The 110,014-nt window shown below is 61.6% G+C and carries 120 protein-coding genes and 2 tRNA genes (1 of these 122 cut by a window edge); 65 read left to right on the top strand and 57 right to left on the bottom strand.

The genetic code is table 11. The annotated features are described in order from the left end of the window. Both CO657_RS21955 and CO657_RS21950 read right to left on the bottom strand, forming a co-directional pair. Positions 1-178 carry the 5' portion of a type II toxin-antitoxin system TacA family antitoxin gene (locus CO657_RS21955; protein ID WP_054182080.1) on the bottom strand. 101 nt of this gene lie to the left of the window's left edge, so only the first 178 of its 279 coding nucleotides appear in the window; its start codon is at positions 176-178; its stop codon lies off the left edge, out of view. 110 nt (positions 179-288) lie between these two features. Continuing rightward, a complete protein-coding gene (locus CO657_RS21950) occupies positions 289-990 on the bottom strand; it encodes a helix-turn-helix transcriptional regulator (protein ID WP_003589103.1) in 702 nt (233 codons plus the stop codon). 97 nt (positions 991-1,087) lie between these two features. Here CO657_RS21950 and CO657_RS21945 point away from each other — a divergent pair, with 97 nt between their 5' ends. Next, positions 1,088-1,486, top strand: coding sequence for a VOC family protein (locus CO657_RS21945; RefSeq protein ID WP_054182081.1), 399 nt, complete (start codon positions 1,088-1,090; stop codon positions 1,484-1,486). A gap of 89 nt (positions 1,487-1,575) precedes the next feature. Next, positions 1,576-2,202 carry a dihydrofolate reductase family protein gene (locus CO657_RS21940; RefSeq protein ID WP_054182082.1) on the top strand — a complete coding sequence of 209 codons (627 nt, stop codon included), beginning with the start codon at positions 1,576-1,578 and terminating at the stop codon, positions 2,200-2,202. A gap of 25 nt (positions 2,203-2,227) precedes the next feature. On the opposite strand, the gene CO657_RS21935 is transcribed toward CO657_RS21940, so the two are convergent. From CO657_RS21935 to CO657_RS21915, 5 genes are all read right to left on the bottom strand, one after another. Continuing rightward, positions 2,228-2,773, bottom strand: a complete 546-nt coding sequence (locus tag CO657_RS21935; protein ID WP_003589109.1) for a YbhB/YbcL family Raf kinase inhibitor-like protein — start codon at positions 2,771-2,773, stop codon at positions 2,228-2,230. A gap of 38 nt (positions 2,774-2,811) precedes the next feature. Beyond that, complete coding sequence (locus CO657_RS21930; RefSeq protein ID WP_003589111.1) at positions 2,812-3,666, bottom strand: helix-turn-helix transcriptional regulator; 855 nt, start codon at positions 3,664-3,666, stop codon at positions 2,812-2,814. A 156-nt stretch (positions 3,667-3,822) separates the two neighbouring features. Beyond that, complete coding sequence (locus tag CO657_RS21925) at positions 3,823-4,833, bottom strand: GlxA family transcriptional regulator (protein WP_054182083.1); 1,011 nt, start codon at positions 4,831-4,833, stop codon at positions 3,823-3,825. Then, positions 4,830-5,396 (bottom strand): isochorismatase family protein, encoded by a 567-nt coding sequence (locus CO657_RS21920; protein WP_054182084.1) that lies wholly within the window; start codon positions 5,394-5,396, stop codon positions 4,830-4,832. Before CO657_RS21920 ends, CO657_RS21925 begins: the two co-directional genes overlap by 4 nt. Positions 5,397-5,516: 120 nt before the next feature. Then, positions 5,517-6,413 carry a LysR family transcriptional regulator gene (locus CO657_RS21915; RefSeq protein ID WP_054182085.1) on the bottom strand — a complete coding sequence of 299 codons (897 nt, stop codon included), beginning with the start codon at positions 6,411-6,413 and terminating at the stop codon, positions 5,517-5,519. Between the two features lie 126 nt (positions 6,414-6,539). On the opposite strand from CO657_RS21915, the gene CO657_RS21910 reads away from it, so the two are divergent. From CO657_RS21910 to CO657_RS21900, 3 genes are read left to right on the top strand one after another with little or no spacing between them, the layout of a single operon-like run. Continuing rightward, positions 6,540-6,914 (top strand): Atu4866 domain-containing protein, encoded by a 375-nt coding sequence (locus tag CO657_RS21910; protein WP_082366249.1) that lies wholly within the window; start codon positions 6,540-6,542, stop codon positions 6,912-6,914. 38 nt (positions 6,915-6,952) lie between these two features. Continuing rightward, positions 6,953-7,804 carry an oxidoreductase gene (locus CO657_RS21905; RefSeq protein WP_183694246.1) on the top strand — a complete coding sequence of 284 codons (852 nt, stop codon included), beginning with the start codon at positions 6,953-6,955 and terminating at the stop codon, positions 7,802-7,804. A gap of 37 nt (positions 7,805-7,841) precedes the next feature. After that, positions 7,842-8,576 (top strand): SDR family oxidoreductase, encoded by a 735-nt coding sequence (locus CO657_RS21900; protein WP_054182260.1) that lies wholly within the window; start codon positions 7,842-7,844, stop codon positions 8,574-8,576. Positions 8,577-8,592: 16 nt separating this feature from the next. Here CO657_RS21900 and CO657_RS21895 read toward each other — a convergent pair whose 3' ends face one another. Continuing rightward, entirely contained in the window at positions 8,593-9,156 is a 564-nt protein-coding gene (locus CO657_RS21895; protein WP_054182086.1) for a methylated-DNA--[protein]-cysteine S-methyltransferase, read from the bottom strand. A 165-nt stretch (positions 9,157-9,321) separates the two neighbouring features. Between CO657_RS21895 and CO657_RS21890 the strand changes: the two genes are divergently transcribed. The 4 genes from CO657_RS21890 (at position 9,322) to ybaK (ending at position 11,993) form a co-directional block, all read left to right on the top strand. Next, positions 9,322-9,921: a 2'-5' RNA ligase family protein gene (locus CO657_RS21890; RefSeq protein WP_054182261.1), complete on the top strand. Its 600-nt coding sequence runs from the start codon at positions 9,322-9,324 to the stop codon at positions 9,919-9,921. Positions 9,922-10,009: 88 nt separating this feature from the next. After that, positions 10,010-11,068, top strand: coding sequence for a M14 family metallopeptidase (locus CO657_RS21885; protein ID WP_054182262.1), 1,059 nt, complete (start codon positions 10,010-10,012; stop codon positions 11,066-11,068). Between the two features lie 91 nt (positions 11,069-11,159). After that, positions 11,160-11,510 (top strand): ArsC family reductase, encoded by a 351-nt coding sequence (locus CO657_RS21880; protein WP_054182087.1) that lies wholly within the window; start codon positions 11,160-11,162, stop codon positions 11,508-11,510. Between the two features lie 9 nt (positions 11,511-11,519). Beyond that, the gene (gene ybaK, locus CO657_RS21875) at positions 11,520-11,993 is read left to right on the top strand and encodes a Cys-tRNA(Pro) deacylase (RefSeq protein WP_054182088.1); all 474 of its coding nucleotides are present in this window, start codon (positions 11,520-11,522) and stop codon (positions 11,991-11,993) included. 2 nt (positions 11,994-11,995) lie between these two features. On the opposite strand, the gene CO657_RS21870 is transcribed toward ybaK, so the two are convergent. Beyond that, entirely contained in the window at positions 11,996-12,439 is a 444-nt protein-coding gene (locus tag CO657_RS21870) for a MarR family winged helix-turn-helix transcriptional regulator (protein WP_054182263.1), read from the bottom strand. Between the two features lie 79 nt (positions 12,440-12,518). On the opposite strand from CO657_RS21870, the gene CO657_RS21865 reads away from it, so the two are divergent. Both CO657_RS21865 and CO657_RS21860 read left to right on the top strand, forming a co-directional pair. Beyond that, positions 12,519-13,202, top strand: coding sequence for a glutathione S-transferase family protein (locus CO657_RS21865; RefSeq protein WP_054182089.1), 684 nt, complete (start codon positions 12,519-12,521; stop codon positions 13,200-13,202). Between the two features lie 127 nt (positions 13,203-13,329). Further along, positions 13,330-14,583 carry an aminopeptidase gene (locus tag CO657_RS21860; protein WP_054182090.1) on the top strand — a complete coding sequence of 418 codons (1,254 nt, stop codon included), beginning with the start codon at positions 13,330-13,332 and terminating at the stop codon, positions 14,581-14,583. Here CO657_RS21860 and CO657_RS21855 read toward each other — a convergent pair. Further along, positions 14,531-15,442, bottom strand: coding sequence for an EamA family transporter (locus CO657_RS21855; RefSeq protein ID WP_054182091.1), 912 nt, complete (start codon positions 15,440-15,442; stop codon positions 14,531-14,533). The two genes, CO657_RS21860 and CO657_RS21855, sit on opposite strands and share 53 nt — an antisense overlap. A gap of 81 nt (positions 15,443-15,523) precedes the next feature. Here CO657_RS21855 and CO657_RS21850 point away from each other — a divergent pair, with 81 nt between their 5' ends. Then, positions 15,524-16,024: a MarR family winged helix-turn-helix transcriptional regulator gene (locus CO657_RS21850; protein ID WP_054182092.1), complete on the top strand. Its 501-nt coding sequence runs from the start codon at positions 15,524-15,526 to the stop codon at positions 16,022-16,024. 303 nt (positions 16,025-16,327) lie between these two features. Here the strand turns inward: CO657_RS21850 and xseA are convergent, their stop codons facing one another. Beyond that, on the bottom strand, positions 16,328-17,911 hold the full coding sequence (gene xseA / locus CO657_RS21845) for an exodeoxyribonuclease VII large subunit (protein WP_054182093.1): 1,584 nt from the start codon (positions 17,909-17,911) through the stop codon (positions 16,328-16,330). Between the two features lie 337 nt (positions 17,912-18,248). Here xseA and CO657_RS21840 point away from each other — a divergent pair, with 337 nt between their 5' ends. Then, entirely contained in the window at positions 18,249-18,494 is a 246-nt protein-coding gene (locus CO657_RS21840; protein WP_003589145.1) for a hypothetical protein, read from the top strand. Between the two features lie 12 nt (positions 18,495-18,506). Here CO657_RS21840 and CO657_RS21835 read toward each other — a convergent pair whose 3' ends face one another. Then, a complete protein-coding gene (locus tag CO657_RS21835; protein WP_054182094.1) occupies positions 18,507-20,348 on the bottom strand; it encodes a hypothetical protein in 1,842 nt (613 codons plus the stop codon). Between the two features lie 159 nt (positions 20,349-20,507). Between CO657_RS21835 and CO657_RS21830 the strand changes: the two genes are divergently transcribed. Both CO657_RS21830 and CO657_RS21825 read left to right on the top strand, forming a co-directional pair. After that, positions 20,508-21,515: a glycosyltransferase gene (locus CO657_RS21830; protein ID WP_054182095.1), complete on the top strand. Its 1,008-nt coding sequence runs from the start codon at positions 20,508-20,510 to the stop codon at positions 21,513-21,515. Continuing rightward, positions 21,512-21,889 carry a GtrA family protein gene (locus CO657_RS21825; protein WP_003589149.1) on the top strand — a complete coding sequence of 126 codons (378 nt, stop codon included), beginning with the start codon at positions 21,512-21,514 and terminating at the stop codon, positions 21,887-21,889. The genes CO657_RS21830 and CO657_RS21825 overlap by 4 nt, the downstream gene beginning before the upstream one ends. Here the strand turns inward: CO657_RS21825 and CO657_RS21820 are convergent, their stop codons facing one another. Next, complete coding sequence (locus CO657_RS21820) at positions 21,890-22,876, bottom strand: Gfo/Idh/MocA family protein (RefSeq protein ID WP_054182096.1); 987 nt, start codon at positions 22,874-22,876, stop codon at positions 21,890-21,892. It abuts the gene before it with no gap. A gap of 215 nt (positions 22,877-23,091) precedes the next feature. Between CO657_RS21820 and CO657_RS21815 the strand changes: the two genes are divergently transcribed. Together CO657_RS21815 and CO657_RS21810 are read left to right on the top strand one after the other, a co-directional pair. Further along, positions 23,092-24,039: an aldo/keto reductase gene (locus CO657_RS21815; RefSeq protein ID WP_003589152.1), complete on the top strand. Its 948-nt coding sequence runs from the start codon at positions 23,092-23,094 to the stop codon at positions 24,037-24,039. Between the two features lie 13 nt (positions 24,040-24,052). Continuing rightward, positions 24,053-24,496: a GNAT family N-acetyltransferase gene (locus CO657_RS21810; RefSeq protein WP_054182264.1), complete on the top strand. Its 444-nt coding sequence runs from the start codon at positions 24,053-24,055 to the stop codon at positions 24,494-24,496. Here CO657_RS21810 and CO657_RS21805 read toward each other — a convergent pair. Continuing rightward, a complete protein-coding gene (locus tag CO657_RS21805) occupies positions 24,486-25,103 on the bottom strand; it encodes a hypothetical protein (RefSeq protein ID WP_054182097.1) in 618 nt (205 codons plus the stop codon). The two genes, CO657_RS21810 and CO657_RS21805, sit on opposite strands and share 11 nt — an antisense overlap. Positions 25,104-25,254: 151 nt before the next feature. On the opposite strand from CO657_RS21805, the gene CO657_RS21800 reads away from it, so the two are divergent. Further along, positions 25,255-25,752 carry a YciE/YciF ferroxidase family protein gene (locus CO657_RS21800; protein ID WP_054182098.1) on the top strand — a complete coding sequence of 166 codons (498 nt, stop codon included), beginning with the start codon at positions 25,255-25,257 and terminating at the stop codon, positions 25,750-25,752. Positions 25,753-25,885: 133 nt separating this feature from the next. Here the strand turns inward: CO657_RS21800 and CO657_RS21795 are convergent, their stop codons facing one another. Continuing rightward, positions 25,886-26,779: a LysR family transcriptional regulator gene (locus CO657_RS21795; protein ID WP_054182099.1), complete on the bottom strand. Its 894-nt coding sequence runs from the start codon at positions 26,777-26,779 to the stop codon at positions 25,886-25,888. Between the two features lie 117 nt (positions 26,780-26,896). Between CO657_RS21795 and CO657_RS21790 the strand changes: the two genes are divergently transcribed. Both CO657_RS21790 and CO657_RS21785 read left to right on the top strand, forming a co-directional pair. Beyond that, on the top strand, positions 26,897-27,889 hold the full coding sequence (locus tag CO657_RS21790) for an aldo/keto reductase (protein ID WP_054182100.1): 993 nt from the start codon (positions 26,897-26,899) through the stop codon (positions 27,887-27,889). A 91-nt stretch (positions 27,890-27,980) separates the two neighbouring features. Next, the gene (locus CO657_RS21785; protein ID WP_054182101.1) at positions 27,981-28,340 is read left to right on the top strand and encodes a nuclear transport factor 2 family protein; all 360 of its coding nucleotides are present in this window, start codon (positions 27,981-27,983) and stop codon (positions 28,338-28,340) included. Between the two features lie 52 nt (positions 28,341-28,392). Here the strand turns inward: CO657_RS21785 and pheT are convergent, their stop codons facing one another. The 5 genes from pheT to infC form a co-directional block, all read right to left on the bottom strand. Continuing rightward, positions 28,393-30,816 carry a phenylalanine--tRNA ligase subunit beta gene (pheT, locus tag CO657_RS21780; RefSeq protein WP_054182102.1) on the bottom strand — a complete coding sequence of 808 codons (2,424 nt, stop codon included), beginning with the start codon at positions 30,814-30,816 and terminating at the stop codon, positions 28,393-28,395. A 16-nt stretch (positions 30,817-30,832) separates the two neighbouring features. After that, positions 30,833-31,915: a phenylalanine--tRNA ligase subunit alpha gene (gene pheS / locus CO657_RS21775; protein WP_054182103.1), complete on the bottom strand. Its 1,083-nt coding sequence runs from the start codon at positions 31,913-31,915 to the stop codon at positions 30,833-30,835. Positions 31,916-32,064: 149 nt separating this feature from the next. Further along, positions 32,065-32,469 (bottom strand): 50S ribosomal protein L20, encoded by a 405-nt coding sequence (gene rplT / locus CO657_RS21770; protein ID WP_003589162.1) that lies wholly within the window; start codon positions 32,467-32,469, stop codon positions 32,065-32,067. Between the two features lie 38 nt (positions 32,470-32,507). Then, entirely contained in the window at positions 32,508-32,711 is a 204-nt protein-coding gene (gene rpmI, locus CO657_RS21765; RefSeq protein WP_003570998.1) for a 50S ribosomal protein L35, read from the bottom strand. 313 nt (positions 32,712-33,024) lie between these two features. Then, the gene (gene infC, locus CO657_RS21760; protein WP_012559640.1) at positions 33,025-33,561 is read right to left on the bottom strand and encodes a translation initiation factor IF-3; all 537 of its coding nucleotides are present in this window, start codon (positions 33,559-33,561) and stop codon (positions 33,025-33,027) included. A 178-nt stretch (positions 33,562-33,739) separates the two neighbouring features. On the opposite strand from infC, the gene CO657_RS21755 reads away from it, so the two are divergent. After that, positions 33,740-34,564, top strand: coding sequence for an alpha/beta hydrolase (locus CO657_RS21755; RefSeq protein ID WP_054182104.1), 825 nt, complete (start codon positions 33,740-33,742; stop codon positions 34,562-34,564). A gap of 118 nt (positions 34,565-34,682) precedes the next feature. On the opposite strand, the gene CO657_RS37325 is transcribed toward CO657_RS21755, so the two are convergent. After that, positions 34,683-34,823: a hypothetical protein gene (locus tag CO657_RS37325; protein WP_245279848.1), complete on the bottom strand. Its 141-nt coding sequence runs from the start codon at positions 34,821-34,823 to the stop codon at positions 34,683-34,685. On the opposite strand from CO657_RS37325, the gene CO657_RS21750 reads away from it, so the two are divergent. Then, positions 34,756-35,328, top strand: a complete 573-nt coding sequence (locus CO657_RS21750; RefSeq protein WP_245279827.1) for a transglutaminase-like cysteine peptidase — start codon at positions 34,756-34,758, stop codon at positions 35,326-35,328. The genes CO657_RS37325 and CO657_RS21750 overlap by 68 nt on opposite strands. A gap of 658 nt (positions 35,329-35,986) precedes the next feature. Here CO657_RS21750 and mbfA read toward each other — a convergent pair. Beyond that, positions 35,987-36,970 (bottom strand): iron exporter MbfA, encoded by a 984-nt coding sequence (gene mbfA / locus CO657_RS21745; RefSeq protein WP_054182105.1) that lies wholly within the window; start codon positions 36,968-36,970, stop codon positions 35,987-35,989. A 171-nt stretch (positions 36,971-37,141) separates the two neighbouring features. Here mbfA and CO657_RS21740 point away from each other — a divergent pair, with 171 nt between their 5' ends. Then, the gene (locus CO657_RS21740) at positions 37,142-37,609 is read left to right on the top strand and encodes a group III truncated hemoglobin (protein WP_054182106.1); all 468 of its coding nucleotides are present in this window, start codon (positions 37,142-37,144) and stop codon (positions 37,607-37,609) included. Between the two features lie 4 nt (positions 37,610-37,613). Here the strand turns inward: CO657_RS21740 and CO657_RS21735 are convergent, their stop codons facing one another. The 3 genes from CO657_RS21735 to CO657_RS21725 form a co-directional block, all read right to left on the bottom strand. Further along, positions 37,614-38,507 carry an EamA family transporter gene (locus CO657_RS21735; RefSeq protein WP_054182107.1) on the bottom strand — a complete coding sequence of 298 codons (894 nt, stop codon included), beginning with the start codon at positions 38,505-38,507 and terminating at the stop codon, positions 37,614-37,616. A 93-nt stretch (positions 38,508-38,600) separates the two neighbouring features. Then, positions 38,601-39,152 (bottom strand): recombination regulator RecX, encoded by a 552-nt coding sequence (gene recX, locus CO657_RS21730; protein WP_054182108.1) that lies wholly within the window; start codon positions 39,150-39,152, stop codon positions 38,601-38,603. 9 nt (positions 39,153-39,161) lie between these two features. Then, entirely contained in the window at positions 39,162-40,187 is a 1,026-nt protein-coding gene (locus CO657_RS21725) for a histone deacetylase family protein (RefSeq protein ID WP_054182109.1), read from the bottom strand. Between the two features lie 136 nt (positions 40,188-40,323). Here CO657_RS21725 and CO657_RS21720 point away from each other — a divergent pair, with 136 nt between their 5' ends. Next, positions 40,324-40,935 carry an HAD-IA family hydrolase gene (locus CO657_RS21720; protein ID WP_054182110.1) on the top strand — a complete coding sequence of 204 codons (612 nt, stop codon included), beginning with the start codon at positions 40,324-40,326 and terminating at the stop codon, positions 40,933-40,935. Positions 40,936-40,959: 24 nt separating this feature from the next. Here CO657_RS21720 and CO657_RS21715 read toward each other — a convergent pair whose 3' ends face one another. Beyond that, on the bottom strand, positions 40,960-41,478 hold the full coding sequence (locus tag CO657_RS21715; protein ID WP_054182111.1) for a GNAT family N-acetyltransferase: 519 nt from the start codon (positions 41,476-41,478) through the stop codon (positions 40,960-40,962). A 24-nt stretch (positions 41,479-41,502) separates the two neighbouring features. Next, positions 41,503-42,072, bottom strand: a complete 570-nt coding sequence (locus CO657_RS21710; protein WP_054182112.1) for a helix-turn-helix domain-containing protein — start codon at positions 42,070-42,072, stop codon at positions 41,503-41,505. Positions 42,073-42,209: 137 nt separating this feature from the next. Here CO657_RS21710 and tenA point away from each other — a divergent pair, with 137 nt between their 5' ends. The 4 genes from tenA to CO657_RS21690 all read left to right on the top strand — a co-directional run bounded on the left by tenA (position 42,210) and on the right by CO657_RS21690 (position 45,406). Continuing rightward, positions 42,210-42,908, top strand: a complete 699-nt coding sequence (gene tenA, locus CO657_RS21705) for a thiaminase II (RefSeq protein WP_054182113.1) — start codon at positions 42,210-42,212, stop codon at positions 42,906-42,908. A gap of 77 nt (positions 42,909-42,985) precedes the next feature. After that, entirely contained in the window at positions 42,986-44,818 is a 1,833-nt protein-coding gene (gene lepA, locus CO657_RS21700; RefSeq protein ID WP_012559632.1) for a translation elongation factor 4, read from the top strand. 58 nt (positions 44,819-44,876) lie between these two features. Then, positions 44,877-45,107, top strand: coding sequence for a type II toxin-antitoxin system CcdA family antitoxin (locus CO657_RS21695; RefSeq protein ID WP_054182114.1), 231 nt, complete (start codon positions 44,877-44,879; stop codon positions 45,105-45,107). After that, on the top strand, positions 45,107-45,406 hold the full coding sequence (locus CO657_RS21690) for a CcdB family protein (protein WP_054182115.1): 300 nt from the start codon (positions 45,107-45,109) through the stop codon (positions 45,404-45,406). The genes CO657_RS21695 and CO657_RS21690 overlap by 1 nt, the downstream gene beginning before the upstream one ends. Positions 45,407-45,408: 2 nt before the next feature. Here the strand turns inward: CO657_RS21690 and CO657_RS21685 are convergent, their stop codons facing one another. The 3 genes from CO657_RS21685 to CO657_RS21675 all read right to left on the bottom strand — a co-directional run bounded on the left by CO657_RS21685 (position 45,409) and on the right by CO657_RS21675 (position 47,245). Next, entirely contained in the window at positions 45,409-45,861 is a 453-nt protein-coding gene (locus CO657_RS21685; protein ID WP_054182116.1) for a GFA family protein, read from the bottom strand. Positions 45,862-45,948: 87 nt separating this feature from the next. Then, positions 45,949-46,497: a sugar O-acetyltransferase gene (locus CO657_RS21680; protein WP_054182117.1), complete on the bottom strand. Its 549-nt coding sequence runs from the start codon at positions 46,495-46,497 to the stop codon at positions 45,949-45,951. Between the two features lie 10 nt (positions 46,498-46,507). Further along, entirely contained in the window at positions 46,508-47,245 is a 738-nt protein-coding gene (locus tag CO657_RS21675; protein ID WP_054182118.1) for a type 1 glutamine amidotransferase, read from the bottom strand. 125 nt (positions 47,246-47,370) lie between these two features. Between CO657_RS21675 and CO657_RS21670 the strand changes: the two genes are divergently transcribed. Next, positions 47,371-47,664, top strand: coding sequence for an Rdx family protein (locus CO657_RS21670; RefSeq protein ID WP_054182119.1), 294 nt, complete (start codon positions 47,371-47,373; stop codon positions 47,662-47,664). Positions 47,665-47,672: 8 nt separating this feature from the next. Here the strand turns inward: CO657_RS21670 and CO657_RS21665 are convergent, their stop codons facing one another. After that, complete coding sequence (locus tag CO657_RS21665) at positions 47,673-48,086, bottom strand: BA14K family protein (RefSeq protein ID WP_054182120.1); 414 nt, start codon at positions 48,084-48,086, stop codon at positions 47,673-47,675. Positions 48,087-48,254: 168 nt separating this feature from the next. Here CO657_RS21665 and CO657_RS21660 point away from each other — a divergent pair. Together CO657_RS21660 and CO657_RS21655 are read left to right on the top strand one after the other, a co-directional pair. Then, a tRNA-Leu gene (locus CO657_RS21660) sits at positions 48,255-48,341 on the top strand. 222 nt (positions 48,342-48,563) lie between these two features. After that, positions 48,564-48,854, top strand: a complete 291-nt coding sequence (locus tag CO657_RS21655; protein ID WP_054182121.1) for a hypothetical protein — start codon at positions 48,564-48,566, stop codon at positions 48,852-48,854. A gap of 348 nt (positions 48,855-49,202) precedes the next feature. Here CO657_RS21655 and CO657_RS21650 read toward each other — a convergent pair whose 3' ends face one another. Further along, complete coding sequence (locus CO657_RS21650; RefSeq protein ID WP_054182122.1) at positions 49,203-49,499, bottom strand: DUF982 domain-containing protein; 297 nt, start codon at positions 49,497-49,499, stop codon at positions 49,203-49,205. A gap of 401 nt (positions 49,500-49,900) precedes the next feature. Here CO657_RS21650 and CO657_RS21645 point away from each other — a divergent pair, with 401 nt between their 5' ends. The 14 genes from CO657_RS21645 (at position 49,901) to CO657_RS21580 (ending at position 64,079) form a co-directional block, all read left to right on the top strand. Then, a complete protein-coding gene (locus CO657_RS21645; RefSeq protein WP_063856430.1) occupies positions 49,901-51,268 on the top strand; it encodes an AMP-binding protein in 1,368 nt (455 codons plus the stop codon). Then, a complete protein-coding gene (locus tag CO657_RS21640; protein WP_054182124.1) occupies positions 51,265-52,350 on the top strand; it encodes a LuxE/PaaK family acyltransferase in 1,086 nt (361 codons plus the stop codon). The genes CO657_RS21645 and CO657_RS21640 overlap by 4 nt, the downstream gene beginning before the upstream one ends. Next, positions 52,334-53,542 carry an acyl-CoA reductase gene (locus CO657_RS21635; RefSeq protein WP_063856429.1) on the top strand — a complete coding sequence of 403 codons (1,209 nt, stop codon included), beginning with the start codon at positions 52,334-52,336 and terminating at the stop codon, positions 53,540-53,542. Before CO657_RS21640 ends, CO657_RS21635 begins: the two co-directional genes overlap by 17 nt. A gap of 89 nt (positions 53,543-53,631) precedes the next feature. After that, positions 53,632-53,880, top strand: a complete 249-nt coding sequence (locus tag CO657_RS21630; protein ID WP_054182126.1) for an acyl carrier protein — start codon at positions 53,632-53,634, stop codon at positions 53,878-53,880. Continuing rightward, positions 53,877-54,356, top strand: coding sequence for a 3-hydroxyacyl-ACP dehydratase FabZ (fabZ, locus tag CO657_RS21625; RefSeq protein WP_054182127.1), 480 nt, complete (start codon positions 53,877-53,879; stop codon positions 54,354-54,356). The genes CO657_RS21630 and fabZ overlap by 4 nt, the downstream gene beginning before the upstream one ends. A gap of 12 nt (positions 54,357-54,368) precedes the next feature. Next, complete coding sequence (locus tag CO657_RS21620) at positions 54,369-56,150, top strand: thiamine pyrophosphate-binding protein (RefSeq protein ID WP_054182128.1); 1,782 nt, start codon at positions 54,369-54,371, stop codon at positions 56,148-56,150. 12 nt (positions 56,151-56,162) lie between these two features. Continuing rightward, positions 56,163-57,194: an N-acetylneuraminate synthase family protein gene (locus CO657_RS21615; protein ID WP_054182129.1), complete on the top strand. Its 1,032-nt coding sequence runs from the start codon at positions 56,163-56,165 to the stop codon at positions 57,192-57,194. A 16-nt stretch (positions 57,195-57,210) separates the two neighbouring features. After that, complete coding sequence (locus CO657_RS21610) at positions 57,211-57,849, top strand: GNAT family N-acetyltransferase (protein WP_054182130.1); 639 nt, start codon at positions 57,211-57,213, stop codon at positions 57,847-57,849. Between the two features lie 182 nt (positions 57,850-58,031). Beyond that, positions 58,032-58,805, top strand: a complete 774-nt coding sequence (gene rfbF / locus CO657_RS21605; RefSeq protein ID WP_054182131.1) for a glucose-1-phosphate cytidylyltransferase — start codon at positions 58,032-58,034, stop codon at positions 58,803-58,805. Beyond that, complete coding sequence (rfbG, locus tag CO657_RS21600; RefSeq protein ID WP_054182132.1) at positions 58,796-59,860, top strand: CDP-glucose 4,6-dehydratase; 1,065 nt, start codon at positions 58,796-58,798, stop codon at positions 59,858-59,860. Before rfbF ends, rfbG begins: the two co-directional genes overlap by 10 nt. Then, on the top strand, positions 59,857-61,092 hold the full coding sequence (locus CO657_RS21595; RefSeq protein ID WP_054182133.1) for a class I SAM-dependent methyltransferase: 1,236 nt from the start codon (positions 59,857-59,859) through the stop codon (positions 61,090-61,092). Before rfbG ends, CO657_RS21595 begins: the two co-directional genes overlap by 4 nt. Continuing rightward, positions 61,089-61,631, top strand: a complete 543-nt coding sequence (gene rfbC / locus CO657_RS21590) for a dTDP-4-dehydrorhamnose 3,5-epimerase (RefSeq protein ID WP_054182134.1) — start codon at positions 61,089-61,091, stop codon at positions 61,629-61,631. The genes CO657_RS21595 and rfbC overlap by 4 nt, the downstream gene beginning before the upstream one ends. After that, positions 61,628-62,866 (top strand): glycosyltransferase family A protein, encoded by a 1,239-nt coding sequence (locus CO657_RS21585; protein ID WP_054182135.1) that lies wholly within the window; start codon positions 61,628-61,630, stop codon positions 62,864-62,866. The genes rfbC and CO657_RS21585 overlap by 4 nt, the downstream gene beginning before the upstream one ends. 64 nt (positions 62,867-62,930) lie before the next feature. Further along, positions 62,931-64,079, top strand: coding sequence for a DegT/DnrJ/EryC1/StrS family aminotransferase (locus CO657_RS21580; RefSeq protein ID WP_054182136.1), 1,149 nt, complete (start codon positions 62,931-62,933; stop codon positions 64,077-64,079). Positions 64,080-64,086: 7 nt separating this feature from the next. Here the strand turns inward: CO657_RS21580 and CO657_RS21575 are convergent, their stop codons facing one another. Together CO657_RS21575 and CO657_RS21570 are read right to left on the bottom strand one after the other, a co-directional pair. Next, on the bottom strand, positions 64,087-64,419 hold the full coding sequence (locus CO657_RS21575; RefSeq protein WP_054182137.1) for a hypothetical protein: 333 nt from the start codon (positions 64,417-64,419) through the stop codon (positions 64,087-64,089). 59 nt (positions 64,420-64,478) lie between these two features. Next, entirely contained in the window at positions 64,479-66,113 is a 1,635-nt protein-coding gene (locus CO657_RS21570; RefSeq protein ID WP_054182138.1) for a GumC family protein, read from the bottom strand. A 135-nt stretch (positions 66,114-66,248) separates the two neighbouring features. Here CO657_RS21570 and CO657_RS21565 point away from each other — a divergent pair, with 135 nt between their 5' ends. From CO657_RS21565 to CO657_RS21515, 11 genes are all read left to right on the top strand, one after another. Continuing rightward, positions 66,249-67,298 (top strand): glycoside hydrolase family 5 protein, encoded by a 1,050-nt coding sequence (locus CO657_RS21565; protein WP_054182139.1) that lies wholly within the window; start codon positions 66,249-66,251, stop codon positions 67,296-67,298. Between the two features lie 2 nt (positions 67,299-67,300). Further along, a complete protein-coding gene (locus CO657_RS21560; RefSeq protein WP_054182140.1) occupies positions 67,301-68,563 on the top strand; it encodes a hypothetical protein in 1,263 nt (420 codons plus the stop codon). Between the two features lie 64 nt (positions 68,564-68,627). Then, positions 68,628-69,644 carry an acyltransferase family protein gene (locus CO657_RS21555; RefSeq protein ID WP_054182141.1) on the top strand — a complete coding sequence of 339 codons (1,017 nt, stop codon included), beginning with the start codon at positions 68,628-68,630 and terminating at the stop codon, positions 69,642-69,644. 274 nt (positions 69,645-69,918) lie between these two features. Beyond that, entirely contained in the window at positions 69,919-70,803 is an 885-nt protein-coding gene (purU, locus tag CO657_RS21550) for a formyltetrahydrofolate deformylase (RefSeq protein ID WP_003589197.1), read from the top strand. A 118-nt stretch (positions 70,804-70,921) separates the two neighbouring features. After that, the gene (locus CO657_RS21545) at positions 70,922-73,843 is read left to right on the top strand and encodes an aminotransferase (protein WP_054182142.1); all 2,922 of its coding nucleotides are present in this window, start codon (positions 70,922-70,924) and stop codon (positions 73,841-73,843) included. A 517-nt stretch (positions 73,844-74,360) separates the two neighbouring features. Then, complete coding sequence (locus tag CO657_RS21540; protein WP_003544544.1) at positions 74,361-74,555, top strand: hypothetical protein; 195 nt, start codon at positions 74,361-74,363, stop codon at positions 74,553-74,555. A gap of 127 nt (positions 74,556-74,682) precedes the next feature. After that, entirely contained in the window at positions 74,683-75,678 is a 996-nt protein-coding gene (locus CO657_RS21535) for a P1 family peptidase (protein ID WP_054182143.1), read from the top strand. Between the two features lie 103 nt (positions 75,679-75,781). Beyond that, positions 75,782-76,690 carry a LysR family transcriptional regulator gene (locus CO657_RS21530; RefSeq protein ID WP_054182144.1) on the top strand — a complete coding sequence of 303 codons (909 nt, stop codon included), beginning with the start codon at positions 75,782-75,784 and terminating at the stop codon, positions 76,688-76,690. 139 nt (positions 76,691-76,829) lie between these two features. Beyond that, a complete protein-coding gene (locus CO657_RS21525; RefSeq protein ID WP_054182265.1) occupies positions 76,830-78,356 on the top strand; it encodes an ABC transporter substrate-binding protein in 1,527 nt (508 codons plus the stop codon). Between the two features lie 312 nt (positions 78,357-78,668). Continuing rightward, the gene (locus CO657_RS21520) at positions 78,669-79,616 is read left to right on the top strand and encodes an ABC transporter permease (protein ID WP_054182266.1); all 948 of its coding nucleotides are present in this window, start codon (positions 78,669-78,671) and stop codon (positions 79,614-79,616) included. A gap of 3 nt (positions 79,617-79,619) precedes the next feature. Next, positions 79,620-80,480: an ABC transporter permease gene (locus tag CO657_RS21515; protein ID WP_054182145.1), complete on the top strand. Its 861-nt coding sequence runs from the start codon at positions 79,620-79,622 to the stop codon at positions 80,478-80,480. On the opposite strand, the gene CO657_RS21510 is transcribed toward CO657_RS21515, so the two are convergent. From CO657_RS21510 to CO657_RS21500, 3 genes are all read right to left on the bottom strand, one after another. Beyond that, positions 80,481-81,338 (bottom strand): C40 family peptidase, encoded by an 858-nt coding sequence (locus CO657_RS21510; protein ID WP_054182146.1) that lies wholly within the window; start codon positions 81,336-81,338, stop codon positions 80,481-80,483. 34 nt (positions 81,339-81,372) lie between these two features. Then, positions 81,373-81,723 (bottom strand): MarR family transcriptional regulator, encoded by a 351-nt coding sequence (locus tag CO657_RS21505; protein ID WP_054182147.1) that lies wholly within the window; start codon positions 81,721-81,723, stop codon positions 81,373-81,375. 174 nt (positions 81,724-81,897) lie between these two features. Beyond that, positions 81,898-83,289 (bottom strand): leucyl aminopeptidase family protein, encoded by a 1,392-nt coding sequence (locus CO657_RS21500; protein WP_054182148.1) that lies wholly within the window; start codon positions 83,287-83,289, stop codon positions 81,898-81,900. Between the two features lie 144 nt (positions 83,290-83,433). On the opposite strand from CO657_RS21500, the gene CO657_RS21495 reads away from it, so the two are divergent. Further along, a complete protein-coding gene (locus CO657_RS21495; RefSeq protein WP_054182149.1) occupies positions 83,434-84,270 on the top strand; it encodes a tetratricopeptide repeat protein in 837 nt (278 codons plus the stop codon). Between the two features lie 8 nt (positions 84,271-84,278). Here the strand turns inward: CO657_RS21495 and CO657_RS21490 are convergent, their stop codons facing one another. The 10 genes from CO657_RS21490 to CO657_RS21445 form a co-directional block, all read right to left on the bottom strand. Next, positions 84,279-84,911 (bottom strand): LysE family translocator, encoded by a 633-nt coding sequence (locus CO657_RS21490; protein WP_054182150.1) that lies wholly within the window; start codon positions 84,909-84,911, stop codon positions 84,279-84,281. A 73-nt stretch (positions 84,912-84,984) separates the two neighbouring features. Beyond that, positions 84,985-85,971, bottom strand: a complete 987-nt coding sequence (locus CO657_RS21485; RefSeq protein ID WP_054182151.1) for a type II secretion system F family protein — start codon at positions 85,969-85,971, stop codon at positions 84,985-84,987. A gap of 15 nt (positions 85,972-85,986) precedes the next feature. Further along, positions 85,987-86,994, bottom strand: coding sequence for a type II secretion system F family protein (locus CO657_RS21480; protein WP_054182152.1), 1,008 nt, complete (start codon positions 86,992-86,994; stop codon positions 85,987-85,989). A 5-nt stretch (positions 86,995-86,999) separates the two neighbouring features. Beyond that, on the bottom strand, positions 87,000-88,475 hold the full coding sequence (locus CO657_RS21475) for a TadA family conjugal transfer-associated ATPase (protein WP_054182153.1): 1,476 nt from the start codon (positions 88,473-88,475) through the stop codon (positions 87,000-87,002). A 132-nt stretch (positions 88,476-88,607) separates the two neighbouring features. Beyond that, positions 88,608-89,885: a CpaE/TadZ family protein gene (locus CO657_RS21470; RefSeq protein ID WP_054182267.1), complete on the bottom strand. Its 1,278-nt coding sequence runs from the start codon at positions 89,883-89,885 to the stop codon at positions 88,608-88,610. 14 nt (positions 89,886-89,899) lie between these two features. After that, complete coding sequence (locus CO657_RS21465; protein WP_054182154.1) at positions 89,900-90,658, bottom strand: CpaD family pilus assembly protein; 759 nt, start codon at positions 90,656-90,658, stop codon at positions 89,900-89,902. Continuing rightward, positions 90,655-92,154 (bottom strand): type II and III secretion system protein family protein, encoded by a 1,500-nt coding sequence (locus tag CO657_RS21460; protein ID WP_012559577.1) that lies wholly within the window; start codon positions 92,152-92,154, stop codon positions 90,655-90,657. Before CO657_RS21460 ends, CO657_RS21465 begins: the two co-directional genes overlap by 4 nt. Before the next feature lie 12 nt (positions 92,155-92,166). Further along, positions 92,167-92,982, bottom strand: a complete 816-nt coding sequence (cpaB, locus tag CO657_RS21455) for a Flp pilus assembly protein CpaB (RefSeq protein ID WP_012559576.1) — start codon at positions 92,980-92,982, stop codon at positions 92,167-92,169. Between the two features lie 110 nt (positions 92,983-93,092). Further along, positions 93,093-93,605 (bottom strand): A24 family peptidase, encoded by a 513-nt coding sequence (locus tag CO657_RS21450; RefSeq protein WP_012559575.1) that lies wholly within the window; start codon positions 93,603-93,605, stop codon positions 93,093-93,095. 125 nt (positions 93,606-93,730) lie between these two features. Next, entirely contained in the window at positions 93,731-93,916 is a 186-nt protein-coding gene (locus tag CO657_RS21445; protein ID WP_012559574.1) for a Flp family type IVb pilin, read from the bottom strand. Between the two features lie 379 nt (positions 93,917-94,295). Here CO657_RS21445 and CO657_RS21440 point away from each other — a divergent pair, with 379 nt between their 5' ends. The 7 genes from CO657_RS21440 to CO657_RS21410 all read left to right on the top strand — a co-directional run bounded on the left by CO657_RS21440 (position 94,296) and on the right by CO657_RS21410 (position 99,760). Next, a complete protein-coding gene (locus CO657_RS21440) occupies positions 94,296-94,706 on the top strand; it encodes a pilus assembly protein N-terminal domain-containing protein (protein ID WP_003589225.1) in 411 nt (136 codons plus the stop codon). A 113-nt stretch (positions 94,707-94,819) separates the two neighbouring features. Continuing rightward, positions 94,820-95,455 carry a TadE/TadG family type IV pilus assembly protein gene (locus CO657_RS21435; protein ID WP_012559573.1) on the top strand — a complete coding sequence of 212 codons (636 nt, stop codon included), beginning with the start codon at positions 94,820-94,822 and terminating at the stop codon, positions 95,453-95,455. After that, on the top strand, positions 95,455-96,036 hold the full coding sequence (locus CO657_RS21430) for a TadE/TadG family type IV pilus assembly protein (protein ID WP_012559572.1): 582 nt from the start codon (positions 95,455-95,457) through the stop codon (positions 96,034-96,036). Before CO657_RS21435 ends, CO657_RS21430 begins: the two co-directional genes overlap by 1 nt. Positions 96,037-96,136: 100 nt before the next feature. Further along, positions 96,137-97,357 carry a phosphopentomutase gene (locus CO657_RS21425; protein ID WP_012559571.1) on the top strand — a complete coding sequence of 407 codons (1,221 nt, stop codon included), beginning with the start codon at positions 96,137-96,139 and terminating at the stop codon, positions 97,355-97,357. Further along, positions 97,354-98,322 (top strand): adenosine deaminase, encoded by a 969-nt coding sequence (locus CO657_RS21420; RefSeq protein WP_012559570.1) that lies wholly within the window; start codon positions 97,354-97,356, stop codon positions 98,320-98,322. Before CO657_RS21425 ends, CO657_RS21420 begins: the two co-directional genes overlap by 4 nt. 112 nt (positions 98,323-98,434) lie before the next feature. Next, positions 98,435-99,064 (top strand): uracil phosphoribosyltransferase, encoded by a 630-nt coding sequence (gene upp, locus CO657_RS21415; RefSeq protein ID WP_012559569.1) that lies wholly within the window; start codon positions 98,435-98,437, stop codon positions 99,062-99,064. A gap of 126 nt (positions 99,065-99,190) precedes the next feature. Continuing rightward, positions 99,191-99,760 (top strand): TIGR02281 family clan AA aspartic protease, encoded by a 570-nt coding sequence (locus CO657_RS21410; RefSeq protein ID WP_012559568.1) that lies wholly within the window; start codon positions 99,191-99,193, stop codon positions 99,758-99,760. 5 nt (positions 99,761-99,765) lie between these two features. Here the strand turns inward: CO657_RS21410 and deoA are convergent, their stop codons facing one another. The 9 genes from deoA to CO657_RS21360 all read right to left on the bottom strand — a co-directional run bounded on the left by deoA (position 99,766) and on the right by CO657_RS21360 (position 108,473). Then, complete coding sequence (gene deoA / locus CO657_RS21405; RefSeq protein WP_012559567.1) at positions 99,766-101,073, bottom strand: thymidine phosphorylase; 1,308 nt, start codon at positions 101,071-101,073, stop codon at positions 99,766-99,768. Between the two features lies 1 nt (position 101,074). Then, a complete protein-coding gene (deoC, locus tag CO657_RS21400) occupies positions 101,075-101,851 on the bottom strand; it encodes a deoxyribose-phosphate aldolase (protein WP_054182155.1) in 777 nt (258 codons plus the stop codon). 114 nt (positions 101,852-101,965) lie between these two features. Continuing rightward, entirely contained in the window at positions 101,966-102,766 is an 801-nt protein-coding gene (locus CO657_RS21390; protein ID WP_003589239.1) for a purine-nucleoside phosphorylase, read from the bottom strand. Continuing rightward, positions 102,763-103,152 carry a cytidine deaminase gene (locus CO657_RS21385; protein WP_003589240.1) on the bottom strand — a complete coding sequence of 130 codons (390 nt, stop codon included), beginning with the start codon at positions 103,150-103,152 and terminating at the stop codon, positions 102,763-102,765. Before CO657_RS21385 ends, CO657_RS21390 begins: the two co-directional genes overlap by 4 nt. Position 103,153: 1 nt before the next feature. Next, complete coding sequence (locus CO657_RS21380) at positions 103,154-104,125, bottom strand: ABC transporter permease (protein WP_003589241.1); 972 nt, start codon at positions 104,123-104,125, stop codon at positions 103,154-103,156. Between the two features lie 10 nt (positions 104,126-104,135). Beyond that, on the bottom strand, positions 104,136-105,239 hold the full coding sequence (locus tag CO657_RS21375) for an ABC transporter permease (protein WP_003589242.1): 1,104 nt from the start codon (positions 105,237-105,239) through the stop codon (positions 104,136-104,138). A 7-nt stretch (positions 105,240-105,246) separates the two neighbouring features. Continuing rightward, positions 105,247-106,758, bottom strand: a complete 1,512-nt coding sequence (locus CO657_RS21370) for an ABC transporter ATP-binding protein (RefSeq protein ID WP_003589244.1) — start codon at positions 106,756-106,758, stop codon at positions 105,247-105,249. A gap of 88 nt (positions 106,759-106,846) precedes the next feature. Further along, a complete protein-coding gene (locus tag CO657_RS21365; RefSeq protein WP_003589245.1) occupies positions 106,847-107,839 on the bottom strand; it encodes a BMP family lipoprotein in 993 nt (330 codons plus the stop codon). A 316-nt stretch (positions 107,840-108,155) separates the two neighbouring features. Further along, complete coding sequence (locus tag CO657_RS21360; RefSeq protein WP_054182156.1) at positions 108,156-108,473, bottom strand: hypothetical protein; 318 nt, start codon at positions 108,471-108,473, stop codon at positions 108,156-108,158. A gap of 227 nt (positions 108,474-108,700) precedes the next feature. Here CO657_RS21360 and CO657_RS21355 point away from each other — a divergent pair. Next, positions 108,701-108,790, top strand: a tRNA-Ser gene (locus CO657_RS21355). 280 nt (positions 108,791-109,070) lie between these two features. Here CO657_RS21355 and CO657_RS21350 read toward each other — a convergent pair. After that, a complete protein-coding gene (locus CO657_RS21350; RefSeq protein ID WP_245292945.1) occupies positions 109,071-109,625 on the bottom strand; it encodes a hypothetical protein in 555 nt (184 codons plus the stop codon). Between the last annotated feature and the right edge of the window lie 389 nt (positions 109,626-110,014).

Here is a 110,014-nt window from a genome sequence, read left to right as displayed (position 1 = left end):
TCAGGCGAACGACCTCGGCCGCCTCGATCACGGCTTCGGCTTCGCGCAAGGCGGTCTGGGTCACGAAGTTGGTCAAGTCGGTGTTGCGCAGCGCAGCGGCGCGCACGAGCTTGGCCTTCGTTTCCGGGGAGACCCGCAGATTCATACGCTTGTTGTCATCTACGGCAGCTTGGGGCATCTTCGTCTTCCTCGCAAGTCGTACATGTTGAAGATGTACGCGATCACACCCGATTTTTCAAGATTATATGTCTTAATGGCGTACGCTATCTGCCCAACACCCTCAAGGCGTCAATGGTCGGAGTGAGAGCGCCGCTCTTCGCGCCATCGCTCCCAGCGGCGGCGCAGGTCGCCTTTCCTTAAGCCGTTGCTCGCCTCCAGCACTTCGATCTTGATCATGCGATCGGTTCGGAAATGACGGAAGTCCTGCCTTAATTCGCACCACGCGACAATAAGGCGCGTTGCTTCACCATAGCCGAGGATGACCGGCCACACGACCCGCTCGGTCTCCTCACAAGTATCGGATCGATAAAGCAGGCGAAGCTTCCGATCTTCACGGATCGCATGGCGCAGTTCGTTCGTGTCGACCGTGTCTGTCGGAGTGATCCTGCCAGGCTTTGCTCCAACGCTTGGCTCGACGATATAGGGACGCAGCCTTTCGGGGATAACGGCTGCGATCTTGCTCACGACGTCCTGTGCCGCTGCGGATAATGCCTTATCGCCGCGTCCTGCGACCCATTGCGCACCCAGCACGATCGCCTCGATCTCGTCGGGCGTCAGCATCAGAGGCGGCATGTCATAGGCAGGGTCGAGCAAATAACCGAAGCCGGCCTCTCCGACGATAGGGACCCCTTGGCCGATCAGGTCGGCGATATCGCGGTATACCGAGCGCCTGGACACTTCGATCTCCTCGGCCATTGCCGCGGCAGTCACCGGCCGGGTCGTACGGCGCAGGATCTGAATGATCTGAAACAGACGATCGGCTTTGCGCATGGCTGTTGACTCCTGTTGCCATAATGCTGGCAACAGGCCTGTGCGACAAGGCCTGGGCGATACCGCGCGCACATTGGTCTTTTGGAAAGGAAAAGTCATGAAATTTGCCTCAACCCGGCTGATTGCCGGTGATATCAAGACTGTGGTCGGCTTCTACGAAATGGTCACAGGGCAGACGGCCGAGTGGTTGGCGCCGGTTTTCGCCGAGATCGTCACCCCATCGGCGGCACTCGCCATTGGCAGCATGGAAACCGTAGCGCTGTTCAAAGAAGGCAGCGCCGAAGCCGGCGCCAACCGAACGGCGATCATCGAGTTCATGGTGGATGACGTCGACGCAGAATATGCCCGGCTGAAGGATAGGGTCCAACTTGTCCATGAGCCTAAACTGATGCCGTGGGGCAATCGGTCGGTGCAGTTCCGCGATCCGGAAGGCACGCTTGTCGCGCTGTTCACGCCGGTCACGGACTCAGCAAAGCAGCGCTTTGCGTCGCGATAGGCGCGGCCCTCACACTTAAAATGATCGCGTGATGTCGGATCCTCCCGGTCCGGTTCGTCCTTGGGCCAAAGCCCACCGAGGAGAACGCCATGAGAGACCTGATCCTGAAAATGTCCATATCGGTCGATGGTTTCGTCAGTGATCTGGAGGGCCGGAACACATGGATGTTCGGCGCCGATCAGGAGGCGAAGGATTGGAGCGTGGAATATATAGGGAAGGCCGGCCTGCACATTATGGGCAGCCGCAGCTTCCTTTCCATGGCCCCCTTCTGGCCGACCTCCACCCTGGCCTTCGCGCCGCCGATGAACCAGATCCCCAAGGCCGTGTTCTCACGACAGGGGCCGGCGATCCTCGGCAAGGTGGCGGCGGCGCTCGATGACATCAGCGCCAAGGCGGGGACCGGACAGTCTCCAGGGCTGCAGCCCGGCGCGGAAAGCTGGGCGGAGGCCTATGTGGCGGGCGGAGACCTTGCGGAGGAGATCGCAACGTTGAAAGCTGAGGAGGGCAAACCGATCATCGCCCATGGCGGCGTGAGCTTTGCCCGCAGTCTGATCGCCGAGGGACTGGTCGATCAGTTCGCCCTGCTTGTGATCCCCGTGGCGCTCGGCAAAGGCCTGCCGTTATTCCTAGAACTCACCGCGCCAAAGCCTCTCAAGCTGATGAGCTCGAAAGCCTTTCCAGGTGGCGCGGTGGCGCAGATCTATCGGCCGGCCTGAACCGGTCGCCGGAGGTCAGCCGGCTTCAGCGGCCGTAGGTGACCTCGATGGAGGCCTTGGCGAGCGTATTTGCCCTGACATAGAAACCGACCATGGCCCCTGGCGCGGTATCGGGAAGCGGCAGCTTGTCGACCGAAAGCGCGTAGACGGTGAACTGGTAGTGGTGCGGTGCATCGCCGGCCGGCGGGCATGCGCCGCCATATCCCGATGTAGCGAAGTCGGTATGGCCTTCCACGGCCCCCGCCGGAAGCTTTTTCTCGCCGCTGGCGCCGGTGGCGATTTTCGAGGTATTTGCGGGAATGTTGAAGACAGACCAGTGCCACCAACCCGAGCCGGTCGGAGCATCGGGATCGTAAGCCATCACGGCGAAGCTCTTGGTTCCCTCGGGTGCACCCGACCAGACCAGTTCCGGCGAGATATTACCGCCGGCGCAGCCGAAGCTGTTGAAGACCTGCGCATCGGCCATGGACTTGCCTGAAGTCAGATCTTTCGAGGTGAGTTTCATTTCCGCCTGGGCGGCCGTTGCGCCAAAGACGGACGCGGCGAGAAGGACTGCTGTTATGAGACGCATGCTGTTTTCCTGCGGTTGATGACGCCGCAAAACTACCGTCAGCGAGGCAGTGCATCTGCCCCGCTACGCTCAACTTCTGCCCCGATCCGTTCAAAGTGCTCGGAGCCACTGCGCACGTGGCGCGGGCTGACGCCGAACCGCTCTTTGAACCGCGCCGAAAATTGAGAAGGTGAATCGTAGCCGACCTCCAGCGCGACCTGCGCCATCGGCAGCGTCGTCGTGTGAATGAGCCCCAGCGCCCTGTTCATTCTCGTATCGCTCAGGATCTCGCTGAAGCCGGTCTTCTCGGCGGCCAGCCGGCGCCTCAGCGTTGCCTCGCTCATGTTGAAGGAACGCGCCGCGTGCGCCAATGTCCAATCAAAGGCCGGATCGCTTTCGATCATCTGCCTCAGCCGATCCTCAAGCCGAGGACTCTGGCCTTCACCCAGCACCGCGCCGCAGAGCGCAAACCAGGTGACGAGTTCCATCAGCCTGGCCTTGGCAATGGCGCCGGGAAGCCTCGCGAGGTTGCCGGGCTGACAGCAATAGTCAAACAATACGGCGGCTTCTTCCGGCAGGCTCGAGGCGCTTGCCGGAAGCGGCCGCGAGGGAACGGCGATCGATCCCATCCTCGCATAGGCATCCTCGAACAACTGTCTCGGAACAGGAAGTGCTACGGTCTGATAGTTTCGCGGCGCCTTCGGAATGTTCTCCATCGTCAATGGCTGATAGTCGGGCAGCAAGCCGTATGCGCCGGCCTCCAGGCGCAAAGGCCTGTCATCCGCCATGACGATCTTCGTTCCCGATTGTACCTGGAACAAAATGGGGCTCGTATTGACGAGACGATAAAAGCAAGCTCGCCCACCCTGACGGATCAAGGCCCTGGTCGGAACGGGAAAGACGTCGTCCAGCATAGCTTCTCCGGCAAAAGGGCGCTCCTCGCCCTGATCCTTGGAGCGGGAAATAGCAAAACCCCGTGGCAGGGGCAACCTTGAGCCGGGAGACGCCGGTGGGAAGAGAGCCTGATCGGTTCGCGATGGTTCGCCGGAAGCAGCTTCAGCGGCACATACCTACGCCCCCATCTGCAGCCTTGATCGTGCCGTGCTCGGCGGGCTTTCATGCAAGCGGTTCCAGGCGCGACGCAGCTGCCGCGCCGAGCCGAAGCCGGCGCGCATTGCGACGGCCTCCATGTCCAGTCGCGAACCGGCGAGCATCTCGCGGGCGAGCGCCACGCGCATACGATTGACGAAATCCGTAACGCTCATGCCCGTCTGCTCGTTGAACAGCCGCGAAAGGTTGCGCGGGCTGGCGCCGCTGAGGCGGGCAAGTGCGGCGACCGACCAGTCCTGTGCCGGATCGGCCACCACGGCGTCCTGCGCACGATGAATGACCGGATGGATATGGTTTCGGCCTTCGAGCCAGGGCGAAAGCTGCGGGTCGGAGCCGCCGCGCCTGAGGTAGACGACGAGATATCGCGCCACCGCGACAGCGCATGCGTGGCCAGCCGCTTCGGCGACGATATGCAGCATGAGGTCGATGCCGGCGGTAATGCCGGCGCTCGTCAGCCGCTCGCCGTCCTCGACATAAAGCCGGTTCTCCCGGACGCGCGCCGTGGGCGCGAGCCTGATCAGATCTTCCATGCAGCCGTGATGGGTGGTGCAGTCGTAATCGTCGAGCATTCCCGCCTCGGCGGCGAGCAAGGCGCCCGAACAGATCGAGGCCAGGCGAATTCCCGGACGAATGGCGCGTCTCAGCCATGCGACGATGGCAGCCTCATCGGCGCATCCCCGTTCGCCATGCTCGAGGCCGTTTTCCATCGGGGCGTCGGCGCTGCCGGCAATGACGACGAGCGCGCCATCCGGCAATCGCTCCGGCAACGGAGCGACGCCGGTAACGGCAAGACCGATCGAGCTGCCGACCGTCGCCGACGGACCGATATAGGTGACGGTAAAGCGCACCGTGCACTGTTCGAGGTTCGCCTTGCGCAGCACCTCGATCGGGCCGGCCACGTCGAGCAAAAGGACGCGCGGCGGCACGACGACGAAAACCGGGATATCGACGGGCTGCGCAGGGTCGGTCATGCGGCGAGCAACTCCCCACGGCCTGCCAGCGCCTGTTCGACGGTCGCGATCCGCGCGAAACGACCGGAGAGGACAAGTTCGGTCCGGTCCCGGATTTCCCTGGCGCTCCAGCTGCGTCCGGCGGCGTCGGTCATCGGGAATGTCAGGGTCGCTTCGCCGACATAATCGACCTGATAGCCGAGATCCGAGGCGTGACGCGTCGTGGTCTCGCAGCACTGTTCGGTGCGGATGCCGGAGACGAGGAGGCGGCGGACGCCATTCTCGGTCAGCCATACGTCGAGGCCCGAACCGACGAGAGCACTATGGCGGCTCTTCCTGAAGGTCGCCTTCGGGGCGATCCGGAGGGGGCCAAGCGTTCTGACGAGCCCGGAGCTTTCCGAGAACGGCCCGCTTCCATCGACATGAAAGATCTGAATGACGGTTATGCCGCGGGCTTCTGCGCCGTCGATCAAAGCCTGCTGGCGATCGATATAGGCGGAGGCGAGCTCTTCATCCCAATAATCGCGATGCCTGAAGGATTCCTGGGCGTCGATGACGAGAAGAACGGTATCATGATCGGACATTTTTTACTCCTTCGAGATTGATCATGACGTCATATTCCGCGATTTGATAGTGGCGCGAAATGCACGCCGCGGACAAAGAGCGGACAATTCACGCCAATGACTGCGTTCAGCAGCAGGCGACTAGCGCCTGGCGGACGTCCTGATGTGATCGACCAGCGCCCGCAGCTTCAGCGGCTGCCGCTGGCGCCTGGGATAATAGAGATAGAAGCCCGGAAAGGGCGGGCAGAAATCTTCGAGCAGCGGCACGAGTTCGCCCCGTTCGACATAGGGCTGAAAGGTTTCCACCATGCCGAAGGTGATCCCGGCACCGGCGCAGGCCATGCGGATCATCATGCCCATGTCGTTGGTCGTGACCGCGGGATCGACGGCGACGTCGAAATCGCGGTCATTTTCGGTGAATTCCCAGCGATAGGGCGCCGTATCCGGGCGCGGGCGCCAGCCGATGCAGGCATGACCCTGCAGTTCGCCGGGATGGCGGGGACGACCGCGGCGCTCGAGGTAGGCGGGGGATGCCACAGCATATTGCCTCTGCCGCTCGGAGACCGAGATTGCGATCATGTCCTGCTCGATCACCTCACCGAGCCGGACGCCCGCGTCGAAGCCGGCCTCGACGATATCGAATTCGTCATCGGTGATGGTGATATCGAGTTTGATCTCGGGGCAAGCCTGCATGAAGCCGGCCAGCAGGGTGCCGGACAGAAAACTCTCGGCAATCGACGAGACGGTGATCCTGAGCAGACCGCTCGGGCGCGCCTGCATTTCCCGCACCGTCTGCATCGCATCCCTGACCTGCCGCACCGACGGGCGAACCGCCTCGAAGAACACCTCGCCGGCCTCGGTCAGGCTGACGCTGCGCGTCGTGCGCTGGACGAGCGCAACGCCGAGGCGATCTTCCAGGCGCTGTAAAGCCTGGCTGACGGCGGAGCGGGTGACGCCCAGCCGCTCGCCGGCAAGACGAAAGTTGCGCGCCTCCGCCACCGCAAGAAAGACCGAAATGCCTTCGAGATCATCGACCATTGGTTAGCATTTCTAACCATGGCATCCCGAATTGGCAACTTAATCACGTCGATCAGGGAGACTATCTTCCTCTCGAGGCCAAGCAAGGCAGTGTTCATGGACAGGCCTCTGTCGAAGGGAAGACCGATGCGAAACATTTCAGCGAGACCTGTTCTGCATATTTTCGCCGCAACCACCCTGGCCGGCACGGCGATCGGCTCGTCAGCCGCGGATGCCCTCAACGACCGGCAATCCGTGTGTCAACAAACAAGCGAGAACATGATGCAGCACCATCCCTATGTCGGCATGTGGGTCACGGATGACGGTCGTGTGCGCCACGAACTTCTGGCCAACGGCCGTTACGACGAAGCCCGCGGCAACCGGGAAAGCGCCTATCGCGGCCGCTACGAAGTCACCGGAAGCCACATCGAATATTGGGACGACACCGGCTTCACTGCCGACGGCGATTTTGTCGACGGCAACACTCTCCATCATGGCGGCATGGTGTTTCGCCGCAAATAACCGATCACTCGGGATAAGGCCGTTTCCGGCCGGAAAGGATGACGATCATGTCTTCCACCACACCCATCTGGTTCATAACAGGCGCTTCGTCCGGTCTCGGGCGGGCGCTTGCTGAAGCGGTTCTCGCCCGAGGCTGGCGCGCCGCCATGACCGCGCGCAGACCCGAAGCCTTGAAAGATCTCACGGCAGAACACGGCGACCGCGCCCTTGCTGTCTCGCTCGATGTCACGGATGCCCGCTCCGTCGCCCGCGCGGTTCAGGACGCCGAAGCGCATTTCGGCGCGATCGACGTGCTCGTCAACAATGCCGGTTATGGCTACCTCTCGGCGATCGAAGAAGGCGAGGAGACTGAAATACGCGCCCAGTTCGAGACCAATGTCTTCGGCTTGATCGCCGTCACCAAACATGTCCTGCCGGGCATGCGCTCGCGCCGTCGGGGGCATATCTTCAATGTCTCTTCGCTCGGCGGGCTCGTCGCCTTCGCCGCGACCGGCTACTACCATGCCACCAAGTTCGCGGTCGAAGCCCTGTCGGAGTCGCTTTTCCATGAGGTCAAGCCGCTCGGCATCGATGTGACGATCCTCGAGCCCGGCGCCTTCCGCACGGATTGGGCCGGACGATCGATGGTCGAATCCAGAACCGTGATCGACGACTATGCCGAGACATCGGGCAAGCGGCGCCAGGCCACTCGTTCGGTCTCCGGCAAGCAGCCGGGCGATCCGGTGCGCGCCGCAGCCGCGATCATATCGGCATTCGAGGCGGACGAGCCGCCGCTGCGGCTGTTGCTTGGCGCACCCGCCCTGAAGATCGCCCGCGAACGGCTCGATGCGCTGCGGACAAATTTCGACGCCTGGGCGGAGACGACGCTCAGCGCCGATTTCCCCAGCTGATCGCCCAGAAAACACCAATCGAAAAATGGAGCTTGAAATGTCGAAGATCGAAGGAAAAGTCGTTGCCATCACCGGGGCCAGCAGCGGCATCGGAGAGGCTGCGGCAAGGGTGCTGGCTGCCGCAGGCGCCCATATCCTGATCGGCGCGCGCCGCACCGAGCGGCTGCAGGCGCTTGCCGGCGAAATCGAAGCCAAGGGCGGGACGGTGCGCCTGCGAAAACTTGACGTCACCGACCGTTCCGAGGTTGAGGCCTTTGCCGGTTTTGCCAGATCGGAATTCGGCCGGCTTGACGTCATTGTCAACAATGCCGGCGTCATGCCGCTCTCGCCGCTCGACGCTCTCAAGGTCGAGGAATGGGACCGGATGGTCGACGTCAACATCAAGGGTGTTCTCTATGGCATCGCCGCGGCGCTGCCGATCATGAAGGCGCAGGGATCGGGGCAGATCATCAACCTGTCTTCGATCGGCGGCCACAGCGTCTCGCCGACGGCTGCCGTCTATTGCGCGACGAAATTCGCAGTTCGTGCGATCTCGGACGGGCTGCGGCAGGAGACTGATCGCATCCGCGTGACCGTCATTTCTCCCGGCACGACGACCTCGGAACTGGCCGAGACGATCACCGATCCGACCGCGCGGGACGCCATGAAGGCGTTCCGGGCGATCACGATCAGTCCGGAGGCCGTCGCCAATTCGATCCTCTACGCCATCAGCCAGCGCGACGACGTCGATGTCAGCGAGATCATCATCCGACCGACGGCGAGCCCGCATTGAGCAGCCGGCATTTCGACTAGAGGCCCAGCGACTGCTGGGCCGGCGGCGGTGGGGCAAGGCTGACGCCTTCGAGTTCCAGCATACGGGCCTTCGATGACGAACCGCCGGGAGCGGAGAAGCCGCCGATCTTGCCGCTGGCGGCCAGCACCCGGTGGCAGGGAATGATCAGCGCGACCGGGTTCTTTGCCATCGCCTGGCCGACGTCGCGGGCGGCTTCCGGCCCAGCGCCGAGTTCTTTCGCCAGCGCGCCGTAGGTGGTCGTACGGCCCCAGCCGACGCGCCTTGCTGCCGCATAAATATCCCTGAAAAAGGTATCCTGGCCGGCCAGATCGAGTTCGACGCCGGAGAAATCCGTTTCCTCACCCTGGAAATAGCGCTTCACCGCCGCGACCGTTTCGAGCACATCCGGCGTCGGCGCGCCGGGTTCGGCATCCGGCAGGCGGCGCAGCAACAGCCGTTCGGTCGCTTCCGCTGACTTCGTCGGCAGCTGGAAGCGGGCGATGCCAGCGTCGCTCCAGGCGATGCCGCAGAAACCACCGGCGGTTTCGAAGGTCAGATAGTGGTATATCGTCTGGGCCATGACAGAGCCTCCACGTTTTTCGATTACCACCAAAATCGTACGGGACGGCCGCTGTTTCAACCCGATTCTTGCGCCTCGTGTTCTTTTTTTGTTCCAACCGTGCTACCCTTGCGCGATATCCTGGCGCCATGAGATGGGGAGCGGGCCATGACGGCTTGGAAGCCGATGAACCAGACGTCTTTTGCCTTCGCACATGATCGCAACGGTCGCGGGCGGCGGAGCAGAATGGACAATACCGGCAACCGGCTTTTCTTTGGTCTCTGTCCTCCACCAGCCATCGAGCGACAGGTGGCCTCGATCGCCGACGATTATAAGAATGCTTTCTCTCTTTCCGGTCAGTTGCGGCTGACGACACTGCATGTAACGATCCGCTGGGTCTGCGACTATCCTAACTTGCCGGAACACGTGATCTTCGCGGCACTGCAAGCCGGCGTTGGAGCCGAGAGCCCGCCGATCACCATCACCTTCGACCGGATCATGAGATTTCCGCAGGCGCAGGCGCTGGTACTCGCTGGTGAAGGCGGGCGGAAATCCCTTGCCAGGCTGCATCTCCAACTCGGCGTCGCCATGCACAATGCCGGACTGCCGCGCAGTATCGGCCACACATTCACGCCGCATATGACTCTGCTCTATGACCGCAAGGCCGTGCCGGCAATGATGCTCGACAGACCGGTCTCGTGGACGGCGTACGAACTCCTGCTGATCCACAGCGTTCTCGGAAAAACCAAACACCACATCGTCGATCGCTGGCCGCTGCTCGGCTGAGGCACCGTGCACGGTGAGACTTGCGCTTGCCGGATATCCGCGGATAAAGGGAAGAGCCGTTCGGATGGCAATGCGGAGCGAAGGCAGCATGGACGTTTCAGAAATCATCATCCCCGGCGATACGCCAGGAACGGAGTGGCGGCTGCCGGTGCTGCGTTTTGCAGGCCACGATCCGAAGGCGCCGAAGATCTATATCCAGGCCGCACTGCATGCCGGCGAGCTGCCGGGAACGGTGCTGCTGCATTTCCTCTGCGAACGGCTGCGGCAGGCGGAGAGCGAAGGCGGGATCGCCGGCGACATCACCATCGTGCCGCAGGCCAATCCGATCGGTGCGGCGCAATCGCATTTCGGCGACCTGCAGGGCCGTTTCGATCTTGGGTCACGCACCAACTTCAACCGGGATTTCCCGCTGATTTCCATTGCCGATCGGGCCACACTGATCGAAGACCTCGATGATTATCCGGCTACCGATAGTTTGAAGCGGCAGCTGCTGCATCTGGCGCTCGGCGCCGATCTGGTCGTCGATCTGCATTGCGACGATGAATCGCTGCAATATGCCTATATCGATGAGGCCTTCTGGCCTGAGGCGGCCGATCTTGCCGCCGCTCTCGACATGGAGGCCGTGCTGCTGTCGGATGGCGAAAGCTCGGCCTTCGAGGAGGCCGTCGGCTTTGCCTGGAAATATCAGGTTCCCGGCGAGCGCCGATCCCGACTGCCGGGCCGGCTTTCGGTCACGGTCGAGCTGCGCGGCAAGCGCGACGTCGATCCGGCGCTGGCGAAGAAGGATGCGGGCGGGCTTTGGCGTTTCCTCGTGACGCGCGGGATCGTCAGCGGCGAGACGGCTGCAACGGCATTTTCCGGTCCGGCCGTGCCGCTCGACAATGTCGAGATCCTTCGCGCGCCCGAAGGTGGCGCGGTGCTTTTCCATCGCAAGATCGGCGACGAGGTTGCAGAGGGCGAGCTTCTGGCGACGATCGTCACCCGGCCGGGGCAGCCGAACGGCAGCATCGATTTGCATGCGCCGCAGGACGGGCTGATCCTGACCCGGACGTCCGACCGGCTGGTGCGGCGGCGCGGCGACCTGATGAAGATCGTCTGCAGCAGCCCGAGCAGGGCCGCGCGCAAGGCCGGCACGCTGGAGAATTGAGCCGGCGAGTTCGGGGATAAAACGCCGCACGGCGTTTGCGTCGGCCTTCGCCCATGTTATCCCGCTGCCATCACAGGGAGATCGATCGGGCATGACTGTTACCATTTATGGCATCAAAAATTGCGACACGATGAAGAAGGCCCGCAGCTGGCTGGAAGACCACGGCGTCGCCTATGAATTTCACGATTACAAGGCATCAGGCATGGACCGCGGCCATCTCGAATCCTGGATCGACCAGGCCGGCCTCGACACCGTGCTCAACCGCGCCGGCACCACTTTCCGCAAACTGCCCGATGCCGAGCGCGAGGACCTGACCCGGGAAAAGGCGATCGCGCTGATGCTCGACCAGCCGTCGATGATCAAGCGGCCGGTGCTGGAGACGAAGGGCAAATTGCTGGTCGGCTTCAAGCCGGAGATCTATGCCGGCACGTTCGGAGACTGACAGGCGGCTATGTCCAAAACGACCCGTGCGACACAGCTTCTTTCCCAGGCGGGCGTCGCCTTCACCGTCCATACCTATGACTACGATCCCGGCGCCGAGCGTGTCGGGCTACAGGCGGCCGAGGCCTTGGGCGAAGCGCCGCATCGGGTGCTGAAGACGCTGATGGCTGAGGTGGACGGCAAGCCGGTCTGCGTCGTCGTGCCGTCGGATCGCGAAGTCAGCATGAAGAAGCTCGCCAGCGCCTTCGGCGGCAAGTCGGCCAATATGATGAAGCCCGCCGATGCCGAGCGGCTGACGGGCTATCATGTCGGCGGGATCAGCCCCTTCGGCCAGAAGAAGAGCGTGCCGACGGCGATCGAGGAAGCCGCCCTTGCCGAACCGCTGGTCTATATCAATGGCGGGCAGCGCGGCTTGCAGGTGCGGCTCGATCCGAAGGATGCGTTGAAGGTCTTGAAGGCGATCGCCGCGCCATTGGTCGCCTGATCTCAGGAAAAGCGGTCGAGCAGACCGGCAAGCGTTTTCGCCTCGTTTTCGGCAAGCTTGCAGCCGATATGGGTCTCGATCGATCCTGCATAGACGGCCCAGATGCGCTCGCGCAGCTGCCGGCCGGCCTCGGTGATGACGACCCAGCGGCCGCGGCCGTCCTCGGCGAAGACTTCGCGCCGGACGAGACCCTCTCTTTCCAGCCGGTCGATCAGGCGGGACAAGTTATACTGCGCAAGCAAAGTGCGCTCTTCGATCTCATAGGGGCGCAGCCTGCCATCCCCTGCGCGCGCCAGTTCCCACAGCACGTCATACCAGGCAAGCGGCGGCATGCCGGCCGCCTTCAGGTCGGCTTCGATTGCGCCGAGCAAGCGGTCGCGGGCGCGCATGATGCTCGTCCAGGCACGGGTGGAGGCTTCGCTCGGTTTCGGCGTTTTTTCGGACATAAATGCAATTACATCTATCTTGAATTCCGCCGCAAGCGATATTAGATGCATTTGCATAGATTGTGACCAGGAGATTTCCATGAGCAAGCTTACCCTTATCAGCCACCATCTCTGCCCCTATGTGCAGCGCGCCGCGATCACGCTTCTCGAAAAGGACGTACCGTTTGAGCGCATCAACATCGATCTTGCCAACAAACCGGATTGGTTTTTGAAGATCTCGCCGCTCGGCAAGGTGCCGCTGCTGCGGATCGAGGCGGAGGACGGCAGCGAGGCCGTTCTGTTCGAAAGCAGCGTCATCTGCGAATATCTGGAGGAAACGCAAGCCGGTGCCGCCCTGCATCCCGCCGATCCGCTGACCCGCGCCCGTCATCGCGGCTGGATGGAATTCGGCTCCTCCGTGCTTTCCGATCTCTGGGGCTATGAAACGGCGCAGGATGAAGTACAGCTGGACGCCAAGCGCAAAGCGCTGACTGCCAAATTTGCGACGCTCGAAGGGGCGCTCGGCGACGGCCCCTATTTTGCCGGCAGCAGCTTCAGCCTGGTCGATGCCGTCTTCGCGCCGGTCTTCCGCTATTTCGATCTCTTCGATACGCTCGGCGACAGCGGCATCTTCGACGGGCTTGAGCGGACGCAGCGCTGGCGCAAGGCACTGTCTGAGCGTGCGAGCGTCCGGGAGGCCGTCGGCGCGGATTACCCGCAGCGGCTGCTGGAATTCCTCGAGAAACACTCCTCGATCCTGCTCAGGCAAGCTGCCGCCGCCTGAAGCGCGCCCAAGCGGCCGGACCTCCATCCGGCCGCCGGCAATTCGGCGACACAACGCTTCATTTTCGCCGCAAACGGGTCTAAGTCTGCCAGCCTCAAAGCATCATCGACAGAAAGCAGGTTGAGCCATGACTTTCATGCCCCAGAGCCAGAACACCATCGATCCCGTCAAGCTGGAGAAGCTTGCAGAGGTCGCCGTCAAGGTCGGTCTGCAGCTGCGCAAAGGTCAGGATCTGGTCGTCACCGCGCCCGTGGTGGCGCTGCCGCTCGTTCGCCTCATCACCAAGCACGCCTATCAGGCCGGCGCAGGACTGGTGACCGCCTTCTATTCAGACGAGGAAACGACGCTTTCGCGCTATCACTACGGCAGCGACGAGAGCTTCGACCGCGCCTCCGACTGGCTCTATGAGGGCATGGCCAAGGCCTATGCCAACGGAGCGGCGCGCCTTGCGATCGCCGGCGACAATCCGCTGCTGCTGTCCGAGCAGGATGCCGGCAAGGTCGGCCGCGCCAATCGCGCCACATCAACCGCCTACAAGCCGGCGCTGGAAAAGATTTCGAATTTCGACATCAACTGGAACATCGTCTCCTATCCCAATCCGTCCTGGGCCAAGGTGGTCTTCCCCGACGATCCTGAGCCGATCGCGATCGCCAAGCTCGCCAAGGCGATCTTTGCCGCCTCGCGCGTCGATGTCGACGATCCCATCGCCGCCTGGGCCGAACACAATGCCAATCTGGCCAAGCGCTCCGCCTGGCTGAATGGCGAGCGCTTCGCCTCGCTGCATTTCAGGGGACCCGGCACTGATCTGACCGTCGGCCTTGCCGACGGGCATGAATGGCATGGCGGCGCTTCGACCGCCAAGAACGGCATTACCTGCAACCCGAACATTCCGACCGAGGAAGTCTTCACCACGCCGCATGCGCTGCGCGTCGAAGGCCATGTCTCGAGCACCAAACCGCTGTCGCACCAGGGCACGCTGATCGACAATATCCAGGTGCGCTTCGAGGCCGGACGTATCGTCGAGGCGAAGGCGTCGCGCGGCGAAGAGGTCTTGAACAAGGTGCTCGATACCGACGAGGGCGCGCGCCGGCTTGGCGAAGTGGCCCTCGTGCCGCACTCCTCGCCGATCTCGGCCAGCGGCATCCTGTTCTACAACACGCTGTTCGACGAAAATGCCTCGTGCCACATCGCCCTCGGCCAGTGCTATTCCAAGTGCTTCCTGAACGGCGCGACGCTGAGCCAGGAAGAGATCAAGGCGCAGGGCGGCAATTCCAGCCTGATCCATATCGACTGGATGATCGGCTCGAACAAGGTCGATATCGACGGTCTCAAGCCGGATGGTTCGCGGGTTCCGGTGATGCGGCAGGGCGAATGGGCCTGACCGGCATCGTCGCGCGCTGACTGAGCCAGACGCTGGCGAGCACCATAGCGAAGCCGGCGATCTGCACCGGCGCCAGGCTCTGGCCGAGCGCCAGCCAGCCGAGCAGGGTCGCGACGACAGGGCTGAGAAAGCCGAGCGAGGCGACCGCCGAGGGCTCGATGCGGGCCAGGCCGCGGAACCAGAGCAGATAGGTGAAGGCCGCGCCGATCAGGCCGAGATAGGCGATGCCGGCAATATTTGCGATAGTCGGCATCGGCAGCGCCGGCTCCAGGAAAAGCGCAAAAGGCACCAGCAGTATGCCGCCTGCCGCCAATTGCCAGGCGGTGAAGGTGAGGTTCGACACCGGCGGCGTCCAGCGCCGCGTCAGCACCGTGCCGAAGGCCATCGAGACGGCGCCGGCAAGACCGGCGGCAACCCCCACAGGATCGAGCCCCGCCTTCGGTGTCAGCACCAGCAGCGCCACGCCCGCCATGCCGATGAAGCCGGCGATGACGGCAAGGAAGCGGATCGGTTTGCCGAGGAAAAGCCGCGAGAGCGCGATGACGATCAGCGGCTGCACCGCGCCGACCGTTGCGGCGACGCCGCCCGGGAGCCTGTAAGCCGAGACGAAGAGCATCGCCCAGAAGAACGAGAAGTTCAGGGCGCCGAGAATGAAGGCCCTCCCCCACCAGATGCCGAAAGGCAGCTTCCTCACCAGGAGCAAAAGCAGCAGTCCGGCCGGCAAGGCCCGGAGCATCGCCACGGTCAGCGGATATCCGGCCGGCAGGAAGGAGGTGGTGACGATATAGGTGCTGCCCCAGATGGCGGGTGCGAGCGCGGTTGCCGCAAGGTCGGCGGTGGAGCGGAGATTTGTCTTCATATCAAGAATCTCTATTTCAAGATAAATGCATCTTACGCCTTTTTATCTTGACGTCAAGATAATGGCTGTTATCGGTGGATCATGAGCAAAGACAGCCGCATCGATCACGTCGACAAGATCCTGGCGCAATGGCGACAGGAACGGCCGGACCTCGACGTCGAACCGATGGGCCTGCTCGGACGGCTGAAGCGCCTCGGCACCCATCTCGGCCGCGAAGTGGAGGCGGTGCTCTTAAAACACGGGCTTTCGACGTCCGCCTTCGACGTGCTCGCCACCCTCCGCCGCGCCGGCGCGCCCCACCGGCTTTCGCCGGGCGAGCTCCTGGAGATGACCATGGTCAGCTCCGGCACGATGACGAACCGCATCGACCAGCTGGAGAAAGCGGGCTTCGTCGAGCGCGTCGTCAATCCGGATGACAGGCGCAGCGTGTTGATCGCACTGACGGACAAGGGGCTGGCGACGGTCGAGACCGCCGTTGGTGCGCATGTCGCCAATCAGCACCGGCTGATGGGAAATTTAAGCGCTGCCGACAAGGCGGAACTCGACAGGTTGCTGCGGAAATTTCTCTCGGATTTCGAATAGTGTTTCACCATCCAGCGAAGTGCTTGCGGCATGGATACTCGGGTCAAGCCCGAGTAGGACGGAGAGTGGGGAGCACGACCGGCAAGAGGCGAGACGTCTGGGGGAATTTCAGCAAAATGCGCGAGCGGTTTTGACTGCGGAAACAAATGGCGGCAATTCCTATAACCGCCACGCTCGCGCTACTTGCCCCACAGCCCCCCACCCTCCGTCGTCCTCGGGCTTGACCCGAGGACCCATGACCGCAAGCGCTGCGTTCGCGTTACCACAGCGTAAGATTTTGTTTATTTCCCCGCCGGAATTGCCCTAAAAAAGGCTTCCCTGCTTCGGCGGATCGCCGGCTTCCCTGGCAGGCCGCTTCTTCAACGAAGCAGGCGGTGCGCCGCCTTCGGTGGTCACGGCGCCGATGCGGCCGTCGGAAAATTCGATCGAGACCGCGGAACCTGCGGAAAGAGCGGCAGCCTGCGAGACCGGCCTGTCATCCTCATCACGAATGACGGCGTAGCCGCGCTTCAGCACATTCTTATAGGACAGCGACTGCAGCACACGATCCTGCGCGGAAAGCTCGGCGCGGGCGCGAGCCAATTGGTGGCGGATCGCCGTATCGCCGTGGCGCGAAAGATTGGCGAGAGCCTCACGGCTCCGATCGGTTTGCGTCTTGAACCGGGCTGGCAGCGAGGCGAGGATTGCCTCAGCGCGATCAATGCGGGATTTCGAGCGGTCAATCAGCCGTTCGACCATGCGTTCGGCGCGGACAATGCGCTCATTCAGGGTCTGGCGGCGCTCGGCGATACGGCCGGAGAGCAGATCGGGACGCAGATGCGCGCCAACACGTTCGAAGCCGCGGCGCTTGTTGATAGTGTTGAGTTCCAGCCCGCGGCCAAGGCCGGCCGCCGCCTCGTCGAAACGGCGGCGCGGCAAGGCGAGAAGCTGATCGAGCGATGGCAATGCCCGCATCAGAGCCCGAACCGACTGGCGGCGCTGATCCATCTCCCGGTTCATGCAGCCCTGCAGCCGCGCGGCAAGGGCGGCGGCATGCGCCTCAAGCTCCGCCTTGACCGGCACGGCGATTTCGGCCGCCCCGGTCGGTGTCGGGGCACGGACATCGGCGGCATAGTCGATCAGCGTCCAGTCGGTTTCATGGCCGACGGCCGAGATCAGCGGTATCCGGCTTTCGGCCGCCGCACGCACGACGATTTCGTCGTTGAAACTCCAGAGATCTTCCAGGCTGCCGCCGCCGCGCGCGACGATCAGCACATCCGGGCGCGGGATGGCGCTGGCCGGCTCCAGCGCATTGAAGCCGCGAATGGCGTTTGCCACCTCCTCGCCGGATCCCTCGCCCTGGACCTTCACCGGCCAAACGAGGACATGTACGGGAAAGCGATCGGAGATGCGGTGAAGAATATCGCGGATCACGGCGCCGGTCGGCGAGGTGACGACGCCGATCACGCGCGGCATGAAGGGCAGCCGCTTCTTTCGGGCGGCATCGAACAGGCCTTCGGCGCCAAGCTTGCGCTTGCGCTCCTCGATCAGCGCCATCAGCGCGCCGGCACCGGCCGGCTCCAGTGTCTCGATGACGATCTGATATTTCGAGGAGCCGGGAAAGGTGGTGACCTTGCCGGTGGCAATCACCTCCATGCCCTCTTCCGGACGAAACTTCAGCCGCGAGAAGGTGCCCTTCCAGATAACAGCGTCGATGCGGGCGCGATCGTCCTTCAGCGAGAAATAGGCATGGCCCGAGGAGTGCGGGCCGCGATAGCCGGATATTTCGCCGCGCACGCGAACCTGATCGAAGGCCGTTTCGACGGTGCGCTTGATCGAGCCGGAAAGCTCCGAAACCGAATATTCGGCAAGATTGGTCGGCGAATCGCTGTCGAAGACGTTGCTCATCCCTTCTTTCTATGTCGATCGGCTTTCTATGTCGATCAGCGGCAAACGGGAAGGTCGTGGCCGCCGCCGAAGCCGGTTTTCCCGGCTGCCGAGATCGCTGGCGGCGGCGCACTCTGCGCCACGCATCCTCAGCATGGAGTCGCCGCAGCTTGGCGGATGAACCGCGAAATCGGGTAAATCCGTTTGGTTGCGGAACGCATAGTTATAATGCGCGTTATAGATGAAAGGGATTGCTAACCACCGCAATACAAAGGCTTTTCGGCGGAGATTGCCGGTAAATCTTTGTTAGTTGGCGCTTCCTATGCTTCCCCTCGTTATCTCTGGGAAGGTGCTGAAAATGATTATTCTCACAGCAGCAGCATTGGGCGTCAGCGCCGGGCAAACGCGCTCGGCTGCCGCGATCGCGTTGATCGCAGCGCTGATTGGAATAACCTTCGCGGCGGCGGCGATTACGTCGCCCGGCCCGGTCTCAATCCTGGCCTTCGTCTATGCCGTTCTCGGCTTTAATGGCGGCCTCATGCTCTTCGTGGCCGGGCTCTATGCCAATGCGCGCCTTCGCCGCGCGACGCGCGTTTCCCACTAAGAACTGCCGGCGTCAATTCGCCGCCGGCCGATAGCGAAAGAACTGAACGCCCACATCCGCCGCCTTCGGAAGCGGCTCGAGATAGGGCGGTATATTGCCCTTGCCGAGCTCGGCATAGAGCCCGTCCGGTTTCAGCTTGGCAATCTCTCGCGTCTGCAGGTCACCGGGACAGAAGCCAAGCACCGTCACATCAGCCCCCTTCAGGAAGGCTTCCGCTTCCTGCGGCTCCGCCAGCCCGATGTGCAGCTCCGTCAGCATACCGCCCTGATTGCGGTGATAGGGCGCCGAGAGAACCCGGTTTTGTGTAAAACGAAGGATCGGCACCCCCATTTCCGAGGGTGCGGAGACCAGCCCGGCCGGAAGCCCGGCAAGCGGCGCCAGCGCCTGCCTCGACGTGCAGGAAAGCACCTTTTCCGTCGCCTGCTTCTGCGCGCTATTGCCCATCTGCAGCGCGGCAAGTCCGCCGCCGAGTGCCCAGGCGGCCGGAACGCTTGCGAGGACAGTGACGATATAGACGAAGGCGGCGGCAACGTTCTCGCTGTCGCTGTTGGAGATCCGCCTGATATCGATAATCAGCAAGGCAAGCGGCAGAATGGAGATCAGGTTCGAGAAAACGGAGCCCCGCACCTGAACCAGCGCGATCGCCCAGCTGGTGATAAGCAGGAAGAGCAGGACCAGATGGAGCTGCATGCGGTCGCGCCGAACGATACGAAAGATGCAGACCGCGATGGCGAACAGGCCGGCCGCATAGAAGCCACCGATGGAGAAGGGATCGGTGCGAAGAAGAACGAAGGCCGACTGCGCTTCCGACACATTCTTCAGCCAGAGCTCGACCAGCATCGGATCGAGACCGGCGAGCGGATCGCTCAGGCATTGTGGCGCAATCACCATGGCCGACCCGAGAACACCGACGCCGACGAGGCCAAGTGCGGCAAAGCGCAAGGGGCGACTGAGGCGGCTCGCAAAGACAGCCGAAAACAGCAGCAGCCCGCCGCCGATCGCCGCCAGGCTGTAATAACCGAGCGAGAGATTGTCGCAGGTGACCGCCGAATAGAGCCGCGGCGGCACCGTTGCGACAAAGAGGATGCTGATCGCAACTGCCAGCGCCAGCCCGAAGGCCTTCGCGGCGGCGGCGAATTTTTCGCCTTCCCACGCCCAGAGAAAAGCGATGGTCAGACAGACGGCGGCGACGAAAGGCGTCGTCTCGGCGCCGATGGCGATGGCGACCGCTGCCGCGATGCCGGCAACCGCGTAACTCCAGCCGCGACGCTCAGGATCCAGCAGCATCGCCACCATCGTCGCGACCAGCGCCAGCTGCGCGTTGTGATGATCGATGGCTCCAGGCGCGAAACGGTTGCCGGTGTAGATCGCAAGACCGGTCATGCCGAGACAGATGTGCATGCCGGCGATACCGCCGATACGCCGCCCGGCAACGGCCATGGCAAGCATGGCGGGCAGGACCAGCAAGACCGGCCAGACGGCAAGCGCCAGGGCCTCAGCCGTCTCGTGCGGCGCAAACAGACCGAAGAACCGCATCAGCGAAGCGATCGGCAGATCGATCAGCCGCGACCAGTGCATCAGCGTGCCGCCACCGAGGCCGAGGCGATATTGCATCAGATCGAACCAGCCCTGCCCGGCGAGAAAATCGCGGACCTCGACGAGACGCATTCCGTCGTCATTGTCGGGCCCGACATAATCGGTCGCGGTGAAAAGCTTGGCGACGACGAGGATGGTGGCGAGAATGACGCTATAGGCGATAACGGTTGGCCACAGGCGCATCATCAACCTGCCCAACCCGCCCCTTCGGGCGGCAGTCACAGATGCGGCATTGGCGATCGGCTGCACGGCGTTCATCGTGGTTAGCACTTTGTTTCCAGATGCCGAAGCTTAGCCGCAGCCGATCAAGAAAGTGTAAAGCCGATAACGGCAGCTGCCGATTTTGCTTTCGTCATAGGGTCTTATTAACGCCGGGTGGTTTAGGCTCGGCACGGCTTTTGTGTAACGAGTAAAGTCATGGCCCGATCGCGTACCGATAAACTGGACATTGCCGTCCTGCTTCCCTGCTATAATGAAGCCGCGACGATCGGCCCCGTGGTGCGGGGCTTCCGGGCGACGCTGCCGGATGCGGCGATCCACGTCTACGACAACAATTCCACCGATGGCACCGCGCTGCAGGCGATGCTTGCCGGCGCGCATGTCGTGCGCGAGCGGCGGCAGGGCAAAGGCCATGTCGTGCGCCGTATGTTCGCCGATATCGATGCCGACATCTACATCATCGCCGATGGCGACGGCACTTACACGCCCGGCGATGCCGAAGAGCTGGTGCGGACGCTGCTGACCGAGCGCGCCGATATGGTGGTGGGAACCCGGCGCGGCGTGCATGCCGATGCCGGCCGCCAGGGCCATGCGCTCGGCAACCGGCTTTTCAACCTGCTCTATCGGACGATCTTCGGCCCCGATTTCACCGATATCTTTTCCGGCTACCGCGCTTTCTCGCGCCGCTTCGTCAAAAGCTTCCCGGCGGTATCGGGCGGCTTCGAAATCGAAACCGAGATGTCCGTGCATGCCTCGCGGCTGAAGCTGCCGGTCAGCGAGCTGGAACTCGATTACGGCCGCCGGCCGGAAGGCTCGCATTCCAAGCTTTCGACATTTCGCGACGGCGGCAAGATCCTCTGGATGTTCGCCATGCTGATGAAGGAAACCCGGCCCTTCGCCTTCTTCAGCACGATCAGCGCCACCTTCATGCTGGCGAGCCTCGGCTTCATGGCGCCGGTGCTGGCGGAATATTTCCAGACGGGCCTCGTCAGCCGCATGCCGACCTGGGTGCTGTCGATGGCGCTGATGATGATCTCCTTCATGCTGTTCACCGCCGGCGTCATCCTGGATTCGGTGGCCCGTGCCCGCGCCGAACAGCTTCGTATCCATTATATGAGCCTGGAGACGCCGAGCGCGACCAAGGCGCCGCTCGGCGAAGCAGCGCCCGCATCGCGCACGCGTCCCGGCAAGGCGGATGCGGCATGAGAAAGCTCGTCCGCTTCGCCATTGCCGGCGGCATCGGCTTTCTCGTCGATGCCGGCGTCCTGTCGGCGCTGCTCCATCTGACGCCGCTCGGGCCATTCCTGGCACGGCTCGTCGCGATCGCGCTGGCAATGGCGGCGACCTGGGCTTTCAACCGGAGCTTCACCTTCGATCGCTCCGGCCGATCGCTTGCTTCAGAAGGCTTTCGCTACGGCTCGGTCGGGGTGACGGCAGCACTGGTCAATTACGGGCTTTATTCCGCGCTTCTGCTGTCGCTGCCGTCCGTACAGCCGCTTGCAGCGATGGTGATCGCCAGCCTCGCCTCGATGATCTTCAGCTTCTTCGGCTATTCGCGCTTCGTCTTCCGGACGGAATAGTCAGACGGCTTCCCAGCCGTCCTTCTCGCTGGCGCGATAGATCGCGTCGATCACCTTCTGGTTCAATTTCGAATTTTCGAGCGTGACGAGCTCTTCCTTGCCGTCCTCCACTGCCCGGGCGAAGGCTTCGACTTCCCGCTTGTACTGGCGGCTGTCCTGGAAACGGAAGATGCGAGATTCATTGTGGCTGCGGTCGGTAAGCTCGATCTCTTCGGGCCCAAAGCGATTGGCGTTGAACGGCGACTTGACCTCGATGTAGCCGTCGGTGCCGTGAAAGACCATGACCTGGCGGTTGGCCATCTGCGTCGAGATATAGAAGCTCAGCTCGAAATCGCCGAAATCGGCTTTGACGCTCGAATAGATATCCGTCCCGAATTCGGGATCGCGCTCGGTAACGGCCTGGATCCGGAGCGGCTCCTTGCCGGTGGAAAACCGCGTGCCCATGACGGGATAGACGCCGATATCGGGAAGGCCGCCGCCGCCAAGCTTTGGAATGTTGCGCATGTTGGCGGCGTCGCGGTTGAAATAGGTAAAGGCGCCCTGCACATGCCGGAGCTTGCCGATCGCGCCCTCGTCGATCAGCGCGCGCGCCTTCTGCCAGACCGGGGAATAGGTGATCATGTAGGCTTCGGTGACCACCACGCGGTTTCGGTCGCGGGCGGCGATCACCTCGTCGATATCGCCGGCCTTCAAGGCGAGTGGTTTTTCGCAGAGCACGTGTTTGCCGGCATCGGCTGCTTTGATCGACCATTCGATATGCTGCGAGGTCGGCAGCGGGATATAGACCGCGTCGATGACGTCGGAGGCCAGCATCTCCTCATAGGAGCCGAAGGCATGCGGCACCGAAAAACGGTCGGCCATCTCCCTGGCGCGGGCGAGATCACGGCTGGCGATCGCTGTGACGACGCAGTTCTCCGCGTCCTGGATTGCAGGAACGACATTGTCGCGGCCGATCTTTGCCGTTGAAATGATACCGAAGCGCAACATGGTCCAAGCCTCCCAAACAGGTGTCTGCGAACCATATTCAGGGCTTCGCTGCGGCGCAATGGCGCGGGCCGAAATCACGGAAGTTTGCCTTCCCTCATGCCAGGATCGCGCTAGGTTCTCTCAGATCGTTAGAGAATGATGTTTCGGCATCATACTCCTGGACGGCGTTCTGCCGTATCCGCGATTTCAATTACATCACCATTTTGGAGAGCGTCATGGAAATGCGCCGGCTTGGAAAAACGGGGCTTTCGATCGCGCCGATCGTCATCGGCGGCAATGTCTTCGGCTGGACGGCCGAAGAGAAAACATCCTTCGCCATTCTCGACGCCTTCTTCGATGCGGGCCTCAACACGATCGATACGGCGGATGTCTATTCCGCCTGGGTTCCCGGCAACAAGGGCGGCGATTCCGAGGAGATCATCGGGCGCTGGCTGAAGCAGGCCAAGGTTTCCCGCGACAAGGCCGTGATCGTCACCAAGGTCGGTTCGGACATGGGACAGGGAAAGACGCTCAAGGAGCGCTATATCCTGAAAGCGGTCGAGGATTCGCTCAGCCGGCTGCAGACCGATTATATCGATCTCTATCTCTCGCATTGGCCGGACGCCGATACGCCGCACGAGGAAACGCTCGGCGCCTTTGCCAAGCTGAAGCAGCAGGGCAAGATCCGCGCCATCGGCTGCTCGAATTATGATGCGACGCTGCTGCAGGCGTCCCTCGACGCTGCCGAAAAGGCCGGCCTGCCGCGTTACGATGTGGTGCAGCCGGAATATAACCTCTATGAGCGCTCGAGCTTCGAGGGGCCGCTGGCCGAGCTCTGCGTCAAAGAGGATATCGGCGTCATCACCTATTTCAGCCTCGCCGCCGGCTTCCTCACCGGCAAGTACCGCAGCAAGGCGGATACGCAAGGCCGCGCCCGCGAGGGCCGGGTTTCGACCTATTTCGACGACAAGGGCCTGCGCATTCTTGCCGCACTCGACAGGGTATCCGCTGAAACCGGCGCCAAGCCCGCGGAAATTTCGCTCGCCTGGCTCTTGCGCAAGAAGGGCGTGACGGCGCCGATCGCCAGCGCCACCAGTCTTTCGCAGCTTGAAAGCCTGGCGAAATCAGCGACACTTCAGCTTTCCGATGACGCGATGGCGCTGCTCGACGAAGCCGGCCGCTGAAAGAGAAGAGACGATGACCGTGACGATCCGAGATGCCCGCTCCGAAGACGAAGCGCGTTGGCGCGAACTCTGGGCTGATTATCTCGCCTTTTACGAGGTTACGGTCGATGCCGATATCACCGACCAGACATGGCGCCGGGTTTTCGATCCGGCGTCGGCGATCGCCATGCGCGTCGCCGAGGTCGACGGCGGGATCATGGGCTTTGCGCTCTATCTCACCCATGAGGGCACGTGGATCCGCGGCAGGGACTGCTATCTCGAAGACCTGTTCGTCGATCCCGAGGCACGCGGCAAAGGCGTCGGGCGGGCGCTGATGGACGATCTCGTCGAGCTCGGCAAGGCGAAGGGCTGGTCGCGGCTCTATTGGCATACGAGCGAACAGAACAAGACGGCCCGGGCGCTCTACGACAGCTATGTCGAGAGCGACGGGCACATCCGCTACCGCATCAGCTTTTGAGCGCGGGAAAACCCTCATACCATTCGGAATGCTGCCCCTCCCAGTTTGTCATGCCCGGTTTGGTGAGGATGCCGCGCGGGCTGATATAACTCTGGATCACCCGTTTTGGCCGTTCGTGCCACTGGATATTGAAGGCCCAGAGCTTAGGGAAGAAGCAGAGCGAGGCATAGGGCAAATGGTCGTGGATCCACCACGCAAGCCGTTGCCAGTCGCTTTCGTCGGTGTAGCGGTCGAGCATCCACGGCACAACGATGCAGACTGCGGCACCCATGCAGCCGTCGAAGTCCCGCATGTCCCAGATGTGATGGGCTGCGGTGGCGGCATTGGTCGAGCAGTTCAGATTGTTGTCGTTGCCGAACCTGTTGACATCGGGCGATCGATAGCCGGAGCGGATATGCAGACGACCGAAGGTCGCTTCCAGCGGCTCCAGCAATTCCTGGCAAAGCCTCCTGCCTGCCTCGATTGCCAGATCGGGATCCTCGGGAATATTGGGAATGCGGTGGAAATCGGCAATTTCGGAGTGCAGGAAATCGCGGAAAAAGAAGTTCTGCGACAGCCTTATCCGGCCAAGATCCTCCAGACCCTTCATCGAACCCGGCTTTCGCATGACGTTCTCTTCCTCTCAATATCGATGGCAGCAAACATCGCCCGGAGCAGATTTCCAGTCCACCCGAAATCGATCGGGAACAATTTGCGCAATCCTTGCTTCTTAATGTGTCGCCGCATTCGCGGCCTTCCCCAGAACAAGGATCGAGAAAATGGCCAAGGAAAAGACGTTGGAAGATCTCTTCTACGATACGCTGAAGGACATCTATTTTGCCGAACGGCAGATCTTGCGCGCCCTGCCGAAGATGGCGCGCGCCGCCCAGTCCGCTGAACTGAAGGCGGGTTTCCAGAAGCACCTGGAGCAAACCGAAGGCCAGGTCGAGCGCCTGCAGCAGGTTTTCGAGAAGATCGGCAAACGCGCCCAGGGCAAGACCTGCGAGGCGATCCAGGGCATTATCGCCGAGGGCGAAGAAATCATGGAGGAATTCAAGGGCACGCCGGCGCTGGATGCCGGCCTGATTTCGGCGGCCCAGGCCGTCGAGCATTATGAGATCGCCCGTTACGGCACGCTGAAGACCTGGGCTGCGACGCTCGGCTTCAAGGATGTCGTCAGCCTGCTCGACCAGACGCTGCAGGAAGAAACGGCGACCGACAAGACCCTCTCGCAGCTCGCCACCACGGCGGCAAACCAGAAGGCCAAGGCTGCCTGAAGGATTTGAGAGCGGGCGGCAGGTCTCTTGCCGGCCGCCCGCATTCTTCTATAGCGCCGCGTCAGACGCGCAAAGGACGCTGTAGCACTTGGAATTGCTGCCTAATTCCTTAGATCGATGACGATCCAAGGAATTAGGCAGCGGCATATCTGAAGAAATCGATGAAGGCCCGCAGCGCCGGGCGCATCTGCCGCCGGGTGGGATAATAAAGAAACGGCCCGGAATAGGGCGCGCACCAATCCTCCAGCACCCGCACGAGGCTGCCGCTCGCCAGTTCGGCATCCACCCGCATGTCGAAGAGATAGGCAAGGCCGGCGCCGTTGAGCGCCGCAAGCAGGGCTAGCCGGTCCTCACTGACAATCAGTGGCCCGTCGACCGCAACGACCAATTCCTGCCCGTCCTTTTCGAATTCCCAGCGATAGATGGAGCCGTTGGTAAAGCGCCGCTTGATGCAACGATGATGGACGAGGTCGCGTGGGTGCTCCGGTTTTGGATAGCGGTTGAAATATTCGGGCGATGCGGCGATGACAGTCGTCAAATGGGGTGAGAACCGCACCGCGATCATATCGGCCTCCAGGCTCTCCTCCAGCCTTATGCCGGCGTCGAACCCCTCCTTGACGATATCGGTGAAGCCATCCTCATTAGCAATCTCCAGGGTGATATCGGGATAGAGGTTGAGAAAATCGCCGAGGCGCGGGGCGAGCAGGAGATCGGAGGCGAAGCGCGGCGCGGTGATGCGCAGGTTGCCGGCCGGCTTGGCGCGCGTGTCGCGGACGGCCTCCAGGGCAATATCGATCTCCTCGAGCGCCGGACGCAGCCTTTCGAGAAGCAGTCGCCCTTCCTCCGTCGGCGCGACGCTGCGGGTGGTGCGCGCCAGAAGCCTGACCCCCAGGCTTTCCTCCAGGCTTGATATGGCATGGCTGATCGCTGACGGCGCGACGAGGAGTTCCTTGGCCGCGGCGCGGAAGCTGCGATGCTCCGAGACGGCAGCGAGAACGGCGAGTTGCGAGAGCTGAGTTCTGTTCATTGATCGAAATGATAGAACAACCCGTTAGAAACCGCATGTATTTTGTGACTGGTGCGGCAAGGATATGGTCTGCCCGTACCGCATAGAGCGGTCGCCAGCTCAGAAAAGGAGCGCAACATGAAAACCCGGAAACTCGGAAACGATCTGACCGTCTCTGCCGTCGGCCTCGGCTGCATGGGCATGAGTTTCGCCTATGGCGCCAGCGACGAAGCGGAATCGGTGAGGACGCTCCATCGCGCCGTCGAACTCGGCGTCACGTTTTTCGACACTGCCGAAGTCTATGGCCCCTTTACCAACGAAGCCCTTGTCGGAAAGGTGCTGAAACCATTCCGCGACCGCGTGGTGATCGCCACCAAGTTCGGCTTCAAGATCGATACCAGCCAGCAAGGTGCCGCCGCCATCGCCGGCGTCGACAGCCGCCCCGAGCATGTGCGGGCGGTCGCCGAGGCCTCATTGAAACGGCTCGGCATCGAAACCATCGACCTCTTCTACCAGCACCGCGTCGATCCCAACGTGCCGATCGAGGAGACCATCGGCGTCATGGGCGAGCTGGTGAGGGAAGGCAAGGTCCGCGCCCTCGGCCTCTCCGAAGCGGGCAGCGCCACCATCCGCCGCGCCCATGCGGTCCATCCGATCGCAGCGCTGCAGAGCGAATATTCGCTCTGGACGCGCGATCCGGAGGAAGACGTGCTTGCCACCTGCCGCGAACTCGGCATCGGCTTCGTTCCTTACAGCCCGCTCGGCCGCGGTTTTCTGACAGGGGCGATCAAGACCGAAGATCTTGCCGCGGATGATTTCCGCCGGCAGGTGCCGCGGTTCCAGGCGGAGAATTTCGACGCCAACGCAGCCCTCGTCGCAACGCTCGAACAGCTTGCCGCCGAGAAGGGTGTGACCGCCGCACAGCTGGCGCTTGCCTGGGTGCTAAGCCAGGGAGACGACATCGTGCCGATCCCCGGAGCCCGCAAGCTTCACCATCTCGAACAGAACGCCGCCGCCGCCGATATCGTGCTGAGCGCGGCCGAACTCGAGCAACTCGGCGCGGCGATCCCGGCCGCACAGGTGGCGGGAAAACGTTATTCGGACGCCTCGCTTGCGATGACGAACCTTTAAGCAACAAAAGCCCGGCCGGATACAACCGGCCGGGCTTGCCATCGCGGCCGGCGAAACTATCTAACGCCATCTCGAAGAACGGGATGACGATATGTCGGACAGGCAGGCAGTCGAACAGACGGTTCATCTCTATGTCGAAGGCATGGCCTTCGCCAATGAGGCGGCCTTGAAAAAGGCCTTTCACCCCAAAAGCTCGATCATCGGCCATTACCAGAATGCCGTCGAATGGCTGACGCGGGACGAATTCATCGCCGCGATCCTGGCGGAAGAGCCGGCCCCGCCCGGCACGCAGCCCTTTATGGATATCCAGAGCGTCGATGTCGAGGGTGATGCGGCGAGCGTCAAGGTCACCGACGATTTCGCCGGGATGCGCTTTACCGATTATCTCTCACTGCTGAAGATCGACGGCCGATGGACGATCGTCAGCAAGCTCTACCATCTTCATAGATGAAAAGACCGGCCAACGCGGCCGGTCGATTATTTCTGTTGTTAGCCGGCAAAGATCAGCTTCTGAGGACGCCGCCGGTGAATTTCGTTACGCTGGCGACGATCTTCTGGGTCAGCGCTTCGAAATCCTCATCTGTCAGCGTGCGCTCGGCCGGCTGGATCTGAACCTCGATCGCCACCGACTTCTTGCCCTCGCCAACCGATGCGCCCTCGAAAATGTCGAAGACGTTGACGCCGGTCACCAGCTTGCGGTCGGCGCTTGTCGCAGCCTTGATGATGGCGCCCGCTTCCACCGTCTTGTCGACGACGAAGGCGAAGTCGCGCTTGACCGCCTGGAAAGGCGAAAGATCGAGCGCCGGCTTGGTGCGGGTCGCCTTTTTCTTCGGCTCAGGCATGGCATCGAGATAGACTTCAAAGCCGCAGAGGGCACCAGAGACATCGAGCGCTTCAAGCGTCAGCGGATGAAATTCGCCGAAATAACCGAGCACGACTTTCGGCCCCATCTTGATCGTGCCGGAGCGGCCGGGATGATACCATTCAGGACCGCCCTGCTCGATCTGGATATTGCCCATCGGCAGGCCGCAGGCTTCGATGACGGCGAGCGCATCGGCCTTGGCGTCAAAAACATCGACCGGCTTGCCGCCGCCCTTGGCGGCGTTCGACCACATGCGGCCAGCGCCGGCAAGCGAGGCCGTGCCGCGGCGGATGCCGCCGGCGACGCGGCGCTGCCCCTCGAGCCTGTCGTTCTCATAGGTGCCGGAGACCTCGAAGAGGGCGACGTCGCCATAACCCTTGTCGGCATTGCGCTGGGCTGCGGTCAGCAGGCCGGGCAGCAGCGAGGGGCGCATATCCGACATTTCGGCGGCGATCGGATTGGCAAGCTTGAGGGCGGGCGAACCGCCGCCGAAAAGCTTTGCCTGATCTTCCGGAATGAAGGACCAGGTGACGGCCTCGAGCATGCCGCGCGCGGCGAGCGCTCGCTTGGCGAGGCGGGTGCGGATCTGCAGCGTCGTCAGGATCTTGCCGTTGACGGCCGCATGACTTTCCAGCGGTGCCGGTTTGATATTGTCGACGCCGTGAATGCGCATGACCTCCTCGACGAGATCGGCCTTGCCATCGACATCGGGACGCCAGGAAGGAACAGCGACGGAGACACGCTCGCCGGAACCGGAGACCGTGAAGCCCAGGCGGGTCAGAATGCTATTGCTTTCCTCATCCGAGACGTCGAGCCCCGTCAGGCGCTTGACCTCGGAATAGGGGAAATCGACGATCTTTGCTTCGTAACCCTTATAGCCGACGACCTCGGCTCTGGCGGCTGTGCCGCCGCAGAGTTCCAGCACCAGTTCCGTCGTGCGTTCGAGACCGGGCACCATATAGTCCGGATCGACGCCGCGTTCGAAGCGGTAGCGGGCATCGGTGATGATGCCGAGGCTGCGGCCCGATTTGGCGATGTTCATCGGGTCCCAGAGAGCGGATTCGATCAGCACGTCGACGGTGTTTTCGTCGCAGCCGGAATGTTCGCCACCCATGATGCCGCCGATCGATTCGATGCCGTCTTCATCCGAGATGACGACATTGTTCGGACCGAGCTTGTATTCGCGCTGATCGAGCGCCAGCACGGTCTCGCCCTCGACGGCGCGGCGAACGGTGAGGTTCCCATTGACCTTGGCGGCGTCGAAGACGTGCATCGGCCGGCCCTGGTCGAAGGTCATGTAATTGGTGATATCGACCAGCGCATTGATCGGGCGCAGGCCGATGGCGGTGAGCCGCTGCTGCATCCAGCGCGGGCTAGCCCCGTTCCTGACGCCGCGCACCAGGCGCAGCGCAAAGCCAGGGCAGAGCCTCTGATCGTCGAGATCGAGGGTCACCTTTACCGGCGTCTCGCCTTCGACGGCAAAGGACGGCGCGGGCCTGGTCTTCAGCGTGCCTAGACCGGAGGCGGCGAGATCACGGGCGATGCCGTGGATCGAGGTACAATCCGGCCGGTTCGGCGTCAGGTTGATTTCAATGACCGGGTCGTCGAGATGCGCATATGCGGCGTAACTGTTTCCGATCGGTGCATCTTCCGGCAGATCGATGATGCCGTCATGGCTGTCCGATATCTGCAGCTCCTTTTCGGAGCACATCATGCCGTGGCTTTCGACGCCGCGAATATTGCCGACGGCAAGCGTCACGTCGATGCCGGGAACATAGGTCCCGGGAGCGGCAAAGGCGCCGATGAGGCCGGCGCGGGCATTCGGGGCGCCGCAGACGACCTGGACCGGCGCGCCGGCGCCGGTATCGACCATCAGCACCTTCAGGCGGTCGGCTTGAGGATGTTTTTCCGCCGAGACAACTCTGGCGATGACGAAGGGCTTGAACGCCGCCTTGTCATCGACATCCTCGACCTCCAAACCGATCTGGGTGAGGCGCGTGCAGATTTCATCGAGGCCGGCATCCGTTTCCAGATGCTCTTTCAGCCAGGAGAGCGTGAATTTCATCGTCCCAATTCTCCGTTCAAGCGCTGAGGCCGCCGAACAGCGTCGGCATGTCGAGCGGGCGGAAGCCGTAATGCGTCATCCAGCGGACGTCGGCGTTGAAGAAATCGCGCAGGTCGGGCATGCCGTATTTCAGCATGGCGATGCGGTCGAGGCCCATGCCCCAGGCAAAACCCTGATATTCGTCCGGATCGAGCCCGCCGTAGCGCAGCACGTTCGGATGGACCATGCCGCAGCCGAGGATCTCCATCCAGTCGGTGCCTTCGCCGAACTTGACGATCGGGCCGGAGCGGTCGCACTGAATATCGACCTCGAAAGAGGGCTCGGTGAAAGGAAAGAAGGACGGACGGAAGCGCATGGTCACGCTGTCGACCTCGAAGAAGGTCTTGCAGAATTCCTCGAGCACCCAGCGGATGTTGGCGACGTTGGCCTTCTTGTCGATGACCAGGCCTTCGACCTGGTGGAACATCGGCGAATGCGTGGCATCACTGTCCTGGCGGTAGGTCTTGCCGGGAATGATAATGCGGATCGGCGGCTTCTGCGTCTCCATGGTGCGCACCTGCACCGGCGAGGTATGGGTGCGCAGCACCTTGCGCTCACCGTTCTCGTCCGGATGGAAGAAGAAGGTGTCGTGCATCTCGCGGGCCGGGTGGCCTTCGGGGAAATTCAGCGCGGTGAAATTGTAGTAGTCGGTCTCGATATCCGGACCTTCGGCGATGGAGAAACCCATGTCGGCGAAGATAGCGGTGATTTCATCGACGATCTGGCTGATCGGATGGATTCGGCCGCGCTCGGCGGGCGAAGAGCGCACCGGCAGGCTGACATCGACGGTTTCGGCTTTCAGCCGCGCATTGATTGCCTCTTGGCGGAGCATCGCCTTGCGGGCGGCGAGCGCCTCGGTCACCGCATTCTTCAAAACGTTGATCGCAGCGCCCCGGGTCTGGCGTTCTTCCGGCGTCATGGCGCCGAGCGTCTTCAACAGTTCGGAGACGGAGCCCTTCTTGCCGAGGGCGGAAACGCGCACCGCTTCCAGGGCCGCCTCGTCATTGGCGGCAGCGATTTCGGCGAGCAGCGATGCGTTGAGCTGGTCGATATCTGACATTGTCACTTCTTTCCGTCCAGTATCAGGCGGGCGATCGGGAGGCAGGCGGCGGCGGCCGGCGCAAGGAATATAAAGAAAGAAAAACCCGCGCTAGCCCAAACCAGCGCGGGTTTCCCAAAATCATAAATTCAAAGCTTGGGAAGCGCTGGTTACTTGACCGCGCCTTCAAACTCGTTGGCCGTACCGGCTTCCTTGAGGTACTCAAGAGCCTTCTTGGCAGCATTGACGAGCGCGCCGAATGCTTCCGGCTCGTGGATCGCCATGTCGGAGAGAACCTTGCGGTCGACTTCGATGCCGGCCTTGTTCAGGCCGTCGATGAAGCGGCCGTAGGTCAGGCCGAATTCGCGGACAGCGGCGTTGATGCGCTGGATCCAGAGCGCACGGAAGTTGCGCTTGTTGACCTTGCGGTCGCGGTAAGCGTACTGCTTCGAGCGATCGACCGCAGCCTTGGCGGTGCGGATGGTGTTCTTGCGACGGCCGTAAAAGCCCTTGGCGGCCTTCAGAACCTTCTTATGCTTGGCGTGGGCGGTGACGCCTCTTTTTACACGTGCCATATCATGATCTCCTTAAATCTAGCGTTCGCGGACGAGTCTCAGAGACCGTTCGGCAGGTAATTCTTGATAACCTTGCGGCCATCCGGTTCTGCGAGAACCATGGTGCCACGTGCATCGCGAATGAACTTGTTGGTACGCTTGATCATGCCATGGCGTTTGCCGGCAGCGGCAGCCTTGACCTTGCCGGTTGCGGTGATCTTGAACCGCTTCTTGGCAGAGGACTTCGTCTTCATCTTGGGCATTTTGCTACTCCTTCTGTCCTCCCTGCGCGCTTCATCAAAAAAGCCCTTCTCGCGAAGTCCGGTTCTCCGGCCGTCGCAACAAGGTGCGGGAGCGTTTGTTGTTGATCTGCGGCTTCGGCGACGAACCGTTCCGCAAGCATTCGAAACTGCCACGGCATGCCCTGCCGGTCAGTTCGGACGCGCGCTTATAACCGCAGCGTCCTGAAAGTGCAACGGGGCTGCGGAGGAATCTTCGCACGCTCGTAAGCACCAGTGTCAGAAAGCACAAAAGCCGCCCTTGCGGACGGCCTTGGGGCGAAAAAGTGCCTGGCGCTTACTTCGGCGCCAGCACCATCATCATCTGGCGGCCTTCGAGCTTGGGCTCGGCTTCGACCTTGGCGAACTCGGTCGTATCGGCCTTGACCTGCTGCAGCAGCTTCATGCCGAGTTCCTGGTGGGCCATTTCGCGGCCGCGGAACTTCAGCGTCACCTTGACCTTGTCGCCTTCGTCGAAGAAGCGACCCATCGCCTTCATCTTCACCTCATAATCATGGGTGTCGATGTTCGGGCGCATCTTGATTTCTTTGACTTCGACGATCTTCTGCTTCTTGCGCGCCTCGGCAGCCTTTTTCTGGTTGGCATATTTCAGCTTGCCCAGATCGAGGATCTTGCACACAGGCGGTTCGACATTGGGGGAAATTTCGACGAGATCGAGGCCGGCTTCCTCAGCCATTCTCAAGGCCTGGTCGGTAGGCACGACGCCCATATTCTCGCCGTCAGCCCCGATCAGCTGAACTTTGGGAATGCGGATTTCACGGTTCGAGCGCGGTCCGTCCTTCACGGGCGCGTCGGTTTTAAAAGGTCTGCGAATGGTCGTATTCTCCTCGCGTTGTTTCGGAACGTTGCAGCCTCGCGCTCCCATATCGGGGTGCACAAACGTGTCGCGTCATCGCTGCAACGGAGTCAATATCATCCTTTAGCGGAAAAATCACCCGCTGTCAGCCTGCCAAGAATCTGTTTTATAGACCAAAATAACAGGAGTTTCGCCGATGTTCGATCAGATGCCCAATGCCCAGCCGCAGTTCCTGACGGTCGGCGAGGGTGAAGCGGTGCGTGATATCGCTATCATCGTCCGCCCGGCGCAAGCCGGCAGCGACGCACCGGCGCTCATCTGGTTATCCGGCTATCGCTCCGATATGAGCGGCACCAAGGCCGTGGAACTCGACGGATTGGCGGCGGAGCTTGGGCTCGCCTGCATCCGCCTCGACTATTCCGGCCACGGGCTCTCCAGCGGCAGCTTCCGCGACGGCACGATCTCGCGCTGGCTGGAGGAGGCGCTGGCCGTCATCCGCCATGTCGCCCCGGAACGGGTGATCCTCGTCGGCTCCTCGATGGGTGGCTGGATCGCGCTCAGGCTGGCGCAGGAACTTGCCCGGCAGGGCGGCCCGAAGCTCGTCGGCATGGTGCTCATCGCACCGGCACCGGATTTCACCTCCGAGTTGATCGAGCCGAACCTCAAGGCCAAGGAGCGCAAGTCGCTTGCCGAGCGCGGCTATTTCGAAGAACGATCGCAATATAGTCCCGAGCCGAATATCTATACCAGGGCGCTGATCGAGGACGGCCGCCAAAACCGGGTGCTCGACGGCATCATCGAAACGGGCTGCCCGGTGCATATCCTCCAGGGCATGAAAGATGCCGACGTGCCGCATGCACATGCGATGAAACTCGTCGAACATCTTCCCGCCGATGACGTGGTGCTGACCTTCATCCGCGACGGCGACCACCGCCTTTCCCGCCCGAGCGATATCGCGCTTCTGCTCAGCGCCGTGAAAGGCATCGTCGGCTCATCGACAAGCAGGCAGATACCCGCTTGAGCCGCACCGGCCGTGAAATTCCCGTGATGAAAGTGCTCAACCCGTTGCATTTTAACCATGTCGGCGAGTCGCAAGGTGCTCCCAAGAAGTAACGATTGACTCTTCTTGGCCCTCTCCATTAACACTTTGTTAATAAATAAGGGGCGATGCGAGGAAGAGCGGGCGTGCGGATGAAGGGTATTTTTGTGGCCATGATGGCCATGTTTGCGATGGCGACGGCCGCCATACCGGCCCCCAGCAGAAATGCTTCAATGGTCACGGGCAATGCCACATCCCAGCCGATCGGACACTATGATTTCTGTCAGATCCACCGCAGCGAATGCGGGGCAAACCGCAATTCCGGTCCAGTCGAGATGACCCCGGCAAAGTGGTCGCTGGTGCGTTCGGTCAACGCCACGGTCAACCGCACGATCACGCCGATGACCGACAAGGAAATCTACGGCAAGGATGAAGTCTGGGCCTATCCGACCACTGCCGGCGACTGCGAGGATTTCGCGCTGCTGAAGCGCCGCATGCTGATCCAGCGCGGCTTTTCGGCCGCCGATCTGCTGATGACCGTCGTGCGCAAGCCCGACGGTGAAGGCCATGCCGTGCTGACGCTGCGCACCGCCGAGGGCGACTTCGTACTCGACAACCTCGCCTCCGACGTCAAGCCCTGGTTTGGCACGCCCTATTCCTTCGTCAAGCGCCAGTCGAGCTACAATTCCGGCCGCTGGGTCACCATCGAGAACGGCCGCGACGTTCTGGTCGGCGCACTGCGGTAAGAGTTTTTGGGGGGCGTGGGAAAAGGCCGGCGAAAGCCGGCCTTTTGCTTTTTGGGTGGACGGTGTCTTTTTCTATGCCCGAGAACTGTAGTGTTTGCCGCTACCTGCCTTTCGCTTACGCTTAAGGCGTTCGTCGCTTGCGCTCCTCACTCCCCTCATCTGCCCTGACGGGCATCTTCTCCCCGCTGGGGAGAAGGGGGAGCGAGCTGAACGGTCATCATTTGCATATCAAAGGTCTCAAGAGGAATGAGCCGCCACCACGAATCCCCTTCTCCCCAACGGGGAGAGATGCCGGCATGCGGTCTCTCCAGCCTCATCCTGAGGTGCGTAGCCCGAAGGGCGAAGCCTCGAAGGACGGGGCTGGGCCACCGGCCTCGGCAGATGTAGATGCTGTGGGGTGGCATTCCCCCACCCGCCCTCGTGGTTCGAGACGGCCCTGCGGGCCTCCTCACCATGAGGGCTAATCGTTGAGCGCGTCTGAGATCAGCCTTCCTCGCCGAAACATTCGACGCGACCGGCAAAGCTGATCGTTGGGCGGACCGCCCGAAATAAAGGCTTCGGCATGCTCCACTGCTGCCCGGCCTTTCGCCTTGGGCTCAGCGCGTTCGTCGCTGCAATCGATTCACTGGATCGATTGCTCGGCTTCGCCAACCGCCCCTCACCCATTCCCAATCAAAATACCCGCGCCGAGCACCAGGCCGCCGCCGAGGACCACTTGGAAGGCGGCGCGCAGGAAGGGGGTTTCCATGTAGCGGTTCTGGATGAAGGCGATTGCCCAGAGTTCGAAGAAGACGATGATTGCGGCGGTGATTGTCGCCGTCCACAAGTGCGGGATGAGGTAAGGCAGGGCGTGGCCGAGGCCGCCGAGCGCCGTCATGATGCCGCAGGCAAGGCCGCGTTTGACCGGCGAGCCCCTGCCGGAAATCTTGCCGTCGTCATGGGCGGCCTCGGTGAAGCCCATCGAGATGCCGGCGCCGACGGAGGCGGAAAGACCGACAAGGAAGGTCTGCCAGGTATCCTGCGTGGCGAAGGCTGCGGCGAAGATCGGCGCCAGCGTCGAGACCGAACCGTCCATCAGCCCGGCAAGGCCCGGCTGCACATAGGTCAGCACGAATTGCCGATGCACCGTTTCGTTCTCGTCGCGTTTGACATCTTCGGGCGTATGTTTGTCGCCCAGCATGCGGGCGATATCCTCATGCCCCTGTTCGGCAAGCGCGAGGTCACCGAGAAGTTCGCGCGTCGAGGCATCCGAGGTGCGTTTTGCCGCCTCGACATAGAAACGGTAGGCCTGCTCCTCCATCGCCTCGGTTTCCCGGCGCATCGCATCCAGCGTCAGATTTGCCCTCAACCAGTCGGGCTTGCGCTCATAAAAACCTTCGACATGTTCGCGCCGGATCAGCGGAATGCGCTCGCCGAAACGCTGGCGATGGATCTCGAACAACGATTTGCGATGCGTGTCCTCGACCTCGGCCATGTCTTCGAAGACTTTGGCCGAGGCCGGGAATTCGCGGCGCAGCCTGTCGGCATAGGCGAGATAGATGCGGGCATCGTCTTCCTCGGAGGCGATCGCGAGGGCGAGAATCTCCTGCTCGGACAGCGATTCGAACGATCGTTTCGAGGATCTGAAAAACCGCGCCAGCATGACTTACTCCATATTTTAGAATTATTCTAAATCTAAAGAAGGAGAGGATGAGGGTCAAGAGTGCGTGAAGGCCCGCTGACAGATTGCCGCAAGCAGGCACTGATGACTTTGGCTCACCGTCATGAACACCTATATGAAGAGCGCCGCATCACGCGGCGCCGGGGTTTTGCAATGAACAATGAGATTCAGGGCCGCCCTGCCCATGTCGCGGCGATCCGCGAAAGGGCGGAGGCCGAGATGCTGGACATGGGTGTCGACGAGGCCTTCATCGGCAGGCTGGTCGAGACTTTTTACGCTCGCGTGCTTGCGCATCCCGATCTCGGCCCGGTGTTCGACGCGCGGCTCTCCGGCCGCTGGCCGGCGCATATGGAGAAGATGAAAAGTTTCTGGTCAGCGGTCGCCTTCCGCAGCGGCGCCTATGGCGGCAAGCCGGTGCAGGCGCATACCGGCGTCCAGAACCTGACGCCCGACCTCTTTCCGAAATGGCTGTCGCTGTTTGCCGCGACGCTCGACGATATCGCGCCAACGCCGGAAGCCAAGGCCTGGTTCATGGCGACGGCCGAGCGGATCGCCAAAAGCCTGACGCTCTCGCTGTTCTACAATCCCGCCCTCGACGATCCCACTAGGAGGACGGGCTGATCCCTTACTGCTTTGCCGAAAAGGTCGCGCCGGCGCTTGCGGCGACGACCAGCGCCGTTCCCGCCATCTGCAGCAGGGTCATAGGCTGCGCCAGAATGGCGAAGCCCGCAAGTGCGGCAATGGCCGGCTCGAGGCTCATGAGGATGCCGAAGGAAGTTGTCGGCATGCGCCGCAGGGCAATAAGCTCCAGCGTGTAGGGTAGCAGCGGCACGAGAACAGCAAGGCCCGCCATTTCGATCAGGCCATAACTATCGAGCGCCGGCACCGCGCCTGCAAAGCCGAAAGGTGTGGCGACCAGAGCGGCAACCATCAGCGACATGGAAAGCCCTTCCAGCCCCTTAAAGCTTGCGCCGATCTTCTTGGTGAGCACGATGTAAATCGCCCAACCGGTTCCCGCGCCGCAGGCGAAGAGAATGCCCTGAATATTCCCAACCCAGCCTTCACCATCATGGGCAAGAGCGAGAACGCCGAGCGCGGCAATCAACGGCCAGACGAGGCGCCGGCTGAGCCCGTAGCCGATGGTCGCGACCGAAAGCGGGCCGAGAAAATCGATCGCTACGGCAAGACCGAGCGGTATGCGCTCGATCGCCGCGAAAAAGCTCATCGTCATCAGCGCCGTCGTCGTGCCGAGAACCAGAGCGCTCGTCCATTGCTCTCTCGTGTAGCTGAATATGCGCGGACGGACCGCGACGGCCAGAATGAGGGCGGCAAAGGCAAGGCGCAACCAGCTGGCGCCGGCAGGCCCATAGGCGGCGATGGCGGAGGAGGAAAGTGCCGCGCCGAACTGGATCGAGGACATGGACATCAGGCACATCAGCGCGCCAGCCGCCAGGCCGCCAGATGCTGCAGGCGCTTTCATTGCCAGCACGCCGGAACCGTCACTCGTTCTCTCTTCCATGTGCAGCATCTCCGCTTGAGAGCTCTTCATACGGAGGCGACTTGAAAGCGGCAAATTCAAACTTCTGATCCAGGCAGCAAAAGACCTGATGCATCAGAGGCGGCCGGAGAAGATCACCTCCTCGGCGTCTTCGAAGCTCATGTCGAAGACCTTCTTGCCGATCTCGAAGCTGAAGCCGTTGCGGGCGAAGGCGGAGAGTTCCTTCGCCTTTCGCTTGTCGTCGAGCTCGACCCGGCGGAAGGGACCGAAGGCGCGTTTGCGGGCAAATATCGCCGCAGCACAGAGATCGTCCGCCGCCTCAAGTGCCGCCTCGACCTTATCGCCGGAGACGCCCTTGGCTGTCAGCTTCTGGGCGATCGCGCGCTTCGATTTGCCGCCGCGCACGGCAGAGCGCGTGCTGATCTCGGCATAGGCGCTATCGTCGAGTACCTTGTTGTCATAGGCAAATTTGACGGCGAAATCGGCGACCGCCTTGAGCTGTGCGGCGCTGATATCCTCGAACTTCTCCTTGGCCTTGCGGGTGATGGCGTCGAAGAGCTGCTTTTCCGACATCATCCGCCGCTCGAGACGATAGATGGCGGAGTTGCGCGCCCAGCTCAGCATGCGCGGTGTCGGGATATCGGATGGAATAGTCTCGTCGGTCATATCAAGCGATCAGGCTTCCAGACCCTTGAGAACATTGGCGACGTTGAGGCCGATTTCCGGCACGCCGTAGCCGCCCTCCATGCAGGCAAGCACCGGCAGGCCGGCAGAAGCGATCATCGCACCCATGCGGATGAAATCGTCGGAGGTCAGGCTGAAGAAGGAGATCGGGTCGCGCTCGAAAGTATCGACGCCGAGTGCGACAACGATCGCCTCGGCGCCAAAGGCCTTGATGCGGACAAGTGCATCGGCAAGGGCCGCAGACCAGACGTCCCAGGGCGTGCCCGGCGGCATCGGATAATTGCGGTTGGCGCCGGTGCCCGCCCCCTCGCCCTCCTCGTCGGCATGGCCGAGGAAATAGGGAAAGGCCTGCATGGGATCGCCGTGCAGCGAGGCGGTGAAGACATCGCCTCTGTGATAGAAGAGATCCTGCGTGCCGTTGCCATGGTGGAAATCGACATCAAGCACGGCGACCTTTTTCGCGCCGCGATCGAGCAGCCGCTGCGCCGCCACACCCGAATTGTTGATGAAGCAATAACCGCCGAAAAGATCGATGCCGGCATGATGGCCAGGCGGGCGGCAGAGCGCAAAGGCGAAACGATTGCCCTCACCCAGCCAGTCGGCGCCCGTCAGCGCGCAGCGCATCGAGGCGATCGCCGCCTCGTAGGAACCCTTGGTGATCGAGGTGTCGGCGGCATTGGCATAATGGCCGATCGCGCCGACGATATTATCGGGCACGCGCTGGCTGGTGCGGCGGACCGGAAAGGAATTGGCGATCGCCTCGCCGGTGAAACCGGCCGCCACCCAGCGGTCCCAGACCGTGGCGAGAAAATCGAGATAGGCGGGATCATGCACCTTTTTGGCCGTTTCCAGCCCGTGCGCATCGGGCGCCACGACATCTGCAAAACCCGCCTCCTTGACCGCCGCCAGGATCCATTCGGCCCGGAACGGCGCCTCGAATGGCGTCACCAGCTGGCCGGCATGGAGCTCAGTCTTGGCATCGCGCAGCTTGTGGTCTTCGGAATAAATGACGCGCATTTCAGATCCTGCCGTTGATTGAAGGTCGAGATTTACACGGGGTTGCCGCGACAAAAAAGCGGTGAAGCGACCTCTTGATCATCCAGAGCAACAACGCCACCTTCGCCGGTGTTTCGAGAACGAGGAAATTTTCCGCATGAAAGTGTTGATGGTCGATGTCGACGGCGTGCTCATTCATGGCCGGCCGGCCGATGGCCTGCCGCACTTCACCTATCTTGAGCGCGATCTCGGGCTGCGCCTCGACCTGCTGCAGCGGGAATTCTTCCAGACCTGCTGGGCCGACATCATCGTTGGCCGTGAGCCGTTGGAGCCCAGCCTTGCCAAAGTGCTGGCAAAGATCGCGCCGCAGCTCAGCGCCGCGACGCTGATCGATTACTGGTTCGAAAACGATTCCCATCTCGACCGCGTTCTGCTCGATGAGCTTGCTGCTCTCCGGCAAAGCGGCGTCACGTTGTTCCTGGCGACCAATCAGGAGCACAGGCGGGCGCGCTACCTGATGGAGCAGTTGGGTCTTAACGCCCATTTCGACGACATCCTCTATTCCGCAGCGCTCGGACACAGCAAACCGTCGCCGGATTTTTTCCGGCTGGCGACCGAGCGGGCCGGCGCCCTGCCCGGCGAGATCGGCTTCATCGACGATATGACGGTGAATGTCGAAGCGGCGCGGCAGTTCGGCTGGAACGCGGCGCAATGGACGGCAGGAGCCAGGCTCCGCGAGACGCTTTCCGCTTTCAGCCATTCGCGATGAGCCATCTGAGATAAGCCGGCGCATTCAGGCGAGCCGCTTGTAGAACAAGGTGGTATCGCAGAAGCCGCCTTGCGGCCACAGGGCATAATCGGGGATGACGCCGACACGCTGCCAGCCCAGGCGCGGATAGATCGCCTCGGCATCGCTACCGGTTGCCGTGTCGAGCACTAGCAGGGTCTTGCCGCATCTCGCCGCCTCGCGCTCGGCGGCCTGCATCAGCAGCCGGGCGAGACCGCGCCCGCGGGCGGAGCGATGCACCAGCAGTTTCTTCAGATCGCCGCGGTGCGGCTGGTTCGGCATCTGCGCGGCGCCCACCTGCACCGTGCCGACGATCCGGCCTTCCAGTTCGGCGACCAGCAGCAGATTGCCGCCGGTAGCGACCGCGTCGGCGACATCGCGCCAATAGGGTTCGGCATCGTCTGACCCATAGGGCTGCATGAAGCCGACGGAGGCGCCGCCGGCGACGCAATCGGCAAGCACTTGTGCCAGCGCTGGAATGGCGGCGCGCGCCTCCTCGGCGGAAAGGGTGCGAATATCGGGCATGGTCTTCTCCTGAAATGAATGTTGCTATCGGCTGCCGCGATCGAGCACGACGCAATAACGCGCCGGCGCGTTGCCGGGATTGTGGAAGACATGGCCTTCGCCGACCGGCATGAAGAGGCAATCGCCGGGGCGCAGCCGGTAGACCACCTCGCCCGCCGTCATCTCCAGCTCGCCGTCGAACAGCCAGATATGCTGGGTCATGCCATGCGATGCCGCATGCGGGGGAAAGCTGACGCGGGCGCCAGCGGGGAATTCGACTTCGACGATATCGACGTCGGAGGCGGTGCCCGGAGCTGAAACGGACCGCCTGATATAACCGGTCTCCGGATCGCGCCAGACCTGCTGCTCCTCACGGCGGGCCAACGGCGACACCTGCTCCCCTTCCTCCGCGAAAAAAGCCGACAGCGACAGGCCGAGCGCAGCGCAGATCCTTGCCAGCAGCGAGGCGGTGGGGCTCGCCTCCGCCCGCTCGATGCGCGAAATCATCGCCCGGCTGACCCCGGAGGCCGTGGCGAGATCATCGAGGGTCAATCCTTTATCCAGCCGCAGCTTGCGGATCCGGATGCCGATTGCCTGTTCCAGCTGCTCTTCCATGTTTCGATCCAATTTCTACTATAAGAGAAATACATGATCCGATGATGGAATCAAGCCTCGGCAGGGCGGGCAAACCACCCTTGCTTTCGCCACAGCCTCGCCGATATATGACAGCGCAATCGAGATCGGAGAGAGTGATGGACGCCGGCACGCAAAGCACGGAACTGACTGGAAGCTTCACGGCCGCCGCCTGGGACAGGATCGCGCCCGTCATGGCCGAGATCGAGGTGCTGCCGCTTCTCACGCGTCTTTCCGACGGCACGCTGCCGCCTGAGGTTTTCCGCCACTACATCCTCCAGGATGCGCTTTACCTCAAGCATTATGCACGCTGCCTGGCGATCGTCGCAGCCAAGGCTCCTGACAATGCGCAGGTGCTGCGCTTCCTCGGTTCGGCGCAGAAGGCGATCACCGTCGAGCAGGGCCTGCATGCCGGCTTCCTCACCCAGTTCGGCATCAGCTCCGAGGATGTCACCGCAGCCGAACCCTCACCCTCCTGTTTCGCCTACACGAATTTCCTGCTCGCCACCGCCTATCACAGCTCCTATGCAGTCGCACTTTCCGCCATCCTTCCCTGCTTCTGGATCTACTGGCATGTCGGCGAGGCGATCAAGAGCCGGCCGGCGATCGAGGGCAATGCTTTCCAGGCCTGGATCAACACCTATGGCGATCCGCAATTTGCCGCCGGCGCCCGCGAAGTGATCGCCCTGACCGATATCGCCGCCCGCGCCGCATCGCCTTCGGAGCGTGCTCAGATGATGGATGTGTTCGTGCGCGCCTCGCAATATGAATGGATGTTCTGGGATTCGGCCTGGCGGCTGGAGACCTGGCCGGTCTGAGACGCGTCCGACCGGCTGACAAAATAGCGTAAACAGCGGGATAATTACCGCTTTGCGGCAGGGGGCGGCGCTGCTATATGGCGCGCATGAGCACCAATTCGACCACTCCGCTATCCCATATCCGCAACTTTTCGATCGTGGCCCACATCGACCACGGCAAATCGACGCTGGCCGACCGCCTGATCCAGACGACGGGCGGCCTTGCCGAGCGCGAAATGTCCGAGCAGGTGCTCGACAATATGGATATCGAGCGAGAGCGCGGCATCACCATCAAGGCCCAGACGGTGCGCCTGCATTACCAGGCAAACAATGGCGAGAAATACATTCTCAACCTGATCGACACGCCCGGCCACGTCGACTTCGCCTATGAAGTGTCGCGGTCGCTGTCGGCCTGCGAGGGCTCGCTGCTCGTCGTCGACGCCAGCCAGGGCGTGGAAGCGCAGACGCTCGCCAATGTCTACCAGGCGATCGACAACAATCATGAGCTCGTCACCGTCCTCAACAAGATCGACCTGCCCGCCGCCGAACCCGACCGCATCAAGGAGCAGATCGAGGAAGTGATCGGCATCGACGCTTCGGAGGCCGTACTGATCTCGGCCAAAACCGGCCTCGGCATTCCCGACGTGCTGGAGGCGATCGTCAACAGGCTGCCGGCCCCGAAGAGCCCGGGCGGCGACAAGGCGCCGCTGAAGGCGCTGCTCGTCGACAGCTGGTACGACACCTATCTCGGCGTCATGGTTCTCGTGCGCATCATCGACGGCGTGCTGACCAAGGGCCAGACGATCCGCATGATGGGCACCGATGCGAAATACCAGGTGGAGCGCGTCGGCGTGCTGACGCCGAAGATGGTCAATGTCGACAGCCTCGGCCCCGGCGAGATCGGTTTCATCACCGCCTCGATCAAGGAAGTGGCCGACACCCGCGTCGGCGATACGATCACCGAGGACAAGCGGCCGACCGCACAAGCGCTGCCGGGCTTCAAGCCGGCGCAGCCGGTGGTGTTCTGCGGCCTGTTCCCGGTCGATGCCGCCGACTTCGAGGATCTGCGCGCCGCCATGGGCAAGCTTCGCCTCAACGACGCCTCCTTCTCCTTCGAAATGGAATCCTCGGCCGCCCTCGGCTTCGGCTTCCGCTGCGGCTTCCTCGGCTTGCTGCATCTCGAAATCATCCAGGAACGGCTGGAGCGCGAGTTCGACCTCGATCTCATCGCCACCGCCCCCTCGGTGGTCTACAAGATGTTCATGACCGACGGCTCGGAGCGCGAGCTGCACAACCCGGCCGACATGCCCGACGTCGTCAAGATCTCCGAAATCCATGAGCCGTGGATCCGCGCGACGATCCTGACGCCGGACGACTATCTCGGTGGCATCCTGAAACTCTGCCAGGACCGCCGCGGCATCCAGATCGAGCTCACCTATGTCGGCACGCGCGCCATGCTGACCTACGACCTGCCGCTCAACGAAGTCGTCTTCGATTTCTACGACCGGCTGAAGTCGATCTCCAAGGGCTATGCCTCCTTCGACTATACGCTCACCGACCACCGCGAGGGCAACCTCGTGAAGATGTCGATCCTCGTCAACGGCGAGCCGGTCGACGCGCTGTCGATGATGGTGCACCGCACCGCGGCGGAAAAGCGCGGCCGCGACATGTGCGAGAAGCTCAAGGAGCTGATTCCGAAGCACATGTTCAAGATCCCAATCCAGGCGGCGATCGGCGGCAACGTCATCGCCCGCGAGACGATCTCGGCGCTGCGCAAGGACGTGACCGCGAAATGCTACGGCGGCGATGCCACCCGCAAGCGCAAGCTGCTCGACAAGCAGAAGGCCGGCAAGAAGCGCATGCGCCAGTTCGGCAAGGTGGAGATTCCGCAGGAAGCCTTCATCGCAGCGCTGAAGATGGGCGACGAATAACGCTTCTCAATGGCATCTCATGCGCATATGATCTGCGCATGAGACCAAGGAGATCGTTATGGCTCAGCGGCTAAGAAAAGCATCGAACCTCTCTCTCGATGAAGGCCTTGTCACGCAGGCGCGCGAGCTGAGGATCAACATATCCAGAGCGGCGGAAGATGGAATCGCGAAAGCCATAAAGGCGGAACGCGAGCGGCTCTGGCGGATCGAGAACGCCGAGGCTATTGCCGCTTCCAATGCCTATGTCGAGAAGCACGGTCTGCCGTTTCAGAAATATCGCCAGTTCTGATGGCTCGGTTTCATGTTTACAATCTCATCCATACCGATGCGCTTGCTCTCGATCTGCAGTCAGACCTGCATGGCGAGCTGACGACGCGTATCATGGCGCCGATGCTTCCGCTGGAAGCGCTTCCCAAAATCATGCGCCAACTCAATCCGCAATTCGTGATCAATGACGTGCCATACGTGATGGCAACCCAATTTATCGGTGCGGTTTCGATAAAGGAGATCGGCGTCGTTGCCGCGGATCTCACCTCCGACAGCGATCGTATCATCGGCGCCCTGGATTTTCTCTTCCAGGGCTTCTGAGGTCAGCGTCCGGCCATATATTCCTTCACCAGCCCTTCATAGGCCTCCATTGCCGGCAGCGCCTCATAGCTATGCACCGCGCCGGTTTCGGCAAAGGCCAGCTTCTCGCTCGTCCATGTCTCGATGAAGGGGATGAACCAGCTCGGATCGTCGAGCATGGTCACGCGCAGGTTGACGAACCAGTCCATGCCTTCCGGGCGGGTGAACATCCAGCTCATGCAGTGTGGGCAGAAATAATGTTTCGTCACGCCGTGCAGGCCGCCGATCACCGGCTCGCCTTTCGTGACCTCGAAACCTTCGCTGGGGATGGCGGCGCTCAGCGAATAGGCGCTCGCGGTCATCTTCTGGCAGCCCGTGCAATGGCAGGCCATGGTCAGCAGCGGCGGCGCGCTGATCTTCAACCGCACCCGGCCGCAGCGGCAGCCGCCTTCGATCGGTAGGTTCTGTGCTGTCATGATATTTCCTCCCGTTCGCCGATGATCTAGCGGAATGATCGCCGCTGTCGAGGTGGCAGGGCCGTTTGGAATGCCGTCTTGCCGTCGTTATCGGATGCGGGCCGGATTGCCGACCACGGTTGCGCCGGCCGGCACATCCCGCGTCACCACGGCGCCTGCACCGACGATCGCGCCCTCGCCGATCGTGACACCGCCGAGGATGATGGCGCCGCCCCCGATCCAGACATCGCTGCCGATCGAAACCGGCCGGGCGATCTCGATGCCGGCGCTGCGAAGTGCGGCCTCCTTGTGATGCTCGGCGCAATAGATCTGCACGCCGGGTCCGAACATGCTGCGGTCGCCGATGGTCACCCGGCCGGAATCGAGGATGGTGCAGCCTGCATTGAAATAGACGCGTTCGCCGAGCGTGATGTTGATGCCGTAGGAGCAGTGAAATGGCGATTCGATGAAGACATCAGGCGACACTCCTGCAAAGAGCGCCCTCAGGGCCGGCGCCATGGCGCCGCGCTCGTCGGGCGGCAGCGTATTGTGCGCATGGACGGCCAGGCGCGCTTGGCGGCGCAAAAGATCGAGCTCGTCGTCCAGGCAGCAATACCATTCGCCTGCCGCCATTTTCTCGCGTTCGCTCGCCGGCATCGCATCGCCCCTAAGCGGAAACTTGCGACCGCAACCGGATCTCTTCCGGCTCGATCAGGCCGACCCAGGCGTGGGCGATGGCAAGGCCCGCGGCATCGGCGGCACCGCCATGTCTTGCCGCGAGTTCGGCATGGTTCTCCAGCCAGCCGGGGGCAATGCGCTCGATCGTAGCGGGGAATTCGGCCTTCCATTGTTCGACGACCGCCCTATCGGCCTCGAAATGGAACTGGGTGCCATAGACGGCGCGGCCGATGCGAAAAGCCTGGTTCTCGGCGACCGGGCTCGTCGCCAAGCGCACAGCACCTTCAGGCAAAGAAAACGTATCGGCATGCCATTCGAAGATGGTGAATTCATCGCCAAGCGCCGACAGCACCGGATCGGCCCGGCCCTCGGCGGTGACGCCGATCTTGTGCCAGCCGAATTCGCGGGCGGTGCCGAGATGATTGTCCGCACCATAGGCGCGGGCAAGGATCTGGCTGCCGAGGCAGATGCCGAGCACGGGCTTGCCGGCATCACCGAAGCGGCGCGAAAGCTGAGCGAGTTCCGGCAGGTAGGGATGCGTCTCGTCATCCAGCGCGCTCTGCTCGCCGCCGAGAACGACCAGTGCGTCATGACCGACGATATCCCGCGGCAGGATGCCGTCCTGCCAGACGCGAAACCACTCGATATGAGCTCCCGCCTCGTCGAGTGCTCTGGCAAGCGCGCCAAGACCGGTATTGCGCATATTTTCGACGACTGCGACTCGCATGGGTTCTCCCCGGCATGACCGACGATGGAAGAGACCATGCCGGCGGGCGACGCGCAAGATGCTTGCGCGCCATTGCGTGAGCACGCCGCAAGGGCTTAAATCCACGCGAACGAAAGGAAATCGCCATGACCGAAAAAGCCCGCGTCTCGATCCTCTACTGCACCCAGTGCAACTGGCTGCTGCGCGCCGCCTGGATGGCGCAGGAGCTGCTGCATACCTTTTCCGACAGTCTCGGCGAAGTGGCGCTGATCCCCGGCACCGGCGGAAATTTCGAGATCCGCGTCAATGGTGATCTGATCTGGGAACGCAAGCGCGACGGCGGCTTTCCCGGGCCGAAGGAGCTGAAGCAGCGGGTCCGCGACATCATCGAGCCCGGCCACGATCTCGGCCATGTCGACCGCGCCTCGCTGGAAAGCTGACCGCAGCCTCAGCGATAGGGCGAGCGGCAGACCCTGTAGACGCCTTCATAGGTGAGGAAATGATCCGTCCTCGGATTGTAGGAGCGGTATTCATTGGTGCACCAGGCGATATGCTTGTTCGGAGCGTTCGGCTGTACCCGGCGCACCGGCGGCGGATCATAGGTCAGCTGCGGCCGCCCGGCAGCCCCCGGTTGATAATAGGTCGGCCCCGCGCCGCGCGGCCGGTAATTCGGCTGGAGATAGGCGGGGCGATGCCATTGCTGCGGCCCGAAACCGAAACAGCCGCGAAAATCGCAGAGCGTCGATCCGGTGTTGAGCGGCCCGACCCCCGGCTTGCCCAGCTTCAGCGAATCAGCGCCGGCCACAGCTGGCGCAAGAAGGGCTAAAAGACCGGCGAGCAGAAGCGTGCGGGAAGAGTGCATGAAGCATTCCTTTCGATATTTCCTTTATATAGGGCGCCCCCGAGCGAAGCGCTACGCTGCTCTCCGGCCACTCTCTCCGACGTGACCGACTGTTTTTCGCCAACTGTCAGAAAAACTTCAAAAACCCGGTTGACAGTCAGGAGCTGCCCCCTTACATCGCTCTCCGTCGCCCAGATGGCGGAATTGGTAGACGCGCCAGCTTCAGGTGCTGGTACCCGAAAGGGTGTGGAGGTTCGAGTCCTCTTCTGGGCACCATTCCATTCTTGATCATTACCGGATCAAGGAGTTAAGCCTTTCCAAAATTTACGCATTTTGTGCCTGCGGAAAAGGCCTGCAACAATGCGTTCGAGGCTTGTCTGCTCCATTCCAAGGACTTTCCAAATCCATATTGGCGCCTATTTCGGTCGCCGATAGCCAGCCGCCATTGACTTGCTCGTTGTTGAATGGAACATAAAGCGAACACAATGGAGTCTTGTAATGATCCGATATGCCACATCCGTAGCCAGCACCCCCGAGCCTTCAAAGGCGCGCGAGGCGCCAGTCGCCCAGCTGGCCATTGAGATGCCTCCGCCCAAACAGCTCGTTGATGAACCCCCGACGGCGGCGGTCCTTGCTGCCTATCCGCTGCTGGTCGGTTCCGAGCCAGACGAGCTCGGCTCCGACACTCTGCCGAAGAACACAAAGCCACCGCGCCGTGCGGCAAAAAATCGGAAGCCTAAAGTCGCCGAAGCAACCGGCACTCCGCTCCAGCTTGATCTCAAGACCTAACCGCCCCTTCGGGACCAGAACTGGCGGCGATCACCGGAGCTCCCTACCATAATCTATATAGCACCTCGGAATCCCGAAATTGGTTGTGGGCTTGAAATCATTCGATGTTTCCCGACGACGACACCTCGCAAAACCCAGCGCATTTCGGAATCCCGAAGCGGGGGAATTTCGGGATTCCGAAGTGAGGTTTTTCTGGCGGCGTGTGCATTTGTCGACAGCACGCGACCGCCGGACCGGTATGCTGCGGGAGCCATCAGCGGAGCTTTCCCCTATCGGGCGGTTCGCAGCATGCGCATCTCGTGCGTCAGCGCCGCTTTGGCCGGCACATGGTGGCGTGGTTGATGGCCTTCATGCGGCCATTTCGGCCGGCGCCTTCCCACTATCGGAAATTACGGTCAAAACCCCCATGCCGGCTTCTCTGGCGGCGCTCAGAAGCAATTCCCTGAGTTCATTCATCCCAGCCTGCCCCATGACGGCATCGGCGCACGCCTTCACCGCCGCGACATATTCCTCTCCATCCTCAAACGGCCAGTCGGTCATCAGAACTTCAGCGGCGTCTCGGAGCGTCCGGACGATCTTGCGCTTGTGCCGGTCGCCGAGAAAGAGAACGAGAGGCGCAAAATCCGCCGATGTGTTCCATTGCATGTCACTTTCTCCCCAAGAGTTAGAATATTAGTAACAATGCAAGAAGCGTGCCGGGCAAGGCGGAATGCGCTTTCCAGATGTCCTTAAGCCAACTTCCCGAGATTGTCGGCAGGGTCCGGCACTCACCACCTTTGGCATCACGCCCCGGACATATTATAAGGGCTGACAGGACCTCAACTGATTCGACCATTCCGGAATCGTTGGCGTCATCTCTTTCCTCGAGATCAGGTGGTTCGCGAGGAGGCCTGGCGATGGATGTCAGCGCATTGCAAATGTGTGAAACACGCTAAGAGCAATTCCAGAGCCAAGTCTCGATGGTATCATCCATTGTAAATTCAATCCGGTTGTCGGACGCCGTTTCATCCGATATCGATCACATTCTGTTCGAATGTGACGACGGAATGAGCATTCCCACTTCCCGCCTGCTTGATTTCAGCGAGCGACCTGCCTTTCAGGACACTCGACGACGTCTCGTCTTCTGCATGTGCGAGAACGAACCGGGCGGATTGCTAGGCTATCTCAGCCTGCTCAAGGTCGATGCCGTTCCGCTGATGCTCGGCACCGGCCTGCCGACGGCGCAGTTTCAGAATCTGGTGTCGGCCTATCGCCCTGCCTTCGCATGGCTGCCGGACAATCGGGTCGCTGAATTTAGCGGCGGCCACGTGCGGCTGTCTCATATGGGATACAGCCTCGTTTCCGCCGAAAGAGATGAGGTCTATGCGATCGACGATTCGCTGGCGCTGCTGCTCAGCACTTCGGGGAGCACGGGAACACCGAAATTCGTGCGGCTTTCGCATGAGAATATTCTCGCTAATGCCGAAGCGATCGGCAAATACCTCGGCTTGACAGCCGACGAGCGGCCGATCACCACGCTGCCGCCGAGTTATTCCTACGGCCTTTCCATCATCCATAGTCATTTTCTGGCGGGAGCCACGATTGCGCTGACCAACAAGACCTTCTTCGACCGAGGGTTTTGGGATTTTCTCAAGTCTTCAAAGGCCACGAGTTTCGGCGGCGTCCCCTATCATTACGAGATGCTGAAGAAACTGCGCTTCGCTTCGATGGACCTTCCGAGCCTCAGGAGCCTGACGCAGGCGGGCGCGCGGATGGAGCCCGAACTGACGCGGGAGTTTGCCGAACTCTGCAAGAACAAGGGCATACGCTATTTCAGCATGTATGGGCAGACGGAAGCGACCGCTCGCATGTCCTATCTTTCTCCCGACAAGGCGATCGAAAAGGCCGGCAGCATCGGACGGCCGATCCCCGGCGGGGCCTTCTGGCTGGAAGACGAGCATGGGCGGGAGATAGAGGGCAGCGATAGAGCAGGCGAACTGTTGTATCGCGGCCGCAACGTCTCGATGGGATATGCCGAGGGCTATCAGGATCTGGCGCTCGGCGATGAGCGAGGCGGTGTATTGCGCACGGGCGATGTCGCGCGGCGGGATACAGACGGCGATTATTATATCGTCGGCCGGCTGAAGCGTTTCCTCAAAATGTTCGGCCATCGCATCAACCTGCAGGATGTCGAGGCGCAGTTGCTGGCGGCGGGCCACGCCGTCGTCTGCGGCGGCCAGGACGACCAGCTGGAGGTCTATCTCCCTCAAGGCTCGACCGAGGCTGGCAAGCTCATCAAAACCAAACTTGTTTCGGATTTGAAAATCAGCCCGAAGGCGATCCGTGTCTATGCCGTCGCCGAGCTGCCACGGAGTGATGCCGGCAAAGTCCAGTATAACAAGCTGAAATCACTTGCAGGGGATGCCCTCGCATGACCGGGTTTGACCATTCCCATTGGCTCGATCGCGAGCCCTACTCGATGAACGCGGCGGAAAAATCGGGCGCACTGACCGAGGCCATGCGCGATCTGACCGAATGGCATCGCGATCATTGCGCGGAATATGGCCGTATTCTCGACCTCGTCGCCGAGCACACGCCGGTGGAGGCGCTGGAGGACGTTCCCTTCATTCCGGTTCGACTGTTCAAGGAACTGGATCTGATGAGCATCGGGAAGGACCAGGTTTTCAAGATGATGACCTCGTCGGGCACCAGCGGCCAGCAGGTGTCGCGCATCTATCTCGACAAGGAAACGGCCGCCCTTCAAAGCAAGGTACTCGCCCGGCTGATGGGCGAAGTGCTCGGCAGGAAGCGCCTGCCGATGCTGGTGATCGATTCGCCGAGCGTGCTGCGCAACCGCAACGCCTTCTCGGCGCGGGGCGCCGGCATCCTCGGTTTCTCCCTCTTCGGGCAGGATGTCACCTACGCTCTCGACGACGACATGAAGCTCGACATACCAGCCGTTGAAGCGTTCCTCGAACGGCATTCCGACCAGCCGATCTTCCTGTTCGGTTTCACCTTCATGATCTGGCAGCATTTCTACACGCCTCTGAAGGCGATGGGCAAACGCCTACCGATCGACAAGGGTATTCTGTTGCACGGCGGCGGATGGAAGAAGCTGCAGGATCAGGCGGTTGGAAATGCCGAGTTCCGGGCGGCGATGGCCGAATGCGCGGGAATCGCCCGCGTTGTCAATTATTACGGCATGGTCGAACAGACCGGATCGATCTTCCTCGAATGCGAAGAGGGGCATCTGCATGCGCCGATCTATGCCGATGTCATCATTCGCGATCCTTCGAATTTCCAGGCCCTCGAAGCCGGAAAGACGGGGCTGATCGAGGTCATGTCCCTCATTCCGCGCAGCTATCCCGGACATGCGCTCCTGACCGAGGACATCGGCAGGATCGAGGGTGAAGATGATTGCCGGTGCGGGCGGCGTGGCAAATATTTCACGGTGGCCGGACGCGTCGCCAAGGCCGAAGTCAGAGGCTGCAGCGACACCTATGAAAAACATTCCTGAATTGCCCGTCATCCTTCGCGTCGGCGGCCCGCTCAACACGTTGGAATGCAAGCCGCTGCCGCCCTATTCTGTCCAGGCGACGGAATTTCTGGCTGCACTTTCGAAGGCACTGCTGGCGCTGCCGGCCGCACGCCAGTATCCCGACATTGCGGCATTCGGCTATTGGTGCCGGGCAGCAAACCTCACCAAACTCGCGCGCGAATTCGGCACGCAACATCCGCGTCTCGGGCGCGGTCTCGTACTGCATATTGCGCCGGCCAACGTGCCCGTCAATTTTGCCTTTTCCTTCGCCTTCGGACTGCTTGCCGGCAACGCCAATATCGTACGCATTCCGGAACGGGATTTTCCGCAGGTCGAGGTGATCTGCGACGAGATCGCTAGGCTCTTTGCCATGCCCACGCATAGCCGGCTGGCGGCGATGAACCGGCTCATAAAATATCCGCGCAGCGATGGAATCACCGGAGCCCTGTCGGTACATTGCCAGGCGCGCATGTTGTGGGGTGGCGATGCGACGATCACGCATCTCAGGAAACTGCCCGCGCATCCACGCAGCGTCGATATCGCCTTTGCCGACCGCTATTCCTTCTGCCTGATGCAGGCCGAAGCCGTGCTTGGCGCCGATGGCCAAGCGATGACGGAACTCGTCAGAGGCTTTTTCAACGACGTGTTTCTTCTCGACCAGAACGCCTGCTCTTCACCGCATCTGGTGATCTGGCGAGGCAACCACGAGCAGGCAGGGCAGGCGCAGAACCGTTTCTGGTCGGCCATGGCAGCGCATCTCAAGCAGCGTTATGAGATCGCACCGATCCATGCCGTCGATAAATTCGTCAATCTCTGCCGGACGGCGAATATGCTGCCGCAGGCGAGCGGCAGCATACGGCACGACAACCTGATCTATCGCGTCAGCCTGAACGGCCTGCCGACCGATATCGAACAGCACCGCGGCCAATACGGTTTCTTCTACGAATATGTGACGGAAGATCTCGGCTGTTTCGCCGAGATCGTCGGCGAACGCTACCAGACGCTGACCTGCTTCGGCATCGACCGCGACTCGCTGGTGCGCTTCATCATCGACGAGGGGCTGACAGGTATCGACCGCGTCGTGCCAGTCGGCAAAGCGCTCGACATGGGCGCCATCTGGGACGGCTACAATCTCGTCCAGGAGCTTTCCCGGATCGTCAGTACAGCCTAGCGCAAGGACAGCGCGGCATTGTCGGTGTTCATGTTCCGGCGCAGCACTGCGATTTGGACGTCTTAGACATTGAGTGAGGACATCAGACAATGAGCAACCGCGAGAAATACCAGACGGCTTTCACCGAGACCTTCATGCTTGACGCCAAGGACCTGACAAACCTGCGCTACCAGGAAGCACAGGCCTGGGACAGCGTTGGTCACATGGCGCTGATGGCCGCTCTCGAAGAGGCTTTCGGGATTGAGATGGACATCGACGATATCATCGAATTCTCGAGCTACGAAGCGGGACAAGAGATTCTCGCGAAGTACAATGTGAGCATCGAGAAGGCTGCATGAGCGACGAACCGAACGCCGTCGCCTTCGACATCAACGGCATCATCAGCCATCAGAGAAATCGATATCCGGTTTTGCTGATCGATCGCATCACCGCAGTCGATCCCGGCAAAAGCGCCTCCGCGGTGAAGTGCTTCACCTATAATGAATGGTTTTTCCCCGGCCATTTCGACGATGAGCCGAATGTGCCGGGCTTCATTCAGATCGAATCGCTGACGCAGACCTTCATTATGACCTTCCTCTGCATGGAGGAATATAAGGGCATGAAGACCAATTTCGTCTCGCTCAACAATGTGAAATTCAAGCGCAAGGTCGTTCCGGGCGACGTGTTGAAGATCGACGCGGTGCTCACCTCCTTCAAGCGCGGCATCGCGATCGGTTCGGTCCAGAGCACGGTCAACGGCGAGCCTGCCTGCAGCGGCGATTTCATCGTGGCGGTGCCCGCCGTCCTGGATCGCTTCAAGCCTAAAAGCTCGTGAGATAGACGATCGATGAGAGTTGCCGACTACATAATGCAGCGTCTCGCCCAGGCGGGGATCGGACATGTATTCCTCGTGACCGGACGAGGTGCCCTGTTCCTCACCGACGCGCTGGCAAAACATGCCGACCTGAAGGCCATTTCCGTCCATCACGAACAGTCGGCTTCTTTCGCGGCCGCGGCCTATGCCCATCAGACCGGTGGGCTCGGCGCTTGCCTCACCTCCACGGGCTGCGCCTCGACCAATACGATCACGGGCGTGCTGTCGGCCTGGCAGGACGGCATTCCCTGCATTTTCATCTCCGGCCAGAACACGCTGAAGGAAACCAGCCGATATACCGGTATTCCGCTACGCACCTACGGCCAGCAGGAGGCCGATATCATCTCGATCGTTCAGCCGATCACAAAATATGCCAAAATGATCACATCTGCCGAAGAGATCGTCGAAGCCATGGACATGGCGCTGACGCTCGCAAATACCGGCCGGAAAGGTCCCGTCTGGATCGACGTGCCGCTCGATCTGCAGAGCGCCCAGATCGAACCAGAAACCATCGCCCAGCCGAGGCCCACGCCCGTGCTGCCGACGGCAACGGCCGAGAATATCAATAGCGTCGTCCAGGCCTTGTCGGCGGCCAAACGTCCCGTCATCATGATCGGCAGCGGCCTGCGCTCCAGCGGCGCCGAGGCGGCCTTCCGGCAGTTCGTCAAGCGCTGGAACATTCCGGTGACCTTCGCCGCCTCCGCCCCCGACGTCTATGGCAGCGGCAATACCTTGTCTATCGGCTCCGTCGGTTCGATGGGATGTTCGCGTGCCGGCAGCTTCGCGGTGCAGAATGCCGATCTGTTGCTCGTTCTCGGCTGCCGGCTGACGTCGCTGACGACAGGACCGGATTTTTGCAAATTTGCCCGGGCGGCAAAAACTATTATCGTCGATATCGATGAGCTCGAACACAGCAAGGACACGGTGAAGATCGATAAGTTCATCCATGCCGAACTCGCCGACTTCCTCGAACGGATCAACGCCGCCGACAGCAAGCCTGCGGATGCGGCGTGGATGGCCAAGTGCCAGCACTGGAAGGCGATCTTCTCAGGTGTCGAGCCCGCTTTCCGCCATGCGGAGCGGGTCGACCTCTACGAACTGGCGGAATGCCTGACCGAACTGATGCCCCCGTCGTCGACGCTTGTGACCGACTCCGGATTGAACGAAGTCATCCTGCCGACCAACATCAAATTCTCCGACGGCATGACCTCGGTGCATCCGGCCATGCAGGGCGCCATGGGCTTTGCTCTGCCCGCATCGATCGGCGCCTACCACGCAAAACCGCAGCCCGTTATCGCCGTCATCGGCGATGGCTCGATCATGATGAACCTGCAGGAGCTGGAGACGATCCGCTACCACGGCCTGCCTATCAAGATCATCGTCATCAATAACAATGTCTATTCGATCATCCGCCGACGCCAGCAGGAGCTGTTCCGGAAGCGCGTGATCGGGGTCGACCCCGCCAATGGCGTCAGCGCGCCCGATTTCTCGAAAGTCGCATCCTGCTTCGATCTGGATTACATCAGGATCGACACTCCGGATCAGCTGCGGAGCGGCCTTCAGGATCTTCTGGCCCGTGAGCGGCCTGTACTCTGCGAGATCATGGGCCGCGAGGATCAGGAATATATCGAGCTCGGGCAGACACGCAGCGAGATCGACCGGCGTTTCGTGCGCCGTCCGCTGGAGGATCAGGCCCCGTTCCTCGACCGCGATCTTTTCCTTTCGGAAATGGTCATCGAGCCCATCGACCAATAGGCAACGAACATCATGGCAACTGTTACACTCCGCAACGGCCGGCTGATCGGTGATTATCTCGTGCCCTACATCATCGCCGAGCTGAACACGAGCCACTTCGGCGACGTAGCGACGGCGCGATCAATGATCTACCAGGCGAAAGAGGCCGGGTGCGATTGCGTAAAATTCCAGTCCTGGAGCACGGAGTCCCTCTATTCCGCCGGCTATTACCGGGAAAACGCGATCGCCAAGCGCATCGTCAACAAGTTCTCCCTTGCCGATGCGAAGCTTGAAGAACTTGCGGCCTATTGCCGGGAAATGAGTATCGATTTCGCCTCGACGCCCTATTCGCGCCATGAGGCGGAGTTCCTGGTGAAGCGCTGCGAGGTTCCCTTCATCAAGATCGCCTCGATGGAGCTGAACAACCTGCCCTATCTCCGCTATCTCGGCAGCCTCGGCGCGCCGCTCGTGCTCTCGACCGGCATGGGCACGCTGGAGGAAATCATCCGCGCGGTCGAGGCCATTGAAGAGACCGGCAACCGGCAGATCATCATTCTGCATTGCACCTCCGTCTATCCGGCTCCGCCGGAAACCATCCGCCTCCAGAACATTCTTGGCCTTCGCAGCGAATTTGCCGCCTATCCTATCGGCTATTCTGACCATAGCACCGGCATTGAGATCCCTGCCGCATCGATCGCGCTCGGCGCCTGTGTCATCGAAAAACACTTCACCCTCGATAGCTCGCGCATCGGAATGGACAATCAAATGGCGACCGAGCCCGGGGAAATGAAGGCGATGATCGAGGCATGCCATAAGGTGCATGCGGCACTTGGTGGCACGGGACGGATCCTCGACTCTTCCGAGCGGGATCAAATCCCTAAGATGCGCCGCAGCGTCATCACCGCCCGCTCTTTAAAGGCCGGCAGCATCATCGAAGCGGCTGATCTCGACGCGAAGCGGCCAGGAACGGGCATTCCTCCGACCGCCATCGACACGGTCATCGGCAAGCGGCTGAAGGTCGATATCGAAGTCGACGAGATGATCCTGCCGGAACATTTCGAGTGACTGGGAGCGCGACCCGATGAACCAGGTGCAGCAATATATCCACGACATCGTGCACGATAAGGTCTCCGATATCATCAATCTCGTCGACGGGAACGGTGCTTCGATCGGCAGGCTGGTTCCGTTGACCGTCAAACATCTCGACGATGACGGCATCATCGGGAAGCTGACCGATTGGCGCAACGCCAATATGAGTTTTTTCCTGACGCATTTTACCGCGACGATCGAACGGACGAGGAACTGGCTTGCCAACGTCGTCTTCAGAAACCCGACGCAGTTGATGTTCCTGATCTACTCGTCCGACCAACTGATTGGTCATTTCGGCTTCAAGAACCTGACGGATCACGATGTGCTGCTCGACAACGCCATGCGCGGCGAGCGCGGCGGACACCCGAAACTGCTTCAAGTCGCCGGTAGAGCGCTGATCGACTGGCTGTTCGAAAAGACCGATGTCGAGACCGTCTATGGCTATGTCCTGACCACCAATGCCGCAGCAATCATGCTGAACAGGGCGATGGGTTTCGGCCTCTGGGAAAAATATCCCCTAAACAAATCGGTCAACAACGGCGAAGCCCGCTGGGACATGGGGGAAAAAGGCGAAGGCAGTAATGACAACTTATACTGCTATCGTGTCGAGGTCGTCCGAAGCGGCTCCTGAAGCAACTCGAAGAGGCCGGTTTTCAACGCAAATCCAGCTCCCGAGACCCGGGTAAGCCTCGCACAAGAACGAAATCGGATACCGGGACAAGAATGAACATACGGCCGTTCCGCCTGTCGAGAGCCCGGGTGGCTAGCAAGACGGACCGGAAGCTTGACTATACACTCTGGAGTTCGCTTGGGATGAAAGTCGTAATTCTCGCCGGTGGTCTTGGCTCTCGTCTTGCCGAGGAAACCAGTATCCGTCCCAAGCCTCTGGTCGAAGTCGGCGGCATGCCGATCCTCTGGCACATCATGAACATCTATGCCCATCACGGGCTCAATGATTTCATCATCTGCGCCGGCTACAAGGGCTATATGATCAAGGAATACTTCGTAAACCTTGTTCTGCACCATAGCGACGTCACCGTCGATCTTGCCGCAAACAGCATCGATTATCACGGCGGCAAGCGCCCGAACTGGCGCGTCACCGTGGTCGATACCGGCGTGAGCTCGATGACCGGCGGCCGTATCGGGCGCGTTCGCGATCATCTGACCCCCGGCGAACCCTTCTGCATGACCTATGGCGACGGCGTCGGCGACATCGACATCGCTGCCGAAGTCGCCTTCCATCGCAGCCATGGCCTCAAGGCGACGATGTGCGCGGTTACCCCGCCCGGACGTTACGGCGCCACGAATATCGAGGGCCAGTACATCACCTCCTTCGTGGAGAAACCGAGAGGTGACGGCCAGCGTATCAACGGCGGCTTCTTCGTGCTCGACCCTTCCGTGGTCGATCTCATCCCAAGCGACGACACGATCTGGGAAGCCGGGCCGCTGGAGTGGCTTGCCGCCAACAACCAGCTTGCCGCCTTCAAGCATGACGGCTTCTGGCAGCCGATGGATACGTTGCGCGAGCGCAACCATCTGGAAGAACTCTGGAACTCCGGAAAGGCGCCGTGGAAACTATGGGCCTGACGGAATTCTGGAAAGGGCGGCGGGTTTTCCTGACCGGACATACCGGCTTCAAGGGGTCATGGCTTTCCCTCTGGTTGGAACGGCTCGGCGCCGATGTCGCCGCGGTGTCGCTAGCGCCCGAGACCGAACCGTCGCTCTATCAGAGGCTCGCTCCCTGGGATGATCGCGGCCACCATATCGTGGACATCCGCGACGCCGAGGCGCTGCTTGCGCTCTCCCGGCGGTTCGAGCCGGAGATCGTCATCCACATGGCGGCACAGGCACTGGTCCGACGCTCCTATGAGAACCCGGCCGAGACCTTTTCGACCAATGTCATGGGAACGGCAAATGTTCTCGACGCTGTCAGACACACGCCCTCCGTCAAGACCGTGCTCGTCATCACATCGGACAAGGTCTACGCAAATAGCGGCAGCGGCATACCTTTCGTCGAGACCGATACGCTCGGCGGCAAGGACCCCTACAGCAATTCCAAGGCCTGCACCGAACTCATCTGCCAGAGCTACCGCGACAGTTTCTTCAAAGGGCACAATCTCAGGCTCGCCACCGTCCGTGCCGGCAATGTCATCGGTGGCGGCGACTGGTCAAAGGACCGGCTGATCCCGGATTTCATCCGCGCCTTTGAAGGCGGTGAGCCGATCATGCTGCGTTATCCGGAGGCGATCCGCCCCTGGCAGCATGTGCTGGAGCCGCTCGGCGGTTATCTCAACTTCGCCGAGGCGCTGACGAACGAGTGGGGCCGGGATCTGCCGGATGCCTTGAATTTCGGCCCTCATCCCGAGAGCTTCGCAACTGTTTCCGAGCTCGCCGAAGCGCTCGGGCGCGCGCACAGCGTCGAAGACGTGTGGCGGCTTGCGCCGGGCGAACATCTGCCGGAAGCACCGGCGCTGACGCTGAGTTCGACGCTCGCGCTCGACACGATCGGCTGGCGCCCCCGGCTCAGCCTGCAACAGACCATCGACTGGACTGCCGCCTGGTACAAGGCCAATCGCGAGGGCGAAAACATGCGCGCCTTTTCGCTCGGCCAGATCGCGGCATATGAGGAAGCAGTATCATGACAGCGCACAATTGCCGGTTTTGCAACGCTCCGTTGAAGCATCGTTTTGTCGACCTGGGCTCGACGCCACTCGCCAACGCCTATCTGACGGAAGAGCAGCTGAAGCAGCCTGAGCCATCCTATCCGCTGCGCGCCTTCGTCTGTTCCGAGTGCTGGCTGGTGCAGGCCGACGCCTTCGTTCCGCCGGAGGACATCTTCAGCCACTATGCCTATTTCTCCTCCTACAGCGACAGCTGGGTGGAGCATGCGCGCCGGTTCACCATCATGGCCCGCGAGCGTTTCGGCCTCGGCCCAGCATCGCAGGTCATCGAAGTGGCGAGCAATGACGGCTATCTGCTGAAGCATTTCGTCGAGGCCGGTGTGCCGGTGCTCGGCATCGAACCGGCCGAAAATGTCGCCGAAGTCGCGCGCGGCATCGGCGTGCCGACGGAGGCGCGTTTCTTCGGCAAGGCGACGGCCGCCGATCTCGTTTCCCGCGGACAAGCTGCTGATATCGTCATCGGCAACAACGTGCTTGCCCATGTGCCTGACATCAACGACTTCGTCGGCGGGCTTTCAGCTGTGCTGAAGCCGAACGGCGTCGTCAGCGTCGAATTTCCGCATCTCCTGCGGCTGATGGAAAGCATCCAGTTCGACACGGTCTATCACGAACATTTCTACTATCTTTCGCTGCTCGCCGTCGAAAAGGTCTTTGCCGCCCACGGCCTGAAGGTCTTCGATGTGAAGGAACTGCCGACCCATGGCGGCAGCCTGCGCATCCTTGCCTGCCGCGCAGCATCGACCGCCCACGCCACGGGCCTGGGTCTTGCCAAGGTGCGGGCCGACGAAAAGGCCGCCGGCTTCGACAGCACGGAGACCTACGAGGCTTTTCAGAGCCACGTGGCGCCGATCAAGTACGGCCTGCTTGACTTCCTCAACCAAGCCAAGCGCGCCGGCAAGAGCGTCGCCGCCTATGGCGCCGCCGCCAAGGGCAATACGCTGTTGAACTTCTGCGGCGTCGGCACTGATCTCATCGATTATGTCGTCGATCGCAACCCGCACAAACAGGGCCATTACCTGCCGGGCAGCAGGCTGCCGATCTATGCGCCGGAGAAAATGGAAGAAACCAAGCCCGACTACGTGCTGATCCTACCCTGGAACATCAAGAACGAGGTTGTTTCCGGCAACAGCAAGGTCGGCGGCTGGGGCGGCCGCTTCGCCGTCGCCGTGCCTCAATTGACGGTGCTCGAATGAGGTTTGCGCCGACCGCAGTTGCAGGAGCCTTCGTCATCGACGTCGAGGAACGCGTCGACGACCGTGGGATGTTTGCGCGAACTTTCTGCGCCGAAACTTTTACCGCTCACGGCCTCGCCTCGGTCTATCCGCAGTGCAATGTCTCACAGAACCACAAGCGCGGAACGCTGCGCGGCATGCACTATCAAGCCGATCCGAAGCCGGAGGCCAAGCTCGTTCGGGCCGTGCGCGGCCGCGTCTTCGATGTAGCACTCGATCTGCGGCCGGCGTCCAAAACCTATCTCAAATGGGCGGCGGTCGAACTCGACGGCGAAAGGCGCAACGCCTTCTATATACCGGCGGGCTGCGCCCACGGCTTCCTCACCCTCGAGGACGATTGCGAACTCTTCTACCAGATGTCGGAGGTTTATGTGGCCGAACTCGCAATGGGCGTTCGTTACGATGACCCCGAGTTCGGCATCGCCTGGCCATTCGCGCCTGTCATCGTCAGCGAGCGCGACGCCGCGCTCGAACACTATAGCCGGGGGACACACACTTGAGCGGCATCAAACTCAGCATCTGCATTCCGACCTACAATCGCGAGCCGTTCCTGCGTCACTGCCTGAGCTATTGCGAAAACGACTACAAGTTCGATTTCCCCTTCGAGATCGTTGTCTGCGACAACGCGTCGACCGACGGCACGCAACAGGTCGTCGAAGAATTCATCACTCGCGGCCTGCCGATCCGCTACTTCCGCCGCGATGAGAATGCCGGCGGAGGACCGAATTTCGCCAGCGCCTTCCGCCTCGGCAAGGGAGAATATCTGATCTACCTTGCCGACGACGACATATTGATCCCCGATGCAGTGGCCGAAACAGTCGCCTACCTCGATCAGAACCCCGATGTGACCGCAGCCCAGGCGCCATGGTTCCTCTATGACGAGGTCGGCAAGACTGATCTCGGGCAGTTCTTTAAACTCGAATATGACGTGAAGTTTCCGCGGGGCAGTTTCACCGAGGTCTTCCAGTTCATCTACGAACGCCACATCTTTCCCGAAATCGCTGTCTACCGCGCCTCCGCACTCCGCTCAGCCTGGGTTCCCAGGGAATTCTGCTTCTATCCGTTCTCCTTCCTCGCCCATTTCCTCGACCAGGGCGCCGTCAGCTTCCTCAAGCGGCCGTTCTATCGCTCGGTTTCCAATACGGTGATCGTTCGCGACAGGCCGCAAGCCGGCACCGACGAGGTTATGACCAGCTGGGACCGCTATCGCGCCGGGCTCGAATATTTCCTCTATACCGGCGCCAAGCGCGGTGCGATCGCGCTGACCATGGAGACGCGCTCCAAATACGAAGAAATGTGCAAGATCTTCACCCTCAATCGCATGGCCGTCGCCTTCCGTTTCTGGGCGCTGCGCAAGAATTTCCTCAAGGCATATGAGCTCTATATCAGGATCGTCTGGGGTGGCATTCTCGACCATCCCGAGATCCGACCCTTCCGCGACCGCCTGCCGCTGATGGTGGCGATCCAAACGCTTGTCGGCGAGGTGAACGGCGCTATCGGCATCAACACGCTGCTGCTCGCCGGCTTCAGCGAAATTACAGCACTTGAGGGGTTGATGCGCGAACTCGGGTTGAAGCCGGGCGTCAAAGTGACTGCGGAAATCGGAGCCGATCCGATCGAAACCACAGCGGTCTTTGTCGCCGACGGCAGCGACCGCGACTATTTCGTCTCGCTTGGGTACCTCCCCGGCATCGTGCTGCATGAACACGACCTTGCCCGACACATCATCATGTAGCCTCGGGCGAGGTTCAGACGCCAAATTTAACCATTTCTCATTTTCATTCAGAAAAAGTAGCGGCATGAGCAACAGGATCTTCTACACCAAGCCATCCATCACCCAGCTCGAGACGGATTACGCAGCAGACGCCGCCGCCAACGGCTGGGGTGCGCGCTGCTACGATTATCTCAACCGTTTCGAGAGCGACTTCAAAACCTATCTCGGGAGTGGCTTTGCGATCGCGACGTCGAGCTGCACCGGCGCCATGCATATGGGGCTTGCCGCCCTCGGCGTGGGCGTGGGCGACGAAGTGATCCTTGCCGATACGAACTGGGTGGCGACGGTTTCGCCGATCGTTCATCTCGGTGCAACCCCTGTCTTTGTCGACGTGCTTGCCGATAGCTGGTGCATCGATCCAGAAGAGGTCGAGCGCCATATCACGCCGAAGACCAAGGCGATCATCGCCACGCATCTCTACGGCAACCTCTGCGACATGGATGCGCTGCTGGAGATCGGCAGGCGCACCGGCATTCCTGTAATCGAAGATGCCGCCGAAGCGGTCGGCTCAGTCTGGCACGGCTGGCGCGCCGGCTCGATGGGCACTTTCGGCACCTTCTCCTTCCACGGCACCAAGACGCTGACGACAGGCGAAGGCGGCATGTTCGTCACCAGCGACGCCGCCCTTTACGAAAAGGTGCTGACGCTCAGCAATCATGGCCGGGCGCGTGGCCAGACCAAGCAGTTCTGGCCGGATGCGATCGGCTTCAAATACAAGATGTCCAACATCCAGGCGGCGATCGGCTGCGCCCAACTCGAGCGTATCGACGACCTCATCAACCGCAAGCGCGAAATCTTGGCCGCCTATATGATCCGGCTTTCGGCCCTGCCTGGCATCACCATGAATCCGGAATATACCGGCACGGTCAACGGCGCCTGGATGCCGACGGCCGTCTTCCATCCGTCGACGGGCATCACCCGCGAGATGCTGCAACAGGCATTCGATGCAGCCAATACCGATGCGCGCGTCTTCTTCTACCCGCTTTCCAGTCTCTCCATGTTCGAAGACCGGCCGGAGAACGTCAACGCCTGGAGCATTCCGGAGCGGGCGATCAATCTGCCGAGCTATCACGACATGAGCGAGGCCGATATCGACCGGGTGGCGGCGACCCTGACCAATCTTATATCGACGCGGATCTACCACAACAGCACGGCATTGCAGCAGTCAGCCTGATTGATCCTCAGCGCACCGGCTGATAGTGGCCGCGCAGCGGGACCTTGTCGTCCATCGAGATGAAGCCGTCGCGTTCGCAGACATACATCAGCGTCGGCATGCCGCCGGAGCGGAAGATCTCGTCGTAGCGGCGGCGGATCTGGACGGTTTCGGTGCGGCAATTATACGATTCTTCCTCTTTCTTGTCCGGCTGCGCCTTGACGCCGGGCAGGCCCTTGTAGGGGTAGAGCGGCTGAACGCCGGAATCGAGGGATTTCGTCCAGTCGACGGCAAAGGCGGACGCAGGCACAAGGCTGGACACGGCAACGAGCGACATCAGAAGCATCATCATAGGCCGCATGGGAATTCTCCTGCCGGCAATAGGGCACTCACAGGATGTAGGGAAACCGGCGACCGTCATCAAGCGGTGGTCGCGGGCGACCTGCTGAAATAACTTCTGATGACGGGGTGGCCGAAAAGGCCGGCGAGGATCGCAAAACCGGCGCCGACGACGAAACCGGCAAGAAGACCGCCGATGATGCCTGCGATAAGCAGGATCTTCTTTCCCGGGCCGTCGGCCTTCACAGGCGGCTCGGCCGGCGAGATGACGCGAATGTTGCTCTGGTTGAGGTTCTGCTCCTCGTTCGTCTGGCTGGAGCGCTTCAGCACCGACTCGTAGATATCGCGCGCCGCCGTCGCCTTGCGCTGCAATTCGTTCAGTTCCACCTGCTTGTCCGAGGTGCTCGCCTGCAGCGCTTTCTGGACGGCAAGCTCCTTGGCGATGCTGTCCTCGGCGGCTTTGGCTTGCTCGTATTCGCCCCTTGCCGACGTGGCGAGCCGCTGCAGTTCGCCCTTGATTTCGCCTGATATGCTCTGCAGCGAGGAGCGGGCCGCCTGCAGGCGCGGATGGCGCGTACCCATCTGGCTTTCGAGGCTGCCGACGGCGGCGGCCTGGGTGGCATATTGCTGGCGCAGGCTGACCAGCGGCGAAGTGACGCCGCCCTCCGCCTGGTTGCCGGCAACGATATCCTCGACGCGGAGATTGGCGACGGCATCGGCGCGGGCCTTGGCCTGGATGGTTTTTTCCTGCGCCGTCACCAGCATCGTGTTCAGCGAGACGAGCCGCTGATCGGAAATCAGATTGCCCTCGGTCGCGGCCATGTCGTTGTCGGCGCGGAAGGTTTCGACAGCCTGCTCAGCCTCCAGCACCTTCTGCCGCAAATCGTCGAGGCGTCCGTCCAGCGTCGAGGAGGTGTTTTCGTAGATGCCGTTCGAGGCGCTGTTTTCCTCCTCGGTGAAGGAGGTGACGACCTGGTTGGCCAGTCTTGCCGATTTCTCGGGATCATTGGTCGTCGCGGCAAGCGAAACGACATAGGTGCTGGCCTGCCGGGTGATGACCAGCGCCTTCTGCAGAGTGCCGATCACGGCGGCGCCATCGGTGCGGCCGCCGGTGAATTCCGGATCCTGGTCGAGCTTCATGGTCTCGACGACGCGGCGCAGTACATTGCCGGAGGTCAGGATCTGCACCTGGCTGTCGATCAAAGTCGAGATCATTTCCGGCGAAGGCCCCGAAGACTGGCCGCCCGCATCGGCAAGGCCGATCTGGCGCGGATCGAAATAGAGGCTGCTGACGGCGGTGAATTTTTGCCCGATGGTGGGCGCCACCACCCCGCCGGCGACGGCGCCGAGAAGGGCAAGACCAAGCACGACCAACCGCCGGCTCCAGATCGCGGCGACGCTTGAGCGGAGGTCGAGAAGCGGTGCGGCAGAGGCGGGCACTGCGTTCGGCGGCGCGTCCACGACCGGCTGTTTCCTAGGCGCCGTCGGGGGCACAGCCGAGGACGGGGGCGCCGGGCGTTCGGCTTGGCGGGGTTGCGCAACACTTGCCGGCGGCGGCACAAAGGCAGGAGGGGCGGGTTCGGGCGGCGGAGGGACGAAATCGTCCGGACGGACCACGGGACTGCGCATGCGCACGCCTTCCGGCGCAGTCTGAGACGACTCATAACTGCGCCAGCCAGGGAGCCGGCTTACCCTGTTCCTGTCATACTGGTTCATACGCGCACTCGTGTCCTGCCCAGCGTGAAAGACTGAAGCCGAGGTGCTCAGACTTTAGAAATTCTTAGCTAACGGACCGTTAAAATAATCTCAGCGACGCCGATGTTGCGATTTGCCTGGATTACGAGGACAGCCATGAGGACGAGACGACATCTGACGGCGCTGCTGCTTGCGGCCGTTCTCGTCCCCTCGCCGACCCTTGCGGCCGGTCCGCCCTGCTATCGCGGCGTCAATCTTTCCGGTGGCGAATATGGCGAGCGCGACGGCATTTACGGGACGAACTACACCTATCCGAGCGAAGAGACGATCCGCTATTTCGCCGAAAAGGGCATGACGATCGTCCGGCTGCCCTTCCGCTGGGAGCGGTTGCAGCCGGCGCTGGGCGGCCGGCTCGACGAGGACGAACTCAAGCGGATCAAGGACACCGTCGGGCTGATCCGCAAGCACGGCATGGCCGTACTGCTCGACCCGCATAATTTCGGCTATTACGACAAGGTGCAGGTCGGCACGGCGCCGGCGACGGATGCCGCCTTCGGTGATTTCTGGGCAAGGCTTGCGGTCGAATTCGCCAATCAGGACGGCGTGCTCTTCGGCCTGATGAACGAGCCGCACGATATCAAGGCGACGGACTGGCTCGATGCCGCCAATGCGGCGATCCGCAGCATCCGCGCCGTCGGCGCCCGCAACCTCATCCTGGTGCCGGGCACCGCCTGGAGTGGCGCTCACAGCTGGGAGGAGGATGTGATCGGCGGCGCCAACGGCACGGTGATGCTCGGCGTGCGCGATCCGCTCGACTTCTACGCCTATGAGGTCCACCAGTATCTCGACATCGATTCCTCCGGAACCCATCCGACCTGCGAGGGTGCCACCGCCGCGGTCGAAGCGATCGCCGGCGTCACCGCCTGGCTGAAGAAGAACCACAAGCGCGGCTTTCTCGGCGAGTTCGGCGCCGCTGCCGACAAGGACTGCATGAGCGGGCTGACCGAGATCTATTCCACCATGTCCGATAATGGCGAAGCCTGGCTCGGCTGGTCCTATTGGGCCGCAGGCGAATGGTGGCCGGCCGACGAGCCGTTCAACGTCCAGCCGCGAAAGGGCGCTGAGCGGCCGCAGATGCGGCTTCTCGCCAATTCGGCAAAAGCCAAAGCCGGCGCCTGCGCCAGCGTCAAGCCAGCGGGGAAGTGACGGTGGCGGTCCTCGAACAGAAGGCAGCTTTTCCTATAGCCGGCAGTGCAGCCGGCGAAGCGGCGCGGACCGATCATACCGTGCTCTGGCTCGGACTGCTGTCGGTGCTCTACAACGGCATTCTCGCCTTCATCAACCACAACATCATGCCGCTCTCGTTGACGCATGTCGCCGCCAGCGAAGGGCTGATCATGGCGAGCGCCATCCTCTACATCCTGCACAAGGGGATCTACGAGACCGATCTGCCGGCCTTCCTGTTCCTGCTGTTCACACTTGTCGTGACGATCTATGTCAGCGTGCTCAACCGCATGCTTTTCGTCGATCATTTCCGCAACGTTCTGATCATCTTCTGCTTTTCCGGCCTCGGCGGCTGGAGCAACGAGAAGACGATGAAACTCGCCTTTCGCTGGGCAAGCCTTGCCGTCATGATCTTCCTGATCTTCGAGATCGTCAGCGTGCCGTTCTATGTCAGCATCGTGCATCCGTCCGATTATTTCGCCAATACACGCGGGCTGCTGCCGCTGAGCTACAACACGACGGGCCTGTTCCAGAACGCGCTCGGTTTTCCCGAGCGTTTCTCCTTCGGCGTCATCGACCACCGCTCGTCGTCGATCTTCCTCGAACAGGTGTCGCTCGCCAATTTCTGCGGCGTGATCGCGATCTATCTGATTTCCATGTGGGAAAGAATAGGCCGCTGGGACCGGCTGCTGTTCGTCGGCACCGCGGTGCTGATCCTGGTGACGAACGACACCCGCACGATGCTGATCTTCTGTTTTGCCTGCATTGCCGGTTATTTCGTCTTTCCGAAGATCCCGAGGAATTTCAATCTGGCGCTGATGCCGCTGATCGTCGCCGCCGGTTTCCTCGTCTACACCTTAAAACCCAATGCGACCGGCGACAATTTCACCGGCCGCATCAACCTGACGATGAAGAAGATCATGGAACTCGATCCGCTCGCCATCCTCGGGCTTTCGGTCGACCGGGTCGCCGAATTCGCCGACAGCGGTTATGTCTACCTGATCTACGCGGCGACGATATTCGGCGTTATCGCCCTATGGCTGTTCGTCTGCCTGTTTCCCGCCGGGCGCACGGCGGCGCAGCGGCGCTGCGCCCATTCACTTTCTCTTTTCATTTTTCTGAATATGATGATCGGGGGGACCGCTGTTTTCTCGATGAAAATCGCCGGTCTCCTGTGGTTCGTCGTCGGATATATGCGCTTCCACGACAGCCCGCGCCTCCGGCAGGATCGTCCGGCAGATGTATAGAGTTGACCGCAGCGGCACGGCTGAGTCCGGCGACCCGCACGAGCCCGAGGGAGCAAGACGCTCGATGCTTGTCCAGCTTCAATATCTGCGCGCCGTCGCAGCGCTGATGGTCGTCTATTTCCACGCGATCTTGCAGCTTGCGAAGGTCAATCCCGCGCTCGACGCCACCACCTTCGTCTATGGCGAGACCGGCGTCGACATCTTCTTCGTGCTCAGCGGTTTCGTGATGTGGCTGACGACGAGCGGGCGGGCGATGAGCCCCATCGATTTCGCCCGCCGGCGCATCAAACGCATCGTCCCGCTCTATTGGCTGGCAACATTGTTTTCGGCTGTTGTGGCGCTGGTGGCCCCCTCATTGCTGAAATCGACCGTGTTCGACCTGCGGCATCTGATCGCCTCGCTGTTCTTTCTGCCATGGGCCAATGCCGCCGATCCGAGCACGATCACCCCCGTCGTGGTGCCTGGCTGGACGCTGAATTACGAGATGTTCTTCTATCTCGTCTTCGCGCTGCTGCTGCAGCTCTCGGAAACCCGCCGCATCCCGGCAATGTTTGCCGTCTTCGCCGTCATCCTGATCGCCTGCCGGCTGCTGCCGGAAACAACAGTCACCCGCTTCTACGGCGAGCCGATCATTCTGGAGTTTCTCGCCGGCGCCGTGCTCGGCTGGCTCTATCGGCAGAAGGTGCTTCTGCCGAAGCGCTGGGCATGGGCGGCGCTCATCATCGGCTTTGCGTTCCTCTTCATCAACGAGGCGCTGATGCCGCCGGAAAGCCGGTTCTACGCCTGGGGAATCCCGGCGATCTTCATCGTCTACGGCGCGGTCTCGATCGACTTTTCCAGGCTGCCTTTTATCGGCTGGCTGAACTATCTCGGCGACTGCTCCTACAGCATCTATATCACCCACGCCTTCACGCTCGCCTTCCTGAGGGTCGCCGCCGACCGGCTGCCGATCGGCATCCTGCAGCAGCCGGTGCTCTTCGTGATCCTGTCGCTGGTGCTCTCGTCGATCGGCGGCGCCATCATCCACGAAATCACCACGCCGCGGCGGAAAGTGGCGGTGGCGAGCCGCCCGCCGGCCTAACTTCGCCCATCGAAGGCGAGAATACGCATGCCCACGGCGCTGGCGGCACAGTTTTTTGCGTAACTTCTCCTAAGCTAAGGCCTGTCGCGCAAAACTGTGCAGCGGTTTTGCGATAACGACAGGCGAGACATGAAGACCCGGAAGCGAGAGAACTTGCACAAACATGATGGGTCATCTTGCAATTTGTCGCATGAATGAAAGCGCACCGGCCTGTTCGCGGCCCAGGCTTTGATCTAAGCACGGCCGCGGCCTTGAAGAGGGAAGAGGGAGAGACATGAAAAGCTATGTATTGACGGTATCCTGCAAATCGACGCGCGGCATCGTGGCGGCGATTTCGAGCTATCTGGCCGACAAGGGTTGCAACATCATCGACTCCAGCCAGTTCGACGATCTCGATACCGGCAAGTTCTTCATGCGCGTCTCCTTCATCTCTGAAGAAGGCCTGTCCGGCTCGGAGATCGGCGCCGATTTTGCCGCCGTCGCCGCACCCTTTTCGATGGAATACGAATTCCACGACAGCGAAAGCCGCATGAAGGTGCTGCTGATGGTGTCGCGCTTCGGCCATTGTCTCAACGACCTGCTCTACCGCTGGAAGATCGGCGCCCTGCCGATCGATATCGTCGGCGTCGTCTCCAACCATTTCGACTATCAGAAGGTCGTGGTCAACCACGACATCCCCTTCCACCATATTCCGGTCACCAAGGCCAACAAGGTGCAGGCCGAAGCCCATATCATGGAGGTGGCCGAGCAGACCGGCACCGAGCTGATCGTGCTTGCCCGCTACATGCAGATCCTGTCGGACGAGATGTGCCAGAAGATGTCGGGCAAGATCATCAACATCCACCATTCCTTCCTGCCGAGCTTCAAGGGCGCCAACCCCTACAAGCAGGCCTATGGCCGCGGCGTCAAACTGATCGGGGCAACCGCCCATTACGTCACCGCCGATCTCGACGAAGGCCCGATCATCGAGCAGGACACGGCCCGCATCACCCATGCGCAGTCGCCGGACGACTACGTCTCGATCGGCCGCGACGTCGAAAGCCAGGTGCTGGCCCGGGCCATCCACGCCCATATCCACCACCGCACCTTCATCAACGGCAATCGAACCGTGGTCTTCCCGGCAAGCCCCGGCAGCTACGCCTCCGAACGCATGGGTTGAACGCGGTCGAAACCACATCTCTTTTGCTGGCAGACGACAATCTCCCGTTGCCTGCCAGCAGCAAGTATTTGATTATCGTCTTCAATAGGTAATCGAATCATGCTGCGGGAGGGGTGTCATGACCGACGACGCGCTTGTTGATCGCATGTCGCTGCCGCGTCCCAACGTGACCGTTGCCGACGCGGAAGAGATCCTTCTTGCCCATTACAGCCTGTCAGGCACCATCGCCGAACTCGGCAGTCAGCAGGATCGGAACTACCGCGTCGATAGCGATCGCGGCCGCTACGTCCTGAAGATCTGCCATGCCGCCTACGAGACCCGCGAACTCGAAGCGCAGAATGCCGCGATCCATCACCTCAAGAGCAAACAGGATGCGCCACGGGTTCCCAATGTGATCGCCAGCAACGAGGGGCGGGAGATCGTCGTGCTGACGGTGCGCGGGCAGGGCTATCAGGTCCGGCTGCTGGAATATCTGGAAGGTCAGGGGCTGACGGAACTGACCTACCTGGCGCCGGCTTCCGTTGCGGCGCTCGGCGCCCTCTGCGCCAAGCTGGCGCAGGCGCTTGCCGATTTCAACCATCCCGGTCTCGACCGCAGCCTGCAATGGGATCTGCGGCGGGCCGGGCCGGTCGCGGTGCAGCTGCTTTCCGCCATCACCGACAGTGCCGCGCGCGACCGGATCGCCAAGACCATGGTGATGGCCGTTCGCCGCATCCAGCCCTTGGCGCCGTCGCTTCGGCTGCAGGCGGTGCATCACGACGTCACCGGAGACAATGTCGTCGGTCATCGCAGTGCCCATGGCCATATCATCCCCCATGGAGTGATCGATTTCGGCGACATCATCCGCGGCTGGCTGGTCGGCGACCTCGCCGTCACCTGCGCCTCGCTGCTGCATCATGCCGAGGGCGACCCCTTTCATATCCTGCCGGCCGTCACGGCCTATCAGGCGATCTATCCGCTGACCGAGGAGGAGTTGAAGGCGCTCTGGCCATTGATCGTCGCCCGCGCGGTCATTCTCGTCGCCAGCAGCGAGCAGCAGATTTCGGTCGATCCCGACAACGACTATGTCCGCGGCAATCTCGATCGCGAGCGGGCGATCTTCGATACGGCGATGTCGGTTCCCTTCGAATTGATGGAAGCAGCAATCCTCCAGGCCGCTGGCGGCGATGTCGCCGCCCCGGAAACATCGGAATGGCTGCCGCTGCTGCCCGACATCGATCCCGCCGGGATCGCCTATGTCGATCTCGGGGTGCGGAGCTCGCATTTTTCCGCCGGCAACTGGCTGAATGCCGACATGGATTGGCGGCTGCTTGCCCGCGCTGCGACCGAGAACGGCACGGCAGCGACGCGCTACGGCGAATATCGGCTTTCCCGGGCGGGAACCGCCGGAAGACAGGCGACCTGCGCTCTGCATATCGATATATGCCTTGCCGCCGGCAGCGCGGTCGCAGCGCCCTTTGCCGGCCGCATCGGCTGGAAGGACCAGCATCTGACACTGACCGGCGACGGCATGACCCTGCACCTCGACGGGCTCGACCTCTCGGTGGAGGATGGCGCCGAGCTTGCCAGCGGCGACGCGCTGGGCACGGTCGTCGGCGAGGCTTCGTCGCTTGGCGGGCTGCGCGCCCAGCTTTGCCGCGTCGCCGGGCTCGAGCCGCCGCTCTTTGCCACACCGCGCGAGGCGGCGGCCTGGTCGGTGCTCTGCCCTTCTCCCTCCTTGCTTCTCGGCCCAGGAGCCGATGCGCCAAAACCGGAAACCGCCGAGCTGTTTGCCAGGCGGCAGACACATCTGGCAGGAGCGCAGAAGAATTATTACGCGGCGCCGCCGCAGATCGAGCGCGGCTGGAAGGAGCATCTGTTCGATGTCGAGGGCCGCGCCTATCTCGACATGGTCAACAACGTCTCCATTCTCGGCCATGGCCATCCCAGGCTTGCGGCGGCGATCAGTGCCCAGTGGCTGCGGCTCAACACCAACTCGCGCTTTCACTATGCCGCGATCGCGGAATTTTCCGAGCGGCTCGCAGCACTTTCGCCCGACGGGCTCGATACGGTCTTCCTGGTCAACAGCGGCTCGGAGGCGAACGATCTGGCGATCCGGCTGGCGCAGGCTCATAGCGGCGCGCGCAACATGCTTTGCCTGCTCGAAGCCTATCATGGCTGGTCTTCGGCAAGTGACGCCGTCTCCACCTCGATCGCCGACAATCCTGAGGCTCTGACCACCCGGCCGGACTGGGTGCATGCCGTCGCGTCGCCGAATACCTATCGCGGCGCATTCCGCGGTCCCGATACGGCGGCCGGCTATCTCGGCGCGATAACGCCGGTGTTGGAGGCGATCGACGCCGGCGGCGAGGGCCTTGCCGGCTTCATCTGCGAATCGGTCTACGGCAATGCCGGCGGCATTCCGCTGCCGGACGGCTATCTCGGTCAGGTCTATGCGCAGGTGCGCGCCCGCGGCGGCCTCTGCATCGCCGATGAAGTGCAGGTCGGTTATGGCAGGCTCGGCCATTATTTCTGGGGCTTCGAACAGCAAGGGGTCGTGCCCGACATCATCACCATCGCCAAGGGCATGGGCAACGGCCATCCGCTCGGCGCGGTCATCACCACCCGGGAAATCGCCGGGTCGCTGGAGAAGGAGGGCACGTTCTTTTCCTCCACCGGCGGCAGCCCGGTCAGTTGCGTCGCCGGCATGACGGTCCTCGACATCATGGCCGAGGAAAAGCTGCAGGAAAATGCGCGAGAGGTCGGCGATCATCTGAAGGCGCGGCTTGCCGCGCTGATCGACCGCCATCCGATCGCCGGCGCCGTGCACGGCATGGGGCTCTATCTCGGGCTCGAATTCGTCCGCGACAGAACGACGCTGGAGCCGGCGACCGAAGAGACGGCGGCGATCTGCGAGCGGTTGCTGACCCTCGGCGTCATCATGCAGCCGACCGGCGATCACCAAAATGTGCTGAAGATCAAACCACCCCTCTGCCTCAGCATCGAAAGCGCGGATTTCTTCGCGGACATGCTGGAAAAGGTGCTCGATGAAGGCTGGTGACAGGGTCTTGCCGTCTTAACCAAATCGGTCATTTCAAGGTACTTCGATTTTTAATGAAACGGCCCATTGCCTGAATCAGCCGGGCTTCCTATCTCTGCTGCGGCGGTCGAAAGAGTTTCGATTCTGTCATGCGAATTTTACGAAGAGCTGATATGTTTCTTTCTATAAGTTCGATCAGGATGGAATGAATTTTTTCGGATCGTCGATATTTTGACACGTTTCGGAATATGTTTCTGACAGGCTGCAGGGTAATCTCTACCAGGTTAGTAGATTTATCAGTGGCAGCCATCGCCGGCCCCGGGCTCTTCCGGGACCTCTCAAGTGCAACGCCAACACAAGGGACGAGCATGATAGACATCGATATTCTCGCCGACCTTGGGCGATCTGCGCTTGGCAATGACCGTCCGGGCGCCCTCTCCCGCCCGAACTGTCGAATGTGACGTTCGTCCTCCTTTCAACGGTACCAGACAAGTCAATTCGCCATGGCTGCGCATGTCGCGCGGCAGGAGTTCTATCTATGAAGAAGCAAGTTATCGAATATGCAGGCGTTCCCGTCGGGATCGTCATTCCCGATGAAGACCGGCTGAAGTTCATCGCCGTGAAATTTCATGTCCACGACCTCGACGAGCAGCGTTTCGGCTCGCCTGACGAGGTGCGGCTGGCTATCCACGATCTGATGACCCGCCGTCATCCGAAGCCGCTTCATGCCTGAGGCATGAGGCCGGCATCGCATTCACGGCTTTTTTCGATGTCCGACCGGTCCCGCCATTTGGGGCCGGTCTTGTTTTTTAAGAGCAATTGCAGTCCTATCGGCGGCCTATCCGCATAAGGATCCGCCCTTGCCCGATCTTCTCAACCTCATCACCGATATCGACGGCGTTTCCGTCGGCCATGCGACCGACCTTGCGCTCGGTTCCGGCGTCACGGTCATCGTCTTCGATGCGCCGGCCGTCGCATCCGGCACGGTGCTCGGCGGTGCGCCGGGCGGGCGCGACACCGGTCTGCTCGACCCGTCGATGACCGTCAACGCCGTCGATGCCTTCGTGCTTTCCGGCGGCTCGGCTTTCGGGCTGGATGCCGCCGGCGGCGTGCAGGCCGGATTGCGCGAACTCGGCCGCGGCTTCGCTGTCGGGCCGGTGCGCATACCGATCGTGCCGCAGGCGATCCTGATGGATCTGCTGAACGGCGGCGACAAGGATTGGGGGCTGCACTCGCCCTACCGCGACATGGGTTATGCCGCGCTGAAGGCCGCCGCCAAGGGCACATTCACGCTCGGCACCACGGGGGCCGGCACAGGGGCGACGACGGCCACCTTCAAAGGCGGGCTCGGCTCGGCCAGCGCCGTCAGCAGCGCCGGCCATCGTGTCGCGGCAATCGTCGCCGTCAATGCGCTCGGCTCGGCAACGATCGGCGACGGGCCGCATTTCTGGGCGGCCCCCTTCGAAAAAGACACAGAATTCGGCGGGCTCGGCATGCCTGCGATCGCCGACCACAGGATGCGGCTCAAGGGCATGAACGGGCCGGCGACGACGATCGGCGCGGTGGTGACCGACGCGCAGCTGACCAAGGCCGAGGCGCACCGGCTTTCGCTCGCCGGCCATGACGGTCTTGCCCGGGCGCTGCTGCCGGCGCACCTGCCGCTCGACGGCGACACGGTTTTTGCCGCGTCGACGGCCAGGCATCGCCGAGACGACATGGCAAGCCTGATGGAGCTTTGCCATCTTGCCACCATCGTCATGGCGCGGGCGATCGCCCGCGGCGTCTACGCCGCCACCGCGCTGCCGGCCGAGGGCGCGCAAAAGGCGTGGCGCGACCGCTATCCCGACGGCCATTGATTGAATAGGGTCGCAAGCTGAAACGCGTTGTTTTCATGCATGTCGTTATCCCCTAACCGGGACACGCATGGGCACATCGAACAGGCATGGCGGAGAGACGTGAATGCAGATCCGGGCACTGATGTATTTCGACGAGCTGGTCAGGAGCAATTCGATGCGTCAGGCGGCCGAGAATCTCAATGTCGCGCCGACGGCAATCAGCCGGCAGATCGAAAACCTCGAATCTCATTTCGGCGCACCGCTGGTCGAGCGCAGCTCCCGCGGCGTCAAGCTGACGGCCGCAGGCGAGCTGCTCGCCGCCCGCGCCGGCCGCACGCTGCGCGAACTCGATCACGTGCAGCAGCTGATCGAAGACCTGAAGGGTCTGCAACACGGCCATGTCAGCATTTATGCCAATGGCGCCACACTGACCAGCCTGCTGGCGCCGGTGCTTGCGGAATTCAGCCTGAAATATCCGAAGCTGCGCTTCACGGTGACGATCAGCAGCGCGCGGCAGGCCGTCGACGCCGTCAGCAGCGCCGAGGCCGATATCGCCGTGACGCTGTTTGCGCCGGTCATGTCAGGCACCAAGGTCCGGCTGCGTTCCGAGATCGCTTATGATCTTATCGTCGCGCCGCAGCATCCGGCCGCGACGCAGCCCGATATCTCCTTGAGGAAACTTGCCGACTACCCACTGGCGCTGCCGGAGCATTCCTTTGGCTTCCGTCAGGCCTTCGACGCGCTGATCGAAAAGGAGGGATTGAATCTCGATCCTGTTTTCGTCACGAGTTCGATCGAAATGCTGAAAGAGCTCGTGCTCAGCGGCGCTGCGGCGACGTTGCTGCCCGCGCTTGCCGTTCGCCGCGAGATCGAAGCCGACCAATTGCGCGCCATCCCACTTGCCGGCAAGACCGGCATTCGCACCCATGTCGATCTCTGCGTTGCCCCGGACCGACAACTCTCTTTTGCGGCAGCGACACTGGTCGACTTCATCGAAAACTTCATGCGCCAACGCACGGCGATTAAAGGCTGACGCTTGCATTTGCAGCAGATTTCCTGTGTAGCTATTTCGGCTACACGGATCAGAAAAAATCGTCACAATGTGTGCGCTGCGCAGCCACGGTCTGATAATGAAGGGCCTTCGCCTCGATGCGCGGCCAGACAGGGACAGGATGATCAAGGTTTCCTTCGTACCGGCGCGCTTCGCCCGGCAGCTTTCTCTCAAGGCTGCGCTTGCGGCGGGACTCATGATGGCGGCGATGGCGCCGGCCGAGGCAGCGAAGACCACCCTTACTCTCGGCATGAGCGTCGAGCCGACCGGCCTCGATCCGACGATCGCAGCACCGGTGGCGATCGGCCAGGTGACCTGGCAGAACGTGTTCGAGGGACTGGTGACGATCGACCAGGCCGGCAAGATCCAGCCGCAGCTGGCAAAAAGCTGGGAGATTTCGCCTGACGGCCTGACCTATACGTTCAAGCTGCAGACCGGCGTCACATTCCATGACGGCGAGGTCTTCGATGCCGCCAGCGCCAAGTTTACGCTCGACCGCGCCCGCGGACCCGATTCGGTCAATCCGCAGAAACGCTTCTTCGCCTCGATCGCTTCGATCGATACGCCCGATGCCGAAACGCTGGTGCTGCATCTTTCGGCGCCGACCGGCAGCCTGATCTACTGGCTCGGCTGGCCGGCTTCGGTGATGGTCGCGCCCAAGACCGCTGCCGACGACAAGGTGACGCCGATCGGCACCGGCCCCTTCAAATTCGTCGGCTGGGCGAAGGGCGACAAGGTCGAACTGGAAAAGAATGCCGACTACTGGAACAAGGCTGCGTCCGCCAAGCTCGACAAGGTGATCTTCCGCTTCATCGCCGACCCGCAGGCGCAGGCGGCTGCGCTGAAATCCGGCGATCTCGATGCCTTTCCGGAATTTGCCGCACCGGAGCTGATGAGTTCTTTCGAGGGCGATGCAAGGCTCGTCACCAGGATCGGCAATACCGAGCTCAAAGTCGTCGCCGGCATGAACAATGCCAGGAAGCCGTTCGACGACAAACGCGTGCGCCAGGCGCTGATGATGGCGATCGACCGCAAGACGGTGATCGACGGCGCATGGTCCGGCCTCGGCACGCCGATCGGCAGCCACTACACGCCGAACGATCCCGGCTATCAGGATATGACCGGCGTGCTGCCTTACGACATCGGCAAGGCGAAGGCGCTGCTTGCCGAAGCCGGCTATCCCAACGGCTTCACCTTCACGATCAAGTCGCCGCAGATGGCCTATGCGCCGCGCAGCGCCGAGGTGATGCAGGCGATGTTTGCCGAGATCGGCGTGACGATGAATATCGAGCCGACCGCGTTTCCGGCAAAATGGGTCCAGGATATCATGAAGGACCGTAACTTCGACATGACGATCGTCGCCCATGCCGAGCCGCTCGACATCGACATCTACGGGCGCGATCCCTATTATTTCAACTACAAGAACCCGGTGTTTACCGCGCTGATGAAGAAGGTCCAGGAGACCGCCGATCCCGCCACGCAGAACGCGATCTATGGCGAGGCGCAGAAGATCCTCGCCGAGGACGTGCCGGCGCTCTACCTCTTCGTCATGCCGAAACTCGGCGTCTGGGACGGAAAGCTGAAGGGGTTGTGGGAGAACGAACCGATGCCGTCCAATGTGCTGTCCGGGGTTTCGTGGGAGGAGTGAGGCGGGTTCCAACGGATTGAAAGGCACGGAGATGAGCGAATGGAAGCCGGACAGCGAGTCGCTCAATGCCAGTCGTTGCCCTCTCCATCCCTCATTCCTGTGCTTGTCACAGGAATCCAGCGCGCCCAAGTCCTTGGGCGCGGGAGACTCCTCCTCGGGGATAAGAGTCATTCACCGCGCAGACGCGCGATGGCTGGATTCCTGTGACAAGCACAGGAATGAGGGAAGTTGGGGTGACGGTCGCGTCACCTCGAGAGCTTGGCGAGGAGGCTACCAAGCAGTCTTAAAAACCACCCCGCCAGCGTGGCCCGCATGATCACACTCCTCCTCCGCCGCTTCGCCGGTCTCCTCGTCACGCTCCTCATCGTCTCGCTGCTGATCTTCACGGTCATGGATCTACTGCCCGGCGATCCCGCCTCGATCATGCTCGGCACTTCGGCAAGCCCGGAAACCTTGGCGGCGCTGCGGCATGATCTCGGGCTCGATCAGCCGCTCATCCTGCGTTACGGGCGATGGCTGGCCGGCCTATTCTCCGGTGATCTCGGCCAATCCTACACCTATGGCGTCGCGGTCGCGGGGCTGATTGTCGAGCGGCTGGCGGTGACGCTGCCGCTGGCGCTGATGGCGGTCGTGCTATCGGTGGCGATTGCCCTGCCGCTCGGGGTGCTGGCCGCGTCGCGCCGCGGCGGGCTCTTTGACGTCATCGCCACGCTGTTTTCGCAGATCGGCATTGCCGTGCCCGCCTTCTGGGTGGCGCTGCTGTTGATCATCCTGTTTTCGACGTTGCTCGGGCTGATGCCGGCCGGCGGCTTCCCGGGCTGGAGTGCCGGTCTGCTGCCGGCGTTGCAGGCGCTTGTCATGCCGGCCGTCGCGCTGGCGATGCCGCAGGCCGGCGTGTTGACGCGGGTGGCGCGGTCGGCGGTGCTCGAGACGCTGCATGAGGATTTTGCCCGCACTGCCGTCGCCAAGGGGCTTTCGCGCAACGCCGTGCTGTGGCGGCATGTCGTGCCGAATGCTCTGATCCCGATCCTCACCATGATCGGGCTGCAATTTACCTTTCTCGTCGCCGGCGCGGTGCTGGTGGAAAATGTCTTCAACCTGCCCGGCCTCGGGCGGCTGGCGCTGCAGGCGCTCGCCCAGCGCGACATCATCGTCATGCAGGATGTCGTGCTGTTCTTTGCAGCCCTCGTCATCGTGGTGAATTTCGTGATCGATCTCTCCTATCTGGCGATCGACCCCAGGATGAGAAAGGCGGCTTGAGGCATGGCTCCCGTCATTTCCAGCGCCCTTGCCAGCCGCATAGCCTTTAAACTTAGCCGGCGAATGAACCTGGTTTTTGGGGCGGTGATTATCGTGCTGCTGATCGCCGTCGCCCTGCTGTCGCTCGTCTGGACCCCGCTGCCGCCGGCAAAAATGCAGATCATTCACAAACTGCAGCCGCCGCTTGCCTTCGGCCTGCTCGGCACCGATCAATTCGGCCGAGACGTGCTGTCGATGCTGATGGCGGGATGCTGGAATTCGCTGTCGATCGCGATCACCGCGGTTGCGGTCGGCGGGACGCTCGGCTCGATCGCCGGCATTTCGGCGGCGGCGATCCGCGGTCCTTTCGAAGCGCTGCTGATGCGCATCTGCGACGTCATCTTCGCGCTGCCGCCGATCCTGTCCGCCATGATGCTCGGCGCCTTTCTCGGGCCCGGTCGTTTTACCGCAATCACCGCGATCGCCGTCTTCATGATCCCGGTTTTTGCCCGAGTGACGCTTGCGACTTCGCTGCAGGCCTGGAGCCGCGACTATGTCATGGCGGCGCGCGCGATCGGCAATACGCGCCTGACCATTTCGCTGCGCCATGTGCTGCCGAATATCATCAGCCAGATCATCGTCCATGGCGCCATCCAGCTGGGGCTGGCGATTCTGACCGAAGCCGGTCTCAGCTTCCTCGGGCTCGGCTTGGCGCCGCCGGCACCGAGCTGGGGGCGGATGCTGGCCGATGCGCAAACCTATCTGGCGCTCGCCCCTTGGCTGGCGATCCTGCCCGGCCTTGCCATCGCGCTCGCCGTCTTCGGTTTCAACATGCTTGGCGACGGGTTGCGCGATCTTCTCGACCCGCGCGAGGTGGGAGCCTGATTAGCCGGGCGGGCGACGGTAGCCGGTCGGCTGCTCGTAGAGCCAGCCGATGCGTTTAACGGCGGCCTCGAAATTCTCTCGCGCCACCGTCATGCTGTGGCCGTTGGCATGCAGGATGGTTTCCGGGTCCTCGAAGACGGCGACATGGCCCTTCCAGAACACCAGGTCGCCGCGGCGGATTTCAGAGCGGTCAATCGGCTGGCCGAGACCGGCTGCCTGCATGTCGGTATCGCGCGGCGCAGCTCTGCCCGTCATCAGCATTGCCAGCTGGACGAGGCCGGAACAATCGATGCCAAGGCCGGATCGCCCGCCCCAGAGATAGGGCGTCTCCAGGAACCGGGCTGCAATCTCGACATAATCGGCGCCGTCGAGCCCGCCGATCGGCTGGACATGCCTGGCGAAGATCGCGGTTCCATCCTCGAGCACGACATAGCGATTGCCGCGCGCTTCCGCCTCGCCGGCGACATGGACGCGGCTTCCCATCGACAGGATTGTCTGGTGGGGTTTGCGCAGCTCCGGTACCGGATAAAGGAAGGTGCGCTGGACGGTGACGATATGGGTCGGCGCCGGCCCGCCCTGCGAAAGCGCTTCTGCTGGGAGATAACCGACGTAACCGTCCGAAGCGGCTTTCACCCAGCACCAGCCGTCGGCGCGATCGAACACCGTCACATCCTCACCGAGAAGCAGTTCGGTATCGATGCCACGCGCAAGGTTCGGTTCGGGGCGCAAGCCCACGACCGGAACGGCAATGCGGGCCGGGGCGCCTTCGACGAAACGCGATGCCTCTACCTTGCCTTCGAGCCCCGCTTCGGCGAGATCGGGCCGATAGGCATGCAGTCGGCGGTCGAGCATCGTCATTGATGTTCCTTTCAGTTGGCCTTTCAGGTGCCTCTCAGAGCGGCAGCCGGCGGGCCTGCTCACGGACGAGGTCGCCGAGCTTTTCCAGGTACAGCGCGCCGCCGACAGTGCGCTTGATGATCACGCTGCGCCGGTCGGCATCGTCGCGCACACGATCGACCAGGCCCATCTCGCCCATTGTGTCCAAGGCGCGCGTAATGACCGGTTTGGTGACATCGAGTGTCGCGGCAAGCCCGCGCACCGTATGCGGTGGCGGCACCAGATAAATATGCAGCAGGATCGCCATCTGGCGCAACGTCAAATCGCGGTCATCGTGGCGCACCTGATCGAGCGCCACGCCATGCCAGAGCCCCAGCGCCTGCGAGGCGGTCAGTTCGATCGGCACGGCCCCTCCGGAAAATCGTTACGCTAACGTTTCATTTTCCGGCAGTTGCCATGGACATGCAAGAGGCGGCAGGAATTGCCGCCCGGCAGGGTGAATAAAATTTTAACGATCAACAGCGAGGGGCAGCGCATGAACCGCGTCATGCGACCGCCCCTCAGCCCTCGTTTGCAGCCATCAGCGCAGGCTCTCGCGGATATGATGGAAGAGCGCGCGGATGGCTTGCGCTTCACCGCCGCCCGGCGAATGCGGCCGCTCGGATTGCGCCCAGCCGTAAATGTCGAAATGCGCCCAGCTCTTCGTCTTGCCGACGAAACGCTTGAGGAAGAGCGCCGCGGTGATCGCCCCCGCCATGCCGCCGGCCGGCGCGTTGGTGAGATCGGCGAATTTGGTGCGGATATCCTTTTCGTAACCGGAATAGAGCGGCAGACGCCAGATCGGATCGTCCGTTTCCAGGCTCGCTTCGGTCAGGTCATGCGCCAGATTGGCGTCATCGGTGAAGAAGGGCGGGAGATCCGGACCGAGGGCGACGCGAGCAGCACCGGTCAACGTCGCCATGTCGATCAGGAGATCGGGCTCTTCCTCGTCGGCATAGGCAAGCGCATCGGCAAGGATCAGACGGCCTTCGGCGTCGGTATTGTCGATCTGGACGGTCAGGCCCTTGCGGCTCTTATAAATGTCGCCGGGGCGGAAGGCATTGGACGAGATGGCGTTTTCGACAACGGGGACGATGACACGCAGATCGACCTTCAGCTTGGCGTCCATGATCATCAGGGCAAGGCCCATGACATTTGCCGCGCCGCCCATATCCTTCTTCATCAGCAGCATGGAGGCGGCGGGCTTGATATCGAGACCGCCGGTATCGAAGCAGACGCCCTTGCCGACAAGCGTCACCTTGCGATGGCCCTTCTTGCCCCAGCGTAGTTCGAGTAGGCGCGGTGCATCGGCGCTGGCGCGGCCGACAGTATGGACGAGCGGGAAATTCTGCTCGAGCAGCTCGTCGCCGGTGATAACCGATACATCAGCCTTGTAATGTGCGGCCAGGCCACGGAACACGGTTTCGAGCTGGTTCGGCCCCATGTCGTTCGTCGGCGTATTGATGAGGTCGCGGGCGAGAAAGACGCCGGCGAGCTGGCGCTTGATGTCGGCACTGTCGGCATCGCGGGGGATCATCAGCGTCGCCGCAGGCGATTTTTCAGACTTGTAGCGGTCGAAACGATAGCTGCCGAGACCAAAACCGAGAGCCAGGCGGTTTGCCGTCAGCGGTGCGGTCTCGATGTGCCAGTCGCCGGCTGGCAGCGCCCGGGCGAGCCTGCCGGTGATATAAGGCTGCTCGGATGGATTGGTGCCGAGACCAAAAAGAGCGCCGCCGAGATGGCCTTCGGCCGTCGGGATCAAGAGCAGTGAGCCGCTTTCGGCCTTGTAGCCCGCCCTCTGCGCCCAATCGAGCGCGATCGGATCAATCGTGCCGGTCTCGATATGGGCAGGGGTGACGGCGAAGATCGGCAGCGTCGAACCGCCCTTCGCGTTGAAAGGGGTCGGTCTCTCGATAAACTGATAGGGGGCCATGATTGTCCTTCGGCGGTCGCAAGGAATCACTCCTTAACGGTCTGTTAGGGTTAACAGACTATTGCTGGAGCGAAGATTGCGTCAAACCTTTCCCTGTTCCGCTTCGAGGTCAGGCGCCGATTTCGGAATCCAGGGAAACGCGTCATGCCGGCCTCGCTCACCACTACATTCACCAATCGTATCCTGCAGGGCGCTGCGGCAACGCTGATCATCCTGGCACTTGCCGGCTGCTCGACGACCAAGGATCGGATGACGACCGGCTCGGTGCCGAAGCTTACCAAGCCGGTCGAAGAAATGGACGCGACCGAGCTGCGCTCGGCAACCGACCGGCTCGGCCAAGCCTATGAAAAGCACCCGCGCGATCCCGTCACCGGCGTCAGCTACGCCAATCTGCTGCGCATGAACGGCCGTGACGCGCAGGCGCTCGCCGTCATGCAGCAGGTGGCGATCAGCAATCCCGCCGACCGCAACGTGCTGGCCGCCTACGGCAAAGCGCAGGCGGCGGCCGGCCAGTTTCAGCAGGCGCTCGACACGATCGGCCGCGCCCAGACACCCGATCGTCCGGACTGGAAGCTGATCTCGGCCGAAGGCGCGATCCTCGACCAGATGGGCCGGGCAAGCGATGCCCGGCAGCGCTACCGCGACGCGCTCGACATTCAGCCGAACGAGCCCTCCATTCTTTCCAACCTCGGCATGTCCTATGTGCTGACCGGCGATCTGCGCACGGCTGAGACTTATCTGCGCTCCGCCGCCAGCCAACCCACAGCCGACAGCCGCGTCAGGCAGAACCTTGCCCTCGTCGTCGGCCTGCAGGGACGTTTCCCGGAAGCCGAGCAGATCGCGCGGCGCGAACTTTCGCCGCAACAGGCCGATGCCAATGTCGCCTATCTCCGCGGTATGCTCTCGCAGCAGAATTCCTGGCAGAAGCTTGCGGCCAAGGACAAGACGCCCGGTGCCGCGGACGGCAGCAACACCAACTGACAATTGTCTTAGCGCGCGCTCAAGCCCGAAAGAATGAGACGAAGTCCGAGGCCGCCCATGACGGCACCGGCAGTCCAGTCGATCCAGCTCTTCGCGGCGAGATAGAGCCGCCGCGGATGGCGGGCCGAAAAGGCCAGCGCCACGATCGAATACCACCCCGCTTCCACCGCAAAGACGCCGAGCGGTAGCGCAATCATGAGATCGAGCGGCACCGTCCTTGGAAGGAGCGCGGCAAAGAGGCTGGCATAGACAATAATGGTCTTCGGGTTGCTGAGCTGGGTCAGCAGTGCGGTCATGAAGCTACGTCTCGGTGCGCGGTGGCTATCGCCGGCGTCGGAGACCTCCAGCGGCTCTCCAGCACCTCTCCAGATATTGACGGCGATATAGATGAGATAGGCGCCGCCTGCGACCTTCAGCAAGATATAAAGCCATTCGAACTGCGACAGCAGCGCCGTCAGACCGGCGAGCGCCAATATGGCAAAAACCACACCGCCGGCGCCCATGCCGAGCGCGGCCGCGAGACCATCCAGCCGCGACCGCGAAATGGCAATCCTGGAGACGACCACGAAGCTCGGGCCGGGACTCATCGCGCCGACCGTCAAAGCTGCCATGATGCTGATGAAAACGCCTGCGGAAGACATTCAACAACCCTCGTTTGAGATCGAAGGTATCGCATTATTCCTTAAATCGGAATCCATTTAACCGGCGGCAAGATCAGAACTTATCTGACACCTGAATGCCGGCCGGGCCGAGGATGACGGCGATTAGCACCGGCAGGAAAAACAGGATCATCGGCACCGTCAGTTTCGGCGGCAGGGCGGCCGCCTTCTTTTCCGCTTCGTTCATGCGCTCGTCGCGCCCTTCCTGGGCGAGAACACGCAGCGCCTGCGCCACCGGCGTGCCGTAGCGGTCGGCCTGGATCAGCGCTTGCGTGACCGAGCGGACCAGCTCGATCTGGGTGCGCGTGGCAAGATTTTCGAGCGCCACGCGGCGATCCGGCAAGAAGGAGAGTTCAGCCGTGGTCAGCACCATCTCCTCGGCGAGCGGCGGCGACTGCTCGCCGAGTTCTTCCGACACGCGACGCATCGCCGCCTCGATCGAGATGCCGGATTCGACGCAGATCAGCATCAGGTCGAGCGCATCCGGCCAGGCCCGCTTGATCGAGTGCTGACGCTTGCCCATGCGGTTCGAGATATAGATGTTCGGCGCGTAGAAGCCGAGATAACCGATGCCGATAACGGCAAAGAGGCGGATAGGCGTACCCTTTTCGGCGAGATTGCCAAGGCCGAAGACCCAGAAGGCGGCAAGCGCCAGGAAGAGGAAGGGCAGCAGGAACCGCGCCACGAGGAAAGTATTCAGCGCATTTTCCGAGCGAAAACCGGCAGCACGCAGCTTGTTGACGGTGTTCTCGTCGACGAGCGCCTTGCGCAGGTTGAAGCGCTCGACGATCTGGCGGACCGAGCGATTGTTCTGGCTCCTGAGCGAGGCCTTGCCGGCGCCGGTTTCGGTATTCATGCGGGCGCGTTCGCGTGCGCGGATCTGCTCGCGCTCTGTGGAAACAGCCTTCATACGCTTGTTGAGATCGCCGCGCTCGAAGAAGGGGACGGCGATCGTATAAAAGGTGGCGAAGACCGCGATCGCCACGAGGAGCGCGATCAGCATGCTCGGATTGGTCAGGGTTGCGGCAAGCTCCTGCGACATGGTGAGTCCTTCCGGCTAAATGTCAAAATTGACCATGTTGCGCATGACGAAGATGCCGATCGACATCCAGATCGCCGAGACACCCATGATGAGGTGGCCGCGCGGATCGGTGAAAAGGATCATCATGTAGCTCGGCGAGGTGAGATAGACGAGGGTCGCGACGATGAAGGGCAGCGCACCGATGATGACCGCCGACGCTTTGGCTTCCATCGACAGCGCCGAGACCTTGGCCTTCATTTTCCGGCGCTCGCGTATCACCTTGGAAAGGTTGCCGATCGCTTCCGACAAATTGCCGCCGGCCTGCGACTGGATGGCGATAACGATGGCGAAGAAACTGACTTCCTGGAGCGGCATATGGGTCGTCATGCGGGCGCAGGCATCGGGGATGCTGAGGCCCACCTGCTGCGCCTCGATCACCCGCCGGAACTCGCTCTTCACAGGCTCGGTGCCTTCGGTGGCGATAAGGCGGATCGCGTCGTTGAGCGGCAGGCCTGATTTGATCGAGCGGGTGATGACGTCAAGCGCATTGGGGAGCTCGTTGAGGAACTTGTTCTGGCGGCGCTTGATCAGGAAGCCGACGATCCAGCGCGGCAGGCCGAGACCGGCGACGACGGCGATCCCGAACATTACCATCAACGATAAACCGACGATGAACGCCATGAGCAGCAGCACGCAGGCGAAGATGGCGCTGACGAGATAGAATTTCCCGACCGTGATCGTCAGGCCGGCCTGGACCAGCCGGGATTTCATCGTCAGGGTCTTCTTGGTCTTTTCGTGCTGGCGCTTTTCCAGATCCTTGAGATTGTCCTGCACCGATTTCCGGCGCTTCGACATTTCCTGCACCCGGTCGCGGGCAGCCTTGACCTTGACCCGGTCGCTTTCGGCCGATTTGACGCGGTCGATGCGGCTTGCCGATTTCTTGTCGGCCTCGATCCGGGAATACATCAGCGCATAGGCGACCGCCGCCGCGGAGACGGCGGCGAGGACGACAATTGCCAGCACTATCGGATCGAACCCGAACATCTCGCCTAATCCTTCGTTTTCGCTTCCATCGCGTCGAGGGCGGCGGCAAGACGCTTTTCCTCGTTGAAGTAGCGGGCGCGATCCCAGAAATGCGGCTTGCCGACGCCGGTCGACATGTGCCGGCCGATCAGGCGGCCGCCGGCATCCTCGCCTTCGATCTCGTAACGCATCAGGTCCTGGGTGATGATGACGTCACCCTCCATGCCGATCACCTCGGTGATCTGAGTGATGCGGCGCGAACCGTCGCGAAGGCGCGCCGCCTGGACGATCACATCCACCGAGCTGGAGATGATCTCCCGCACCGTCTTTGCCGGCAGGGTGAAGCCACCCATGGCGATCATCGATTCGATACGGCTCAGGCATTCGCGCGGCGTGTTGGCGTGGATGGTGCCCATCGAGCCGTCGTGACCGGTGTTCATCGCCTGCAGCAGGTCGAAAACTTCAGGTCCGCGCACTTCGCCGACGATGATGCGCTCGGGACGCATACGCAGGCAGTTCTTGACCAGATCGCGCATGGTAATCTCGCCCTCGCCTTCGATATTCGGCGGGCGCGTTTCCAAACGCACGACATGCGGCTGCTGCAGCTGCAGTTCGGCCGTATCCTCGCAGGTAATGACGCGTTCATCCCTGTCGATATAGTTGGTAAGGCAGTTCAAAAGCGTCGTCTTGCCCGAGCCGGTACCGCCTGAGATGACGACGTTGCAGCGCACCCGGCCAATGATCTGCAGCACGGTCGCGCCCTCAGCCGTGATCGCACCGAAACGGACGAGCTGATCGAGCGTCAGCTTGTCCTTCTTGAATTTGCGGATGGTGAGCGCCGGCCCGTCGATCGACAACGGCGGCGCGATAACGTTGACGCGCGAGCCATCAGGCAGGCGGGCGTCGCAGATCGGGCTCGATTCGTCGACGCGGCGGCCGACCTGGCTGACGATGCGCTGGCAGATCGAGAGAAGCTGGGCATTGTCGCGGAAGCGGATCTCGGATTCGATCGTCTTGCCACCGACTTCAATGAAGGTCTGGCCGGCGCCGTTGACCATGATGTCGGCGATGTCGTCACGCGCCAGCAACGGCTCCAGCGGACCGTAGCCGAGGACGTCGTTGCAAATATCCTCGAGCAGTTCTTCCTGCTCGGAGATCGACATCGCAAAGTTCTTGATGGTGATGATGTCGTTGACGATGTCGCGGATTTCCTCGCGCGCGCTTTCGCCGTCGAGCTTGGAAAGCTGCGAGAGATCGATCGTATCGATCAGCGCGGAAAAGACCTGCGCCTTGGTGTCGTAATACTCATCGGTGCGGACAGGGCGCTTGCGCTGCGGCGTCTGCATCGGTGGCGGCGTCACCTGCTGGCGTGCGGGCTCACGCGAGGGTTCGACCAGAATGGAGGGGGAAGAGGCCGCGGGGGCGGCAGCCGGAGCCGGCGGCGGGGGAGCAATCGCTCCTCCGACCTTTCCGGACCCTTCATTTCCGCGTTTTCCAAACATGCCGCTTAATCCAATCTGCTTGTTCTAGAGCATTTCCGTTTTTCTCCGAGTCACGGAAATGCTCTATCTTTTTGTTTTCACGCAATTCCTGACGCAAAACCGCTGCACACTTTTGCTGGAGTTGCTCATCGTCTACTTACGCTTCAGGAGGCCCAGCAGGCCGGCCTTCTTCGCCTTCCTGATGGCGACACGGCCGGTGACGATGTGCGAGATCTGCGAAAAGGTCTCCGCCGTCGGCGATTTCGGGTCGACTTCCGAGATCATCCGGCCGCTATTGGCGGCATTGCCGAAAAGATTGATGTCGAAGGGGATGATCGCGATCGGATCGATCTCCAGCGGCTGACAGAAATCCGACGGTGAAATCTCCGGGCGCTTCGGCATGCCGACCTGATTGAGGACGAGATGCGGCGGCTTGTCGTTCGGCCGCATCTTGCGCAGCGCATCGAGCATGTTCTTGGCATTGCGCAGGTTGGCGAGATCGGGAACCGCGGTGATGACCACTTCGTCGACGCTCGACAGCACCGAACGTGTCCATTCCGACCATGCATGCGGAACGTCGAGCACGGTGACGGGCGCGCTGCGCTGCAGGACATCGAGCACCGGCTGGAAAGCATGGCCGTCGAAATCATAAGCGCGGTCCAGCAGCGAGGGTGCCGCAAGCAAGGAAAGATGCTCGGAGCATTTCGTCAGCAGGCGGTCGAGGAAGACCTCATCGAGACGATCGGGCGCGAAGACCGCTTCGGCGATGCCGAGCGCCGGATCCTGATCGAAGTCGATGTTCGCCGTACCATAGGGCAGGTCGAGATCGGCCAGGATCGTTTCGGTGGAGAAGAGATTGGAAATACCGAAGGCGCAATTATGCGCGATGGTCGAAGCGCCGGTGCCGCCCTTCGAGCCGATAAAGGCGATGCTGCGGCCGAGCGGCTCTGCCTCCGGATCGACGAAGATCGAGGCCATCGCCGTCAGAATATCAGGCATGGCGACGGGCTGGACCATATATTCGGAGATGCCGTTACGGATGAGTTCGCGATAAAGCGCGATATCGTTGTAATAGCCGACAATGACGACCTTGGTGCTGGGATCGCAAACGGCGGCGAGCGGCGCAAGCTCGGCGAGGAGACTGCCGGCGTTCGCCTTGGTCTCGAGGATGATGAGGTTCGGCGTCGGGGCGCCGGAAAACATATTGGCGGCAGCGGCGATGCCGCCGCTGGTAATGCGCAGGCTGACCTTGGCCACACGTCGATCATTGGCGCAACGTTCCATGACCTGCTGCAGAGCCTCGCTCTCGCAGAAGGCATGCACGGAAATGCGTGGCAGCGGCCGCATGTTTTCCAGGTCCGCCATGCGCACGGCCTCCTCGGCGTGGCGAAGCTCGCTCGGATTTTTGATTTCGTATTCGATCGCGCTCATCATCCCGTTCCGTCTCAGAAGCTGCTGTCGCTGCCGGTGACCTCTTCGATCGTCGACGTCGTCGTCCGGTATTCCTGGATAGCATTGTTGCGGCGCTGCGCATCGATCGGCGTCATGCCGCGTGGCGCCACCAGATCCTCCGGATTGGCGATCTGGGCGGCGAGGTTGTTCTGCGAAGCACAGCCGAAATTATAGTAATTCTGGTTGGTGAAATCGTTCGAGATGTCTTTCGGCCACTGGCCGCATTGGGTGGTGATCGCGGTGGTGCCGGTAAAGCTCAGCCGGATCGGCGCCGCATCGCCGGGCCCGACCGCGGCATAGGAGGTATTGACGATTTTCGAGCTTGCTATCCCCCTTGAGGCCAACTCGGCACGGACCTGATTGCGCAGCTGATAAGCTGCCGCCGAATTCGGCGAGCCTTGCGGCGACAGCACGTAAACCGGACCCGAGGCGCGGGCGATGTAGTTTGCGGCAAAACCGCGAATGAGGTCGCGCTGGGCGTTTGTCAGCCGGCGATCGGTGGAGGCCACGGGTATATCGACCGTCTGTTCCGCTTCGGTCACGATGATCGGGTGGCGGGCGCGATAGTCGTCGGGAATGCCGCCAGTCGTTAGCTGGTCGTGCGGGCCGGCGCATCCGGAAAGCACTGCCAGCGCCATGGCGACCGCGGCAAAAAGCCCTTTCTCGATTCCGAAGCGGGGTGTCGTCGAATTGATATGGGCCATCGCCTGATCTCTGTTCTCTTCCATTGCTGCCGATCCTGCCCCGCTCATTTGTAGATGAACCCGATCGATCCGTGGAACTGCGCATCGGCGACGGGCGCCTCGCGGCGGCCATAGACCTTGTTGACACGGTTGAGGAAGAAGGTCGCACCGTCGTTCTCGGGGCTGAAATTATCGTCCGGCCGATTGAGTTGATTGCGCGCCACCGGGCGCACCAGATAGGGCGTCGCGATGATGACAAGCTCGGTTTCCTGACGCTCGAAACCCTTCTGGCGGAAGAGGGTACCGAGCAGCGGGATTTTCGATACGCCAGGTGTGCCGCCCATCGTCTGCGAGACGTTGTCGCGAATCAGGCCGGCCAGCGCGATGGAGCCGCCCGAGGGCAGTTCCACCGAGGTTTCCGCCGAGCGGCGCTGATAGGTCGCGCCGCTGCTGCCGGCGACCGGTTCGGAGACATTGGTCTTGATCTGCAGACTGATGCGTCCCGATGAGAGCACGACCGGCTTGAAGGCGAGGTTGATACCGTAGTTGAACGGCACGACGGTGACGTTGCCGTTGCTGTCGGTTGTCGAATAGAGCTGTTGGCCGCCGGAATTGAAGGTCGCGGCCTGGCCCGATATTGCCGTCAGCGTCGGCTCGGCGAGCGTCTTGACGACCTTGGCCTGCTCCAGCGCGTTGAGGTAGGTCGAAATGTCATATTTCCCGATCGAGCTCTTGAAAAGCGCCGCCAGGCCACCGCCAACGACGGATGTGGCGCTGTCGGCGCTGGGGCTGCCGAGCTGGGCGACCGTCATGCCGGAGGAATTGGAAACCAGATTGTCGAAGCCGAGCTGCTTCAGCACCTCGCGACGAACCTCGGCGATCGTCACCTTGAGGGTGACCTGGTCTTCGCCTTCGATCTGCAGCAGGTTGACGACCTGCGAGGTCTGGCGGCCTTCAGCAAAAAGCGCCACCGAGCTGTCGCCGCCGGTACCCGATGCCGTCTCGGTTCTGGTCGTGGCCTCGCCGCCCTTCAGGAAGACTTGCGCCAGATCGGCCGCCTGCGTGGCATCCTGCGGCGTGCGCACGGTGCCGGTCAGCACGATGTTGTCGGAGACGATTTCGACATTGATGTTGGAGTCTGGAATGAAGCGGTGGAGATTGACTTCGAGGCCGGAAACATCGCGCTCGATCTCGATGTCGAGATTGACGATCTCCTGCCCGCCGGCGCCGAAAACGAAAATATTCGTCTGGCCGACCTTCTTGCCGAACAGGTAGATGCGCCGCGAGGTGCGGGTGACGGCATCGGCCATGGTCGGATCGGAGACGAGAATATCATGCGCATCCTCCGGCAGATCGACGACAACGGCCTTGTTCAGCCCGAGCTTCAGCCGACGATGGGCATCGCGGCCGGTCTGCGAGATGCGAACCAGGTTCTCGGAATCGGCACGCGCCTCGCTGGAGCCCAGAAGCGGCGCGAAAGAGGCCGGCGCAATACCGGAGATACCGACCGCCAGCGAGAAAAAACCTGTGAGGAGAAGCCCGGCGCGCCGCGTTGAATTGCCCATTTGCACGTTCTCTTACTCCGCCTTCGGCGCTGCGCTGGCATCGGTGACGATGGCGCCCGATTTGATGACCTGGATGATCGCACTGCCGTTGTCGCCGCTCAGCAGATAGTCGGCAGCGCTGGTATCCTGCTCCTGCGCATCGGCGACCGAGCGCAGCGCCAGCGACAGCCGGTCCGCCATCTGCTGGGCGACAGCGAGAACCTTGGTCTGATCCGGCGTAAGCTCGAGTGTGGCGGTCGTGCCGACCACGGCCTTCGAGCCGTCGTCCTTTTCCTGGATCTGCTGGTCGATGGCGAGGACGCGGACATTGCTCAGCACGGTTTCGGTGATGAGCTTATTGGCCTCGGTACCCTTGCGGACCATGATGACGTCGACGCGGTCGTTCGGCAGGATGAAACCGCCGGCACCCGTCGCCACCGAGATCTCGGTCGCGACGGCGCGCTTACCGGCCGGCAAGAGCGAGGAAAGGATGCGGCTGTTGGAATCGGCGACCTTTTCTGGCCGAATCGGTTCGCCTTCGAAAATCGGCAGACGCACGACGGCACCCTGCAGATCCTTGATCGCGTCCGGCTTGTCGGCTTCGGTGATCAGGCCGGGGACGACACCGCCCTGCGGCCAGGGCATCCAATGAACCGACTTGTCGTCAAGCCTTTCACCGACCGCCAGATTGGCGCTCGAGACGAGGATGTTGACGGTCGGTTCCTTCTCGATGACCGACTGAACCTGGGTGACGACACCGCCGTTGCCTGCCATTTGCATCGCCAGGAAGCCGGCAAGGCCGGCTGCCACCACGGCGACAGCTAGGATTATAAGGCGGGCCGGTTTCATCGATCATTCCTCAGGGCACGATATGTTCGCCCTGCAGAATGCTCAGCAATTGGTATAATTATGGTTAATGGAACGCTTACATTTTAAGTTAACGGGCATTTAAAATGCCGTTATTTCAGGCTTTCCAGCGTGGTGAGGAAGAGCGGCGAGGACGGGAAGGCCATGAAGCCGCCAATCGCGATCGCAATACCGTAGGGGATTTTCTTGGCGATGAGGATCGAGTTCGGCACCGGCAGGCCGATAGCGAGGATCGTATCCGCTTGCGCCCTTACCATCAGGATCAGCAAGGTGATGAAGCCGCCGATGATGGCAACATCGCTCATCAGGAAAAGAAGGGATTCGTTCAGACCGAACCAGAGCGCGGTGGCGCTCAACAGCTTGGCGTCGCCGCCACCCATCACATTGAAGGCAAAAAGAGCGAAACACGCGGAAAAGACGATGGCGGCTGCTGCGAGATGCATGCCGATCGCTTGCAAGCCTAGGCCGGAAAGAGGCGCGAGAACGAAGAAGGAGACGATGAGGATCAGGGAAACGCGGTTCGGGATCGTCATAGTGAACAGATCCGAGAAGCCCGCCATGGCCAGGCAGAGTGGCAGTATCATGAAGACTGCAGCTGCGATCATGCGTATACCCGATCCTGACTTGATGCGAAAAGGCTCACGGCCGTTCAGCCTGTGAGCCCGCTCGATAGTTCGGCCGAAGCAAATTCGGCCGATATTAGGCAGAAGCCGCGTCGGCAGCGCTTGTCTTAGTTGGCCGCCGAAGTGGCGCCGTCCATCTTGGTGCTCAAGCCGTTAAACGTGTTGCCGATCTTGCCGCCGAGAGCCGTTGCGCCGGTGATGAGCGCTACGGAAATGAGAGCTGCGATCAGGCCGTATTCGATTGCGGTCGCGCCGGATTCGTCCTTCAGAAAACGGCTAAAAAGCTTGGTCATGGTAACTCCTAACTCCAGTTGATGTTCAGCACGTCCGCCAACTGTTGCCGTTGATCGGATGACTGCAACCTAGCGAATGGGCGTTTCCATCGGCTTAAGGAAAAGAGTTAACGAGATTTGAACGAGACAACATGCCTTTGTAGAGTAAGTATTTTCTTACGGGCTTACCTCAATATTTAACAATATTCCCGCTATACCAGCTGCATTCATCCGGAAATAGCACATAATACGACCTCCAACCGTCGCGTGCGCTTGCAGAGGCCGTGCCAAATCGGATCATCACGCCTCATTCCGGAACAGGGCTACTGGCTTAAGGCTTCGTTCACCATTTTTTTCCATTCTATGCCGATATTGCGCTGTGATCGTGAAAGAGGACCAAATGTCATCGAGCGGCAAAACCATTTTCTTTGCCGGCATGATCGCCGTTTTCGGTGTTTCGGGAGTTTCCGCAGCCGCAGACGATGACATGCTGCGTGTCTATATGGATCACGCGCGCGTATTGAAGCTCGACCGCCCTGTCAGCAAGGTCATCGTCGGCAATGCCAAGGTCGCCGATGCGACCGTCGCCGACGCCAAGACCATCGTCCTCACAGGACGCAGCTTCGGCACCACCAATCTGGTGCTGCTCGATGCCGACGGCAATGCCATCCTCGACGAACGCATTCTAGTGTCGATCGATGAGGGCAATACGGTGCGCGTCTACCGGCAGACCGAACGCTCCGTGCTGTCCTGCACGCCGAACTGCGAGCAGCATGCGCAGCAGGCGGCGACCGGCACCACCTCGCCCTGATCGGCTCCCGCACTTCTTTAGCCATTCGTTAAAATCGTCGCGTCAGACTGAAACGGAAAATCAACGAACGGACCCTAGTGTGGCGGACAGAGAATGTCGCTCGGGTCCAGGCAATGACGGTAATTGATCAGAAGGCGGATAAGGCGCACTCCCCAGCGCCGTTCCGATTCTTGCGGTTTCGCGCTCTCGCCCGCTCGCGCGAGGGGGCCGCGGCGATCGAATTCGCCTTGCTCGCCATCCCCTATTTCCTGGTGATTTTCGCCATCCTCGAAACCTTCGTCGCCTTTGCTGCCGAGGAGCTCGTCTCCAACGCCGTCGATACGATGAGCCGGAAGATGCGAACCGGGCAGATCACCTACAATCTCGGCCGCACGACCGATATGAACCAGGCGCAGTTCCGCCAGGCCTTTTGCAATGAGATCTCGATCCTGATCCGCTGCTCTGCGACCGAAGTGGCGACGCCGAGCAAGCTCTACGTGGATGTGCAGACCTTCAGCACCTTCTCAGCCATTCCGACGACAATTCCCAAGCTTTCCACCGCCAAATATGCCGACATCAACACGGCTGCCTTCAAATATACACCGGGCGGCGCCGGCACCATCAACATGGTCCGCGCCTACTACCGCTGGGAAATCATCACGGATCTGGTCCGGCCTTATATCACGACGATACGGCCCTCTGACGGTTCGATGCCGAATTATTATCTGATCGTCGCCACCGCGGCCTTCCAGAACGAGCAGTATCCATAATGGCGCGTCTCAACACGTTCACCAGGCTGGTATTGACGGTGCGGCGGCTGGCACAAGACCGCAAGGGCGCCGGAGCGATCGAATTCGCGATCCTTTTTCCCGTGCTCATCATGCTCTATATCGGCGCTTTCGAGATCACGATCGGCCTCAGCGTCAGCAAGCGGGCGACACGCGCCGCAGGCACGGTGGCCGACGTCGTCACCCAGCAGCAATCCGTCACCAAGAGCGCGCTTGCGCAGATGCCGTCGGTCGCAAACTCGATCTTCGTGCCCTATAATACGACGTCCCTGACGCTGAAGATCACCGGGATCACCATCGATGCCGGCGCCAATGCGAAGGTGCTCTGGTCCTGGGCGCAGGATGGGACGGTGCCCTATGCTAAGAACACGGCCGTCAGCAATGTACCGTCCGATATGAAGACGGCGAACAGCTTCCTTGTTCGCACCGAGCTCAGCATCCCCTATACGATGTTCCTGTTTGCGCCGAACTTCATGCCGGACGGCATGCGCACGATCACCATCAGCCGCAGCTATTTCTACCGCCAGCGGCAAGGCGACTCGATCCCCTGCAGCGACTGCTGACGCCCCTTCGCGAATTTGCCAAGCCGGTCGCAGCATTATATGGCTGAGGCTCTGCCGCCTCCGACGTTTCCGGGGCGGCGATCGGTTCTTCGGGTGTAAAATGGCGCGTGCCTTTCTTTTCGTTCTGGATTCCTTCGGCGTCGGCGGCGCGCCGGATGCGGCGGCCTATGGCGATGAGGGCGCCGATACGCTCGGGCATATCGCCGAGTTCTGCGCGGCAGGTGCCGGAGACCGCGCCGGATTGCGCGATGGGCCGCTCTCCCTGCCCAACCTGTCGGAACTCGGGCTGATGCAGATCGCCCGCTCCGCCTCCGGCCGGTTCCCGGCCGGCATGCCGATCCCGGAGAAGGTCTATGGCATTTACGGCGCCGCCACCGAAATCTCCCGCGGCAAGGATACGCCGTCAGGCCACTGGGAGATCGCAGGAACACCCGTCAGTTTCGATTGGGGTTATTTCCCGACGGAGGGCGACGCCTTTCCCGAGGAACTCATCGAGGCGCTTTGCAGGGATGCCGGGGTGTCCGGCATTCTCGGCAATTGCCATGCTTCGGGAACGGAAATCATTGCCCGGCTTGGCGAGGAGCATATCCGCACCGGCAAGCCGATCTGCTACACCTCCTCGGATTCGGTCTTCCAGGTCGCGGCGCACGAAGTGCATTTCGGCCTCGATCGCCTGCTCGCCTTCTGCCAGGTCGCCCGGGGACTGCTCGATCGCTACAATATCGGCCGTGTCATCGCCCGACCTTTCATCGGACATTCCAGTTCCACCTTCCAGCGCACCGGAAACCGGCGCGACTTCTCGGTGCTGCCGCCGGAGCCAACGCTGCTTGACCGGCTGATCGAACACGGCCGGCACGTGCACGCTGTGGGAAAGATCGGCGACATCTTCGCGCATCAAGGGATTTCGCGCCTGATCAAGGCAAATGGCAACGAGGCGCTGATGGATGCGACGCTCGCGACCATCGACGAGGCCGAGGACGGCGATCTGGTCTTCACCAATTTCGTCGACTTCGACATGGTTTACGGCCATCGCCGCGATGTGCCGGGTTATGCCGCCGCACTCGAAGCCTTCGATGCGCGACTGGCCGAAGTCCACAAGAAATTGAAGCCGGGCGATCTCGTCGTGCTCACCGCCGACCACGGCTGCGACCCGACCTGGCGCGGCACGGACCATACGCGCGAGCGTGTGCCTGTCATCGCCTATGGCCCCGGCATCCGGTCGCGTTCAATCGGCGTGCGCCGCAGCTATGCCGATATCGGCGAGAGCATTGCGCGCCATCTCGGCATTCCGGCCGGACCGCATGGAAGGAGTTTTCTGTGACGTTGCATTTGAAGAAGGTCGAATTGCACTGCCATCTGGAGGGTGCAGCTCCTCCTGAACTGACCGCGGCGCAGGCGCGCAAATACGGCGTCGACATCAGCGGCGAGCTTCGCGGCGGAGCCTATGTCTGGCATGACTTCGCAAGTTTCCTCGAATGTTACGATAAGGTTTCCGAGGTCTACAGGACCGAGGAGGACTATGCGCGTCTGACTGAGACCTATCTCGACGAACTCGCCGGCATCAATACGATCTACAGCGAACTCATCGTTTCGCCCGACCACGGCAAACGCATCGGCCTCGGCGCCGACGCCTATATCTCAGGCATCTGCGAAGGCATCCGGCGGGCCAGGGAAAAGAGCGGCATCGAAGCCCGGCTGATCGTCACCGGCGAGCGGCATTTCGGTCCGGAGAGCGTCATCGGCGCGGCCGAATACGCGGCAAAGGCCGGCAATCCTTTGATAACCGGCTTCAACCTTGCCGGCGAGGAGCGCATGGGGCGCGTTGCCGACTATGCCAGGGCCTTCGATATCGCCCGCGATGCCGGCCTGGGGCTCACCATCCATGCCGGCGAGGTCTGCGGCGCCTTCAGCGTCGCCGACGCGCTCGATGCGGTACACCCCTCGCGCATCGGCCATGGCGTGCGCGCCGTCGAGGATGTCGATCTGGTGAAGCGGCTTGCCGATCTCGGCACCGTGCTCGAGGTCTGCCCGGGCTCCAATATCGCGCTCGGGGTCTTTCCCGATTTCGCTTCGCATCCGCTGCGCCGGCTGAAGGAAGCCGGCGTGCGGGTGACCATCAGCTCGGACGATCCGCCTTTCTTTCATACTTCGCTTGCGCGGGAATACGAACTTGCCGCCGAGGCTTTCGGCTTCAGCGACGCCGAGATCGATGCCATGACGCGAACGGCGATCGAAGCGGCCTTCGTCGACGAAGAGACACGCAAGGCGCTGCTCGCCCGGCTTTGAGGCCAAATGTGGAGCGAGGCTGGGGAAGATCGGCGCAAATTTACCGCCACTCTTGCGGTCGGGCCGATTTCCGTGAAAGAAACATTCGATAGAAAGAATGAAAGGCTTCCCCATGGACGGCGTCACGGTCATCGATCATCCGCTTGTGCAGCACAAGCTCACCATCATGCGGCGCAAGGAGACATCGACGGGAAGTTTCCGGCGATTGCTGCGCGAAATCTCCACACTGCTCTGTTACGAGGTGACCCGCGATCTCGAACTGACGATGGAAACGATCGAGACGCCGCTGCAGACGATGGAATCGCCGATCCTCGAGGGCAAGAAGCTGGTCTTCGCCTCGATCCTGCGCGCCGGCAACGGGCTGCTCGAGGGCATGCTCGATCTCGTACCCTCAGCCCGCGTCTCGCATATCGGCGTCTACCGCGACCACGAGACGCTGCAGCCGGTCGAATATTACTTCAAGGCGCCTGAAGATGTGGCCGAGCGCCTGATCATCGTCGTCGATCCGATGCTGGCGACCGGCAATTCCTCGATCGCCGCAATCGACAAGCTCAAGGAACGCGGCGCCCACAATATCCGCTTCCTCTGCCTGCTCGCCGCCCCGGAAGGCATCCAGAACTTCCGCGCCGCCCATCCAGACGTTCCTGTTTTCACCGCCTCGATCGACAGTCATCTCAACGAGAAGGGCTATATCGTGCCCGGCCTCGGCGATGCCGGCGACCGCATGTACGGCACCAAATAATTTCAGCCTTCCTTTACCAAATCGAAAGACTTAAGGCCCGGACGGTTCGTTCCGGGCCTTTTCATTGTCGATATTAGCAACTTATCAGGATTTGAGGCTTAGCAAGTTTGAAGCATGAGGCCCTGCATGAAGCCGGGTTTATACAGGAAGGATTTCTGTTTCATGCTCGTGCGTACCGTCATTTTCGCCAGCATCGCCGCGGTGCTGGCCACACAGGCGCCTTCCTTCTTCGGAAGCACCAGCCAGCAGCCTGCCAACGCTCTCTCCGCCAATTACATCTCAACCGAAGGCGACAAGCCCGCAGCACCCGCGCCGGTCTCCGCCGGCAATGCAATCCGCCTGCAAGCGGATGCCCAGGGCCATTATACCGGCAGCTTCAAGATCAACGGCAAGCCGGTGCAGGGCCTGATCGATACCGGTGCGACTTATGTGGCACTCAACGAGACGCTCGCCCGCCGGCTCGGCTACACGGCCAACCAACTCGATTTCCGCTACGGCGTCAACACGGCCAACGGCCAGACGAAGGCAGCGCATGTGATGCTCGACCGGATCGAAATCGGCGGTATCCGCGTGCGGGATGTCGAAGCCTTCGTCCTCAAGGACGATGCGCTGACAACGACGCTGGTCGGCATGAGCTTCCTGCAGAAGCTCGCCTCCTATTCCGTCGCCGACGGTTCACTCAGCCTCAAGCAATAACCGCGTCAGATCCGGCTCGAAATCACCGGCGTCAGCTTCGGACTGTCTTCGGTGATACGGTAGTGCGCGGCAAGGGCGGCCGCTGCCCTTTCCGCGGCCGCGTCGTCGGCGGCATGAACCAGCGCGATCGGCTCGCCCGCACTGACCCGGCTGCCAAGCGGCAGCAATTCTGAGAAGCCGACGCGGTGATCGATCCGGTCAGCTGGATGGCGTCTGCCGCCGCCAAGATCGATGACGCTGACGCCGATGCCGCGCGCGTCGCATGCGGCAAGCCAGCCTGACCGGGCGGCAAGGACAGGTTTTTCCACAGCCGCCCTGGCGAGATACCTGTCGGGGTTTTCCATGAGATCGGCCGGGCCGCCAAGCATGGATACCATGCGCGCGAAAACCTCAGCTGCCTTTCCCGATGACAGCGCTCGACGCGCCATCCCCTCGCCTTCTTCAGAGGACGCGGCAATACCCGACTTCACCAGCATCTCGGCGGCAAAGGCAAGAACGACAGCCTCGAGCCGCGTGTCCGCCTTCCCACCCGCCAGGAAATCCAGGCAATTGCGCATTTCAACGGCATTGCCGGCCGCATCGGCGAGCGGCTGGTTCATGTCGGTGATCAGCGCCGAGGTCTTCACCCCTGCCCCATTGGCAACCTCGACCAGCGACTGCGCCAGGATCTCCGCCTGGGCACGGTCGGCCATGAAGGCGCCGTTGCCGACCTTGACGTCGAGCACCAGCGTCTGAAGCCCGGCCGCAAGTTTCTTCGACAGGATGGAGGCGGTGATGAGCGGAATGGAATCGACGGTTGCGGTCACATCGCGCACGGCATAGAGCCTCCCATCGGCCGGCGCCAGGGCGCCGGTCTGACCGATAATGGCGCATCCCACCTGCTTCACGACTGTGTGGAACAGGTCGGCATCCGGGGTGATCCTATAGCCGGGAATGGATTCGAGCTTATCGAGCGTGCCGCCGGTATGACCGAGGCCGCGCCCCGATATCATCGGAACGGCGAGGCCGCAGGCGGCAGCAATCGGCGCCAGCATCAGCGAAACATTGTCGCCGACACCGCCGGTCGAATGTTTGTCGGCGATCGGGCGGTCGATATCCGTCCATTGCAGCCGATCGCCGGAATCGGCCATCGCCAGCGTCAGAGCAACGATTTCCTCGCGTGACATGCCCTTGAACCAGACGGCCATGGCGAAGGCGCCGATCTGGCCTTCCGACAGCTGGCCGGCCGCGAGGGCTGCGATGAAAGACCGGATATCGGCGGGGTCGAGTTCGTCGCCATCGCGTTTGCGCCGGATGATCTCCTGCGGGATCATTTCAATAGCTCGACGCCGCAACGGGTGCGGATTGTGTTCCGCTCAGAACCGCCAGGATATCGTCGAGCAGGCCGGAAGCGCCGAAGCGGAAGGTCGACGGCATCGCCCAGTCGGGCGCCATGATGGTTTCGGCCAGGCTCAGATAAAGCGCGGCATCGGCCACCGAGCCGATGCCGCCGGCCGGCTTGAAGCCGACCTTGCGGCCGCTCTCGCGAATGGCGCGGATCATGATGTCGGCGGCTTCGAGCGTCGCGTTGACGGCGACCTTGCCGGTGGAGGTCTTGATGAAATCGGCGCCGGCTTCGATGGCAAGTTCGGAGGCGCGGCGGATCAAGGCCGCGTCCTTCAACTCGCCGGCCTCGATAATGACTTTCAGCAGCACGGGACCGGCGCATTCGGCGCGAATTGCCTTGACCATGTCGGTCACCGCCTTCTCATTGCCTGATATGAGCTTGCGGTAGGGAATGACCAGATCGATTTCATCGGCGCCGTCGGCAATCGCCTCACGGGTTTCGGCGGCAACGTCGGCCACTTCCATGTCACCCGAGGGGAAATTGACGACGGTGGCGATCCGCACGGCATGGCCGGTGCCGAGGATGTTGCGGGCATAAGCAACGAAGCGCGGCCAGATGCAGATGGCGGCGCTGTTGCCATAGGGCGTCTGCGCGCGGGTGCAGAGTGCCTCGATCTGCGCTTCGGTGCAATCATCCTTCAAATTGGTCAGATCGAGTAGGGAAAGGGCAACAGCCGCCGTTTCCCGGTTGGAATGGCTATTCATTTTCGCTTCCTCTAGAGCATGATGCCGAAAAGTGTGAGCGGTTTTCTCATGACAGCATGCTCTCACTATCTAATGTAGAACAGGATTCAGACTTTACGCCGACCCGGCCTAAAATTATCCGGTTCTGGCCGCAATCATCTCTTTCAATATGGCGGCGAGACGGGCACCGCCGATGGGCGCCATGTCCTTGGTTTCTTCATGGCTGAGCTCATTGCCGGTCATACCCGCCCCATAGTTGGTGATAACGGAGGCGGCGGCAACCCTCAGACCCAGCATTCTTGCGATGATCACCTCCGGCACCGTCGACATGCCGACGGCATCGGCACCGAGGATGCGCGCCATGCGGATTTCGGCCGGCGTTTCGAAGCTCGGGCCGGAGAACCACATGTACACACCTTGCGCCAGCTCGATTTTGAGCTTTGCCGCTGCCTTCTGCATCGCCGTCGCGAGGCCGGCATCGTAAGCATTGGTCATGCCGACGAAACGGTGGTCGCTTTCCTCGCCGATCAGCGGGTTCATGCCGGAATAGTTGATGTGATCAGTGATTTGCATCACCGAACCGGGCGGCATGTCGTCGCGGAGCGATCCGGCCGAATTGGTCAGGATCAGCGCCTCGACGCCGAGCGACTTCAGCACCTCGATCGGCAGGCGCATGGCGTTGGCATCGCCCTTCTCGTAATAATGCACGCGGCCGGAGAGCATGACGACGGGCACGCCGCCGAGCCGGCCGGCAACGACCTCGCCGGCATGGCCGGAGACGGCGCTGACGGGAAAGCCCGGCAGGTCGCGATAGGGAATACGCACGGCGCCCTCCAGCTGACCAACGAGAGAGCCGAGGCCGGAGCCGAGCACGATGCCGTGGCGCGGCTTGATGGCGCCGAGCAATGCGGCAAGCAGATCGACCGTCGCCTTCATCCGAGTTCGGTCTCGAAGCTGAAGGGAAGGAGCTCTTCCATCGTCATGGTTTTCTGCACGCCCGCCTCATCGCAGAGATAGATCTTCGTGTCCTTGGAGGCGAATTCGGAGATCTTCTGGCGGCAACCGCCGCAGGGCGGGCAGAGCGGCAGCTTTTCGGCGATGACCGCCATTTCGACGATCTTCTTGGCGCCACCCATGATCATGGCACTGATCGCCGTCGGCTCGGCGCACCACCCTTGCGGAAAGGACAGGTTTTCGATGTTGGCGCCGGTATAGACCTTGCCGTCCTCGGCGCGAATCGCCGCGCCGACCGGAAATTTCGAATAGGGCGCATGGGCAAAAGCCATGGCGCCGCGAGCGGCTTCGAACAGGTCGTGAGACATATCAACGCTCCTTCGTATAGGGCACACCGCCGGCCTTCGGCGGAGTCGCAACGCCGATGAAGCCGGCAAGCAGGATGCAGGTGAGGATATAGGGCAGCGCCTGGAAGACCTGAACCGGCACTTCACCGATCAGCGGCACCTGCTTTCCCTGCATGAAATTGGCCAGTGCATCGAGGAAGCCGAAGAGCAGGCAGGCGAACATGACCGGCACCGGCTTCCACTTGGCGAAGACGAGAGCGGCGAGCGCGATATAGCCCTTGCCGGCCGACATGTCCTTGATGAAGGCGGCGGACTGGGCGATCGCGAGATAAGTGCCGGCAAAGCCGCAGAGGATGCCGGCGCACATGACGGCGCGGTAGCGCAGCCAGGCTACCGAGATGCCCGCCGTATCGACCGCACCCGGGTTTTCGCCGACGGCGCGCAGGCGCAGGCCGAAACGCGTGCGATAAAGCACCCACCAGGAAAACGGCACGGCAAGAAAGGCAAGGTAAGTCAGGATATTGTTGCCCGATATGACGTTGGCATAGAGCGGGCCGAGGATCGGTATGCCGCGGGCGGCATCGGCGCCGGGCAGGATGATCGGCGCGAAGCGCGCCTCCGCCGACAGCTGCGGCGTGCGCCCGCCCTGGCCGAACCATGCCTGGCCGAGCACGATGGTGATGCCGGCGATGAAGAAGTTGATCGCCACGCCCGAGACGATCTGGTTGCCACGGTTGGTGATCGAGGCGAAGCCATGCACCAGGCTGAGCGCCACCGAGCAGACGATGCCGGCACCGAGCCCGAGCCAGGCCGAACCGGTGAGATAGGCGATGCAGGCGGCAGCAAAGGCCGAGCCCAGCATCTTGCCCTCGAGGCCGATATCGAAGATGCCGGCGCGTTCCGAAAACAGGCCGGCAAGGGCCGTGAAAATCAGCGGGATCGACAGGCGAATGGTCGAGCTCAGAACGCTGATGAAGATGTCGTAATAATCCATCGTCCGCTCCTCAGGCTCGCTTGAACTGTTGATAGAGATGGACCATCGCCGGCCGGAACATATATTCCAGCGCGCCGGCGAACAGGATCACCAGACCCTGGATGACCAAGATCATCTCGCGGGTGATGTTCGGCATTTCGAAGGAGATCCAGTCGCCGCCCTGATAAAGGATGCCGAAGAGGATCGCAGCGAAGATGATGCCGAGCGGATGATTGCGGCCCATCAGCGACACAGCGATGCCGACGAAGCCGGCGCCGCCGACGAACTCCACCTGCAGGCGGGCGGAAGAGCCCATGACGGGATTCAAAGCCATCATGCCGGCAAGCGCGCCGGAAAGCAGCATGGCGATGATGACAATCCGCGCATAGGGAATACCGGCATACTCGGCAGCCGTCGAACTCACACCCAGCGTGCGCATCTCGAAACCGAGCTTGGTACGCCAGATGAGGATCCAGACAAACCAAGCGGCAAGAAGGGCGATGATGAAGGAGACGTTGAACGGCGCAGCACCCAATTTGCTGCCGAAGATACTCATGACCCAGCCAAGCTTGGGAAGCTGCCCGCCGTCGAGGAAGGTGCGGGTTTCCGGCGCCATCTTGCCGGGCACGATCAGCACATGCACCAGCAGATACACCATCAGGGCGGCGGCGATATAGTTGAACATGATCGTCGTGATGACGATATGGCTGCCGCGCTTGGCCTGCAGGAAAGCGGGGATGAAGGCCCAGGCGGCACCAAAGAGGCCGGCGCCGACGACGGCGATCGGCATCGTCACATACCACGGCACGTAGCGATCGAGCGCGAGCGCCACCAGCGCGCAGCCCAGCCCACCGACATAGGCCTGGCCTTCCGAGCCGATGTTGAACAGACCGGCATGGATGGCGACAGCCACGGAAAGACCGGTGAAGATGAAGCTCGTCGCATAATAGAGCGTGAAGCCGATGCCTTCGCCGCTACCGAACGCACCTTCGATCAGCAGCGACAGCGCACCGAGCGGGCTCTCGCCGATCAGCCAGACGACGAAGCCGGAGATCAGGAAAGCGACGATGAGGTTCAGAAGCGGGATCAGGCCGTAGTTGATCCAGTTTGGCAGCGGAACGGAAGCAGTGCTCATAAAGGCCTCACGCGGCAATGCCGGCCATCATCAGGCCGAGGGTCTGTTCACCGGCATCGGGCGTCTTCTCGCCGACCACATGGCCGGCAAACATGACAAGGATACGGTCTGAAAGGGAGCGGATTTCATCGAGCTCGACGGAGACGAGCAAGATCGCCTTGCCCGCATCGCGCATTTCGATGATCCGGCGGTGGATGAATTCGATGGCGCCGATATCGACGCCGCGGGTCGGCTGGCCGATGATCAGCATCTTCGGATCGCGCTCGATTTCGCGGGCAACGACGATCTTCTGCTGGTTGCCGCCTGAGAAATTCGCTGTCTTCAGCCGCGGGTTCGGCGGGCGGATATCGTATTTTTCGATCTTCTCCATCGCATCCCTGCGGATCGCCTCGAGATCGAGCAGCGGGCCTTTGCTGTAGCCCGGACGGCGGTGGTAACCGAGCACGGAATTTTCGTATTCCTCGAATTTCAAAACCAGACCCATATGGTGGCGGTCTTCGGGAATATGGGCGAGGCCGAGCTCGCGCAGGCGGGCGGGATCGGCCTTGTCGATCGTCTGGCCGTCGAGAAGGATTTCGCCGGAGGCGGGCTTGCGGATGCCGGCAATCGCCTCCAGCAATTCGGACTGGCCGTTGCCGGCAACGCCGGCAATACCGACGATCTCGCCGGCGCGCACGTCGAAGGAGACATTGTCGACCATGGTGACGCCGCGATTGTCCTTGACCGTCAGGTTGCGGACGGAGAGCACAGCCGCTCCCGGGTTCGCCTCGCCCTTCTGCACGCGCAGCAGCACGCGGCGGCCGACCATCAGCTCGGCAAGCTCTTCCACCGTCGTTTCAGCCGTCTTGCGGGTCGCGACCATCTCGCCGCGGCGCATCACCGAGACCGTGTCGGTGATCGCCATGATCTCGCGCAGCTTATGGGTGATGAGGATGATCGTCTTGCCCTGGTCGCGCAGCACCTTGAGAATGCGGAAGAGGTGGTCGGCTTCGGCCGGCGTCAGCACGCCCGTCGGCTCGTCGAGGATCAGGATCTCGGCGCCGCGATACATGGCTTTCAGGATTTCGACGCGCTGCTGCAGGCCGACCGGCAGCTCTTCGATCAGCGCGTCCGGATCGACCTCGAGGCCGTATTCCGTTTCCAGCCGCTTGAGTTCGGCGCGGGCCGATGCGACGCCTCTCGCCAGCAGCATGCCGCCTTCGGCGCCGAGCATGATATTCTCGAGCACCGTGAAATTATCGACCAGCATGAAATGCTGGTGCACCATGCCGATGCCGGTGGCGATCGCCGCCTGGCTGTCGCGGATGGTAACGGGATTGCCGTTGACGCGGATCTCGCCGCTGTCGGCATGGTAAAAACCGTAAATGATCGACATCAGCGTCGATTTTCCGGCGCCGTTTTCACCGATGATGCCGTGGATCGTCCCCTTGGCAACGGTGAGGTTGATGTCCTTGTTGGCATGGACGGCACCGAATTTCTTATCGATGCCGACAAGCTCGATAGCGGGCTTATCTGTCACTGCAGGCTCCAAATAAGAAAAGGGCGTATGGCGAAAATCCCCTCCGCCATACGCCCGATCTCAATCGTCGATTACATCCGGGCGCGGATCACTTCGGGCAAGCGTTGTCCGAGGTATAGTCGTGAACCTTGATGGTGCCTGCGATGATATCGGCCTTGGCCTTGTCGACGGCCGCCTGCATTTCCGGCGTGATCAGCGACTTGTTGTTGTCGTCGATTGCGGCGCCAACACCATCTTCCTTGACGCCGAGCGCCTGGACGCCGCCGGTGAACTTGTCGTTCTTGGTGTCGGTATAGGCGTTGTAGACGGCGAGGTCGACGCGCTTGACCATCGAGGTCAGGACGGAGCCCGGATGCAGATGGTTCTGGTTGGAGTCGACGCCGATCGACAGCTTCTTGTTGTCGGCAGCCGTCTGCAGAACGCCGAGACCGGTGGCGCCGGCTGCCGCGTAAATGACATCGGCGCCCTGATCGATCTGGTTCTTGGTGAGTTCGCCACCGCGAACCGGGTCGTTCCAGGCTGCACCCGTGGTGCCGGTCATGTTCTGGAAAACTTCGACATTGGCCTTGGCGGCGCGTGCGCCCTGCTCGTAGCCGCATTCGAATTTGCGGATCAGCGGAATGTCCATGCCGCCGACGAAGCCGACCTTGCCGGTCTTCGACGCCATGCCGGCGAGAACGCCGACGAGGTAGGAACCCTCTTCTTCCTTGTAGACCACGGAGCGGACGTTCGGCTTGTCGACGACGGCGTCAACGATGATGAACTTGGTATCGGGGAATTCGGCTGCGACCTTCTCGATGGCCGAGGTCCAGGCGAAGGAAACGGCAACCACCGGGTTGAAACCGCGGCTTGCGAAGTTGCGGATGGCCTGTTCACCCTGGGTGTCGCCGGTCGGCTCGAAGTCGCGATAGGCGATGCCGGTCTCGGCCTTGAACTTCTCGGCACCGTTGTAGGCCGCCTCATTGAAGGACTTATCGAACTTCCCGCCGGTGCCGTAAACCAGCGCCGGCTTGACATCGGCGGCCAGCGCCGTCGTCGACATGGCAGCCACGGCAAGGAGAGTGAGAAGGGATTTTTTCATTGTGCAGCCCTGTTGTTGCTATTCGTTAGGGGTCCTCCCGCAAGTCCTTTCCGGACATGTCTGCGGAACCACCGACCTCCCCCCGGAGGCCTGGCTGCGCGCATCCTTGCATGGCTCACAGAAAAATTCACCAGAAATTTTTCGGCTGGTAAAGATTTGCAGGGATTGCCGAAAATCCGTTCCCGAGGGCTGAATTTTAGACATCTCCGCCGCCGGGATGCCAAATTTCCAGCCAATCCACCGGCCATTCCGCGGCTACGGAAACATTGGCGCCCGACCGAGGTCCCGGCCGATCCGCGGGGGAAAAACGGCTTGCCTATGCGGTGAAGCGACCGGCCACCGGCGGCTTCTTATAGCCGATCATCCAGAGAAGCAGCGCGATCACCAGGAAAACGGCAAAGGCCGGCTGCAGCATGAGCCACTGGAAGATGAAGGCATAGAAACGCGGGTGGATATAATAGGAAAGCAAAGATTGCAGCGATGTGAGGGTTGCCGGGCTGACATCCTGCCAGGCATCGGAGATCGGCGTCACCACCACCGAGGAGGCCGCAACCGACTGGATCGAATCGATGGTCCCGGCAATAACGGCCGCCGCAAGCGCGACAAGGCTGGCCAGACGCAACAGGAAACGCATCAATTCCTCCGACGCTCGTTATGCCGGACAATCCCGGCCGGCCGCGCCATTCTCCACCTTGAGAATTACATAGTCGTCGATGGGGTGAAGCACAATGGACGGGCGGAGGCGAGTTTTATCTGAAGAAGTCAAAAAACTGTTAGATTTCGGTTGATCGACAAAAATTCATCGGTATATATCGCGCCGTTCCGACGATTTGCTCCTATCCAGGCGCGAACGCCCAAGAAGGACAGGTGGCCGAGTGGTTTAAGGCGCACGCCTGGAACGCGTGTGTACGTGAAAGCGTACCGTGGGTTCGAATCCCACCCTGTCCGCCATACCCCTTCTCTCTCAGGTCGGGCATGTGGAACTCTTGCGTCCTTAGCGGCGCCGCAAGCTTTCAAGAAGATCGATAGCGCGCGCCCGAAGAGGCGGCAACCATGAGAATAGCCTGGGCTTGCAGAGATCTGCGATTCTCATCGGACCATACCGAACCGGCTCAAATCTGATGGGTTCGGACGAAGCCCCTTCGCTCGCGAAGGATGAGCCGCGATCGGGCTCGGGGCCGCCAGATATTGCCGGCCAAAAAGAATCCCGGGTCATCACGGTTATGGATATCTAGCGGAATATTTCCGAGATTTCTGAGACCGCATCTCCTTGAGAGGAGTTCCGCGCGACCTCGGAAAACTGGAATTTGCGAGCCAAGACGACAGAGGCATAGCATATTCCAAGCGTGCCCAGGCTTTGAGAAATAACCAGGAGGGCCAAAGCGACGGGGCTTATTTTTCCACCTTGAAAGACTGCATCCGCTTCGTATGACATCGACGCCGCTATGGCCATCAAGAGAAACGAAACGACCGGGGGAAGAACAATCCCTGCAAACAGGCGCAAAAAGGTTGGAAGGAAGCCATGTTGGCCTCTAGCGAAAGCTTCTGCAAGTCCGCTCTTGGAACCCGCTATTCCGGTAGTCGGCCAGGTTCCGACGAGGGCGAGGAGCAACGGATAGATGATTGCGAACAGCCCACCGCATAACAGCAAAAATGCGCCCATCGAAAAGGAAGCGGCGCCGAATGCAAGAGGGCCGCCGATTGCGACAGCCATTACAACAAGCAGGATAAGGAAATTTTTCCAGATGTAGCCGCCAAACCCAACCATGCCCTGGCTGATCTGCACTCGCCCGGTTCCGTTCAATATAGTAGCCTAGACGCAATAGCCTACATATAGCGCAATAAAAAACTGAGTTGAACCGCCGTGGCTGCTCTCGTTATACTCAGAAAATACTACTATTGCGCAACTTAATACCACAAATACACAAACAAGAAATAGATTGCGCCTTACAAAGGAGATCGTTTCACCCAGCATTGTCACCCCTGCACCTGCCGCTCGCCGCTGAGTCGAAGATATCGTCATTAAAATATGATGCTGTCAAATGCGGGGCGTGTCGTGAGGCGTTGGGGACCCGCGTATGCCGAGGCTCGACAGCGCCTCGAACGATTCCTGATTTTTTACCATGCCGCTTCACCGCGTCTTTGCACGTTTGGGTTTATCTTCTGCCAAACAAA

It is taken from the genome of Rhizobium acidisoli, assembly GCF_002531755.2.
In the GTDB taxonomy this organism is placed as follows: domain Bacteria; phylum Pseudomonadota; class Alphaproteobacteria; order Rhizobiales; family Rhizobiaceae; genus Rhizobium; species Rhizobium acidisoli.
Note: the sequence above shows the minus strand (reverse complement) of the source record. Positions and strands in the feature narration are given on the sequence as shown.

Excerpts from the sequence above, each read along its gene's own strand:
- CO657_RS21545 (WP_054182142.1), top strand. The coding sequence starts at position 70,922 with ATGACCGACGACGCGCTTGTTGATCGCATGTCGCTGCCGCGTCCCAAC.
- CO657_RS21930 (WP_003589111.1), bottom strand. The coding sequence starts at position 3,666 with ATGCTGGACGACGTCTTTCCCGTTCCGACCAGGGCCTTGATCCGTCAG.
- CO657_RS21715 (WP_054182111.1), bottom strand. The coding sequence starts at position 41,478 with ATGCCCGATATTCGCACCCTTTCCGCCGAGGAGGCGCGCGCCGCCATT.
- CO657_RS21950 (WP_003589103.1), bottom strand. The coding sequence starts at position 990 with ATGCGCAAAGCCGATCGTCTGTTTCAGATCATTCAGATCCTGCGCCGT.
- lepA (WP_012559632.1), top strand. The coding sequence starts at position 42,986 with ATGGCGCGCATGAGCACCAATTCGACCACTCCGCTATCCCATATCCGC.
- rfbF (WP_054182131.1), top strand. The coding sequence starts at position 58,032 with ATGAAAGTCGTAATTCTCGCCGGTGGTCTTGGCTCTCGTCTTGCCGAG.
- CO657_RS21425 (WP_012559571.1), top strand. The coding sequence starts at position 96,137 with ATGGCGCGTGCCTTTCTTTTCGTTCTGGATTCCTTCGGCGTCGGCGGC.
- CO657_RS21690 (WP_054182115.1), top strand. The coding sequence starts at position 45,107 with ATGGCTCGGTTTCATGTTTACAATCTCATCCATACCGATGCGCTTGCT.
- CO657_RS21450 (WP_012559575.1), bottom strand. The coding sequence starts at position 93,605 with ATGATCGCAGCTGCAGTCTTCATGATACTGCCACTCTGCCTGGCCATG.
- CO657_RS21680 (WP_054182117.1), bottom strand. The coding sequence starts at position 46,497 with ATGCCGGCGAGCGAACGCGAGAAAATGGCGGCAGGCGAATGGTATTGC.
- CO657_RS21490 (WP_054182150.1), bottom strand. The coding sequence starts at position 84,911 with ATGTCTTCCGCAGGCGTTTTCATCAGCATCATGGCAGCTTTGACGGTC.
- CO657_RS21460 (WP_012559577.1), bottom strand. The coding sequence starts at position 92,154 with ATGGGCAATTCAACGCGGCGCGCCGGGCTTCTCCTCACAGGTTTTTTC.
- CO657_RS21840 (WP_003589145.1), top strand. The coding sequence starts at position 18,249 with ATGATTATTCTCACAGCAGCAGCATTGGGCGTCAGCGCCGGGCAAACG.
- pheS (WP_054182103.1), bottom strand. The coding sequence starts at position 31,915 with ATGTCAGATATCGACCAGCTCAACGCATCGCTGCTCGCCGAAATCGCT.
- CO657_RS21925 (WP_054182083.1), bottom strand. The coding sequence starts at position 4,833 with ATGACCGACCCTGCGCAGCCCGTCGATATCCCGGTTTTCGTCGTCGTG.
- CO657_RS21675 (WP_054182118.1), bottom strand. The coding sequence starts at position 47,245 with ATGCGAGTCGCAGTCGTCGAAAATATGCGCAATACCGGTCTTGGCGCG.
- purU (WP_003589197.1), top strand. The coding sequence starts at position 69,919 with ATGAAAAGCTATGTATTGACGGTATCCTGCAAATCGACGCGCGGCATC.
- CO657_RS21440 (WP_003589225.1), top strand. The coding sequence starts at position 94,296 with ATGTCATCGAGCGGCAAAACCATTTTCTTTGCCGGCATGATCGCCGTT.
- CO657_RS21650 (WP_054182122.1), bottom strand. The coding sequence starts at position 49,499 with ATGCAATGGAACACATCGGCGGATTTTGCGCCTCTCGTTCTCTTTCTC.
- CO657_RS21865 (WP_054182089.1), top strand. The coding sequence starts at position 12,519 with ATGAGCAAGCTTACCCTTATCAGCCACCATCTCTGCCCCTATGTGCAG.
- pheT (WP_054182102.1), bottom strand. The coding sequence starts at position 30,816 with ATGAAATTCACGCTCTCCTGGCTGAAAGAGCATCTGGAAACGGATGCC.
- upp (WP_012559569.1), top strand. The coding sequence starts at position 98,435 with ATGGACGGCGTCACGGTCATCGATCATCCGCTTGTGCAGCACAAGCTC.
- CO657_RS21485 (WP_054182151.1), bottom strand. The coding sequence starts at position 85,971 with ATGTCGCAGGAGCTTGCCGCAACCCTGACCAATCCGAGCATGCTGATC.
- CO657_RS21755 (WP_054182104.1), top strand. The coding sequence starts at position 33,740 with ATGTTCGATCAGATGCCCAATGCCCAGCCGCAGTTCCTGACGGTCGGC.
- CO657_RS21945 (WP_054182081.1), top strand. The coding sequence starts at position 1,088 with ATGAAATTTGCCTCAACCCGGCTGATTGCCGGTGATATCAAGACTGTG.
- rpmI (WP_003570998.1), bottom strand. The coding sequence starts at position 32,711 with ATGCCCAAGATGAAGACGAAGTCCTCTGCCAAGAAGCGGTTCAAGATC.
- recX (WP_054182108.1), bottom strand. The coding sequence starts at position 39,152 with ATGACCGACGAGACTATTCCATCCGATATCCCGACACCGCGCATGCTG.
- CO657_RS21665 (WP_054182120.1), bottom strand. The coding sequence starts at position 48,086 with ATGCACTCTTCCCGCACGCTTCTGCTCGCCGGTCTTTTAGCCCTTCTT.
- CO657_RS21720 (WP_054182110.1), top strand. The coding sequence starts at position 40,324 with ATGAAAGTGTTGATGGTCGATGTCGACGGCGTGCTCATTCATGGCCGG.
- CO657_RS21870 (WP_054182263.1), bottom strand. The coding sequence starts at position 12,439 with ATGTCCGAAAAAACGCCGAAACCGAGCGAAGCCTCCACCCGTGCCTGG.
- CO657_RS21710 (WP_054182112.1), bottom strand. The coding sequence starts at position 42,072 with ATGGAAGAGCAGCTGGAACAGGCAATCGGCATCCGGATCCGCAAGCTG.
- CO657_RS21570 (WP_054182138.1), bottom strand. The coding sequence starts at position 66,113 with ATGAACCAGTATGACAGGAACAGGGTAAGCCGGCTCCCTGGCTGGCGC.
- rplT (WP_003589162.1), bottom strand. The coding sequence starts at position 32,469 with ATGGCACGTGTAAAAAGAGGCGTCACCGCCCACGCCAAGCATAAGAAG.
- CO657_RS21645 (WP_063856430.1), top strand. The coding sequence starts at position 49,901 with ATGAGCATTCCCACTTCCCGCCTGCTTGATTTCAGCGAGCGACCTGCC.
- CO657_RS21530 (WP_054182144.1), top strand. The coding sequence starts at position 75,782 with ATGCAGATCCGGGCACTGATGTATTTCGACGAGCTGGTCAGGAGCAAT.
- CO657_RS21735 (WP_054182107.1), bottom strand. The coding sequence starts at position 38,507 with ATGGAAGAGAGAACGAGTGACGGTTCCGGCGTGCTGGCAATGAAAGCG.
- rfbC (WP_054182134.1), top strand. The coding sequence starts at position 61,089 with ATGAGGTTTGCGCCGACCGCAGTTGCAGGAGCCTTCGTCATCGACGTC.
- CO657_RS21630 (WP_054182126.1), top strand. The coding sequence starts at position 53,632 with ATGAGCAACCGCGAGAAATACCAGACGGCTTTCACCGAGACCTTCATG.
- CO657_RS21900 (WP_054182260.1), top strand. The coding sequence starts at position 7,842 with ATGTCGAAGATCGAAGGAAAAGTCGTTGCCATCACCGGGGCCAGCAGC.
- CO657_RS21575 (WP_054182137.1), bottom strand. The coding sequence starts at position 64,419 with ATGCGGCCTATGATGATGCTTCTGATGTCGCTCGTTGCCGTGTCCAGC.
- deoC (WP_054182155.1), bottom strand. The coding sequence starts at position 101,851 with ATGAATAGCCATTCCAACCGGGAAACGGCGGCTGTTGCCCTTTCCCTA.
- CO657_RS21595 (WP_054182133.1), top strand. The coding sequence starts at position 59,857 with ATGACAGCGCACAATTGCCGGTTTTGCAACGCTCCGTTGAAGCATCGT.
- CO657_RS21805 (WP_054182097.1), bottom strand. The coding sequence starts at position 25,103 with ATGCGAAAGCCGGGTTCGATGAAGGGTCTGGAGGATCTTGGCCGGATA.
- CO657_RS21880 (WP_054182087.1), top strand. The coding sequence starts at position 11,160 with ATGACTGTTACCATTTATGGCATCAAAAATTGCGACACGATGAAGAAG.
- CO657_RS21905 (WP_183694246.1), top strand. The coding sequence starts at position 6,953 with ATGACGATCATGTCTTCCACCACACCCATCTGGTTCATAACAGGCGCT.
- CO657_RS21685 (WP_054182116.1), bottom strand. The coding sequence starts at position 45,861 with ATGACAGCACAGAACCTACCGATCGAAGGCGGCTGCCGCTGCGGCCGG.
- CO657_RS21830 (WP_054182095.1), top strand. The coding sequence starts at position 20,508 with ATGGCCCGATCGCGTACCGATAAACTGGACATTGCCGTCCTGCTTCCC.
- CO657_RS21635 (WP_063856429.1), top strand. The coding sequence starts at position 52,334 with ATGAAAAACATTCCTGAATTGCCCGTCATCCTTCGCGTCGGCGGCCCG.
- CO657_RS21825 (WP_003589149.1), top strand. The coding sequence starts at position 21,512 with ATGAGAAAGCTCGTCCGCTTCGCCATTGCCGGCGGCATCGGCTTTCTC.
- deoA (WP_012559567.1), bottom strand. The coding sequence starts at position 101,073 with ATGATCCCGCAGGAGATCATCCGGCGCAAACGCGATGGCGACGAACTC.
- CO657_RS21580 (WP_054182136.1), top strand. The coding sequence starts at position 62,931 with ATGAGCAACAGGATCTTCTACACCAAGCCATCCATCACCCAGCTCGAG.
- cpaB (WP_012559576.1), bottom strand. The coding sequence starts at position 92,982 with ATGAAACCGGCCCGCCTTATAATCCTAGCTGTCGCCGTGGTGGCAGCC.
- CO657_RS21655 (WP_054182121.1), top strand. The coding sequence starts at position 48,564 with ATGATCCGATATGCCACATCCGTAGCCAGCACCCCCGAGCCTTCAAAG.
- CO657_RS21435 (WP_012559573.1), top strand. The coding sequence starts at position 94,820 with ATGACGGTAATTGATCAGAAGGCGGATAAGGCGCACTCCCCAGCGCCG.
- CO657_RS21385 (WP_003589240.1), bottom strand. The coding sequence starts at position 103,152 with ATGTCTCACGACCTGTTCGAAGCCGCTCGCGGCGCCATGGCTTTTGCC.
- CO657_RS21800 (WP_054182098.1), top strand. The coding sequence starts at position 25,255 with ATGGCCAAGGAAAAGACGTTGGAAGATCTCTTCTACGATACGCTGAAG.
- CO657_RS21515 (WP_054182145.1), top strand. The coding sequence starts at position 79,620 with ATGGCTCCCGTCATTTCCAGCGCCCTTGCCAGCCGCATAGCCTTTAAA.
- CO657_RS21855 (WP_054182091.1), bottom strand. The coding sequence starts at position 15,442 with ATGAAGACAAATCTCCGCTCCACCGCCGACCTTGCGGCAACCGCGCTC.
- CO657_RS21920 (WP_054182084.1), bottom strand. The coding sequence starts at position 5,396 with ATGTCCGATCATGATACCGTTCTTCTCGTCATCGACGCCCAGGAATCC.
- CO657_RS21410 (WP_012559568.1), top strand. The coding sequence starts at position 99,191 with ATGAAGCCGGGTTTATACAGGAAGGATTTCTGTTTCATGCTCGTGCGT.
- CO657_RS21915 (WP_054182085.1), bottom strand. The coding sequence starts at position 6,413 with ATGGTCGATGATCTCGAAGGCATTTCGGTCTTTCTTGCGGTGGCGGAG.
- tenA (WP_054182113.1), top strand. The coding sequence starts at position 42,210 with ATGGACGCCGGCACGCAAAGCACGGAACTGACTGGAAGCTTCACGGCC.
- CO657_RS21885 (WP_054182262.1), top strand. The coding sequence starts at position 10,010 with ATGGACGTTTCAGAAATCATCATCCCCGGCGATACGCCAGGAACGGAG.
- CO657_RS21360 (WP_054182156.1), bottom strand. The coding sequence starts at position 108,473 with ATGCGTTTCCTGTTGCGTCTGGCCAGCCTTGTCGCGCTTGCGGCGGCC.
- CO657_RS21725 (WP_054182109.1), bottom strand. The coding sequence starts at position 40,187 with ATGCGCGTCATTTATTCCGAAGACCACAAGCTGCGCGATGCCAAGACT.
- CO657_RS21480 (WP_054182152.1), bottom strand. The coding sequence starts at position 86,994 with ATGTTCGGGTTCGATCCGATAGTGCTGGCAATTGTCGTCCTCGCCGCC.
- CO657_RS21540 (WP_003544544.1), top strand. The coding sequence starts at position 74,361 with ATGAAGAAGCAAGTTATCGAATATGCAGGCGTTCCCGTCGGGATCGTC.
- CO657_RS21740 (WP_054182106.1), top strand. The coding sequence starts at position 37,142 with ATGAACAATGAGATTCAGGGCCGCCCTGCCCATGTCGCGGCGATCCGC.
- CO657_RS21940 (WP_054182082.1), top strand. The coding sequence starts at position 1,576 with ATGAGAGACCTGATCCTGAAAATGTCCATATCGGTCGATGGTTTCGTC.
- CO657_RS21850 (WP_054182092.1), top strand. The coding sequence starts at position 15,524 with ATGAGCAAAGACAGCCGCATCGATCACGTCGACAAGATCCTGGCGCAA.
- CO657_RS21520 (WP_054182266.1), top strand. The coding sequence starts at position 78,669 with ATGATCACACTCCTCCTCCGCCGCTTCGCCGGTCTCCTCGTCACGCTC.
- CO657_RS21695 (WP_054182114.1), top strand. The coding sequence starts at position 44,877 with ATGGCTCAGCGGCTAAGAAAAGCATCGAACCTCTCTCTCGATGAAGGC.
- CO657_RS21620 (WP_054182128.1), top strand. The coding sequence starts at position 54,369 with ATGAGAGTTGCCGACTACATAATGCAGCGTCTCGCCCAGGCGGGGATC.
- CO657_RS21815 (WP_003589152.1), top strand. The coding sequence starts at position 23,092 with ATGGAAATGCGCCGGCTTGGAAAAACGGGGCTTTCGATCGCGCCGATC.
- CO657_RS21895 (WP_054182086.1), bottom strand. The coding sequence starts at position 9,156 with ATGGCCCAGACGATATACCACTATCTGACCTTCGAAACCGCCGGTGGT.
- CO657_RS21365 (WP_003589245.1), bottom strand. The coding sequence starts at position 107,839 with ATGAAAAAATCCCTTCTCACTCTCCTTGCCGTGGCTGCCATGTCGACG.
- CO657_RS21640 (WP_054182124.1), top strand. The coding sequence starts at position 51,265 with ATGACCGGGTTTGACCATTCCCATTGGCTCGATCGCGAGCCCTACTCG.
- CO657_RS21470 (WP_054182267.1), bottom strand. The coding sequence starts at position 89,885 with ATGAGCGCGATCGAATACGAAATCAAAAATCCGAGCGAGCTTCGCCAC.
- CO657_RS21935 (WP_003589109.1), bottom strand. The coding sequence starts at position 2,773 with ATGCGTCTCATAACAGCAGTCCTTCTCGCCGCGTCCGTCTTTGGCGCA.
- CO657_RS21380 (WP_003589241.1), bottom strand. The coding sequence starts at position 104,125 with ATGGATTATTACGACATCTTCATCAGCGTTCTGAGCTCGACCATTCGC.
- CO657_RS21525 (WP_054182265.1), top strand. The coding sequence starts at position 76,830 with ATGATCAAGGTTTCCTTCGTACCGGCGCGCTTCGCCCGGCAGCTTTCT.
- CO657_RS21790 (WP_054182100.1), top strand. The coding sequence starts at position 26,897 with ATGAAAACCCGGAAACTCGGAAACGATCTGACCGTCTCTGCCGTCGGC.
- CO657_RS21615 (WP_054182129.1), top strand. The coding sequence starts at position 56,163 with ATGGCAACTGTTACACTCCGCAACGGCCGGCTGATCGGTGATTATCTC.
- CO657_RS21375 (WP_003589242.1), bottom strand. The coding sequence starts at position 105,239 with ATGAGCACTGCTTCCGTTCCGCTGCCAAACTGGATCAACTACGGCCTG.
- rfbG (WP_054182132.1), top strand. The coding sequence starts at position 58,796 with ATGGGCCTGACGGAATTCTGGAAAGGGCGGCGGGTTTTCCTGACCGGA.
- fabZ (WP_054182127.1), top strand. The coding sequence starts at position 53,877 with ATGAGCGACGAACCGAACGCCGTCGCCTTCGACATCAACGGCATCATC.
- CO657_RS21785 (WP_054182101.1), top strand. The coding sequence starts at position 27,981 with ATGTCGGACAGGCAGGCAGTCGAACAGACGGTTCATCTCTATGTCGAA.
- mbfA (WP_054182105.1), bottom strand. The coding sequence starts at position 36,970 with ATGCTGGCGCGGTTTTTCAGATCCTCGAAACGATCGTTCGAATCGCTG.
- CO657_RS21500 (WP_054182148.1), bottom strand. The coding sequence starts at position 83,289 with ATGGCCCCCTATCAGTTTATCGAGAGACCGACCCCTTTCAACGCGAAG.
- CO657_RS21445 (WP_012559574.1), bottom strand. The coding sequence starts at position 93,916 with ATGACCAAGCTTTTTAGCCGTTTTCTGAAGGACGAATCCGGCGCGACC.
- CO657_RS21510 (WP_054182146.1), bottom strand. The coding sequence starts at position 81,338 with ATGACGATGCTCGACCGCCGACTGCATGCCTATCGGCCCGATCTCGCC.
- CO657_RS21910 (WP_082366249.1), top strand. The coding sequence starts at position 6,540 with ATGCGAAACATTTCAGCGAGACCTGTTCTGCATATTTTCGCCGCAACC.
- xseA (WP_054182093.1), bottom strand. The coding sequence starts at position 17,911 with ATGAGCAACGTCTTCGACAGCGATTCGCCGACCAATCTTGCCGAATAT.
- CO657_RS21810 (WP_054182264.1), top strand. The coding sequence starts at position 24,053 with ATGACCGTGACGATCCGAGATGCCCGCTCCGAAGACGAAGCGCGTTGG.
- CO657_RS21670 (WP_054182119.1), top strand. The coding sequence starts at position 47,371 with ATGACCGAAAAAGCCCGCGTCTCGATCCTCTACTGCACCCAGTGCAAC.
- CO657_RS21820 (WP_054182096.1), bottom strand. The coding sequence starts at position 22,876 with ATGTTGCGCTTCGGTATCATTTCAACGGCAAAGATCGGCCGCGACAAT.
- CO657_RS21390 (WP_003589239.1), bottom strand. The coding sequence starts at position 102,766 with ATGAAGGCGACGGTCGATCTGCTTGCCGCATTGCTCGGCGCCATCAAG.
- CO657_RS21465 (WP_054182154.1), bottom strand. The coding sequence starts at position 90,658 with ATGAGCGGGGCAGGATCGGCAGCAATGGAAGAGAACAGAGATCAGGCG.
- CO657_RS21890 (WP_054182261.1), top strand. The coding sequence starts at position 9,322 with ATGAACCAGACGTCTTTTGCCTTCGCACATGATCGCAACGGTCGCGGG.
- CO657_RS21495 (WP_054182149.1), top strand. The coding sequence starts at position 83,434 with ATGCCGGCCTCGCTCACCACTACATTCACCAATCGTATCCTGCAGGGC.
- CO657_RS21750 (WP_245279827.1), top strand. The coding sequence starts at position 34,756 with ATGATGGCCATGTTTGCGATGGCGACGGCCGCCATACCGGCCCCCAGC.
- CO657_RS21555 (WP_054182141.1), top strand. The coding sequence starts at position 68,628 with ATGCTTGTCCAGCTTCAATATCTGCGCGCCGTCGCAGCGCTGATGGTC.
- CO657_RS21475 (WP_054182153.1), bottom strand. The coding sequence starts at position 88,475 with ATGTTTGGAAAACGCGGAAATGAAGGGTCCGGAAAGGTCGGAGGAGCG.
- CO657_RS21795 (WP_054182099.1), bottom strand. The coding sequence starts at position 26,779 with ATGAACAGAACTCAGCTCTCGCAACTCGCCGTTCTCGCTGCCGTCTCG.
- CO657_RS21430 (WP_012559572.1), top strand. The coding sequence starts at position 95,455 with ATGGCGCGTCTCAACACGTTCACCAGGCTGGTATTGACGGTGCGGCGG.
- CO657_RS21565 (WP_054182139.1), top strand. The coding sequence starts at position 66,249 with ATGAGGACGAGACGACATCTGACGGCGCTGCTGCTTGCGGCCGTTCTC.
- CO657_RS21835 (WP_054182094.1), bottom strand. The coding sequence starts at position 20,348 with ATGAACGCCGTGCAGCCGATCGCCAATGCCGCATCTGTGACTGCCGCC.
- ybaK (WP_054182088.1), top strand. The coding sequence starts at position 11,520 with ATGTCCAAAACGACCCGTGCGACACAGCTTCTTTCCCAGGCGGGCGTC.
- CO657_RS21610 (WP_054182130.1), top strand. The coding sequence starts at position 57,211 with ATGAACCAGGTGCAGCAATATATCCACGACATCGTGCACGATAAGGTC.
- CO657_RS21860 (WP_054182090.1), top strand. The coding sequence starts at position 13,330 with ATGACTTTCATGCCCCAGAGCCAGAACACCATCGATCCCGTCAAGCTG.